The sequence below is a fragment of the Bacteroides sp. AM41-16 genome, assembly GCF_003603495.1.
Classification (GTDB): domain Bacteria; phylum Bacteroidota; class Bacteroidia; order Bacteroidales; family Bacteroidaceae; genus Bacteroides; species Bacteroides uniformis.
Map to the genome: position 1 here is coordinate 1 of NZ_QTNE01000022.1, position 100190 is coordinate 100190.

A 100190-nucleotide genomic window follows, 5' to 3' on the forward strand; every position below is an offset into this window, starting at 1 on the left:
CACATTTATTAGTTTGTAAATGTGTCTACCTATATCAGGATAAGACACTGTCCTTAGTTCTTGGCAGGCAAAGAAACAGAAGCCTCCAATATCGGGGAGACAGACTCCCAAACCTGAGCATCGATACTCTGCATTCCTTGCACAGAAGGATGCCCCCATTGTTTATCAATGTCGTGCAAACGAATATTCTCGATGCCATAGTGCCGGCAAATTTCATCCATGGAATCAGTTACCTCTTCGGATAATTCAGAATTGGTAATATTATAAATCCTGGCCGCAGGATAGAGCTGCTTGAGAGATGCAAGCAGATAGCAAAAGGCAGGACGGAAGCTATACAAATCGGCTTTCGTCCAGCCATCATATTGGTATACGCCAATGGGAGCACCTGCCCAACTGTCATTGGTACCGCCAAAAACAAGGATTATGTCGGGGGTGCCGAGGTTGTGAATACGGGTGATAAAAGAACGGTCGGAGTAATCGGCTTTCTCGTAACCGGTATGACAGACGGTGGAGCCGGAATAGGAATTGTTGCGTTCCAACTGAAAGCCGTGCTCATGGATGAAACGGTACCACCAGGTTTCCTCCACCTTTGTCACATCATTCTCTTTCTTTTCGCCGGGAACTCCATACCAGCAGAGATTGGCGGCAGGAGAGACATGACCGTAAAAAGTGGAATAGGAATCGCCAAGAATAGAAACTTTCTTTTGAGCAAACACCCCTGATATAAGGGTCAGGGAAAAAACAACCAGAAAAAACAAGGATTTGCAGTTCATAATAGATAGATTTTTATGTCGTATGCCGCAAAGTTATAAAGTTTGTCCCGGTTTGACGGCAAGAAACCGTAGTTTTTTTGCCATAGCCCGCTTATATGAAAGCCCCTCTACCATCGGATTCCCACAAAAAAAGGAAATGCCGGATTGATAGAGGGGCGAGAGAATGAAGATGAGAAAGAGTATATTTTACTCCCGCCCTCCACCGAGGGCTTGATAGAGGTTGATGATACCTTGTATTTCATCAAAGCGGTCGGCTACCTGTGTCAGTTGGGCAGAGAGTAGCCCCTGCTGGGCAGTGAGCACTTCCAAATAGGTGGAAGTGCCGTGTTGCATCAGTAACCGGGTGCTGCGGACGGTAGTTTCCAGTGAAGTTATCTGCCTTGCGCGGAGCTCCGTCTTTCCACGGGCTACCTGCACTTGGGTCAGAGCATTGTTCACTTCGCTACCGGCATTGAGCAAAGCTTGCTGAAAAGCGAGCCTGGCTTCTTCCTGCTGTGCTTTGGCTATCTTGAGCTGTGCCACGTTCAGCCCTTTGTTGAACAAGGGTTGTGTCAGCGAACCGATGGCGGAGAAGAGTAGTTTTCCTGGATTGACAATCATGCTTCCTGCCGAGTTGGTCCAGCCAGCTGTACCGCTCAAGGTGATGGAGGGGTAGAAAGCAGAACGGGCGGCATTGGTGCTGTAGAAAGCGGATGCCAGCGAGAGTTCGGCACTTTTCACATCGGGACGGCGGGAAAGCAATTGCAGAGGTACGCCCACCGCAAGTTCCTGCGGGAACTCCTGCCCCGCCAACCGGCCACGCTCAATGGTGCCCGGAACATCGCCCAACAGAATGGAGAGACTGTTCTCCACTTCCTTTACCTGCTGCCGGAGGTCGAGCAGCGAAGCTTCCACCTGACGACAGTTGGCTTTGGATTGCGAGACACTCGCCTCGTTCGTCATGCCTGCAGCCATCATGGCTCGCATGGTGCGTACACTTTCGCGCCAACTGGCGGCTGTTTCTTCGGAAATGCGGTATTGCTCGTCGAGCATCAGCAAGGTGTAGTACAGATTGGCCACATTAGCTATCAGCGAAGTGCTGACGGCTTGTTCGTACTCCAAGCTTTGAAGGTAGAGCGCTTTGGAACGGCGTTTGGCATTGGTCAACTTACCAAAAATATCGACTTCCCAACTTGCCGAGGCAATGCCGGAATAGGTCCACGAGCCTTTGGAATTGTCGAAACTGCTGACGCCACCCTGCGGAGTGAGCATAAACGAAGGCAGGTACGAAAGTTTGGCCGACATCAGCGTGGCTTCTGCCTCCTTGATACGTTGTTGGGCGGAAAGCAGGTCAGTGTTGCCTTGCAAGGCTTGTTCGATGAGCGACTGTAATTGCGGGTCCGTAAAAAGCTCGCGCCAGGAAAGGGAAGCGATGGAGGTAGTGTCCGATGCCGCAAACAGACTCAGGCTATCCAGACTTTGCCCGTCCAAATCGTGTCCATAAAGTCCATCGGTCGTGATGTCCTCCGGGCGCTGGTATTTGGTATAGATGCCGCAACTGGTCAGTACCAAGCCGGCGACAGCTAATAATATGAATTGTTTCTTCATTATTTTTTTATGTTAGTTACGCGATAATGTACTAATGTGATTCTTCTATCTCCTTCCGGCTTACTTTCATCTCTTCCTCAATCTGCCAGTCGCTCGTCGGGACGGATTGGGCAGGACGAAGCCGCTCCTGCAACCACTGGAAACTGATGAACAAGACAGGAACAATGAACAGCAGCGCCAATGTGCCGATGAACATACCACCGACAACACCCGTACCCAATGAACGGTTACCGTTGGCTCCGACACCCGTGGCAACCACCAAGGGGAAAAGGCCGAAAATCATCGTCAGTACCGTCATCAGGATGGGACGGAAACGCGCCTTTGCCGCACTGACGGCAGAAGCAATCAGCCCCATTCCCGCTTTACGGCGCTCGGCGGCATACTCCGTCAACAGAATAGCGGTCTTTGCCAACAGACCTATCAACATGATAAGTCCCGTCTGTAAATAGATATTATTCTCCAACCCGGCTATCCTGGCAAAAAGGAACGACCCCATCAGGCCCGCAGGAACGGCCAGGATAACGGCAAACGGAATCAGAAAGCTCTCGTAAAGCGCACTCAGAATCAAGTAAATCATCAAGATACAGATACCGAAGATGATGACTGTAGTACCACTCTGCTGGCTTTCCTCGCGGGTGATGCCACCAAAGTCATAGCCATATCCCTTCGGCAAGGCTATCTCCGCCGTTTCTTGTACGGCACGGATGGCGTCACCGGTACTGTATCCCTCAGCAGGCATGGCATTCACGGCAATGGAGTTGAACATGTTGAAGCGGCTCAAGGACTCGGCACCGTAGGAACGGGTCAGCGTAACGAACTGGCTCAACGGAGCCATCTCACCGTTGGACATGCGCACAAAGGCATTGTTCAGTGAAGCCTCATCCAAACGGAACTTCGGGTCGGCCTGAATCATTACCTTGTAAACTTTGGAGAAACGGTTGAAGTTGGAGACATATTGCCCGCCATAATAGCCCGACAGTGTGGACAACACCTGGTCGGGAGTAATCCCGGCACGTTTGCACTTGGAAGCATCCACCTCGACGGTCCACTGCGGATAGCGTACATCGAACGTGGAGTATGCCATCGAAATTTCCGGACGCTGGTTCAGTGCCGCCAGATACTGCTGGGTGGTCTGGAAGAAGGTGTTCATATCCCCTCCCTGCTTGTCCTGCACATTCAAGTCCAGCGCATTACCCATACCATAGCCCGGAATCATACCCGGAGCAATGGCAAAGACTGTAGCATCCTTAATATCCGCCGTGCGAGCGTATATCTGGTTGACGACTGCCTGCACCTGGTCTTCCTTTGCCGTACGCTCGTCCCAAGGTTTCAGCTTCACGATAATCATACCGAAAGAATTTCCCTGCCCGGACAGCAGACCATAACCGGCAACTTTCTGCAAGTGCAATTTCTGAGGAAGGTCTTCCAGACGCTTCTCCACGCGGTCTATAATGTCATTTGTCGTCTTGAGCGAGCTACCCGGAGCGGTGCTAACGTTGACAAACAACGTTCCTTGGTCCTCGTCGGGCACCAGTCCGGTCTTGGTGGTATTCATCAGGAATACCAGCAGCACTACCGAAAGTGCCAGCAACGACCAACCCAGCCAGCGGCGCTTGATGAACAGCAGCACTATCTTCTTATACTTCTCGACCACCGCCTCGAAAGCCGTGTTGAATGCCTTGCGGAAGCGCGAAGCAAAATTATTCTTCTCCGTTCCGTCCTCATTGATATAAGGCTTCAGCAGCAAGGCACAAAGTGCGGGACTGAGTGTCAACGCATTAATCGCCGAAATGCCAACGGCCACCGCCATCGTCAGCCCAAACTGGGTATAGAACGTACCGGAAGTCCCTCCCATGAACGATACCGGAATAAACACCGCCATAAACACCAGTGAAGAAGTGATAACCGCGTTGCTGATGCCCTTCATCGCATCGATACTTGCCATGTAGGAGGACTTATAGCCCACATCAAACCGTGCCTGCACCGCCTCCACCACGACAATGGCGTCATCCACCACCGTACCAATCACCAATACCAGCGCAAACAGCGTAATCAGATTGATACTGAATCCGGCAACGGACATGAAAGCAAACGTACCAATCAGTGAAACAACGATACCTACCAGCGGAATCAGCGTAGAGCGGATGTCTTGCAAAAAGACATAAACCACCAGGATAACCAGGATAATAGCCTCAATCAGCGTTTTCACCACTTCGTGGATAGAGGCGAAGAGGAAATCGTTGCTGGACATCATCTGGGTAAGCTCCACGCCTTTCGGCAAGTCCTTGCGTGCTTCTTCAAGGAGCCGGTCAATCTGCCGGTTCACTTCCGTGGCATTGGAGCCCGCGGTCTGGAACACCATGCAGGAGATACCGGGATGTCCATCCATGGTACCTTTGTAGGCATAACTGTCCTTACCCAGCTCTATATCGGCGATGTCCTTCAGTTTCAGCACCTCGCCGTCTTCGGTAGAACGGATGACGATGTCGCCGAACTCCTCAGGAGTAATGAGGCGTCCCGTATATTTCATGGTATATTGATACGTCTCATCCGAGTTCTCACCAAACGACCCGGTGGCCGATTCGATATTCTGCTCTGCCAGCACAGCCGTCACATCCGAAGGTATCAGCTTGTACTGCGCCATGACATCCGGTTTCATCCAGATACGCATGCTGTAGTCACCACCCATAATCATCATATCGCCCACACCGGAGATACGGAGAATCTGCGGCTTCAGATTGATACTGATATAGTTGGCAAGAAAGTTCTCGTCATAGCTGTCATCAGGGCTATATAAAGAGAACATCTGTAAGATACTGGTCTGCCGCTTGCTGGTGGTGACACCCACCTGGGTTACTTCGGCAGGAAGCTGCCCCGTAGCTTTGGACACACGGTTCTGCACATTGACCGCCGCCATGTCCGGGTCTGTACCCTGCTTGAAGTAAACAGTAATGGAAACCGACCCTGCATTGCTGGCGGTAGAAGTCATGTAAGTCATGTCCTCCACACCGTTGATGGCCTCTTCCAACGGAGCGATAACACTTTTCTGAAGGGTTTCCGCACTGGCACCATAGTAAGTGGTGCTCACCATGATGGTGGGCGGCGCAATGTCGGGATATTGCTCAACGGGCAAGGTGAACAATCCGATGATGCCCAGAATGACAATCGTAATGGAGATGACTGCCGAAAAAACGGGGCGTTCTATAAAAGTTCTGAGGTTCATATTCTATCGGTTAAAAATTATCATTCATTCGTTTTGGGTTGGACGGAGGTACCTTCACGCAGCAAACCCACGCCTTCGGCCACAATTGTGTCCCCCACTTTCAAGCCACTCTCTACGATATATTCCTGACCTCCATTCACACGGGTCACTTGCACGGGAACTGATTGCGCCTTGCCGTCAACTACCTTATATACATAGACCTTGTCCTGTACTTCGTAAGTGGCACTCTGGGGAACAACGATGCAGTTCTCTTTCCGTACCGGGATGATGACGTTGCCCGAACCGCCACTGGTCAGCAATCCCTCTTTATTGGGGAACACGGCACGCAGACTGACTGTACCCGTAGAGGTATCAATTACACCACTGATAGTTTCTATCTTACCTTCTTGCGGATAGACAGAACGGTCATTGAGCTGTAATTCGATAGAGTCCATCTCTGCCAGCGCCTTATCCTTGGAGCCGTAGCGGCGGGTGAGGTCAAGCAACTGATTCTCTGTCATGGAGAAATAGACATACATATTAGAATTATCGGATACGGTCGTCAGTGGTTTGGGCAAACTGGCGCTGACCAACGTCCCCACCCTATAAGGGAGCGTACCTACCATTCCATCTGCCGGACTCTTCACTTCTGTATAAGAGAGGTTATTGGCGGCATTCACCTGCTGCGCCTCGGCTTGGGCCAACTGGGCTTTCGCTGTCAGCAGGCTGTTGTAGGAAGTCTTTAAGTCAAACTCGGAAATCACCTTCTGGGCATAAAGCTCCTTCTTGCTGTCATATGTCAGTTGCGAAGTGGCCACGCCGGCACGGGCAGCTTCCACATTGGCTTCTGCTGTGCGCAAGGCTGCCAGATAGGGCACCTGGTCGATAATAAACAAGACTTGCCCCCGACGCACGGTCTGTCCTTCCTCCACACAAAGTTTGGTGAGTGTACCGGACACCTGCGGATAGATGTCAATGTCCTGCCGTCCGCGGATGGCTGCGGAATAAATTGTCTGCAGTTCTTTGTCGGTAGTCGAAATAGTCATCACCTGATATTCCGACTGGGGTTGCACGACAGGCGCGCTGCCGCAGGCTGCCAGTGTTGCACTACAGATGACGGTCATCATCTGTTTCATCATACTCTTTTTTGTTATCATACTTTTTATCTTAAAAAAATAATACGTCGGCTTTCTCTTTCATTTTTTAAGCCGGCAGCAAAGGTATGCCGTTTTTGAACAACCATTTGTTTCATTGAAGGTACACGACTGTTCATTTTCGGAACATGCCATTTAACAATCCAAAAAGAACTCGTACCTTTGTAACCGCAAATCATAAGCAATCTAACATATGAACCCATTACTGACTACCAAACAAGAAACGTTCAGAGCCGGAACAGACAAGCTGGAATTCTTCCGGGAACGTCTTCTGAAAATGAACAATGGAGCACTGATGTTCTGCACCCGTGGAGAAGCAAATATCACAATAGATTTAAGAAAATATCATATTGTACCCAATACGCACATTACGCTGCTTCCAAGTTCCATTATTTCACTGACAAGTGCGAGTAAAGATTTCCTGGTGGACTTCTTTGCCTATTCCGAGACAATGTTCAAGACGGCATGCTTCCGTTTAGAGCCGCCCTTCATACATTTTATAAAGGAGAATGCATGCTATACGCATACCGAAGACGAACCGGTTCGTGCTATCACAGGACTCATCACGGCAAGCAATGCCATCTACCGCGATTCTGAAAATCTGTATCGCGAAGCCATTGCACAAAACCTGCTGCAAATTTTCTTTCTCGACACCTACGACAAGGTTCAACGTTACTTTACGGAAGAGCAAATCAATGGCAGTAACCGGAAAGAAGAATTGTTCAAAAAGTTCATAAATCTGGTACATACGTACTGTACTACCCAGCGGGATGTCGCTTTTTATGCTGACCAACTCTGCATTTCGACCCGCTACCTATCTGCCATCACCAAACAAGTGGCAGAAGATTCTGCCAAAGAAATCATTGACGAAAACCTGATATTGGAACTGAAAATGGCACTGCAATCCACCGGCATGTCACTGAAAGAGATTGCCGACAAATATCATTTTCCCGACCAGTCTTTCTTCGGACGATATTTCAAGAAACACACGGGAATGTCACCCAAGGAGTACAGAGCAAAGAAGAACTGAGGTATGAGCATGCATTTATCCCCTTCTCCTCTGCCTCTTTAGTATTTTTTTAGTATATTTGTCAGACACTAATTTAATCAGTTCAATACCATGAGAAAACTTACACACATGCTCCTTGCAGGCACTCTCATCCTGGCCTGCTCTTCATGCGGAGTAGAAACAACAGCCAACTATCAAGTCATTCCCCTGCCCCAGGAGGTTGCCTTGAGTCAGGAATCCCCCTTCAACCTGAATGACGGTACCATCATCGCCTACCCCGAACACAATGAACTTTTGAAACGCAATGCCGAGTTTTTGGCCGAATACATCAGCCAGTCCACCGGCCACACCCTCCAGACAGAAGCCCTTGCCCCGGGGAGCGAAGCGCCCAAAGGCGCCATCACATTGGGACTGGATCCGGCCATCGGCAACCGGGAAGGCTATGTGCTGACCGTCAAAGCCGACCGGGTGACCCTAAACGGACAGACCGAGAACGGGGTGTTCTACGGTATACAAACCCTGCGTAAATCAATCCCCGCCGAAACCAAAGCCACCTCTATCCTATTGCCTGCCGGCAGCATCCAGGATGAACCCCGCTTCAGCTACCGGGGCATGCACCTCGATGTGGGCCGCCACTTCTTTCCCATTGAGTTCGTAAAAAAATACATAGACTTGCTGGCACTTCACAATATGAATACCTTCCACTGGCACCTCACCGAAGACCAAGGCTGGAGAATAGAAATAAAGAAGTATCCCAAGCTGACGGAAATTGGCGCCTGGCGCGACCGTACCGTTATCGGCCGGAACACCGAAGAGTATGACAACACCCGGTATGGCGGTTTCTATACGCAGGAGCAAGCCAAAGAAATCGTAAAATATGCCGGGGAGCGCTATATCACGGTCATCCCCGAAGTAGACCTGCCCGGACACATGCTTGCCGCACTGGCCGCCTATCCCGAAATGGGATGTACCGGTGGACCGTATGAAGTGTGCCCACGTTGGGGCGTATTCGAAGATGTGCTGTGCATCGGCAACGAAAAGTCCATGCAGTTCCTCGAAGATGTCATGGCCGAAATCATTGACATATTCCCTTCCAAATACATCCACATCGGCGGTGACGAAGCTCCCCGCACCCGTTGGGAAAAGTGTCCCAAATGCCAGGCACGTATCAGAACCGAAAAATTGAAAGCCGACAAGAACCATACTGCCGAAGACCGTCTGCAGAGCTATTGTATGACACGTATCGAAAAGCTCCTCAATAGTAAAGGACGCCAGATTATCGGCTGGGATGAGATTCTGGAAGGCGACGTCGCCCCCAACGCAACTGTTATGTCATGGCGTGGCTCGGCAGGAGGAATCAAGGCGGCCCAACTGGGACACGACGTGATAATGACACCCAATGACTATTGCTACTTTGATTATTACCAAAGTGAGGATACCCGGCACGAACCATTTGCCATCGGAGGCTTTGTCCCATTGGAGAAAGTATACAGTCTGAATCCTACCGCCTCACTGACCGAAGAACAAGCTAAGCACATACTCGGCACACAAGCCAACCTTTGGACAGAATACATCCCGACCAGCGAACAGGTAGAGTATATGGTTCTCCCCCGTATGGCCGCCCTTGCCGAAGTACAATGGACACAACTGGAAAAGAAAGATTATACAAACTTCACTACCCGACTGGCCGGACTCATCGGCCTCTACCGGAGAGACGGGCTCAACTACCGGGAACCCTTCCGACAGCAGGCAGACTCCACAGCGACCGAGAAGAAGTAATCAGAACTGGAAATAGATAAACGGCTGTATCTCCGAACTTTTCATCTGAATGACCAGATAGATTACAGCAAGCATCAGTACCGCCTTTCCCAACAAGGGGAGGCGGATTACTGTTTTTGTGCAAGCACGTTCCCAACTGTCGGGCACAAAATGCAGCAGATAGCCCAATGCCATCAGTGCAAACACTTCCCAATAACCCTCTACCAGCTGCGGGAAGAGTTGCGGACGGAAAGTAGTGAATATCTGCTTCAGCATATCCATTGATGTGGAGAACTCCGCATTACGGAAGAATATCCAGCAGAAACAAACAAAATGGAAAGTGACAAGCACTCCGAAGAAGCGGTGGATGCCATGGCTCTCCGTCCCCTTCTTACGCCCGGTAAGCGTCATCCAGAACTTATGGGCTGCAAGCGCAACGCCATGCATCATTCCCCAAAGTACAAAATTCCACGAAGCGCCATGCCACAAGCCGCCCAGGAACATGGTAATGATGAGATTGGCATATTGGCGGATTTTCCCCTTCCGGTTGCCTCCCAAAGAAATATAAAGGTAATCGCGCAACCAGCTGGAAAGCGAAATATGCCACCGCCTCCAAAATTCCGTAATGGAAGCGGACTTATAAGGGGAATCGAAATTGATATTGAAATGGAAGCCCAGCAACAAGGCAATGCCGATAGCCATATCACTGTAACCGGAGAAGTCGCAATAAATCTGCAAGGCATAGCCATAAACACCCATCAGATTCTCCACCCCCGAATAAAGAGTAGGATTATCAAAAATACGCTCTACAAAGTTAACGCTGATATAGTCCGATATAACCGCTTTCTTGAAGAGCCCACTCACGATGAGGAAGATTCCACGTCCGAACATCTCATTGGAGACAAACAGCGGGCGGCGGATTTGCGGAATGAAATCACGGGCACGTACAATAGGACCCGCCACCAACTGGGGAAAGAAAGAAACATAAAAAGCATAATCCAACAAACTGGTCAGAGGCGTTATCTGGCGACGGTACACATCTATCGTATAGCTCAACGACTGAAAAGTGAAAAAAGAGATGCCCACCGGAAGGAAAATATCCATTGTCGTGAACGTGCCTCCCGTCAGCGAGGCAAAAGTTTCGCCCAGAAAATTGGTGTACTTGAAGTAACACAACAATCCCAAATTGATGAACAGACTCAACACAACCCATGCCTTACGTAGCCAGGGAATAGCCTCGCGTGCCATCAAGCGTGCAATGAAAAAGTCACAGACCGTCACCAGTCCAAGCAGGAAGAAATAAGTGCCACTACTTTTATAATAGAAGTAATAGGAAAACAAGGTGACAAACAGCAAACGCGCCGTCGTCCGGCGTTGCAACAACAGATAAACCAATATAAAAGCGACAAACAGCCAGAGGAAAATACCACTGCTGAATATCATCGGGGCTTGCGGGTCATAAGTGAAGACATCGCGCAAACGGTCCAAGTCTATATTCAATCCGGATAAAAATTCGTCAATATTCCACATAATCGTTATAAGCTTTTAACAAGGCCTGGTAGAACAGCTCGCCTTGCAGGCGGTAACCGTCCGGCAAATAGTGTACATGGTCCGGACGCATCAATCCGGCTTCCTGCCAGTTGAGGCAGGCACGGTGGGTACCGCCAAGTATTTCGTACATGTCCCATACCGCCAATCCGTTTTCATCGGCATAGCGGCGGATAGTCTGCACGGCAACGGCAGTACGCGGATTAATCTTATAGGTTCGACGACGGCGACGCTGCCGGAAACTCTCGTAAGAGCCCGGAGGAGTGGTCATCAACATCGGTACATTCGGCAGTTTCTCGCGAAGCATGCGTACAAGGTCGTCCATCTGGCGATAGTGCAGCATTGTATTGTAACGGCGGTTATGGCTTTCGTTCGTCCCGAAGGAAAGAATAAGCAGGTCGGGATGCAGAGCCGCAATATCAGCAATACGGTCCGGACGGGTGAAAGTAGTACAAAATGCACCGTTGATACCTACATCGGTATAAGAGACTGCCCCGAAAGTGTCCTGCATCAACGCACCGGTGGTACGGGGGAAGATATGGCCGCGTATATGGCTGTCGCCCACATGTACGATGCGAAGCGTATCAGCGGAAGCGCCCAGCCGAGACAGACGCAACTTCTCCCAGAAAGGATTAAGAATACCCAGACTGTCGGTAAGTACATTCTCCTTCATTTGCCGGAATGCGGCGGGAAAAGTTATCAAAGGGACAGACACCGTATCCGTACGTTGGGAATAGAGGCAGAGAGTATCACAATCCGCTCCACCGGCATGACACGAAAGGCTGCCTGGCAATACATCTTGTGCATGGAGCGGCCCTATCGCCGCAATCAGCACCAGCACCGCGCAGCAAATCGTACATCGTAAATCCTCCTTATGGCTCCTCTTCATAGTAGGCCCTCCTTCTGTCATACTGTTCCTTACCATAAATCAAAGACTCATAAAGTAATCCCGCAAGATGCTTTCCACCACGGAAGTTGATGTGCGTATAATCATAATTGGCCAATGACGGCTTGGCATGCACCATGTCTGCCATACTGCCTTCCCCACCCATAGCCTCGAACATGTTCCAGAAAGCGACAGCCTCATCCGCCGCCAAATTCTGTTGATAACGAACCAGATTCTTGATGCCAGGCATGGTACGCAGCTCCCCTTCTTCGGTCTTATAGTCCCTATCGCCCACGCTGACTATGAGGATGGCTGCTTGCGGAAAGGCCTCCTTGAGATGCTGCACCGTTGTCTGCATGCCGGCAATGTACTTGTCGTAATTCCGTCCACGCTCTGTAGCCACATTCAGTCCGTACTGCAGGATTATCAAATCGTAAGGACGCTGTTCATTGAACTCACGCATCATCCACACGGGAACAGAGCGGAGGGAAAGGCCGGAGCTGCCACGCAGTGAGAAGTTATCCAGCACAATGCCGGAAGTACCGTCCATGGCAAGGCCATAAAACAAGGTGGAGTCCGCACTTTCCACCGTCCAACGGACAGAACCGATATTTCCCTCTACCGTCATCTCCTGCAAATCATCAATCGGCTCAAAAGTCTCGGTAGTTGCTTCGCCACGATTGACGCGGACAGAAAGGGTGGTTGTGCCACGGTTATAGAAAAAAATACTGGCACGCTGGCAAGTATCCAGACGGGAGGCATAGTTCTTCTGCCCCCGCAGTTCCACATAAGCACCGGTATTCGGAATAAAGTAATGTCCGGAGACTCCCAGCTTGCTACGGTCAAAGAACACGGAGTCCATGACAGAATGACTCTGCCATCCGCTGAAGGAATGACGCACTGTAGGACGGAAGCCACTGGTCATGGACGTAATGGTGACAAAACCTACTCCGCAACCGCCATATTTCTGCTGAAGCATCTCGCGTAAATCAGCCGTCAGAATATCCGCTTCGATAAAGGAGTCGCCGAAGTAGGCGATACGAACCGGACGGGGTGCTTTGGCAAGCTCGTCGAGCGCCTGATAGAACCGCGTCATGCCACGCATGGTAGAATCGCTGTAATCTTCAATGCACGTCATGCCCGCACGGCAGGTGTCCACAAAGGCGGGCTTCACCTTCGGGGGCGGAGGCAGCAGGCTGTCCGGCTCACTCACCGGCTTGGAAGGACGACGCACGTCCCCCAAGATATCCACACGCCTCAGCACACGGCCACCCATCGTAATACTTGGCAACAGATGCATCAGCAACAATGCACCCCATACGATAAACGCCAACAGACCCGTATATTTCAATGAATTCTTTTCCATACCTAATGTGGCCGCAAAGATATAGATATAGGTTGAAAAAATCTCTCCGGACAAAAAAGAATTATCCCCAAAGAAACAAGATTTTTTCTCCGGGGATAACGGTTATAGACAGAGCAGACCCGATTAAATGGTCTGTTCGATATTCCAAACAAAAGCACGGAGTCCGAGTTGCTCGGTCTCCTTGTCCATCCGGTGGAGCGCTTCGAGCAACGGAGCCACCTTAGCCTCATCTATGATAGTGATGATGGCGGAACACATACTGGGCCAGGCATGGCTGCCATAGTGCGGTTCCCCCGTCTTACTGCCACGCCCCTGTACTTGCTGCCAATAGCTGAAGCCGCGGCAGTTGTGGCGGTCAAGCAATGCCATGATACGTTCAAAGAACGCTTGGTCGAATGTTATAAATACTGATTTCACGCTATATAATGTTTAGTGATTAATGTTTAATGATTAACGGATAATGATTAATCATTGTTTACGTGGTTTCGTCATCTTCTCCTTATGCAACTGGTAATAATCATTCAGCTCACGGTCTTTCTTAATCTTCTTACGCGTGCGGCGGATACCAACACCTGCAAACGAGCAATAGAGTACGGGGACAAGAATCAATGTCAGAATGGTAGATACCGTCAGACCGCCAATTACGGCAACACCCAACGGACGCCACATCTCGGCACCTTCACCCTGCCCTACAGCCATCGGCACCATACCGAGGATAGTGGTCAGCGTAGTCATCAATACCGGACGCAAACGGCTGCGGCCTGCCGTGACTACAGAGTGAAGCACCGCTTGACCACGTTCGCGGCAAAGCGTGATGTAGTCGATGAGTACGATACCGTTCTTCACCACAATACCAATCAACATGATTCCACCCAAAAGCGACATCACATTCAAATTGGTTCCCGTAAAGAATAATGCCATCAACACACCGCTGAATGCAAATGGAATGGAAAACATGATGATGAACGGATAGCTCAAAGACTCAAACTGAGCTGCCATCACAATGAATACGAGAATAACAATCAATACAGCCAGCGTTCCCAAGTCGGAGAATGAATCCTGTTGGTCCTCATACGAACCCGAAATCTGGATAGAAACACCACTTGGTAGGTCCATCTTATCAATTATAGCATTACCATCGGCCACCACATCGCCCAAAGGTGCTCCCGAAATAACCGCAGATACAGTAACAATACGCTCACGGTCTTTACGTTCGATGGTAGGAGGAGCAGAACGCTCGACTACTTTGCCGAGGTCTTTCACGCGGATACCCTCACCGGAAGGCGTATAAATAAGGATGTTCTCCAAATCTTCAATCTTTGTACGGAATTCGGGAGCGTAACGCACACGGATGTCGTACTCGTCACCATCTTCGCGATAATAAGATGCCAAAGCACCATTTACACGATTACGCAGATAGTTGGAGGCAGTAGAAAGATTCAAGCCATGCAATGCCAGCTTCTCACGGTCAAAGTCCACCTGATATTCGGGCTGATAATCCTGACGGCTGATGTTCACTTCACTCACACCTTTCACCTGCAACAATTTCTCTTTCAGTTCGGCTGACACTTTGTCCGTAGCGGTGAAGTCGTAACCATAAACCTCAAAGTCGGCACTTGCCTGGGCGCTCATGCCGCCTGTGCTACCGCCCAGAATAACCTGCGCCTTGTCCAATTCGGGATACCCCTTCAAGTCCTCACGCATTTCGTCGCAAACGGTTTCCAGTGTCACGTCACGGTCTCCCGGACTCACCAGACTGATATTGAAACTAATGATATGACTACCGTTGTCCTGCATGGAAGCAAACGTATTGTCAGAGTCCGCCTGCCCCACAGTGTAGTTGCAAACTTTCATCATATCTCCGTAGCGCGTCATCCACTTGTTTGTCAGTTCCGAAGCCAATGCTTCCGCACGCTCCACACGGGCCCCGATGGGCAACTGAAGGTTGATACCGATGCGGCTATTGTCTGCTGCCGGGAAGAACTCGGTACCGATGTACTTGGCACAGAACAGACTTGCCACAAAGAATGCGGCACAGCCTGCCATAACCGTCAGACGATGGCGCACAGCCCAGTTCAACCGGTTCTGATACCACACGTCAAGACCGTCCAGCGCACGCTGAATCGGCGTATAGAGCGTAAGGAACATCTTACTCTGCTTTTTCTGCAAACGCAGAAGCTGCGCACACATCATCGGGGTGAATGACAAGGCTGAAACTGTGGAAACCGTCATAATCACACACATCATCCATCCCAACTGACGGAATAACACACCGGACATACCACTTACCATCGTCAATGGGAAGAATACCGCAATCATAGTCAGCGTAGATGCAATTACGGAGATGGCCACCTCGTTCGTGGCATGTATCGCTGCCTGCTTCGGTTCGGAACCCCGTTCAATATGGGTCGTTACATTCTCGAGTACCACAATGGCGTCGTCCACCACGTTACCAATAGCAATAGAGAGACAAGAGAGCGAGATGATATTCAGTGAACCGCCGTCGATGATACCCAGATAGATGAACGAGGCAACCAGTGACATCGGTATGGTGATACAAATAATGACCGTGGCACGCCAACGCCCCAAAAAAACGAACACCACCAAGATAACGAACAGCATAGCGTACATAATGGTTTCCTCCAAGCTGTCTATTGTATTCAAGATGTTATCGGAAGTATTGACAATGATCCCCAGCTTCACATCGCTCGGCAGTGACTTCTGCAACTGCGGCAACATATCAATTACCTTCTGCGAAATAGCTACAGAATTGGCACCCGATTGTTTCTGCACCACAATCATAGCGCCCTGCACACCGTTGCTATACGTCTTCTGTGCACGTTCCTCCACAGAGTCCACAACTTTTGCCACATCGCGCAGATAGACGGAAGCACCGTTGTGCGTACCTACCACGATGTTCTCCATCTCTTTGGGATCCTTGAACTCACCTTCCACACGCAGCGAATAGGTATTGCTACCTACATCAAACGTACCGCCCGGCGTATTCCGGTTTTCGGCACTGATAATAGAGCTGATAGTTTCTACAGAAAGGTTGTAGGCATCCAGTTTATTGGGGTCGCAATATACATTGACCTCACGCTTGGGGGCACCCGAAATGGACACCGTACCCACACCGGGCACACGCGCCAAGGGATTCGCCACGTTGTCATCCAATATTTTGTAAAGAGCCGGCTGGCTCTCCTCTGCCTGCACGGAGAGCAGCAGGATAGGAATCATGTCCGTACTGAACTTGAAGATGATGGGAGTTTCGACCTCATCGGGCAGCATGGAGCTCACCATGTCCAGTTTATCACGCACGTCGTTCGTCAGCACGTCTATGTCATATCCATACTCAAACTCCAGCGTAATCACGGAAATATTCTCCGACGAACGGGAAGTGATATGCTTCAAGTTGCTGACCGAATTCAGCACGTTTTCCAACGGACGGGTCACGTTATTCTCGATGTCCGAGGCACTGGCACCCTGATAGGTCGTCATCACCATAATGGTGTTGGTCTCGATGTCCGGATAAAGGTCTACCGGCAATTTCGACAGAGAGAACAGACCAAATATAGCCACTGCCAGGAAGCAGAGCGAGGTCATAATCGGTTTCTTAACCGCTCCTTCGTATAAACTCATAAGATTAATTCTTTAATTTGCCAATGTGCTAATATGCTAATTGGCTGCGCAATGTAGCTACATCGGCACATTAGCATATTATCACATTACCACATTACCATATTATTTTTCTACCTCGACTTCCACACCATCGGCTAATTTAGACTGCCCAGCAATAACAACTTGAGAGTTATTGTCTACACCGGAAATCAACTCATACTCCGTATCCATACGACGGCCAAGCTCTACCTTATTATAAGACACCTTGCCGTTCTTGTAGACATAGACATAGCGGTCGCCTGAACCGGCACGCTTCACAATGGCCAGGTCGGGAACAACCACGTGGTCCTGTGTTCCGAAGTTCAGCGTGGCGCGGGCAAACATTCCCGGACGTACGCGCTGATCACGGTTGACAAGCTGTATCTCTACCGGGAAAGTACGGGTAGCCGGGTCGATGGTAGGATAAACAAGGCTGATTTTGCCTTCGAACTCCTCGTCACCATAGACATCTACTTTCACGGATACGGGAGCGCCCTTCTTCACTTTGGTAAAGTAGCCTTCGGATACGTTGATGTATAGTTTTACCGGAGTGATTTGCTCCACTACCAGTACCGGTTCTCCACCGCTATACATATCTCCGTTATCGTAATTGCGTGCCGTCACCACCCCGTTAATGGGACTGAGCAACGAGGTGTTCTCCAAGAGATTCTTATAGGAAGTCTCACGGATGTCGAGATTCATCTTGGCGGTATCCCACTCCGACTTGGAGGCACCGCCTACCTTATACAACTCGTCAATACGCTTGAACTCTATCTGCTGGTTGTCCAACTGATATTTTATCTGCTTCAGATTGGCAGCATCCATGCTGACCAGCTTCTGGCCTTTCGACACGCGGTCGCCCACCTCCACAAAGATGCGGTCTATACGCACCGGAGAAGAGGGAGCAATATTGTTTTTTACTTCGGCTTCCACCGTAGCGGTGTATTCCTGAATCTGTTCCACGGGACGGGACGACACCTCGGCCAGTTTCACCCTCGGCTTCTCGTCCACCTTCTCAGCAGCAGCTTTATCACTACCTCCGCTACATGCCCCCAACATGGCAACAACCAGCAGGGCCATCCATTGAAAACCTTTTTTCATATCGTTGTTCTTATTTCTATTCTTCATTCTTAGTTCTTCATTCTTCGTTCTCTGCAATATAATCCTTTCCCAGCACTTGGTCAAGGTCAGCCTTCGCTACCAGATAATCATAGATGGACTGATTGTAAGTCAGTTCAGCCTCCGTAAGCTGCACTTGTGATGTGTTCAGTTCCAACACCGTACCTTTACCTACCTCATAGCGTTTACCGGCAATCTGCACAGCTTTCTGTGCCTGCATCACATTCTCGCGGTTGCTGACAACCTGCTCAGAACTGGCAGCCATGTTGTTCTGGTAGCTGGTAATCTGCATGTTCAGCTTTCGCTCTGTGTCCAGACGGTTCTGCTCCAACTGACGTATCTGAATACGGTTGGACTTGAGCTTGGTGAAATTGCTTGCCTTATACAAAGGAATACTCAGCGTAAACATCAGTGCGGAACTTCCGCTCCAATTATAATCGAGGATGTTCCAATCCTCGTTGTAGAGTGACTGGTACTGGTAAGAATAGTTCATACCCAAAGTAGGCATGAAGTTGGCACGGAGTGACTTGATGTTCTGATTGAGCATCTTCCGGTTCAAGTCCAACTGCTTCATCGTCGTATTATTGTTCAGATTGGCAGCGGGCTGATTCAGTTCATTGGCAAACAGCTCCGTCTCATAGTTGCCGAGATTGTCGGCAATCTCTATATCCACATCGGCCGTTACCCCCATCAGTACCTTCAACTGCAACTTGGACAACGTCACGGCATTACCCGCCGAAATCACATTCGGCTTAATGCTGCGCATCTGCACCTCGGCACTGATTTTATCGAACTCACTGACGGCACCCTGCTGATACTTGGCATTGACAATGTTGTAGTTGTCTTCCGCCAGCTTATAGCTCTTCTGCAACACATCGTAGGAGTCTTGCGTCAGCATCAGCTGATAGTAACCCTTAGTTACCTGGTTCACCAAGTCCAGCTTAGAAGCCCGTGACTTTTCCACAGCCAGTTCAATGTCTGTCTTCGTCATCGACATGGCCTTATATACGCTAGGGGCGAATATGGGCAAACTGATATTCAGCACCCCGCTTACCGTATTCGAATTGTCCATACCCATCTTGAACGACTGTCCACCAAGATTCATCTGTGCCGCACTGATGGTATGATTCCACGTACCGTCAATGCTTGCCTGCGGAAGCAAGTTCTGCCAGGTTTCCTTGTGAGTCACTTTCTTCAAAGCAATTTCTTCCTCCGCCACCTTTATGGTAGGATTGTCGCTTAAAGCAATCTCCAAGGCACGGTCAAGGGTCAGGGTCAGGGTATCCTTTGCCTCTTGTGCGCGCACATAGCCGCCGGCATACAGCACAGCAACTGCCAACAGTAGTGCTCTTCCTACCCAAAATCTCTGCATCTTCATAAATCAAAAATAGATTATTTATTAAAACTACTCCTTCGTTTCATCCGGCTTTACTTGATTCTTGCGATATTCGCAGATAAAGTCCTCCAGGACACGGGCACCCTTCTCCGTAGAGATACCGCGCAAGAAAGTGAACATGATAGATTCGTACACTTCAAGGAAAGAATACTCATTGCAGATGTCCGAATTCATCAGCAAATCGAGCTGGTCGCGCACGAGCAGATTGATAATGGCGAAATTCACATCATCACGAAAAATGCCTTGCTTCACGCCCTCTTTGAAGAAGTTCACTGTATCTTCCGAGCTCCGGTTCCGATTGTTCTTCATCAACTGATAAGCCTTGGGATATTTCTTGATATCCTCGAAAAACTTCTTGTTCGTGGCATGAAAACGCTCTATGCTCCACTGATAACATCTCAACAAAACTTCCAATACGTTACTGGAAGTCTCTATTACTCCTTTCACAAAAATATCACCATCCTTCTGGGACTTCAGGATACATTCTTCCAACAAGGTTTCCTTGTCCGGAAAAACTTCGTAGAGAGTGCGCTTAGAGATACCCAAAGATGCGGCAATCTCATCCATCGTGATACTTTTTATTCCATTTGTTGTAAATAATTCTACGGCGGCCAGAATGATACGTTCCCTCAGTTCCACCCGTGATGTTGAATGCTTCGTGTGTTCGCCCATTTTTCTTCCCTTTCTAAACTAAAACTATTTTTATTCATTATCGGAATAAAACGGGACAAATATAGAAAGAAAACTCAATTCGCCAATTAAGTTTCCTTTCTTATTGTTAACAGATTAATAATTATTATGTTTCTGGCAGATTTATTGGGAAGTTCCTAATAATCAAACTTTGTCCGGTTGAGGAAAGCGACTGTCTTATGGATTTCCTTATACATCACGATGTCTTCCTTCACAAAAGGGACTTCCTTGCGATATTCGTGCAGGAAACGCTCCAGAACGGGAGAAGTCTTTGCCGGACGGCGGAAGTCGATGCCTTGAGCGGCATTCATCAGTTCGATGGCAAGGATATGCTCCAGATTGTCCATAATGCGATAAAGCTTAGTAGCTGCATTGGCACCCATGCTGACATGGTCTTCCTGCCCGTTGGAGGAAACGATGGAGTCGCTGCTGGCGGCATAGCAGTACATCTTATTCTGGCTTACCATAGACGCGGCAGCATATTGCGGAATCATGAAACCGGAGTTCAGACCGGGATTGGCCACAAGGAATTCCGGAAGTCCACGCAGCCCCATGATAAGCTGGGCGATGCGCCGCTCGGATATATTGCCCAACTCTGCCAGGGCAATGCCGAGAAAGTCGTAGGAAATGGCAAGCGGCTGGCCGTGGAAGTTACCGCCCGAGATGATACGGTCCTCATCGGGGAAGATGGTGGGATTGTCCGTCACAGAATTGATTTCCGTCAGCAGGACGGAAGCCACGTAACGGATGGCGTCTTTCGTGGCCCCATGCACCTGAGGGATGCAACGGAACGAATAAGGGTCTTGTACATGCTGCTTGGGACGGGCTATCAGTTCGCTGCCTTCCAATAGTTTGCGGAAGTTGGCACCCGTTTCTATCTGGCCCTTGTGTGGACGGATCTGCTGGATACAGTTCATAAACGGGTCTATACGCCCGTCGAAAGCTTCCAGAGAAAGGGCGGCAATCAAGTCGGCTTTCTTGGAGAGACGGAAGGCTTTGAGAAGGGCAAAGACACCGTTGGCACTCATAAACTGGGTGCCGTTGAGTAATGCCAATCCCTCTTTACTCATCAGCTTCACCGGTTCCCAACCGAACTCGTCGAGCACACTGATAGCCTCGCGCTTCTTTCCTTTATAATAGACATCGCCCACACCGATAAGCGGCAGGAAGAGGTTGGCCAGAGGAGCCAGGTCGCCGGAGGCGCCCAGTGAGCCACGGTCATAAACGATAGGCATCACGTCGTTATTGAAGAAATCGAGGATGCGCTGCACGGTGATGACCTGCACACCGCTATGCCCCAAAGAGAGAGCATGCGCCTTGAGCAACATCATCAGTTTGATGATGACCGGGCGTATCTCCTCGCCCACACTGCAAGCATGGCTCTTGATGAGATTTTCCTGCAAGGTGCCCAGCTCGTCCGACGAAATGCTCTTACTGCACAACGAGCCGAAACCGGTGGTAATGCCATACAAGGGTTCTTCCGACTCCGCAATCTTCTTGTCCAGATAATCGCGGCACTTCTGTATCCGCAGCTTGGCTTCCGGAGCCAGCTCCAGTTTCAGATTTTCATTGATGATACGTTCGATGAGGTCGAAGGTCAACTCACCGGAACCTACATAATAGACATTCTTCATACTTTCAGCTCTTGATTGATTTCGTCCAACAATTCCTTTTCTTTCGCACAAGCCAAGTGTTCCAATTCGTCGGCTTCACTTTGGAGCTTGGACACAAACTCCTTGTCCTTCAGCGAACCCAGGTTGATGCGTACATTCATCAGTGCGCCCAGCACAGCCGAACGGGCAGACATCATGGCCACACAAGCATCCGTAACGGCATTGCGGTTGCCCAGGCGAGCTACATCCATGATAACCGTCATCAGCTCATACGCATTGCGTGCCACCTGCATGGGAACAAGGGCGGCAAACTTGGTAGCCTCCTGGATGGCAGTACTGCGCGCCGCCTTTTCCTCATCCGTAGCTTTCGGCATCTTGAAGCAGGCAAACACCTTGTCGTAGGCTTCAGAGTCGCGGTCTATATCTTCTACAAAAGCCCCCTTTTGCTGCAAGGCAACTCCGGAGATATGGCGCATCAGCTCTTCGTGAAGTTCATAACCTTTCTTACCGATGGTGAGGTTAGCAACCATAGCGGCAAGAGCAGAAGCAATAGCACCGTTCAAAGCGGCAATACTACCGCCACCGGGGACGGGATCGCTACCCGCCACTTTATTCAAAAATTCCTTTACTGTCAAATCAACTAACATGATATTAAATATTAAAGATTAAGGATTAAGAGGGGATATCAGCACTTCTTAAAGTACAGGATAAAGCACTCCCCCCTTTATGGTGGTATTGACACAATTCATACCTACATAATAAGGTAAAAAGTGATAATTATCCGTATTGAGCACTACGAAGTTTCCTTTCTTACCCACCTCGATACTACCAATGCTGTCCGCACGGTTCAGAGCGGCCGCACCGTTCAAGGTCAGAGCAGTGATGGCCTCTTCAATACTCATTTTCATATAAATGCACGCCAAGGCAAATGTCAGGGGGATGGAACCGGAGAAACAACTGCCCGGATTGAGGTCGGTGGCAAGGGCCACGGCACAACCAGCATCAATCATTTCGCGCCCACGAGCATAGGGTTCCTTCAAAGCAAAGGCTGTCAGCGGAAGAAGGGTCGCCACAACTCCCTTGTCGGCCATGGCGTGGATGTCCGCATCCGAAGCATGCAGCAGATGGTCGGCAGAGACGGCAGAAAGTTCAGCAGCCAGTCCGGCACCCCCTAATGGTACAATCTCGTCGGCATGGAGTTTCAAGGCAAGTCCCATTTCCTTGGCTGCCAGCAAAAGGCGACGGGACTGCTCGATGGAGAAAACGCCCTGCTCACAGAAGACATCGCAGAACTCTGCCAAATTATTATGAACCACTACGGGCATCACTTCGCGGATAATGTAGTCCACGTACTCGTCCGTCTGTCCGTTGTATTCTGCAGGCACAGCATGTGCACCGAGAAAAGTGGAGACAACGTCTACACGCTTGTGCTCGTCATTATTAAGGCTACGCATCACCCGAAGCTGCAGGAGCTCGGTTTCCTTGTCCAGACCGTAGCCGCTCTTTCCCTCTACGGTAGTCACTCCCATAGCACTCATCTGCTTCAGAAAGCCCTCCGCCTTGCTGCGCAGCTGGATGAAATTGCATGCACGGGTAGCTTTCACCGTACTCACGATGCCTCCTCCACGTTCCATGATGGACATGTAACTCTCTCCCTTCAAACGCCAGGAGAACTCCTCGGCACGCTCGCCACCAAACACAAAATGTGTGTGTGAGTCCACAAAGCCGGGTAGCAGACACTTGCCGCGGGCATTGTAATGCCAGTAGTGCTGATAATAGCCGTCACGCTCCTCTCCACGGTTAGGTCCGACGTAGGTGATGATGCCATCGGTCACTTCCACCGTAGCATTGTCGATGATGCTCAGTTGCTCCATCTCCTTGCCGCAACGGGCAGAAAAGCCGAGGGGGGTCACTACACGGGTATTGAATATAATAAGGTTTTCTGTCATAAAGCCTCTCTCCTAACCCCTCCCCCGTAGGGAGGGGAATTAAGTTAGTACTATTTAATTCGGTTACATTCGTGCTTCTAAGACTTGCTCCATGGAGAAGTTCTCCAATCCCAGATAGTAGGACGCTGTATCTATCAAGGCCTCCATCGGCACCAGACCGATAATCTCACTGCCCACAATGCTGACGCCGTAGCGGCGGGCTTCCACACGCACCAGCTCGAAGGCACGGTAGAGGGCGGTGCGGGTATAGTCCGTCATGTTGATGGATACCTGCGTGATGCCGCGGTCCTTCAACTCCACTCCCATTGCCTTGCAATAACGCAGTCCTCCGCCGATGAAACGGATTTTCTTAGCGATGTCATGGGCTATCTCCAGACTGGGGGTATTGAGGTTGATGTTATAGGCCACCAAAGGCATGCGGGCACCGATAGCCACTGTGCCTGCGGTGGGATGACGTTCGGCCAGTCCGAAGTCGGGATGCCATTCCGGTTGCTTTATCTTCTCGGCCATACCTTCGAACTCCCCTTTACGGACAGCAGCCAAATTCTCCCGATGAGGGGCAGAAGCAGACTTTTCATATAAGAAGACGGGAAGATTGTAACGTTTTGCAACCTCCTTGCCCACTTCTTTGGAGAGGGCAACGGCTTCTTCCATCGTCACATTCCGGATGGGGATAAAAGGTACTACATCTACAGCACCCATACGAGGATGCTGTCCCTGATGGTGATTGAGGTCTATCAGCTCTACCGCCACGCCGATAGCTTCGAGCACAGCATCACGAAGCGGTTCCGGCTCGCCCACTACGGTCACCACAAGGCGGTTGTGGTCTTCATCGTTACTGTAATCCAACAGTTTCACACCTTGTTTGCCCCGAAAAGGAGCTACTATCTTATCTATCTTCTGCAAATCGCGCCCTTCGCTGAAATTGGGGACGCATTCCATAATCTTATTCATAATGCTCTTTAAAAAAAATATATATACTCTGATTTTTCAGACGCAGATGACGCGGATTCTTTTTATCGGAATACAGAGACGTCGGGATTCTTTTGAAAGAAAAAATCCGCGTTATCCGCGTCTAAAAAATGAAATCATCACTTTACTTACTCCTTCACCACTTTCTGCACCAACTTCTCATCAGCCACATACGGCATCGTGATATGATAGCCGTCTGCATGCGTACGGTTAAACTCCTCGCTCGTCTCCATAGCATGCGGATTGCGTGCCCACGAACGGCGGGCCACACCACCCATCACATCCCACAACATAGCGGAACGCAGGATTTCGTCTACCCGCTCACTACCGTCGCACACCATGCCGAAACCGCCGTTGATGGCTTTTCCGATACCTACGCCACCTCCATTGTGCAAGGCCACCAAGCTCATGCCACGCGCACAGTTTCCAGCAAAACACTGCACCGCCATATCTGCCATGACATTACTGCCGTCCTTGATATTGGATGTTTCACGGAATGGAGAGTCTGTACCGCTGACATCGTGATGGTCGCGTCCCAACATAATGGGGCCGACCTCTCCCTTACGCACCATTTCATTGAAGCGCAAAGCTATATTCATACGTCCCACGGCATCCTGATAAAGAATACGAGCCTGCGTGCCTACCACCAAGTTGTTTTTCTCCGCATCACGAATCCAATTATAGTTATCCAAATCTTGCCCGCGACGTGTAGGGTCGATACATTCCATCGCCGCACGGTCGGTCTTCACCAAGTCTTCATGTTTTCCACTGAGGCACACCCAGCGGAACGGACCATAACCATAATCAAACAGTTCCGGTCCCATTATGTCTTCCACATAGCTGGGAAAGATGAAGCCGTTCTTATCATCTCCGTCCCGAGCAATTTCGCTCACGCCGGCATCGTAGACGGCTTTCATGAAGGAGTTCCCATAATCGAAGAAGTACGCGCCGTGTTCCACCAGCCTTTTTATAGCCTTGAAATGACGCTCCAAGGAAGCATCCACCAGACACCGGAACTTCGACGGATTCTCGTGCAGCATATGGGTACGCTGCTCAAACGTCAGTCCGGCAGGACAGTAACCGCCCTCATAGATGGCATGGCAGGAAGTCTGGTCGGAAAGTAAATCTATGTGCAACTGCTTCTGCACCGCATATTCCAGCAAATCGACGACATTGCCGTGATAGGCCACAGAAACCGGGCGACACTCGTCCATAGCTTGTCGAGCCAGCGAAAAGGCTTCTTCCAGAGAATCTGTAACGTGTCCCACCCAGCCCTGGGTATGGCGGGTTTCGATGCGGGAAGCATCCACCTCGGCAATGATTGCCGCCGCCCCTGCCATCTCGGCAGCTTTGGGCTGCGCACCGCTCATGCCTCCCAGACCGGAAGAAACAAACAAGCGTCCGCGCAAATCGCCGTCCTGCGGAATGCCCAGTTTCAGACGGCCTGCATTCAGCAACGTGTTGAACGTGCCGTGCACGATGCCCTGCGGACCGATGTACATCCAGCCGCCGGCAGTCATCTGCCCGTAGTTGGCAACGCCCATCTGCATAGCGGTGTGCCAGTCCTTCTGATTATCATAGAGCCCCACCATCAGCGCATTGGTAATGATGACACGGGGCGCCTCGGGCTTGGACTTGAAAAGCCCCAACGGATGTCCGCTTTCGATGACCAGTGTCTGTTCGCGCGTCAACACTTCGAGGTACTGCTTGATGAGCCGGTATTGCATCCAGTTCTGGCAGACCTGTCCCGTCTCACCATAGGTAACTAATTCATACGGATAAAGGGCGATGTCGAAACAAAGATTATTGTCAATCATCACCTGGAATGCCTTGCCTTCAATGCAGTTCCCCTTGTATTCGTCGATGGGTTTCGCTTTGAGGTCGCCCTGCGGGCGGTAGCGGTAGCCATAGATACGTCCACGTGTACGCAGTTCTTCCATGAACTCCGGAGCGAGGGTTTCGTGCAGCTCTTTGGGGATGTAGCGCAAAGCGTTCTTCAATGCCGTAGCCGTCTGCGCAGGGGTAAGGGTGTAGCCACGGTCGGGTGCCCGCCGGATACCCTCGACAAAGGAAGGATAGGAAGGCAATGTTTTACTTAAGGTTATCTCCATGTCCTATAAAGATTAAGGATTTACAAAGTGTCAGCCCACAAGGGTTATATTTGCCGCAATATAGAAATAAATCCCGACATTCGCAATGGAATGCCGGGATTATTTATCTTTTAGTCAGAAACCAACAAAGAGGAATTCTATTTTAAAGCCATTTTATTGATTTTCATTATCTGATAGACACCTTCATAATCGGCGGCAAATCCGTCATCGGCTTTGCCCATATCGATTACTTCCAACTCTACGTATACCGGTTTTCCGTTTTTAACTCCTTTCGTCATATCATCATATTTTTGCATGAGTTCTCCGGTCTCATCCACAATCCAATAATCGGCAGAATCTCCTTCGGCCTTGAAGGAACGCACCTCATGGCCGATGACCAGCTCGCCTTTTACCGACAAAAGTTTCTTGGCAGGGGTAAGCACCGCGGCAGGTATTGTTTCTTGATTCAGTGCTTCATTGTTCCTGGCATATTTCAAGAGCAACTCTCTTCTTTTGAGAATCAGGCTGTCCTGCGTCAGTTTTTCTATTGTCAGCGTATCCGTGAAGGAAATATCCTGGTGATTGCCGATGCTGGTACCTGAAAGCAACAACCGGTTTCCTACTTTTTTCCATGCCTCATATTTCAAGGTGGCCATGTTAATGGAAGAAGCGCTTCCGTCCCCATCAAGAACGAAACCTTGCTGCATGCCGGGCATTCCCGGAACCGGCTCCACCCAGGAGCCTTCAATGGAGGCGTTGTTGCAAGCAGTTAAAGCAACCATGCCAAGAACAGCAGTTAAATCTCTCAATCTTTTCATATCTCTTCTCTTTTTAAAACTATATTTCTAAACAAAGGAGCTCTTGTATTTCCTCTATTCTCTTGCAAAAATAATGTTTTTACGGGGGGGGCCACGCACTGAAGAGTCTTTTTTTCGCAAAACAATTTATGAATATTTATTTGGAAATTATTCAAACTAGCATTACCTTTGCACCGAAATTCAAAAACGATATGAACCAGTACTTAACTACAACATACAATACGCGCAATGCTGCATGGGGCAACAAGACCTTATGCGGCCATTTCATAGTGCACGTACATTGGTTCAGCGGATTCATTTAACTACCCTGCAATTTACATTTTACTATTTTGCACTTCCCTTACCGAGAAAAGGAAGGGGAAATGCCGTGTATGGAGTTTCCGTTCGAAGAAACCGGACTAACCTATGTATTCACCCAAAAAAGAAGAAAACTTATGTTTACAATTATATCCATCATGTTTATAGGAATCGGTATCGGATACCTGATGCGTAACGTACAAATGTTGCAAAAAGTGGAGAAAAGCGCCTCGCTCACCATCTTACTGCTACTCTTTGTACTCGGTGTATCCATCGGTTCCAACCGTCTGATTGTTGACAACCTGGGAAGATTCGGGTGGCAGGCCGCCGTACTGGCCTCACTGAGCATTACGGGCAGCATGTTGGCCTCACTGATGGTGTTTCACCTATTTTTCAAGAAAGGAGAGAAGAGATGAAGGGAAGTTTGACGGTTGTTGCATTTTTCTGTGCCGGCTGCCTGATGGGAGTAGCCAATGATTTTCAGTTCGACCTGCACGACTTATCCATGTATGTGCTCTATGCATTGATGTTCCAGGTGGGCATCGGCATCGGGAGCAACAAGAAACTGAAGGAGCTGGTCAAGAGCCTGCGGCCCAAAATGCTTTTGGTGCCGATGGCCACCATTGTGGGAACGCTGTTGTTCTCTGCCTTCGCCAGTCTGCTGTTGAGCCAATGGAGTGTGTTCGACTGCATGGCGGTGGGTAGCGGATTTGCTTATTATTCGCTTTCCTCCATTCTGATTACGCAATTCAAGGAACCTTCCATAGGCCTGCAACTCGCCACGGAACTGGGTACCATCGCCCTGCTTGCCAATATCTTCCGTGAAATGATGGCTTTGCTGGGTGCACCGCTCATCCGGAAATATTTCGGCAAACTGGCACCCATATCGGCGGCAGGGGTCAATTCGATGGATGTACTTCTACCCTCCATCACCCAATATTCCGGAAAGGACGTGATTCCTATCGCTATATTCCACGGAATATTAATTGATATGAGTGTACCGGTATTCGTATCCTTCTTCTGCAATCTGTAAACAGCAGGCCGAAAAAGGGGGATAAGGCCTCATTGTATTCATACTGTAACAACGTGAACAACAGCGACTTCTCACTGCAAAGTGAGTGCATGCTTTTTGCAGTGCCACTGCATACCGTTTGCAGTGATACTGCAACTGCTTTGCAGCGCGGCTGCAACGGGTTTGCAGTGACGCTGCAAAAGATGTGCAGTGACTTTGCAGCCGGTCACCAAGCTACCGCATACTCGTAGTGGTCGAACTTAGGCTTGGTGCCTATGCCTACTGCTTTGAATACCCGGGCTATCCGCTGCTGTTCTTCGGGAGAGATAGGGCGCTCGCCCTTGCGGCAATGATAGTAATAGCGTTCGCAAGAGAAGCATCCCATCACGCGATGGCGCACGGTGAAAAGCAGCTTGGTGGGTACTTCGTCGAAAAGATGCGTCATACCGCGGGCATAGTGCAGCTGCTCGCTGGAGCGGTAACGGGCACAAGTGGAGGACCCGGACAAGCTGCTGACATAAAAAGGATTCACCGCACGAACGGACTGTGGCTGGGGGGCTTCACTCTCGGACAACAGTTGTGCCGCTATCGCCCGCAGGCAGGAAGAGGCTTTGGGGCACTTTCCGTTACCCGCAAAGCAGTATTCGTACCCATCGGGCACGTCTTGCAATAATATCATCTTATTAATGATTAATGGTTAGTGATTAATGGACGGAGTGCACGCAGATACTTGCCGATGACCTCTGCCGACTCGCTTGTTTCTTTCTCGAATTCGGCGTGCAGTGTCGGGTATCCGGCAAGCAGTTGCATCATTCGCTCACGCCCCACGAACTCGGACTTTCCGGTTTCGGGATTCAGTTCGTAATAGACGCGGGCATGCACCAGTCCCGAAGCATTGATGGCGTCTCCCACTTCACCGCCCAATCGTGTGGCATCATCGGGAGTCATGGTACTGGTGGCTGCTTGTCCCACAGGCTGTGCACAGAAGTAAACCTTTCCGCCGAGCCACATGGCAGGTGCATACCACTGCCCGAAGCGATAACGCTTATAGCGCATCTTACGGCAATTGACATAAAGCGAGGTATCTACCCGTACAGCATAACAACGGGACTTCAAATAACGGCAAAGACCGGGATTGTCGTCTACCGTAATACGATAATCGGCACCGCCCATGAGGTAAATCTGGTTCTTTGTACGCTTCTCAATCTTCAGCGTGGTAACCGTATCGCCACGGTTCTCCACCAACTCTTTCAGATTGGAATACATTACCTGTTGCGCCACCGCCGGCAAAACCGCCAGCAACATCAGAACGCCTGACAACCAACTCTTCTTCATATCCCAACCTCCTCTTTTCTGAAACTTTGTTTTAGTGAGCGAAAGGTACATTTTTTATCGGAAGTAGACAAAAAATCGCGGAAAAAACAATTGGAAATGTATATCTTTGCCTTAAACTTAACATGTATGGAGCAAATAAATACGATAGATAAAATCAGCGCCGTCTACCGCAACACGGCAGAAGAGGCAAGACAAGAACTGAATAAAGTACAACAGAAGATTTACCGCATCGGCAGCCTGCGCCTGCTGCTATTTGTGGCAGGAGTAGTAGGAATTATCTATTTCTGGAGCGAGAGCTGGGGTATACTGGCCTGCATTGCCCTCATCACCCTACTGCCGTTCCTATTTTTAATGAAATACCACAACCGGCTGTTCCATCGCAAGGACTATCTGGAAAAGAAGATGGAAATCAACGAGCAGGAACTCGCCGCTCTGGATTACGATACGTCTTCTTTCGATGACGGCGAAGCATACATCGACCCCACCCATCTCTACACCTATGATTTGGATGTTTTCGGTCCGCATTCCCTTTTCCAGTACATCAACCGTACCTGCACACAGCCCGGGAAACACCGCCTCGCCCACTGGCTGGGGAAACATCTCGAGAGAAAGGAAGAAATCATCCGCCGACAAGAAGCCGTCAGTGAACTGGCTCCGGAACTGAAATTCCGTCAGCGCTTCCGTATCCTCGGCCTGCTGTACAAAGGAAAAGCCGCCGATGAAACAGAACTGTGCCAATGGGCGGAAAGTCCGAGCATCTTCCGGAGCCGGAAATTACTGCGCCTCCTGCCGGTACTGGTGACGGGAGCCAACCTCATCTGCCTCGCACTCGTCATGGCAGGAATTCTGTCCGCAAGTATCTACGGCATCATCTGGACCTGCTTCGTCATCGCCGGCTTCGGCTTCACTGGCAAAGTCACCAAGATGCAGGCCATCTATGGCAAAAAACTGCAAATTCTCTCCACCTACGCCGCCCTGCTCCACCTCATGGAAAAGCAGCCTGCACAAGCCACCCTGCTCAAAGAGATAAGACAACAGATTGACGGAGAAAAACGGAAAGCCTCCCACTCCATCAGCAGGCTGAACAAGCTCATGGATGAACTCGACCAACGCAACAATGTCTTTATGTACGTCATTCTGAACGGCCTCTTCTTCTGGGAACTGCGTCAAATCATGCGCATTGAAGCCTGGAAAGAGCAATATGCCGCTGAACTGCCCGGGTGGCTCGATGCCATCGGACAAATGGATGCGCTCAACTCACTGGCAACATTTACCTATAATCATCCGGACTATATTTACCCAAAGATAGTTCAAGCGGAAAGAAAGGGGAAAGGAAACCTAAATAAAGAAGAAGAAAGCAATTCTGAAACGGAAGCACCCATCAATGCCCCTTCCTCCTTCCGTCTCCGTGCCGAAGCCCTGGGCCATCCGCTGATGAACCGTGACCGCTGTGTCCGCAATGACATCGACATGGTGAAACGACCGTTTTTCATCATCGTCACCGGCGCCAACATGGCAGGGAAAAGCACCTATCTGCGTACGGTGGGCATCAATTACCTCCTTGCCTGCATCGGCGCCCCCGTCTGTGCCCGCCAAATGGAAATATGCCCGGCCCGGCTCATCACTAGCCTGCGTACCTCGGATTCACTGAACGACAACGAGTCCTACTTCTTTGCCGAACTCAAACGTCTGAAACTCATCATAGACAAGCTGCAGGCTGGTGAGGAGCTTTTCATCATCCTCGACGAAATTCTGAAAGGTACCAACTCCATGGACAAGCAGAAAGGCTCCTTTGCCCTTATCAAGCAATTCATGACTTTGCAGGCCAATGGCATCATTGCCACCCACGACCTGCTGCTGGGAACACTCATCGACCTCTTCCCCGATGACATCCGCAACTATCGCTTCGAAGCAGACATTACAGACAATGAACTGACCTTCTCCTACCGCTTGCGCCCAGGCATCGCCCAGAATATGAACGCCTGCTTCCTGATGAAAAAAATGGGGATTGCCGTTGCCGACTAATCCCCACCACAGTTAAAGTCAAGTCTAACTCTTTGACTGATTATGCTGTTTTACATTTCTCCAGGAAAGTAGATACTGCAACCGCATCGCTACCCGTATAATAGCGTACGGAAGTTACCGGAGTATACGTGTAAGGCACAAACTGATACAACTGTACAGCCGCAAATTTATTGTCCTGCGAAATCATGACATCCATGCGCACATTTCCACTGCCGCTACTTTTTATTTCAGTCTCGCCATTCAGCTGTTCATTCTCAATCATATCTGTAAGTTTGCCCAAATATTTCAAATCGAAGAAAACACTGCGTTCCTTGGTCACACTGCCCGTCGGCAAATAGACCACTTCCTTCGATTTCCAAAACAGACGGAACACGCCAAGCAAGACGAATGCCGTACCCAGCACCATCAAAGCCATGCTGAGAGTGGAAGATTTATCACTCATCTCAAAAATGGATGCAAAAATAAAAACACCGACCAGCAGCATAGCTACTGAAAAGATAAGTCCTGAAACACTGGTACGCTTTACAATATCGGGATGTGAAGACGCAAAAAGAGTTGCGTCAATAGTTTGAGTTGCCATAATTATAATATGTTTTAATGAATTTATTAGAAATAGAAAATACAGTATTCCCCTGCAAAAACACATAGTCTGACCATACACAAGGGAAAAAGGAAGATTCAATAAAACACTAAATGAGAATACGCCTTAGTGTGAAAATGTAATATTCGCACACCGGCTGGCAACGATAATAGGCAGTGGCATCATAGAGTTTCTCACGATGCAGAGACAAAACAGCCGCTCGCTGGGCCAGTTTGTCAATCCAGTCCTTTAAAGAAAATATATATTCCGTGGTAGAAATGCGCTGTATACGGGAGTACGTCAGCGAATGTAATTGTCCACCCATGCCCGCCAGCTCTGCATCCGGCAGATAAGGCAATTGAGGCATCGCAATATAGGCATCAGTCTGCTCATGTACGGCAATAGTATTCTCACTCACAACATTCCCACCACTCGCCGCTTTATTGGCAAATGTATCGCTTACAGTCTGCCATAAAGCCAATGCAAGCACCATGAATCCTATGAATCTTAAGAATTTAGCCATATCTATGTGCAAATATAACAGTTTCTTTCAGGAATTTGTTTAATGCACACATCTTTTAATGTTTCTTGGATGATTTATAGGAAATAAAAAGCCGCTCCAAACAAATTGGAACGGCTTCTATATATAAAAAGAATAGTTGAATTATTCAGCTTTAGCTTCCTCAGCAGCAGGAGCTTCTGCAACTGGTGCAGCAGTTTCTGCAGCAGGAGTAGCTTCAGTAGCAGCAGCTTTCTTTGAACGGCGGGTACGAGTAGCCTTCTTGGCAACCTTTTCCTTAGCCATGTTTTCGTTGTAGTCAACGAGTTCAATGAAGCACATTTCAGCATTGTCACCCAAACGGTTACCAGTCTTGATAATACGAGTGTAACCACCCGGACGATCAGCAATCTTCACAGAGATTTCTTTAAACAATTCAGTTACAGCATACTTGTCTTGCAAATTGCTAAATACAACACGACGGGAATTAGTCGTATCGTCTTTAGCCTTTGTAATCAAAGGCTCAACAAACTTCTTCAAAGCTTTAGCCTTTGCAACGGTCGTAGTGATTCTTTTGTGCTTAATCAAAGAACACGCCATATTAGCCAACATAGCGTTTCTATGAGAGGCAGTACGACCCAAATGGTTGAATTTCTTATTATGTCTCATTTTTTATTCTTTATCTAATTTATATTTAGAAATATCAGTTCCAAACGACAGATTCAGACTTTCCAGCAAATCATCAAGCTCGGTAAGCGATTTCTTTCCGAAGTTTCTGAATTTCAGCAAATCCGTCTTGTTGAATTGTACCAAGTCACCAAGAGTCTCTACATCTGCAGCCTTCAGACAGTTGAGGGCACGTACAGAGAGATCCATATCAACGAGCTTGGTCTTCAGCAACTGACGCATGTGCAATACTTCTTCATCAAACTCTTCATTGCCGTCAACATCATTTGTTTCCAGCGTGATCTTCTCGTCAGAGAAAAGCATGAAGTGATAAATCAGAATCTTTGCAGCTTCTTTCAGGGCTTCTTTCGGATGAATGGAACCGTCGGTAGTAATCTCAAGTACCAGTTTCTCGTAGTCGGTCTTCTGCTCTACACGGAAGTTCTCTACCTGATACTTCACATTACGTATCGGAGTATAAATAGAATCGATAGGAATTACGTTCACATCGGTGCAATATTCGCGGTTTTCGTCAGCAGGAACATAACCACGACCTTTGTTGATCGTAATATCTATCTGCATAGTCGACTTTGAATCTAAATGACAAATAACTAATTCAGGATTTAACACTTCAAATCCAGTCAAATACTTACCTATGTCACCTGCTTTAAATTCACTTGAATTCTCGACTGTAATACTTACTTTCTCACTCTCGAATTCTTCAACTACTTGCTTGAATCTCACTTGTTTCAGATTCAAGATAATGTTAGTAACATCCTCTTTTGCCCCCGGAACACTGGAAAATTCATGCTCAACACCGTCTATCTTGATAGTAGTGATAGCAAAACCTTCCAATGAAGAAAGCAGGATGCGGCGCAGTGCATTACCCACGGTAATACCGAAACCGGGCTCCAACGGACGAAATTCGAATTTTCCGAATCTAGAGTCCGCTTCCAACATTAATACTTTATCAGGTTTTTGAAATGCTAATATCGCCATGAAATTAATTATTATTTAGAATACAATTCTACGATCAAATGCTCTTTAATGTTTTCAGGAATGTCTGCTCTTTCAGGTACATGCAGCAATTTGCCTACCTTAGAGTTATCATCCCATTCCAACCAAGGATATTTGCTATGGTTAAAGCCAGCCAGTGAATTAGCGATAACTTCCAATGATTTGGATCTTTCACGAACACCGATCACCTGACCCGGTTTCACTGCATAAGAAGGAATATTCACAACCTCACCGTCTACAGTAATGTGCTTGTGGCTCACCAACTGACGAGCAGCTGCGCGAGTAGGAGCAATACCCAAACGGAATACGATATTGTCAAGGCGACCCTCCAACAATTGGAGAAGGATTTCACCAGTAATACCTTTAGCAGTCTCAGCCTTCTCAAACAAGTTGCGGAATTGTTTTTCCAAAACGCCATAAGTATATTTGGCTTTCTGTTTCTCACGAAGTTGAACACCGTATTCAGAAGTCTTTCTCTTTCTGGAATTACCGTGCTGTCCGGGAGGATAGTTCTTCTTTGACAATACTTTATCTGCTCCAAAGATACCTTCACCGAATTTACGGGCTATTCTTGATTTTGGTCCAGTATATCTAGCCATTTCTTTTAAATATTTAATTGTTTATTCATGAACTTGGGTTTGTTGCAGCCGCGATTGCAGAGAGAAAGTTTACAATCCAATAACAAAATCAAGTCTCACTTCTATTAAAGGTAAATTTTAAACTCTACGTCTTTTCGGAGGACGACAACCGTTGTGCGGAAGCGGAGTTACGTCAATGATTTCAGTAACCTCGATACCTGCACCGTGGATAGTTCTAATAGCAGACTCACGTCCGTTACCCGGGCCCTTCACATATGCTTTTACCTTTCTCAAGCCAAGATCGTATGCTATCTTAGCACAATCTTGAGCAGCCATCTGTGCTGCGTAGGGAGTGTTCTTCTTTGAACCTCTAAAACCCATCTTTCCGGCAGAAGACCAAGAAATGATCTGACCTTCGCTATTTGCCAGAGAAACAATAATGTTGTTAAAAGATGAATGAACATGCAACTGTCCATTAGCATCAACCTTCACATTTCTCTTTTTTGCTGCAACTGTTTTTTTTGCCATATCAACAATTATTATTTAGTAGCTTTTTTCTTATTAGCAACGGTTTTCTTTCTACCCTTACGAGTACGGGCATTGTTCTTTGTGCTCTGACCTCTTACTGGAAGACCAATACGATGACGAACACCACGATAGCAACCGATATCCATTAAACGCTTAATGTTCAATTGAACTTCAGAACGAAGATCACCTTCAACCTTATACTCTGCACCAATGATCTCACGAATCTTGGCAGCCTGATCATCCGTCCAGTCTTTTACTTTCAGGTCTCTGTCAACACCTGCTTTATCCAAAATTTTTGCTGAACTACTACGACCTATACCATATACATAGGTCAACGCAACTTCACCTCTCTTGTTTTGAGGCAAATCGACACCAACTATTCTTATAGCCATATACTAAATTATTTTTTTTGCAAAAATAATAATATTATCCTTGACGTTGTTTATACTTAGGATTTTTCTTGTTAATAACATACAAACGGCCATTACGTCTAACGATCTTACACTCTGGCGTACGTTTCTTTAAGGATGCTCTTACTTTCATATCTTAATTTTATTTATATCTAAATACAATTCTTCCTTTCGATAAATCGTAAGGAGACATTTCGACTCTTACTTTATCCCCTGGCAGGATTTTGATGTAATGCATCCGCATCTTACCGGAAATATGTGCAGTAATCTCATGTCCGTTTTCTAATTCAACACGAAACATTGCATTAGACAATGCTTCAACTATAACTCCATCTTGTTCTATTGCAGATTGCTTTGCCATATTAATTTCTTAAATTGCTTTATCTCCTAATACTTCTTCAATGAACTCGAATGATGACAATATATCAGCTTCACCAGTGCCGACTGCTATCGTATGTTCAAAATGAGCTGCACACTTGCGGTCTTTTGTCCTCACCGTCCAGCCATCACGCTCCATGAGTATTTGTCGGTTACCTAAAGTTATCATCGGTTCAATGGCAATGCACAAGCCTTTCTTCAGCATTGTCCCATAACCACGCTTTCCGTAATTGGGAACCTGAGGATCTTCATGCATTTCCTTGCCTATTCCGTGACCCACAAACTCACGCACCACACCATAAGAATTAGATTCGCAGTGCTGCTGTATCGCATAACCGATATCACCCAACCGCTTGCCGTGAACGGCATTCTGTATCCCTATGTACAATGCTTCTTTAGTAACCTTCAGTAATTTGCGGACTTCTTCGTCAACTTCACCTACACAAAACGTATAGGCTGAGTCGCCACAAAAGCCATTCATGTAAGTACCACAATCAACAGACACGATATCACCATCTTTCAGTACCACATCATCTCCCGGAATACCATGTACCACCTGGTCATTTACAGATGTGCAAATAGAAGCTGGAAACGGATCGCCATATTGATTAGGAAAACCTTTAAAGGTTGGAACAGCACCATTGTCTCTGATGAACTCTTCCGCCACCCTATCCAGCTCTTTTGTTGTCACTCCGGGCTTTATAACCTTAGCTATCTCAGCCAACGTCTTTCCAACAAGCAAATTACTCTTGCGGAGCAGCTCTATTTCATCTTCTGTTTTAAGAAATATCATTCTTCAAAAAAGATTAATATGCAGCTACATTACCACTGCGGCCTTTAATACGTCCGGATTTCAGCAAACCGTCATAGTGTCTCATCAACAAATGACTTTCTACCTGCTGGAGAGTATCAAGCACCACACCCACAAGGATTAACAAAGATGTACCGCCAAAGAATTGAGCAAACTCAGCTTTCACACCGAATATACCGGCAAACGCAGGCATAATGGCAACCAAGGCCAAGAAGAAAGAACCAGGCAAAGTAATACGCGACATAATCACGTCAATATACTCAGCAGTTTGCTTTCCTGGCTTGATACCCGGAATAAAACCATTGTTTCTCTTCATATCTTCAGCCATCTGAGTCGGGTTAATAGTAATTGCAGTATAGAAATACGTAAACAATATAATCAACACTGCAAAAATCAAATTATACCAAAAGCTTGTATGATCAGTCAATGCACGTACGAAACCACTTGCATCATTTACATTTGAGAACCCAACAAGAGTGATAGGAATAAACATGATAGCCTGAGCAAAAATGATAGGCATCACGTTAGCAGCATTCACCTTCAAAGGAATATACTGTCTAGCACCGCCATATTGCTTGTTACCCACGATCTTCTTCGCATATTGTACAGGAATCTTTCTAGTTCCCTGCACCAAAAGAATAGCGAATGCAATAACAACCAGCAGAACAACAAGCTCAATCAAGAACATTACCAGACCACCAGTCTTGTCCGTCATACGGGAAATCAATTCCTGGAATAAGGACTGTGGCAGACGGGCGATGATACCAATCATGATAATCAGCGAAATACCATTACCGATACCCTTATCCGTAATTCTCTCACCAAGCCACAAAATAAACATACTTCCAGCCGCTAAAATAATGGTAGAAGTAAACATAAACAGAGTCCAATCTAATGAAGCATTTAAAGAAGGACCAGCCTGCATCTTAAGATTGAGCAAATAAGAAGGAGCCTGAACCAAAAGAATAAGAATCGTCAGATAACGAGTATATTGATTCATTTTTCTTCTACCACTCTCACCTTCGCGCTGCAATTTCTGGAAATACGGAACCGCAATACCCAGCAACTGAATCACAATGGAGGCAGAGATGTACGGCATGATACCCAATGCAAAAATAGAGGCATTGGAAAATGCTCCTCCGGAAAACATATTTAACAAGGCTAAAAGACCTTCGCTTGTCTGTTGATGCAATTGTGTCAGCATTGACGGATTGATACCCGGCAAAACGACATACGAACCAAAACGGTAGATTGCCACAAACAATATGGTAATGAGGATCCGTTGTCTCAGATCCTCAATTTTCCATATATTCTTTAATGTTTCAATAGCTTTTCTCATTGAATTAGAGTTTTACTACTTGTCCACCAGCAGCTTCGATGGCAGCAACAGCAGTCTTAGAAAATGCATGTGCTTGTACATCCAACTTAGCAGTCAAAGTTCCGTTACCTAATACTTTTACCAACTGGCTTGCAGAAATGAAACCAGCAGCAATGAAGTCACTGATACCTACAGTCTGCAAGTTCTTTGCTTCAGCCAATTTCTGAATTGTATCCAAGTTGATAGCCTTATACTCTACACGATTGATATTTTTAAAGCCAAACTTAGGTACACGACGTTGAAGAGGCATCTGACCACCTTCAAAACCGATTTTCTTAGAGTATCCAGATCTTGATTTAGCTCCTTTATGACCTCTAGTAGAAGTACCTCCCAAGCCAGAACCCGGACCACGTCCAATTCTCTTTCTTGTTTTAGTAGATCCCTCTGCAGGTTTTAAATTACTTAAGTTCATATTGTAATTCGTTTTATATTCAACAAATAATTACTTAACAATGGTAACCAAGTGTTTAACCTTATCCACCATTCCAAGAATTGAAGGAGTGCATTCGTGTTCAACCACACGATTCAACTTATGAAGTCCCAGTGCATCGAGAGTTCTCTTCTGATCAGCAGGAGCACCAATTCTACTTTTAACTTGTTTAATCTTTATAGTCGACATATTCTTCCTCCTTATCCTCTAAATACTTTTTCCATACTAACTCCTCTGTTCTGGGCAACCATACGAGCATCGCGCATTTCACTCAATGCCAAGATAGTAGCCTTTACCAAGTTGTGCGGGTTGGAAGAACCTTTTGACTTAGCCAAAACGTCTGTTACACCAACACTTTCCAATACGGCACGCATTGCACCGCCAGCAACAACACCAGTACCGTGAGAAGCCGGTTTAATAAATACTTCAGCGCCACCGAACTTTGCAGACTGTTCGTGAGGAACTGTACCTTTCAGTACAGGCACTCTTGTCAGGTTTTTCTTTGCAGATTCAACACCTTTGGCAATAGCAGCGGTTACTTCACCAGCTTTACCAAGGCCCCAACCGATGATGCCTTCTTCGTTTCCTACTACCACAATAGCAGAGAAACTAAAAGTTCTACCACCTTTGGTTACTTTGGTTACACGATTAATAGCAACCAATCTGTCTTTCAGCTCTATATCGTTTGTAATCTTAACTCTATTATTAAGTCCTGCCATAATGATTAAAATTTAAGTCCACCGTTACGGGCAGCATCAGCCACCTCTTTTACTCTCCCATGATACAAGTAACCATTACGGTCGAAAACAACAGTAGTAATACCTGCTTCCTGAGCTTTTTTCGCAATCAGTTCACCTACTTTAGCAGCTTGTTCCTTCTTAGGCATTTTTTCAGTCATACCCAACGAAGAAGCGGCAGCCAATGTCTTACCGGACAAGTCATCGATAATCTGAACATAGATTTGCTTGTTACTTCTAAATACACTCATACGCGGGCATTCAGTAGTACCTGAAATTTTGTTGCGTACTCTATATTTGATCTTAATTCGTCTTTCTATTTTTGTTGTCATAATAATATCAATTTAAATGATTATTTAGCACCAGCTGATTTACCAGACTTTCTACGAATTTCTTCGCCAACAAACTTAATACCCTTACCCTTATACGGTTCAGGCTTACGGAAAGAACGTATTTTAGAGCAAACTTGACCAAGTAACTGCTTGTCGCAAGATTCCAATATAATCAAAGGATTCTTGTTTCTTTCAGACTTAGTCTCAACTTTAACTTCAGGAGGCAACTGTATAAAGATACTGTGAGTATAACCTAAAGCCAGTTCAATGATATTTCCCTGGTTAGAGGCACGGTAACCTACACCGACAAGTTCCAATTCTTTCTTATATCCTTCTGATACACCAACAACCATGTTGTGCACCAATGAACGGTATAATCCATGGAATGCATGCTTTTGCTTGGGGTTATCCAGCATTGCATTTTCATTCTCAGCCAAAACAACATGACCGTCTTCGATGGTAACATTGATAGCAGGATTTACATATTGGCTCATTTCGCCTTTGGGTCCCTTAACGGTAACCACGTCATCTTTCAGAGTAACTGTTACTCCAGCGGGAATACTAATGGGTAATTTTCCTATTCTTGACATTGCTAATTCCTCCTATTAATATACATAACACAAAACTTCACCACCAATCTTCAGTTCAGCGGCTTCTTTGTTGGTCATTACACCCTTGGAAGTAGATATTATAGCAATACCCAAACCATTAATAACACGCGGCATGTCTTTATAACCGGTATATTGACGCAAACCCGGAGAAGAGATTCTCTCCAGCTTCTTGATTGCGTTAACCTTGTTTACCGGATCATACTTCAAGGCAACTTTGATTGTACCTTGAGGACCATCTTCTACAAACTTATAATTAAGAATGTAGCCCTTTTCAAAAAGAATCTTAGTGATTTCTTTTTTCAAATTAGAAGCCGGAACTTCCACAACTCTGTGCTTCGCTTGAATAGCGTTCCGCAACCTCGTCAAATAATCTGCTATTGGATCAGTCATATAAAAAATAAATTAAATTAATCAGGCCTACCCTGACAATATTTAAAAACAATAATTACCAGCTTGCTTTCTTTACACCGGGAATAAGACCGTTAGAAGCCATCTCACGGAACTGGATTCTGGAGATGCCAAACTGACGGATATATCCTTTGGGACGACCTGTCAGCTTGCAACGGTTGTGCATGCGAATCGGGTTAGAATTTTTAGGCAAATCCTGCAATTTCTGTGCAGCTTCAAAAGCTTCAGCAGGATCACCGGTTCTAACGATTTGCTTCAACGCAGCTCTTTTCTCGGCATATCTGGCTACTAATTTAGCACGCTTTACTTCGCGTGCTTTCATTGATTCCTTTGCCATATTATCAATCTTTTTTAGCGTTTTTAAACGGTAAACCGAATTCTTTCAACAAGGCATACCCTTCTTCATCTGTTTGCGCAGAGGTTACAAAGGTAATATTCATTCCGAGAATTCTAGTAATACTATCGATATTAATTTCAGGGAAAATGATTTGTTCCTGAATACCAAGGGTATAGTTACCCTTACCATCGAACTTACTTTCAATACCCTTGAAGTCGCGGATACGAGGCAGAGCTACACGAACCAACTTTTCAAGGAATTCGTACATTCTCTCACGACGCAAAGTTACCATAACGCCAATCGGCATTTTCTTACGCAACTTAAAGTTTGCAATATCCTTACGAGAAATGGTTGCCACGGCTTTCTGGCCAGTGATAGTAGTCATTTCATTAATTGCCACTTCAATAATCTTCTTGTCGGCAACAGCCATACCCAGACCCTGATTGATAACAATCTTCTTAAGTACGGGTATCTGCATAGAAGAAGAATACTGGAACTGTGATTTCAATGCAGGCGCAATACGCTCTGCATATTCTTTCTTAAGGCTAGCAGTATTACTCATTACTTAATCTCCTCTCCTGATTTTTTAGAATAACGCACTAAAGTGCCTTCAGCACTTACTTTTCTACCAACACGCGTTGCTTTGCCAGTCTTTGGATCAACGGGGTTCAAGTTTGACAAGTGGATAGAAGCTTCTTGCTTCACAATACCACCTTGCGGGTTCTTAGCATTCGGTTTTGTGCTCTTAGACACCATGTTGATACCTTCAACGATTGCGCGGTTTTTATCAACAAGAACCTTCAATACACGACCAGTCTTACCCTTGTCTTCACCGGAGTTTACATAAACTGTATCGCCTTTTTTAATATGTAATTTACTCATTACTCAAATCTTTTACAATATTAAAGTACTTCAGGAGCGAGTGACACAACTTTCATGTTAGTAGCACGAAGTTCACGAGCTACCGGACCGAAAATACGACTACCTCTAATTTCACCTGCATTGTTCAACAACACGCAAGCATTATCATCAAAACGTATGTAAGAGCCATCAGCACGACGGATTTCTTTCTTAGTACGTACGATCAAAGCTTTAGACACTGCACCTTTTTTAATATCACTTGAAGGGATAACGCTCTTAACAGAAACGACAATCACGTCCCCTACTGAAGCATAGCGACGACCTGTACCACCCAAAACGCGGATACAGAGAGCCTCTTTTGCCCCACTATTATCACATACTGTAAGTCTGGATTCTACTTGTATCATAATTACTTAGCTCTTTCAATTATTTCTACCAATCTCCATCTCTTAGTCTTGCTCAAAGGACGAGTTTCCATGATGTGTACAGTATCGCCGATATTGCACTCATTCTTTTCATCATGAGCATGGTACTTCTTCGTCTTGCTAACGAACTTACCATATATGGGGTGTTTCTCCTTAAACTTAGCTGCTACTGTAATGGTCTTATCCATCTTGTTGCTCAGCACAACCCCAGTTCTTTCTTTTCTTAAATTTCTTGCTTCCATCAAGCTCATCATTTATTGTTAAGTTCTCTTTGGCGTAATTCAGTCTTCATACGCGCAATAGTCCTGCGTAATTGTTTGATCTGAGCAGGATTATCCAAAGGAGAAATAGAATGATTTAAAATCACTTGGTTGTAATTAGCTACTTCTGCTTCAACTCTTTCTACCAAGTCACTGGTAGGCATCTCTTTAATTTCTGCTGTTTTCATACTTCTTACGCATTTTGATTTTGAATATCATAATCACGTCTAACCACAAACTTAGTTGTGATAGGAAGCTTCTGTGCAGCCAAGCGCAAAGCTTCTTTAGCGATTTCATAAGATACTCCTTCGGCTTCGATAATAATTCTACCCGGTGTAACAGGCGCTACGAATCCTTCCGGCGCACCCTTACCCTTACCCATACGCACATCAGCAGGCTTTCTGGTGATAGGTTTGTCGGGGAAAATACGAATCCAAATCTGTCCTTGACGTTGCATATATCTTGTCACTGCAATACGCGCAGCTTCAATCTGACGGCCTGTAATCCATTTCGTTTCCAAGGCCTTAATACCAAAAGATCCGAAAGCCAACTGGTTTCCTCTTTGGGCATTACCCTTTTGACGGCCTTTTTGTTGTCTTCTGAATTTTGTTTTTTTCGGTTGTAACATAATTCCTAAAAATCAAATTCGTTAGCGATTATTTTTCTTTCTTTTGAAGTTCTTTCCGCCATTGTTTCCGCTATTGCTTCCACGACCACTTTCCTTGCTTTGCGTAAAGTTCGGAGCCAACTCCTTCTTACCATAAACTTCACCTCTACAAATCCAAACTTTAATGCCGAGAAGACCAACCTTAGTCAATGCTTCTGCATGACAATAGTCGATATCTGCTCTGAAAGTGTGCAACGGAGTTCTTCCTTCCTTATACATTTCAGAACGGGCCATTTCTGCACCATTCAAACGTCCTGAAATCTGAATCTTGATACCTTCCGCACCCATACGCATTGTATTGGCAATAGCCATCTTGATGGCACGACGGTAGGCTATTTTGCCTTCAACCTGACGGGCAATGTTGTTAGCCACGATAACAGCATCCAACTCTGGTCTCTTAACTTCGAAGATATTAATCTGAATATCCTTATCAGTAACCTTCTTCAACTCCTCTTTCAACTTGTCAACTTCTTGGCCACCTTTGCCGATAATGATACCCGGACGTGCAGTACAAACGGTAATAGTCACGAGTTTCAGTGTACGTTCAATTACAATTCTTGACACACTAGCCTTTGCCAGACGAGCGTTCAAATATTTACGAATCTTGCTATCTTCCAGCAGAGAATCGCCGTAATTCTTTCCACCATACCAATTGGAATCCCATCCTCTGATAATTCCTAAACGGTTGCTTATTGGATTAACTTTTTGTCCCATTTACCTTAATTTTGATCTTCGTTATTACTTTTAGAACCAACGAACAACGTTACGTGGTTTGAACGTTTACGAATTCTGTAACCTCTACCCTGCGGAGCCGGTCTCATTCTTTTGAGTGTAGCACCACCATCAACAAAAATCTTGGTTACGAACAGCTCGCCACTTTCAGCTTTACGTTCGTTTTTCTGCTCCCAGTTAGCAATTGCAGAGCGCAGCAACTTTTCCACTCTTGCGGCAGCCTCTTTTGAAGAGAACTTCAAAACGCCGAGTGCTCTGTTCACCTCCATCCCGCGAATCATGTCAGCCACGAGACGCATTTTACGGGGGGAAGTAGGAACATTTTGCAATTTCGCAAAATACATGGTCTTAAGGGCTTCTTTTCTTTTTTCAGCCGATATTTTTTTTCTTGCTCCCATTATATTATTACTTTATTATTTCAGATAAATCCTGTTTTATTTTTTCTTGTTACCAGCGTGTCCTCTGAAAGTACGAGTTGGAGCAAATTCGCCCAACTTGTGTCCTACCATATTTTCGGTAACATAAACAGGAATAAATTTATTTCCGTTGTGAACTGCAACAGTATGGCCTACGAAATCAGGCGAAATCATTGAAGCTCTGGCCCAGGTCTTAACTACCACTTTCTTGCCCGATTCATTCATGGCAAGCACTTTCTTCTCAAGCTTAACGTTAATATACGGACCTTTTTTTAATGAACGACTCATAATTTACTCAATTAATCAGATTACTTCTTTCTTCTCTCAATAATATACTTAGACGATTGTTTCTTCGGAGCTCTTGTCTTAAGACCCTTAGCGTACAATCCCTTACGAGATCTCGGGTGTCCTCCTGAAGCACGTCCTTCACCACCACCCATCGGGTGATCAACCGGGTTCATAACAACACCACGGTTACGCGGACGACGTCCTAACCAACGAGAACGTCCAGCTTTACCTGAACTTTCCAATCCATGATCTGAGTTACCTACACTACCAATAGTAGCCTTACAAGTACTGAGGATCTGACGAACCTCACCTGAAGGCAACTTGATAACGCAGTACTTACCTTCTCTAGAAGTCAACTGAGCGAAGTTACCAGCCGAGCGAACCAAGGCAGCGCCTTGTCCCGGACGTAATTCGATGTTGTGAATTACAGTACCGACCGGAATATTCTGAAGCGGAAGTGCGTTTCCGATTTCCGGAGCGGCAGTCTCACCTGACATCAAAGTCGTACCAACTTGCAATCCATTGGGAGCAATAATATATCTTTTTTCTCCATCTGCATAAAACAACAAAGCGATACGAGCCGAACGATTCGGATCGTATTCAATTGTTTTAACCACTGCAGGCACACCGTCTTTATTTCTCTTGAAATCTACGATACGAATAATCTTCTTACTACCGCCACCGATGTAGCGCATAGTCATCTTACCTTCGTTGTTACGACCACCTGAAGATTTCTTACCAAATACAAGAGACTTTTCTGGTACCCGTGCAGTAATCTCTTCGTAAGTACCAATAATTTTATGTCTTTGCCCCGGTGTTGTGGGCTTAAATTTACGTACTGCCATTTTTATTAAATATTGCTATAAAAATCAATAGTATCTCCTTCTTTCAACGTAACGATAGCCTTCTTGAACGCATTCGTACGTCCGTTGATGATACCGGCACGAGTATAGCGGCTCTTGTTTTTGCCGGCATACTTCATTGTATTCACATCAACTACTGTAACGTTGTAAAGGGCTTCAACTTCCTTCTTAATTTCCAGTTTATTAGCTTCAGGACGCACGATAAAGCCGAAACGATTATTCGTCTTATCAGTAATTGCAGTCATCTTCTCTGTCACTAACGGTTTAATAATAATTCCCATTATTTAAGCCTCCTTTTTACATTAAGATATTGTCGATAGCAGAAAGTGCACTTTCAGCAAACACAACGACCCCAGCGTCCAATACTCTGTAAGTATTTAACCCTGAGATAGTCTGCACATTAGCACCCTTCACATTACGAGCCGACAAATATACGTTTTTATTTGCTTCTGGTAAAATCACAAGCAGCTTTTTGTCAGAAACTTTAAGATTTTTTGTCATTACAACAAAATCTTTAGTCTTCGGAGCTTCAAAAGAGAAGTCTTCTACTACTACAACTGCGTTGTTCTGAGCCTTGTATGACAAAGCTGACTTACGAGCCAGAGCCTTTACTTTTTTGTTTAATTTGAAGTAGTAATCTCTCGGTTTCGGACCGAATACGCGTCCACCACCAACAAGTACCGGTGAGTTCATGTCACCACGACGTGCACCACCACCACCTTTCTGGCGACCGATTTTACGAGTAGAACCACTGATTTCGCTTCTTTCCTTTGACTTGTGTGTACCCTGACGCTGGTTAGCCATAAACTGTTTAACATCCAAGTAGATAGCGTGGTCGTTGGGCTCAATTCCGAAGATAGACTCGTTTAACGTAATCTTTCTCCCAGTGTCTTCACCTTTAATGTTATATACGTTAACTTCCATTATTTCTCAATTATTACGATTGAACCTTTGCAACCAGGAACAGATCCCTTAATCAAAAGAAGATTGTGCTCCGCGATTACCTTTAATACCTGCAGGTTTTGAACAGTTACTCTGTCGCCACCAAGCTGTCCGCCCATGCGCATTCCTTTGAATACTTTTGCAGGGTAAGAACAAGCACCGATAGAACCCGGCTTACGAGCGCGGTTGTGCTGACCGTGAGTAGTCTGGCCTACACCACCAAAACCATGGCGTTTTACTACACCCTGGAAACCTTTACCCTTAGAAGTACCTACAACGTCAACAAAAGTTGCGTCATTGAACAGTTCTACGGTAACAGTGTCACCCAGATTCAACTCTGTTTCAAATTCTTTGAACTCAGCCAAGTGTTTCTTGGGAGTTACTCCAGCTTTCTTAAAGTGCCCCATCAAAGGCTTTGTAGTGTGCTTCTCCTTCTTGTCCTGGAAGCCCAGCTGAACAGCTTCATAACCGTCCTTTTCTACAGTTTTCACTTGAGTAACAACACAAGGACCTGCTTCGATAACAGTGCATGGTACATTCTTACCCTCGGCACTGAAAACGGATGTCATTCCGATTTTTTTTCCTAATAATCCTGGCATTTCACTTAATTTTTAATACTTACACTTTGATTTCTACTTCCACACCACTCGGCAACTCCAACTTCATCAGAGCATCTACTGTCTTAGCTGTTGAGCTATAGATGTCAATCAGTCTCTTGTAAGAAGAGAGTTCGAATTGTTCACGCGACTTCTTGTTAACGAAAGTCGAACGGTTCACGGTAAAGATACGCTTGTGCGTAGGAAGAGGAATCGGACCGCTAACGATGGCGCCCGTTGTCTTCACCGTTCTTACAATCTTCTCAGCTGACTTGTCAACCAAGTTGTGGTCGTAAGATTTCAGTTTGATTCTAATTTTTTGACTCATTACTGTCTTTAATTATTAAATAGTTATATAAGATGAAGTTCCGCAGGCTAAGAGTCATTCGCTAGCCTACGGGACTTCAAGTTTTTTTTAGATTAAGTCAGCACGACCTTTTACTTCCTCCAATACTGCCTTGGCAATAGAGTTGGAAACCTGGGCGTGGTGAGAGTATACCATTGAAGAGGTTGCACGACCAGAAGTGATGGTACGCAATGCTGTTACGTAACCGAACATTTCTGCCAGCGGAACCATTGCCTTCACGATACGTGCACCGGAACGGCTGGATTCCATACCTTCCACCTGGCCACGACGCTTGTTCAAGTCACCGATAACGTCACCCATGTTCTCTTCCGGAGTAACAACTTCCAGCTTCATGATAGGCTCCATCAGCACCGGACCTGCCTTAGCACAAGCATTCTTATATGCCTGGATAGCACAGATTTCGAATGACAACTGGTCAGAGTCAACCGGGTGGAAAGAACCGTCAATCAAGGTTACTTTCAGTGAATCCAACGGATAACCTGCCAACACACCATTCTTCATGGCAGTAGTGAAGCCCTTCTGTACAGACGGGATAAATTCCTTAGGAATGTTACCACCCTTCACTTCGTCGACGAATTGCAATCCGCCTTCCTTGAAGTCTTCATCAACCGGGCCGATGTTCACGATAATATCAGCGAACTTACCACGACCACCGGACTGCTTCTTGTAAACTTCACGCAAGTTGACTGTCTTAGTGATAGCTTCCTTATAGTTAACTTGAGGCTTACCTTGGTTACATTCAACCTTGAACTCACGTTTCAGACGGTCGATGATAATATCCAAGTGAAGCTCACCCATACCAGAGATAACTGTCTGACCAGTCTGTTCGTCAGTCTTAACTGTAAACGTCGGATCTTCTTCAGCCAGCTTAGCCAAGCCATTTGACAGTTTATCCATATCCTTCTGAGTCTTAGGCTCAACTGCGATACCAATTACCGGTTCCGGGAAGTCCATAGACTCCAATACAATCGGTGCAGTTTCGTCACACAATGTATCACCAGTATGTATATCCTTGAAACCTACGCCAGCACCAATATCACCAGCACCGATAACTTCTACCGGATTCTGCTTGTTTGAGTGCATCTGGAACAGACGGGATACGCGCTCCTTCTTCCTTGAACGGGAATTATAAATATAAGAACCCGCTTCAATTTTTCCTGAATAAACACGGAAGAAAGTCAGACGACCGACATACGGGTCAGTAGCAATCTTAAATGCCAAAGCAGATGTTTTTTCATCATCATCCGGCTTACGATCTTCCTCCAAACCAGTATCAGGATTAGTTCCTATGATATTCGGAGTATCCAACGGAGAAGGCAAGAATGCACAAACATAGTCAAGCAAAGTCTGTACACCTTTGTTCTTGAATGAAGATCCACACAGCATCGGAACAACAGCCATCTGTACTGTTGCGTTACGAAGAGCTCTCAAAACCTCTTCTTCTGTAATAGTAGAAGGATCATCGAAATATTTCTCCATCAAGGCATCGTCAAACTCAGCTACTTTTTCAAGCATCTTATCTCTCCATTCATTGGCTTCGTCTACTAAATTGGCAGGAATTTCCTCCACCGTATAGTCAGCCCCCATTGTCTCATCATGCCAATAGATAGCTTTCATTTTAATAAGGTCAACCAACCCCTTGAAAGTTTCTTCAGCGCCAATAGGGATAACGATAGGACATGGATTAGCACCCAAAACGTCCTTCATTTGGCGAACTACTTCGAAGAAGTCTGCACCGGAACGGTCCATTTTATTAACATAACCGATACGTGGCACATTGTACTTGTCTGCTTGACGCCAAACTGTTTCAGATTGCGGTTCAACGCCACCAACTGCACAATAAGCAGCGACAGCACCGTCCAACACACGTAAAGAGCGTTCTACCTCAGCAGTAAAGTCCACGTGTCCCGGAGTATCAATCAAATTGATTTTATAAGTATTACCGGCATATTTCCAACGAGTGGTGGTAGCGGCAGAAGTGATAGTGATACCACGCTCCTGCTCTTGCTCCATCCAGTCCATTGTAGCGGCACCATCGTGTACCTCACCGATTTTATGGGTCAAACCCGTGTAAAACAAAATACGTTCAGAGGTCGTTGTCTTTCCGGCATCGATGTGGGCCATGATACCGATATTACGTGTCAAATGTAAATCATGCTTTGCCATTTTCTAATTCCCTTACTTTAAGTTTTTTAATCTTCTAATTGGTTAGTCTCTTATAGCATTAGAATCTGAAATGAGCAAACGCACGGTTAGCTTCTGCCATTCTGTGCATATCTTCTTTACGTTTGTAAGCGCCGCCCTGTTCATTGAAAGCATCCATGATTTCAGCAGCCAACTTATCAGCCATTGATTTACCGCCACGCTTACGTGCAAAGATAATCAAGTTCTTCATTGAAATTGACTCTTTACGGTCAGCACGGATTTCTGTAGGGACTTGGAAAGTAGCACCACCCACACGGCGAGATTTAACTTCCACCTGAGGAGTCACATTATCCAGAGCTTTTTTCCAAATTTCAAGAGCGGATTTCTCTTCGTTCTGCATTTTGTTCTTCACTGTTTCCAACGCAGCATAGAAGATTTCATAAGAAGTATTCTTCTTTCCATCGTACATCAAGTGATTCACGAACTTGGAAACTTTTACATCATTGAACACGGGATCCGGAAGGATAACGCGTTTTTTTGGTTTTGCTTTTCTCATTTGTCTGAAAGAATAATGTTTTTCGTTCTTGGTTGTTTACTTCTGTCTTCTTCAACTCTCCCTCCGGAGAATTTACTCAACCTTTAGCATTTCCAACAAACTAAAACGTAAGTTATTACTTTAAATTTTCCTATTTTGGGAATCAGGCCACCAGATTATTTCTTCTTAGCAGGAGCTGCTTGACCCGGTTTCGGACGTTTTGCGCCGTATTTGGAACGTCTTTGTGTACGACCTGCAACACCTGCAGTATCCAAAGTACCACGTACGATGTGATAACGCACACCCGGAAGGTCTTTTACACGACCACCACGTACCAACACGATAGAGTGTTCCTGCAAGTTGTGACCTTCTCCCGGAATATAAGAGTTCACCTCTTTACCATTGGTCAAACGTACACGAGCTACTTTACGCATAGCTGAATTCGGCTTCTTCGGAGTGGTTGTATACACTCTCACGCAAACGCCACGTCTTTGAGGACAAGAGTCCAAGGCTGGAGACTTTGATTTCTCCACCAGCACTTCGCGTCCTTTTCTTACTAATTGCTGAATTGTAGGCATTTTAATTGTTTTTAGTTATATATTATTGTTTATATTAATTCAAAACTATACACTTTTGGGCTGCAAAGATACTAATAAGTTTTGAATAATCAATGCACTACAAGTTTTTTTTTGATTTTACGCTTCACCCTTGATGTTGGGAAGAGGCGGAAATGTTTGTTCGTCCGGCATGCGAATCAGTCCGAAAGCGCGTTCATATTTCCCAATATTCTCTTCGAGTGCACGCAGCAAACGCTTGGCATGTTCGGGTGCCAAAACTATGCGCGATTGCACGCCAGCCTTTGGCATTCCAGGCATCACGCGGATAAAGTCGAGAATAAATTCCGAACTGGAATGAGTTATAATAGCCAAATTGGCATATGTACCTTGCGCCACTTCTTCCTTCAATTCTATCTGGAGTTGACCGTTGTTGTTTTCTTGATTTTCCATGTTGCACAATTGTTTTTAAAATGTTCTTAAAAGATAGACCAAAAGTACTCTTTTTTTTCGGATGATATACATTTAAGTTCAAAAAGACACATAATAATCCGTTCTGAAAAAGGAGCAAGCCACTGCAACCGTTTTGCAGTAGCACTGTAACAAACATACAGAAGCATTGCAGTACAGAAGGAAGAGGCAAAGACAAAACAGAGAGGGAATACTCCTTCTTATAGGATATTCCCTCTCTATTTAATAGAATTATATTGACGTTGTAAGGCTATCCCTCTACTTTCTCGTCTACAGCATAATCAAGTACCGTCTTCTTGTTGGCAAGCATACGGTCGTACTCTTCTTTGGAGCCAACGATAATCTTCTCGAACTCGCGTTGTCCGGTACCGGCAGGAATCAGGTGACCGCAAATTACGTTCTCCTTCATACCTTCCAGACGGTCCACCTTTCCGTTGATGGCAGCCTCGTTCAGTACCTTCGTCGTTTCCTGGAAGGAAGCAGCCGACATGAAGCTTGAAGTCTGCAATGCAGCACGGGTGATACCTTGAAGAATCTGAGTAGAAGTCGCAGGTACAGCGTCGCGCACTTCCACGGGTTTCAAGTCGCGGCGTTTCAACATGGAGTTCTCGTCACGCAGCTTGCGAGCCGTCACAATCTGGCCAGCCTGCAGACTCTGGGAATCTCCAGCATCCACTACCACCTTCTTTCCCCAGATACGGTCGTTCTCTTCCATGAATTCCATCTTGTCAACAACTTGCTGTTCCAGGAAGCGGGTATCACCTGGCTCGTCGATTTCCACCTTGCGCATCATCTGACGAACGATGATTTCAAAGTGCTTATCATTAATCTTCACACCCTGCAGACGGTAAACGTCCTGAACCTCGTTCACAATATATTCCTGCACGGCCGTAGGACCTTTGATAGCCAGGATGTCCGCAGGTGTGATAGCACCGTCAGACAACGGAGTACCGGCGCGTACATAGTCGTTCTCCTGAACCAGAATCTGCTTGGACAACGGTACGAGGTACTTCTTCACTTCACCGGTCTTGGAAGTAACGATGATTTCGCGATTACCGCGTTTCACCTTACCCATGGTAACCTCACCGTCGATTTCTGAAACCACAGCGGGATTAGACGGGTTACGTGCCTCGAACAACTCAGTGACACGGGGAAGACCACCCGTGATATCACCCGCTTTACCTACGGCACGCGGAATCTTCACGATAACTTCACCGGCCTTTACCTTCTGACCGTCTTCAACCACTACGTGGCCACCTACTGGCAAGTTGTATGTACGGATCAGTTCGCCGTCTTCTGTCATGATGTGTGCGGTAGGCACCTTCGTCTTATCCTTAGACTCAATGATGATGATTTCGCGCAAACCGGTAGATTCATCAGACTCTACCTTATAAGTCACGTTTTCAATAACGCCTTCAAATTCAATCTTACCGGTAGCTTCGGTAATGATAACCGCGTTGAACGGGTCCCAACGGGCAATCATCTTGCCTTTCTCTACCATTTCACCATCGGCTGCATAGAGCGTAGAACCGTAGGGTACATTATGAGTGGAAAGCACAATACCCGTGTTGACATCCACAAAACGCACTTCGGCCAAACGGCCTACCACTACCTTTGCCGGTTCGCCTGCTTCGTCGATAACGTCTACCGTACGGAGTTCTTCGAATTCCAGACGGGCAGGATTCTTGGCCACGATGCTTGCGTTGGCAGCAATATTGGCTGCCGTACCACCGGCATGGAATGTACGCAGTGTCAACTGTGTACCCGGCTCACCGATAGACTGTGCAGCGATTACGCCGACTGCCTCGCCCTTCTGAACCATACGGCTGGAAGCCAGGTTACGTCCGTAACACTTGGCACAAACACCTTTCTTGGATTCGCAGGTCAATACAGAACGGATTTCAACGCTCTCGATTGGAGAGTCTTCAATGCGTTGTGCAATGTCCTCGGTAATTTCCTCACCGCCGGCCACAATCAGTTCGCCAGTTGTAGGATGAACAATATCATGTACGGATACACGACCCAGGATACGTTCATACAGAGTGGCAATGGTTTCATCATTGTTCTTCAGTGCCGTACAAACCAATCCGCGGAGCGTGCCGCAGTCTTCTTCATTAATAATCACATCATGCGATACGTCAACCAGACGACGGGTCAGGTATCCGGCATCGGCCGTCTTCAAAGCGGTATCGGCAAGACCCTTACGGGCACCGTGGGTAGAGATAAAGTACTCCAACACGGACAGACCTTCCTTAAAGTTAGAAAGAATCGGGTTTTCGATAATCTGACCGCCTTCGGCACCTGCTTTCTGGGGCTTCGCCATCAAACCACGCATACCGGAGAGCTGACGAATCTGTTCCTTAGAACCACGGGCACCGGAATCCAGCATCATGTATACAGAGTTGAAACCCTGGTCGTCGCTTGAAATGGTTTTCATCAGGATGTTGGACAACTCAGAGTTCACGTGCGTCCAGATATCGATTACCTGGTTGTAACGCTCGTTGTTCGTGATGAAACCCATGTTATAGTTATTGATTACCTGCTCTACTTCATCATAACCTTTCTGTACTAATGCTTCCTTCTCTTCCGGGATAATGATATCGCCCAAGTTGAACGACAAACCACCCTTGAAGGCCATGTAATAACCGAGGTTCTTGATTCCGTCGAGGAAGTCGGCTGCCTTGGCAACACCACACACCTTGATTACGTGACTGATGATGTCTCGGAGTGACTTCTTGGAGATAATCGTATTGATATATCCTGCTTCTGCCGGAACAATTTCGTTGACAATGACACGGCCCACGGAGGTATCGTGCATCATCTTGTCCACAATGTTACCATTCTCGTCAACGTCTTTCACTATTACGCTTACCGGAGCATGGATGTCGCACTTACCTTCATTGTAGGCAATCAGCGCTTCCTCAGGACCGTAGAATGTCAGGCCTTCACCCTTGGCACCCTTGCGCAGCTTCGTAATATAGTACAGACCAAGTACCATATCCTGAGCAGGCACAGTGATAGGAGCACCGTTGGCAGGGTTCAATATATTGTGTGACTGGAGCATTAGCATCTGTGCTTCCAGAATCGCTTCGTTGCTCAACGGCAAGTGCACGGCCATCTGGTCACCGTCGAAGTCGGCATTGAACGCCGTACATGCCAACGGGTGCAGCTGGATTGCCTTACCTTCAATCATTTTAGGCTGGAATGCCTGGATACCCAGACGGTGAAGTGTCGGGGCACGGTTCAACAGCACCGGATGCCCCTTCATCACGTGTTCCAAAATGTCCCAGATAACGGGTTCCTTGCGGTCTACAATCTTCTTGGCGCTCTTTACCGTCTTCACGATACCACGCTCAATGAGCTTACGAATGATGAACGGCTTGTAAAGCTCGGCTGCCATCAGTTTAGGGATACCGCATTCGCCCATCTTCAGCTCCGGACCTACAACGATTACAGAACGTGCGGAATAGTCGACACGCTTACCCAACAAGTTCTGACGGAAACGTCCTTGCTTACCCTTCAAACTGTCGGAAAGTGACTTCAACGGACGGTTAGCGTCGGTCTTCACTGCACTCGATTTACGGGAGTTATCAAACAGAGAGTCGACAGCTTCCTGCAACATACGTTTTTCATTACGCAAAATCACTTCAGGAGCTTTGATTTCAATCAATCTCTTCAGACGGTTGTTACGGATGATGACACGACGGTAAAGGTCATTCAAGTCAGAAGTTGCGAAACGGCCGCCATCCAATGGGACCAACGGACGAAGTTCGGGTGGAATAACCGGTACAATGCGTACAATCATCCACTCGGGCTTGTTGCGTCCGCGTGATGCACGGAACGACTCAACTACCTGAAGACGTTTCAGAGCTTCGGTCTTGCGTTGCTGTGAAGCATCGCTTCCGGCACGGTTACGCAGTTCGTAAGACAAAGAGTCAAGGTCGAGGCGTGACAGCAAATCGTAGATAGCTTCCGCGCCCATCTTGGCAATGAACTTATTGGGATCTGAATCTTCGAGGAACTGGTTGTCTTTCGGCAACTTTTCCAGCAAGTCCAGGTATTCTCCTTCTTCAAGCAAGTCATACTGTGCCACTTCATCGGACAGTACACCCGGCTGAATGACAACATAACGCTCGTAATAGATAATGGCATCCAGCTTCTTGGTGGGCAAGCCCAACAAGTAACCGATTTTGTTGGGAAGTGAACGGAAGTACCAGATGTGAGCCACGGGCACAACGAGCTGGATGTGCCCCATACGCTCACGGCGCACTTTCTTTTCAGTCACTTCCACACCACAACGGTCGCAGACGATGCCTTTGTAACGGATACGCTTGTACTTACCGCAATGGCACTCGTAATCCTTGATAGGACCAAAGATGCGCTCGCAGAACAATCCGTCGCGTTCGGGCTTATACGTACGATAGTTGATGGTTTCAGGCTTTAAAACTTCACCACTCGAATTCTCAAGGATTTCCTCAGGAGAAGCCAAACCGATAGAGATTTTCGAGAAATTACTCTTTATCTTGTTATCTTTTCTAAAAGCCATAAATTTATTTAATTGATAATTGACAATGGAAAATTGAAATTGAAAAACTGAAAACCGATAATTGAGAATGGTAACTTGCATTATCCACTCTCAATTATCAATTATCCATTATTCTAAGTTGATGCTCAAGCCCAAACCTCTCAACTCGTGCAGCAATACGTTCAGTGACTCGGGGATACCCGGAGCAGGCATCGGTTCACCCTTCACGATTGCTTCATAAGCCTTGGAACGTCCTACAACGTCATCAGACTTGATAGTCAGGATTTCCTGCAGAATGTGTGCGGCACCGAACGCTTCGAGTGCCCAAACTTCCATTTCTCCAAAACGCTGACCACCGAACTGTGCCTTACCACCCAACGGCTGTTGCGTAATGAGTGAGTACGGACCGATGGAACGTGCGTGCATCTTGTCTTCAACCATGTGACCGAGCTTCAGCATGTAAGTCACACCTACCGTAGCCTGCTGCTCGAATGCTTCACCGGTACCACCATCATACAGCGTTGTCTTGCCGTAGCGAGGCAAGCCGGCCTTATCGGTCCATTCGTTCAAATCGTCCAAAGATGCACCGTCAAAGATAGGAGTGGCAAACTTCACGCCCAGGTTTTTTCCGGCACGCCCGAGAACGGCCTCGAATATCTGACCGATGTTCATACGTGAAGGCACACCCAACGGATTCAGCACGATGTCTACCGGAGTACCGTCAGCAAGGAACGGCATGTCTTCCTGGCGTACCACACGGGAAACAATACCCTTGTTACCGTGACGACCGGCCATCTTGTCACCGACACCAATCTTACGTTTCTTGGCAATGTATACCTTGGCCATCTGAATGATACCTGCGGGCAACTCGTCACCGATAGTGATGGCGAACTTCTTGCGTTTCAGCTCGGCATCGAGTTCCTTGTACTTCTTGATGAAGTTCATCACCAATGCACGAATCAGTCCGTTGGTATGTTCATCCTTCGTCCAGTTGCTCAACTGAACAGCGGTGAAGTCCAAATCGCTGAAGTCGGAAGCAGAGAATCTGGCGCCTTTGGAAATAATGTCGGCACCCATGTAATCCTTCACACCTTCCGATGTATAATTTTCTGTAAGCTTCAACAGCTTGTTTATCAACACTTTCTTGAGGTCACCAATCTTAGCGTCGAACTCATCGTCAATCTTCGGTAACAGAGCCTTGTCGGCCAGCTTGGAGCTGCGGGTCTTGACAACACGGGAGAACAGACGCTTACCGATAACAACACCCTTCAAAGAAGGAGAGGCTTTCAAAGAAGCATCCTTCACATCACCGGCCTTGTCACCGAAGATGGCACGGAGCAGTTTCTCTTCCGGAGAAGGATCCGATTCACCCTTCGGAGTAATCTTACCGATAAGGATATCACCCGGTTCGATGCGGGCACCCACACGAACAATACCGTTTTCGTCAAGGTCTTTAGTCGCTTCCTCACTTACGTTAGGAATGTCAGAGGTCAACTCTTCCATACCACGCTTCGTTTCGCGAACTTCCAAAGAATATTCTTCTACGTGTACAGAGGTCAAAAGGTCCTCACGAACCACACGTTCATTCAGTACGATAGCATCCTCATAGTTATAGCCCTTCCACGGCATGTAAGCAACCAGCAGGTTCTTACCCAGTGCAAGTTCTCCGTCTTCGGTTGAATAACCTTCCGTCAGGATTTGACCTGCAGTCACGCGCTGACCCTTCTCGCAAATCGGACGGAGGTCAATCGTCATATTCTGGTTGGTACGGCGCCACTTCGGGATATTATATTCTTTCAATGCAGGCTCGAAGCTTACGAACTCTTCCTCCTCCGTACGGTCGTACAGAATACGGATAGTCGTTGCATCCACGAATTCAACCACACCGTCACCCTCGGCAGTAATCTGCGTACGAGAATCGCGTGCCAGCTGGCGTTCGATACCGGTACCTACAATCGGAGCTTCGCTCTTCAATAAAGGAACAGCCTGGCGCATCATGTTTGATCCCATCAATGCACGGTTGGCGTCATCATGCTCCAAGAACGGAATCAAAGAAGCCGCAATAGAAGCAATCTGCTGGGGAGATACGTCCATCAATTCCACCTCGGAAGGAGGAACCACCGGATAGTCGGCATCCTGACGGGATTTTACTTTATCACGTACAAAAGTACCGTCATCGTTCAAAGGAGCATTACCCTGAGCAATAATCTTGGCTTCCTCTTCTTCTGCGGTGAGGTAAACCAAACCTTCGTCAGAAAGATCAACCTTACCCTCTGCCACCTTGCGGTACGGAGTTTCAATGAAGCCAAGCTCGTTGATTTTCGCGAACACACAGAGTGAAGAAATCAAACCGATGTTCGGACCTTCAGGAGTCTCGATAGGACAAAGACGTCCGTAGTGAGTATAGTGTACGTCACGAACCTCGAAGCCTGCACGCTCGCGTGACAGACCGCCGGGACCCAGGGCAGACATACGGCGTTTGTGAGTAATCTCGGCCAGCGGGTTGGTCTGGTCCATGAACTGTGACAAAGCATTCGTTCCAAAGAATGAATTGATAACGGAAGAGATTGTCTTGGCGTTAATCAGGTCAATCGGAGTAAAGACTTCATTGTCACGGACGTTCATACGCTCGCGGATAGTACGCGACATACGTGCCAGACCGATGGCAAACTGATTGGACAACTGTTCGCCCACTGTACGCACACGACGGTTGCTCAAGTGGTCGATATCGTCCACATCCGCTTTCGAGTTAATCAACTCGATGAGATATTTGATAATTTCGATAATATCTTCCTTGGTAAGGACACGCACGTCCATATCGGTCGTCAAGTTCAACTTTCTGTTGATACGATAACGGCCTACATCACCCAGGTCATATCTCTTCTCTGAGAAGAACAGGTTATTGATAACCTCGCGTGCACTGGCATCATCGGCAGGGTCTGCATTACGCAACTGGCGGTAGATGTAGAGTACAGCTTCTTTTTCCGAGTTACTCGGATCCTTCTGCAGAGTATTATATATGATAGAATAGTCAGACTGGTTCGGTTCTTCCTTGTGTACGAGGATATTCTGAACGCCCGACTCTAATATAATGTCAACATGTTCCGGCTCGATTACAGTTTCACGGTCAATAACGACTTCGTTACGCTCGATGGAAACAACTTCACCGGTATCTTCGTCTACAAAATCCTCAATCCATGTTTTCAACACACGTGCGGCCAACTTACGTCCCACCATCTTCTTGAGGTTCGTCTTGTTCACCTTCACGTCTTCCGCCAAATTAAAAATCTCGAGAATGTCCTTGTCATTCTCAAATCCGATGGCTCTCAGCAAAGTGGTAACCGGCAATTTCTTCTTACGGTCAATGTACGCATACATGACGTTGTTGATGTCGGTGGCAAACTCAATCCACGAACCCTTGAACGGGATGATACGGGCTGAGTACAACTTGGTACCGTTGGCATGTACGCTCTGTCCGAAGAATACGCCCGGTGAACGGTGAAGCTGGGATACAACCACACGTTCCGCACCGTTGATGACGAATGTTGCCTTATCCGTCATGTAAGGAATAGGACCGAGGAACACGTCCTGAATGACCGTGTCAAAATCTTCGTGGTCGGGGTCGGTACAATATAATTTCAATTTTGCCTTCAAAGGCACGCTATATGTAAGCCCTCGCTCTATACATTCATCAATGGTATAGCGCGGCGGATCAATATAGTAGTCCAAAAACTCAAGAACAAAATTATTTCTTGTATCGGCAATGGGGAAGTTTTCAGCAAATACTTTATACAGTCCCTCGTTCTTACGTTTCTCGGGTGGGGTGTCCAGTTGTAGAAAGTCTTTGAATGACTTCAATTGTACTTCCAGAAAATCCGGATATTCAAGCGGATTCTTAGTCGAAGCAAAATTAACTCTTTGATTTACAGTATTTGAAGACATCTGTTAATGGATTTGTAGAACTTAATTTTAAATATATACACAAAAAGGTTAAGAACCCTTTTCACGAAGGGTTCCTAACCGAATTACCTGATTTACAGGCTAATGTTATTTAAGTTCAACTTCAGCTCCAGCTTCTTCCAATGTTTTCTTCAATGATTCTGCTTCGTCCTTAGCCAAACCTTCTTTTACTACGCTAGGAGCACCGTCTACCATGTCCTTAGCTTCCTTCAAGCCAAGACCGCAAGCTTCCTTAACGGCTTTAACTACCTGAAGTTTAGCTGAGCCAGCGCTCTTCAATACTACGTCGAAAGAAGTCTTTTCTTCTGCGGCAGCAGCACCACCGGCTGCAGGACCAGCAGCAACAGCTACAGCTGCAGCAGCAGGTTCAATACCATATTCTTCTTTCAGGATTGTTGCAAGTTCATTAACTTCTTTTACTGTCAAGTTAACTAATTGTTCTGCAAAAGCTTTCAAATCTGCCATTTTTGTATGATTTTTAATTGTTTAAATACTAAATAAATTGATATAATTCTTTTTCCGAAATTTACGCTTCGGGACGTTCACCAAGAGTCTTGAGAACTCCGTGGAGGGTGTTACCACCTGATTGCAGAGCAGAAATAACATTCTTGGCCGGTGACTGCAGCAATGCAACGATATCGGCAATAACTTCATTCTTACTCTTGATACTTACGAGAGCATCCAACTGGTCAGCACCAACATAGAAGCTTTCTTCTGCATATGCAGCCTTCAGTCCGGGAATACCGTTCTTAGCCTTATCTTTAATCAACTTGGCCGGAGCGTTAGCAACGTTGCTGAACATTACGGCAGTTGTACCTTTCAGAGAACCATAAAGCGGAGAAAAGTCTTCTTCCAGGCTCTCCAATGCCTTGTGAAGCAATGTATTCTTAACTACCATCAATTTGATGTCAGCCTTAAAACATTCTCTTCTCAACATGCTGGTTGTAGCAGCATTCATGGCAGTGGTATCCACCAAATAGAAGTGACCGTATTCCTTCACTGTAGCAGCAATCTGCTCAATAATCGTACTTTTATCTTCCTTTCTCATTATTACTCCGTTTTATTAGATTTCTTCTACTGTTTTCGGGTCAATCTTGATGCCCGCACTCATCGTGCTAGAAAGATAAATACTCTTAATATATGTACCCTTGGCTGCAGTCGGTTTCAATTTATTCAAAGTAGAGATGAATTCTTTCGCATTGTCGCGAATTTGCTCAGCGCTAAATGAAACTTTACCGATAGAAGTATGAACAATACCGCTCTTGTCAACCTTAAAGTCGATTTTGCCTTGTTTTACTTCTCTTACAGCTTTAGCAACATCCATAGTTACAGTGCCACTCTTGGGGTTAGGCATCAATCCACGAGGACCGAGCACACGACCGAGTGCACCAATCTTACCCATGATGGACGGCATAGTGATAATCACATCAATATCAGTCCATCCACCTTTGATCTTTTCAATATATTCGTCAAGACCAACATAGTCAGCTCCGGCTTCTTTTGCAGCAGCTTCAGCATCTGGTGTACAAAGCACCAAAACGCGTACAACCTTACCAGTACCGTGAGGAAGTGATACAACACCTCTCACCATCTGGTTGGCCTTACGCGGGTCAACGCCCAAACGTACGTCGATATCCAGAGAAGCGTCAAACTTGGTATAAGTGATTTCCTTTACCAACTGAGCAGCTTCCTTGAGAGAGTATGCTTTCCCTGCTTCAATTTTTTCTGCAGCCAACTTTTGATTTTTTGTCAGTTTACCCATTCTAATTGAAGTTTATTAATTATTAACCGGGAACTCCCCTTTTACAGCGATACCCATACTTCTAGCTGTACCGGCAACCATTTTCATGGCAGCTTCTACAGTGAAACAGTTCAAGTCAACCATTTTGTCCTGAGCAATCGTACGAACCTGTTCCCAAGTAATCTCGGCAACTTTCTTACGGTTAGGCTCAGCAGAACCACTCTTTTGCTTCGTCACTTCCAACAACTGGATAGCCACGGGAGGAGTCTTGATTACAAAATCGAAAGACTTGTCTGCGTAGTAAGTGATAATCACAGGAAGAATCTTTCCTGCTTTGTCTTGGGTTCTGGCGTTGAATTGCTTGCAAAACTCCATGATATTGATACCCTTGGAACCCAATGCAGGTCCTACTGGGGGTGATGGATTTGCCGCGCCTCCTTTAATCTGTAATTTGATTAGTCCAGCAACTTCTTTAGCCATTTTCTAATTGATTTATATATATAAACATTAATGAAGAATACTACAGCGTAACACCTGCACTATTCTTTTTCAACTTGCATAAAGCCCAATTCGAGCGGAGTCTTCCGTCCGAATATCTTGACCATGACCTTCAGTTTCTTCTTCTCGGTGTTCACTTCTTCAATGATTCCACTGAATCCACTGAACGGACCGTAATTCACCTTTACAGTCTCGCCGACTACATACGGGATACTCAAGTCTTCACCTGATTCCTGCAATTCGTCGACCGTACCAAGTATACGATTCACTTCCGACTGTCTCAGAGGTACGGGTTTTTCCGAACCACCCAAGAACCCTATCACATTAGGAGTATTTCTCAGATGATGAGCAACCTCACCCACCAGAGCAGCCTCCACCAAAACGTAACCAGGGAGATAACTTCTCTCTTTCACAATTTTCTTACCATTGCGAACCTGATATACCTTTTCGGTAGGAATCAATACCTGAGATACGTAATCACCAAGGTCGCTGTTTTTAATATCAGCTTCAAGGTATTCCTTTACCTTAGCTTCTTTTCCGCTAATAGCACGCAAAACGTACCATTTCTTTTCAATCTCAGACATTTCTCCTTACTTTTAATGTGGATAAACAAATTCCATCAGATGCTGGAAACAGAAGTCCATCGCAAATACTACCACTGCAATTAGTAGGGAAGCATATAAAACAACTACTGCACTGTTAGTAAGTTCAGAATACGTAGGCCACGACACTTTATGAACAAGTTCGTCGTAAGTTTCTTTAAAATAAGCTACAATCTTCTTCATTTCAAAAATATTAGCACGGGAGGAGAGGCTCGAACTCCCGACACCCGGTTTTGGAGACCGGTGCTCTACCAACTGAGCTACTCCCGTTTGTACATAATCAGTTCCCGATGTATACCGGGAACTGATTAAGATTATATTGGTTATTAGTCAAGAATTTCAGTAATCTGACCAGAACCTACTGTACGACCACCTTCACGGATAGCGAAACGCAAACCTACGTTCAATGCTACCGGGTAGATCAGTTCTACAGTGATTTCTACGTTATCACCAGGCATTACCATTTCAGTTCCTTCCGGAAGAGTGATTTCACCTGTACAGTCCATAGTACGCAGATAGAACTGAGGACGGTATTTGTTGTGGAACGGAGTGTGACGACCACCTTCTTCTTTCTTCAAAACGTAGATAGAAGCTTTGAACTTAGAGTGAGGTTTAATCTGGCCGGGCTTACAAAGAACCATACCACGTTTGATTTCGTTCTTGTCGATACCACGGAGCAACAGACCTACGTTGTCACCAGCTTCACCTTGATCCAGCAACTTGCGGAACATTTCAACACCAGTTACAACAGACTTCTTGTCTTCACCCAAACCGAGGATTTCAACTTCGTCACCTACATGGATAACACCAGCTTCGATACGACCAGTAGCTACAGTACCACGACCAGTGATTGAGAATACGTCTTCAACCGGCATCAAGAACGGTTTGTCAATATCACGCGGAGGCAGAGGAATCCAAGTGTCGCAAGCATCCATCAGCTCCATAACCTTCTCTTCCCACTTTTCAACGCCATTCAACGCACCAAGAGCAGAACCCTGAATGAACGGAGTGTTGTCGCCGTCGAATTCGTAGGCTGAAAGCAGTTCACGCATTTCCATTTCAACGAGTTCCAACATTTCAGCGTCGTCTACCATGTCACACTTGTTCATGAATACAACCAGTCTCGGTACGTTTACCTGACGAGCCAGCAAGATATGCTCACGAGTCTGAGGCATCGGACCATCAGTAGCAGCAACTACGATGATAGCACCGTCCATCTGAGCAGCACCAGTTACCATGTTCTTTACGTAGTCGGCGTGACCCGGGCAGTCTACGTGAGCGTAGTGACGGTTAGCTGTTTCATACTCTACGTGAGAAGTGTTGATAGTGATACCTCTTTCCTTTTCTTCAGGAGCGTTATCGATAGAATCGAAAGAACGCAATTCAGAAAGACCTTTCTTTGCCAACACTGTAGTGATAGCAGCTGTCAACGTGGTTTTACCGTGGTCAACGTGACCAATTGTACCAATGTTTACGTGCGGTTTGGTACGTTCGAATTTCTCTTTAGCCATAGCTTTACTTGTTATTTATTTGATTAATAATCAGCTTTTACATCTTTGTGAGCTGTTACCGGGACTTGAACCCGGGACCTCTTCCTTACCAAGGAAGTGCTCTACCGCTGAGCTATAACAGCAAGGAGAATAAGAGTTGTGGGCAAAGATGGATTCGAACCACCGAAGGCGTAAGCCAGCAGATTTACAGTCTGCCCCATTTGGCCACTCTGGTATTTGCCCCTACATTACAAAAAGAACTCTTTTCCTTACTAAATCATCGCAGAGTGAACTTTACCCGGACGATTTCCGTTCTCATATCATCTCCACCTCGTGAAGAAAGACTCATTCCACTCATCCTTGAGCGAGCCTCTTGTCGGATTCGAACCAACGACCCCGAGATTACAAATCACGTGCTCTGGCCAACTGAGCTAAAGAGGCAAGCTAAAAAATGCAACCGTAACGTTCATAGTGTGAGCGAAACGGCTGCAAATTTAGGCATTTATTTTTTACCCGCAAAATTTTAGCGGAAAATTATTTGCTCCGTTGCTTTTCCTTGTACTTAACCAGCTGTTTTTCCAAAGCTTCCAGGCATAAATCCACTGCTTCTTCAAACGTATCACAAACCTTGTTTGCATAAAACTCGCCATTGGGAACCAATACTTTCACTCCGGCTTCTTTATTTTCGGCTGTTTCTGGTTTTACTACCTTTAATGACACCTCTACTTTCTTTATATCGTCGTAAAATTTCTCCAACTTAGCAACTTTCTTTTGAACGAAAGACTGCAATTGCTCTGACGCATCAAAGTGAATCGATTGAATTCTTACTTCCATACTTACCTCCTTTTTACTTTAGGCTCGGGGATGAGCCTGATTATACACTTTTTTAAGCTCTTCAAAAGTAGTATGCGTATAAACTTCCGTTGTCGCCAGACTCTCGTGTCCGAGGAGTTCTTTTATCGAGCCTAAATCAGCACCATTGTTCAGCATAGCCGTTGCAAAGGTGTGCCTCAGCACGTGGGGACTTCTTTTTTTTACAGTCACTACCTTCGAAAGGTTTCGTTTCACAAGGCATGCTACGATACTGCGGTAAAGCCTTTTTCCATTCTTCCGGACAAAAAAAGCATCCGAGCGAACCGGGACAGCTTCATTCCGCACATTGACATATTCTCGCATCGAGCGTCCCAGCTCCTCATCGAAAGGTATAAGACGTTGTTTATTCCGTTTTCCCGTCACTTTAACGAGAGAAGCCGAAAAATCGACATCCTTATCATCCAACCCTATCAATTCTGAAAGTCGCATGCCGGTAGCATAAAACATTTCAATAATCATATGGTCGCGACACCCTTCAAAACCTTCACCAAAGTCCATATCATCCAGCAACCTATTCATCTCACCCTCTCTCAGAAATACCGGAAGCGGCTTTTTCTTCTTGGGCCTCGTCACTTTCCGCAACGGATCTACCGCGACCTCGCCTCTCCTCAAAAGGAATTTATAGTATGTCCGGATAGAACTCAGCTTTCGGTTTATCGTATTAGAAGCAAGTCCTTTGTCCATCAAGGAAGCAATCCATTCACGAACAAGTTCCGCATCTACATCCGATGGAGTCAAGTCTCCCAACATTTCTTCTCCAAACCTCTGCAGTTCAAGAATATCTGCCCGATAGTACTCAACCGTACCTTTGGAATAGTTCCGCTCATGCAGAAGATAGTCAAGAAAAGAATCTGTCAACAACATATCGCTACATATCTAAAATCATGCAACGAATGTATGAAAAAGAATTCAATAATTCAAAGGAATTTACGAATTATTAATCTTCTACTTGCTGAAGTTGTTGAACGTAAACAGCACGTTCTTTCTTAAGTCTTTTAGTCACAGACGGTTTATCAAATTGTTGTCTGCGTCTCAATTCCTTAACTGTGCCAGTTTTTTCAAACTTTCTTTTGAATTTCTTCAGCGCTTTTTCAATGTTTTCGCCTTCTTTTACAGGTACTACAATCATTTTCTTTTAATTAAATGTTAATGGTTTAAAAATCTCACGATTAAATTGAGCGGCAAAATTACACATACTTTCTTTATTCACAAAACTTTCTGCAAAAAAATTACCCATGATTCCTAATTATCAAACGAATGAGCAAAGGGAAAGATGTTTTTATTGAGCCAATCCGCTAAAATCCGTGAAGCATAGCACATTTTTAAAAGAGAATGTGTAACTTTGAAAGCAGAGAATGGAGAGATTATAAACTCATTTACACGCCTACTTAATTACATTTATAAAAATATGGCTCAGACAATCAATCAACGTATAGATGCTCTACGGGCATTGTTAAAAAGAGAAGGCATAGACGCTTTCATTATCCCCAGTACCGACCCGCACCTAAGCGAGTACGTAGCACCGTACTGGAAATCAAGAGAATGGATATCAGGCTTCACCGGTTCGGCAGGCACGGCGGTGATCACCAGCGACAAGGCGGGACTGTGGACAGATTCCCGCTATTTTCTCCAAGCCGAGCAGCAGCTGGAAGGCAGCGGCATCGACTTATACAAGGAAATGCTGCCCGAAACGCCCAGCATCCTCGATTTCCTGCGGGAGAACCTTACAGCGAATTCAGTTGTAGGTATAGACGGGAAGGTATTTTCCACCACACAAGCCATAGCCCTGCAAGAGGATCTGGCAAAAAACGACATCACCGTAAAGAGCATTGCCGACCCGATGAATGAGATATGGACAGACCGCCCTCCCATGCCCGAAGCACCCGCCTTTATCCACGAGATGAAATACGCCGGGAAAAGCTGTCCGGACAAACTGGCTGCTATCCGCCGGGAGATGAAAAAGAGTGAAGCGGACGTATTATTGGTGTCGGCATTGGACGAGATAGCATGGACACTCAACATACGCGGCAACGATGTGCATTGCAACCCCGTAGTAGTAAGCTACCTGATAATCAACGAACAAGAAACACACTTTTTCATCCAGCCCGAGAAAGTAACGGAAGAGCTTTCAGCCTATCTGGAAGAAGCCGGCGTCACCATCCATGCTTATGGGGACACCGAATCCTTTGTGACAAGAATACCGGACGGCAGCATCATGCTCGACATGGGAAAGACGAATTATGCCGTTTATTCCGCCCTCCCCCCTTCCTGCCGGGTACTTGACGAGCGCTCACCGATAGCCTTGCTGAAAGCGGTCCGCAATGACCGGGAAATAGCCGGCATCCACGCAGCCATGCAACGCGACGGAGTGGCACTGGTGAAGTTCCTGAAATGGCTGGAGGAGGCCGTTCCCGCAGGCAACGAGACAGAAATCAGCGTAGACAAGAAACTGCACGAATTCCGTGCCGCACAGCCACTCTACATGGGAGAAAGCTTCGACACCATTGCCGGGTACAAGGAACATGGAGCCATCGTACACTACGAAGCCACTCCGGCAACGGACGTGCCACTGAAACCCGAGGGATTCCTGCTGCTGGACTCGGGTGCGCAATACCTGGACGGCACTACCGACATCACCCGCACCATCGCACTGGGGAAACTGACCGAAGAAGAGAAGACGGACTACACCCTGATACTGAAAGGACATATCGACCTCGCCATGGCTGTCTTCCCGGAAGGTACGCGAGGAGCGCAACTGGATGTACTGGCCCGCATGCCGATATGGCAATACCACATGAACTTCCTGCATGGTACCGGGCACGGCGTAGGCCATTTCCTCAATGTGCACGAAGGTCCGCAAAGCATCCGCATGAATGAGAATCCGGTAACCCTACGGCCGGGAATGGTCACTTCCAACGAACCGGGCGTTTATAAAGCCGGAAGCCATGGAATACGCACGGAAAACCTGGTGCTGACCGTGAAGGACGGTGAAGGCATGTTCGGAAATTACCTGAAGTTCGAAACCATTACCCTCTGCCCCATCTGCAAGAAAGGTATCATCAAAGAGATGCTGACGGCAGAGGAAACGGCATGGCTGGACAACTATCACCAGCATGTATACGAGGCACTTTCGCCAAGCCTGAACGAAGGAGAACGGGAATGGCTGAAGGAAGCATGCAGTAACCTAACCACTAATCACTAAAAAAATGGCATTAATAAAATCAGTAAGAGGATTCACTCCCGAAATCGGGGAGAATTGTTTTTTGGCGGACAATGCGGTTGTCATTGGCGACGTCAAGACGGGACGGGATTGCAGCATCTGGTTCAGCACCGTGCTGCGGGGTGACGTAAACTCAATCCGCATAGGGAACGGAGTAAACATCCAGGATGGAAGCGTGCTCCACACCTTGTACGAGAAATCGACCATAGAGATAGGAGACCACGTATCCGTGGGGCACAACGTGACCATCCACGGAGCCACTATCAAGAACTATGCTTTGGTAGGGATGGGTTCCACCATCCTTGACCACGCAGTAGTGGGCGAAGGGGCTATTGTCGCCGCTGGTTCCCTGGTATTGAGCAATACGGTCATCGAGCCGGGAAGCATCTGGGGAGGAGTCCCCGCCAAGTTCATCAAGAAAGTAGATCCGGAGCAGGCCAAGGAGCTGAACCAGAAGATTGCACACAACTATCTGATGTATTCCGACTGGTACAAATAAAGGGAGACAAGGCGCCCCAAAAAGGCAGGGCGATAAAGGGATGCCATTCCATCACCTTTACCGCCCTATCGCTTTTATCACTCTTTACTTTTCTAAAAGTTTATCATACTCATTATCTTATCCGTTGCACCGGCGTTGCCGGTCACATAATTGCTTGCATTCATGCCTGATTCGCGCAAAAAGACTTCATCTGTCAGCATACGGTCGAGCAAAGTTTTCAGTTCCTCATAATCCTTCACCGAGAAAGCGCCTTTTGCCTCCAGCAACTGGATGGCCTCCTGGAATTTCTGATACTTCGGTCCGAAAATCACCGGAATGCCATAAACTGCAGCCTCAAGAGTATTGTGGATTCCCACTCCGAAACCACCTCCGATATAGGCAATCTCGCCATAGCGGTAGATGGAAGAGAGCAACCCGAAGCAGTCGATAATCAGGCAGTCGGCCTTACGGACATTCTTCTCGTCGGCACGGGTATAGCGCACGTAGGGGCGTTTCAGTTTACGGATAATCTCTACCAGATGGTTTTCGTCGATAACGTGCGGAGCGATAACCAACTTCACCTCTGGATGCTGGTTAAAGTATTCAATAAACAAATCCTCGTCCGGCTGCCAGGAGCTTCCTGCCACGAAAGTCATCGTGTTGTTCTTGAAAAGCTCCACCAAAGGCAGATGTTTGGCCTCCTCACGAATCTGCAGCACACGGTCAAAACGGGTATCCCCCACCACCGTGACACGGCTGATACCTATCTTCGCCAGATAGCGTTTGGAGCGTTCATTCTGCACAAACAAATGGTCGAAGTCGCGCAGCACATGTCTGTACGTACCGCCATACCACTTGAAGAATACTTGTCCGCGGCGGAAAATGGAAGAAATGCTGTACACCGGAATACGGCGCTTGTGCAGTTCGTCCAGATAGTTCTTCCAGAACTCGTACTTGATGAAGAATGCCATGCAGGGATTCACGATATCCAGGAACTTCTTCACATTGCGGGACTTGTCGAAAGGCAAGTAACAGACAACGTCTGCCCCCCTATAATTCTTGCGGACCTCATAGCCCGACGGCGAGAAGAAAGTCAGCAGAATACCGTAATCCGGATATTTGGCACGAATTTTCTCAATCAACGGCCGTCCCTGCTCGAACTCCCCCAAAGAAGCGGCATGGAACCATATATAGCGCACGTCCTTCTCCAACTGCTGCCGGAGAAGTTCATAGACCACCCAGTGTCCCTTCATCATTTTTCGGGGCTTACGGCTAAATGGAGCAGCCAGATGCACCAGAATATCGTAGATGGCTATTGCCAAGTCATATAGCATACTATATGGATTAAGGATGAAGAAGATTTATTCACTTTAAAGCATCAACAGCACGCTGTATACGGGCCAACGTCTCTTCCTTGCCAATCAGCTCGGTAATGTCGAACATGTGCGGGCCTTTACACTCGCCCACCACTGACAAGCGGAAGGCATTCATCACATTTCCCATGTGATAGCCACGCTCAGTAATCCAACCAATCACAATATCTTCGGAAGGCTTGGAGGAGAAATCTCCGATGCCGCGCAACACATCCATCAATTCGGTCATGATGCGGGGAGTATCTTCCGACCAACGCTTCTTCACATCCTTTGCCGCATATTCCGTGGGGGCTACGAAGAAAAAACGGGTCTGGTCCCACAGTTCCTTTACGAAGTTGACGCGTCCCTTCACCAGTGAAACCACTTTCGTAAGGAACTCGTCGCTATAGTTGGAGGCGTCTATGCCGTTGGACTCCAGCACCGGTCTGAAAAGACAAGCTATCTCCGCATCCGGTTTCATCATGATGTACTCATGGTTGAACCAGATACCTTTCTTATAGTCGAATTTGGCACCCGACTTGCTGCAATGGCTCAAATCAAACAATTTCACCAATTCATCCATAGACATCAGTTCCTGGTCATTGCCCGGATTCCAGCCCAGCAGAGCCAGGAAATTAATGACCGCTTCGGGCAGATAGCCTGATTCGCGGTAGCCTGAAGAGACATCTCCCGACTTGGGGTCATGCCACTCCAACGGGAAAACCGGGAAGCCCAGACGGTCGCCGTCACGCTTACTCAATTTGCCGTTACCCTCGGGCTTCAGCAACAAGGGCAAATGCGCAAAGGCAGGCATGGTATCCTCCCACCCAAAGGCACGGTAGAGCAATACATGCAACGGTGCGGAAGGCAACCATTCCTCACCGCGTATCACATGGGACACTTCCATCAAATGGTCGTCCACAATATTGGCCAGATGGTAAGTAGGAAGTTCATCTGCCGATTTATAAAGAACCTTGTCATCAAGAATGGAAGAGTTTATCACTACTTCCCCACGAATCAGGTCGTTCACATGCACATCTTCGTTCGGCTCTATCTTGAAACGCACCACGTACTGCTTACCGGCAGCAATCAGCGCGTCTACCTCTTCTTTAGGAAGGGTCAGTGAATTGCGCATCTGCATGCGGGTAGAAGCATCGTACTGGAAATTCGCAATCTCCGCACGCTTTGCTTCCAGCTCCTCAGGAGTATCGAAAGCGATGTAGGCTTTTCCGGCCTCCAGCAGAATCTGAACATACTTCTTGTATATTTCCCGACGTTCCGACTGACGGTACGGGCCATGGTCTCCACCGAAACTCACGCCCTCGTCAAACGGGATGCCCAACCACTTGAAAGACTCCAGGATATATTCTTCCGCACCCGGTACAAACCGGTTGGAATCAGTATCTTCAATACGAAATATAAAATCTCCTCCATGCTGACGCGCAAAGAGATAATTGTATAAAGCTGTACGCACACCGCCGATGTGCAACGCCCCCGTAGGACTCGGGGCAAAACGGACTCTGACCTTTCTTTCTGTCATAATCTACCTTACTTATGAATATTTTAGACGGCAAAATTAAACCTTTTTTTCCACACTAATGTTTTTTTTTGTACTTTTCGCAAAAATTTCAGCCGATATGAGTTATTTCAATACAAAAAAAGAGTTCTCGCTCAGAGATTTGCTATACAGAGCACTGATATTCATCGGCACTGTGGGGATTATTGTCTATTTTCTGCCACGTGACGGTAAATTCAACTACCAGTTCGACATTGACAAGCCCTGGAAGTACGGACAGCTCATGGCCACCTTCGACTTCCCCATCTATAAGGCCGATGAAGTGGTGAAACGCGAGCAAGACAGTATCCTCGCCGCCTTCCAGCCGTATTTCCAGCTGGACAAAAGCATTGAGAAAAGTGTGCTCGCCAAGTTGAAGGCAGACTATCAGACCCACCTGCGCGGCCTGCTTCCCTCCACCGACTACGTCCGCTTTCTGGAAAGGAAACTCTCTGAAGTATATCGCGCCGGCATCGTTTCTACCGAAGAGCTGAACCAACTGCATAAGGACAGCACAACCGCCATCATGGTCATTAACGACAAACTGGCCAACCAGCAGGACATCAACAAGGTATATTCGGTGAAGGATGCCTATAACTATATACTCACGGCCGATACCGCCCACTACCGCCCGGACATTCTACGGCAATGCTCGCTGAACGAATATCTGTTCCCTAATCTGACCTATGACGAGCAGCGGACCGAAACCGCTAAGAAGGAGATGCTCGACAACTATTCATGGGCCAACGGCATCGTACTGAGCGGACAGAAAATCATCGACCGCGGCGAGATTGTCAGCCAGGAGACATACAACATCCTTGAGAGTCTACGGAAAGAATCCATCAAACGCAGTGAGTCCATCGGGCAAAAACGGTTGATGCTGGCGGGGCAGGTATTGTTTGTCAGTATCTTCATGCTGTGTTTCATGCTCTACCTCGACTTGTTCCGTAAAGATTACTACAAGCGCAAGGGCAGCCTCTCCCTGCTCTTCGCCCTCATCATGTTCTATTGCGTGGTGACGGCCATCATGGTTGCCAACAACATATTCAATGTCTATATCATCCCGTATGCCATGCTGCCGGTCATCATCCGGGTGTTCCTCGACTCACGCACGGCCTTCATCGCACAAGTCACCACCATACTGATATGCTCCATCTGCCTGCGCTATCCGCATGAATTCATTCTTCTGCAACTCTCGGCGGGACTGGTTGCCATCTTCAGTCTGAGGGAACTTTCACAACGGTCGCAACTGTTCCGGACAGCCTTCCTCGTCATATTGACCTACGCTGCCGTCTACTTTGCTTTCGAGCTGATTACAGAAAACGACTTGACAAAAATCAACGGAAGCATGTACACTTATTTCGTCATTAACGGAGTGTTGCTGCTGTTCACCTATCCCCTGCTCTTCCTGGTGGAAAAGACGTTTGGCTTTACCTCCAATGTCACCCTGGTCGAATTGTCCAACATCAACAACAGCCTGCTGCGCCGCATGTCCGAGACAGTTCCCGGCACCTTCCAGCATTCCATGCAGGTTGCCAACCTTGCGGCGGAAGCGGCCAACCGTATCGGAGCCAAAAGCCAGCTGGTACGTACCGGAGCGCTGTATCATGACATCGGCAAGATGGAGAATCCGGTGTTCTTCACCGAGAACCAGTCGGGTGGAGTCAATCCGCACAAGAATCTGGGCTATGAGCAAAGTGCCCAAGTCGTCATCAGCCATGTGACGGACGGGCTGAAGCTGGCCGAGAAGAACAATCTCCCCAAAGTAATCAAGGATTTCATCACCACTCACCATGGCCGTGGGAAAACGAAGTATTTCTATATCTCCTGGAAAAACGAGCACCCCGGTGAAGACCCTAACGAGGAGGCATTCACCTACCCCGGTCCCAACCCGTTCACCAAAGAGCAGGCTATCCTGATGATGGCCGATTCGGTGGAAGCCGCTTCACGCAGTCTGCCCGAATATACGGAAGAGAGCATCAGCAACCTGGTAGACAAGATTATCGATTCGCAAGTGGCAGAAGGCTATTTCAAGGAATGCCCCATCACCTTCAAGGATATTGCCACCGTGAAGAACGTATTCAAGGAGAAGCTGAAGACTATATACCATACCCGCATCAGTTATCCCGAACTTAAAAAATAAGAACTATGGAAGTGACCAGTAAAGAACAGAAAAGAGCCGAACAACTGCTGCAAAGCCAGCACATCGGACTGCACCAAATCAAGAGTTTCAGTTTCATGAAGCGTTACCACCAGGTTCCCCGCAAAAGCAACTTGGCTGCGAAAGACAAATATGGTCCGGGCATACTGACTTTACATCTAAAGGAAGGAAAAGAAAAAGTAATCTATCTGCCTCCTTTCCGTCACCCTTCCTCGGTCATCCGCTACCTGGTCTCCCAAGAAATCCCCTTCGACAACTACGCACCGAGGGAACGGACAGTCGCAGAGGTTCCCACAGAAACATACCAGCGTCCGTCACTCTATATGTTCTGGTTCTTTGTCTTATTCCTGATATTCCTTATATTGGGATATTATTCCATCAGTGGCAGGGGCTTCATCCCGGCTATCATTTCGTTTGCATTAAGTCTTTTTTTCATCAGCATGCTGATGACCCGCTTCTGCTACCTGACGTTGGACAATAACGGCCTCATCATACACAGCGTAGGCAGGACTATCCGCTATCCGTACCAGAACCTAAGAAAAGTAAACTTCGACTTTGCCCGCGAACAGAATTTCACGCACGTCATGGAATTGCTGGACAACGATTACCGCTACCGTCTGTTCTATATCGGAAGGGTTTCGAGGAAGAAACTGAATGAGATTGCCGAACGCCTGCAACAAGCCGGAGTGGATGCCACTTGCAGCCTGAATGATAACAAGCGGTTCTTCCAGGATACGTATATCAGCCACTAAACAGACGTTAGCCAACAAATAAGCTGTCGGATACGGCATCATTCCCGTTTCGCAGATTTCAGAATGATGCCTTTGCACTTGCTCTCAATTTATTTATAATTGCAGGATAAACCTTTTTATAAATAATTTGGAAATGAGCAGAAATGAAATTACCTTACAAGAGATGTTCTCCTCAGTCATCGGGGAACTCCGGGAAGGCGGCAGGTGGGGGACGGCACACATCTACCAGTCAGCGGTGAATGCATTCTCGGCATTCACCAAATGGCAACCGATGCCCATGCGCAAGCTGAGCCCGACCGTACTGAAGAGATTCGAAAACTTCCTCAGACAGAGGAATTGTAGTTGGAATACAGTGTCCACTTATATCAAAGTGATACGTTCGGTTTACAACCGGGCAGTGGACAGAAAGATGGTGCGATATGTACCCAGGCTGTTTGAGCATGTGTATACCGGTACACGGACAGATAGGAAAAAGGCGCTCGAAGCTTCCGACATAGGCTGCTTGGTACGGGAGACAGAGATGAGCCTGCAGGACGGCCAATCTCCCAACACCCGACAGAAAACAAAAATTTTCTTTGTACTGATGTTTATGCTAAGAGGGATTCCTTTTGTGGACCTGGCCTATTTGCATAAGAGGGATTTACAAGGAAACACCTTGTCTTATAGACGCAGGAAGACGGGACGGGCACTGACCGTGTCATTGACGCCGGAAGCTATGCAAATGGTGAGAATGATAGCGAACAAGGACAAGGACTCTCCTTATTTATTCCCCATATTACAAAGTGAGGAAGGCACGGAAGCGGCATACCGGGAATACCAGGCGGCGCTCAGGGCATTCAACCAACGTCTGGCAGTGCTCAGGCAGTGCCTAGGAATGCAGTCGGCACTCAGTAGTTATAGTGCAAGACATAAAGGATTTCCTTTCTTGCTAAAATTCAATAGCTTACAAAATATCTCGGCTTAATAGGTAACGATTTAGAAACCAGCGAAATTCTGTGTTTTACCTCGTTTTGCAGTAATTCAAAAGAACGCTTTTCCTAAATGCAAAGGTAATATTATTTTTTGAATAACAAACCTTTGCAGATAGTCAAATTCAACAAAATCGGCTATGGTTGCCTGAATTTATATTTCAATCCATATTCTTCAAGTTTGCCATATAGAGTTGTTCTGCTTATTCCAAGCAGTTCGGCAGCGGCACTCCGGTTGCCGTTTGTCTGTTTTAACGCACGCAATATCCGCTCCTTATCCTCCGCGTCATTGCGCAGGGCGAAGCTGACAGGTGAGGTCAGTTTCGTCACGGCAAGTTCCAGATGCTCTTTCGTGACCACACCTTCCTGCGCCTGTAATACGGCTCCCATTATCTTCTGCCGAAGCTCACGCACGTTGCCCGGCCATGTGTATATCAGTAATGCTCTCCGGAGTCTCCTGAACCTTAAAATTGACGCAAACCTCCATGACATCATCCGCATCCGGTTTTATGTTGCTCATCTGCATCTGGAGATTGGCTCTGTGCGGACTGGATAACAGCAAGTTGTTTTCCGGGATCTGTGATTCCACGCTTCCGACCTTCGCCTTGAACTTTATCTGCACATTATCCATTGCAAGATAATGATGGGATATCAAGGCTATAAGTGGAATATCAATAGTCTTGTCTCCAACCATGATTTTTTTTCGATTGGAACGTATTTGCGTTATTTGCATTTGTTCCTTCAAAAAGTCTGGTCAGATTTTGTATCTGATGATTCTGCAATGTATCTTGTGCACAGTTTACGGCGTATTGCAAACCATTCATAATATCAGAGAATGAATTGGTTTGAACACTGTCCGGCTCATCGTCATTATTTTTCTTGTCTCTGTGAAAAAGTCCCATGTTTTTAATTTAATTACTTGATTTGTTGTCTTTAATGAGCACTAATCTTGACAATGTCCGGCTTACAGCTTCCATATTTACACTGGAGTCTATATTATTATTGACAATGCCTTGATGCCAAAACCAATATGGTGGATTCTCCGTGTGTTCCATCACGTCCTCCTTTCTTTATTGGGGTTATACTTCGGTTCTTTCCGTTGCGGGCGGAACTTTTTCCGCCCGCAACAGCTTACTGCTTCCTCAAGGTAGGCAATGCTCCTTTAAGTTCGTAACGCCACTCTGAGCCTGCGTTCTGCAAGGCGGTGTTCATGGCATCAACGGCTTTCTGCCAGGTAACGACAGAGCCGTCCACCTTCGTGGCTCCGGTGCTTTCCCTATTGTAGCCGATGCCTTGTTCATGATTGTTCTTCCAATAGCCGGCGGTCACGGTGGTGTAGTTATTTCCCAAAAAGCCGCCGATATGCATATAGCCAGTGCTACTACCCGTACTGGTTACGTTGCCCGTGGCATAGCAGGCAAGGAGGCTGCTTCCTGCGTTCATTCCCACCAGACTGCCGCCAGCGATATTCTTTTTGGGGTCCATTTCTATGATCACGTTGCCTGTGGCATAGCAAGCGGTCAGGGTGGCACTCGAATTCGTCTGACCTGCCACGCCGCCGACATCGACCGTTCCCTTCACTGTGGCAGAGGAACTGCATCCGGTGATGGAACCGCCTATTTGAACACCCACCACACCGCCGACATACACCGTGCCGCTGACGCTGCCCGACACCGAGCAGTTTTCAATGGTGCCCCAGCCATATCCTACCACGCCGCCAATACTGCCGCCATATATTTGATTGCTTGTTATCTGTACGCCCTCCATCACCACGTTCTTCACCGTACCAGCTCTATTGAGCCAGCCGAACAGACCTGCATATTCGTCATTTGTTGTAAAGGTCAGCCCCGTAATGGTATGGCCGCCACCGTCGAAGGTGCCTTTGTATGAGTTGTCGTAGTCTGTGCCTATCGGCGTCCAGTCTTTGCCTGTGAGGTCAATGTTTTTGTCGAGGGTAATGTTAATGTCGGTCTTACCTCCGTTCACTAAATCGGCTACATGCATCAGGCCATCGGCGGATGTCACGGTGTAGCTGCCGTTGCCCTCTATGGTATATCCCGGGTCTTTTGCCGCAGTGAGGGAGACTGTGTAGGTATATTCACCGCCCGCCTGCCAGTCGGTAGCATTCTTCATCTTATAGACGAAGGTCTTGCCGTTAGTGAAGGTGCAGGTAATGAAGGCCGTGCCAGCTACCACACTTTGTGGGGCTACGAGGGCGGTGTAGGTGTTGCTACCCTTGTCATACGGGGTGATTTCGGCCGGGTTGCCGCCTTCGGTGGAGAGACCCGTCAGCCGCACAGATGCCAGCCCCTCGGTGTAGTCCGTCAGAACGATGGTTACCCGCGCCGTGCGGTGGGTGAAGCGGAGCGTGGGGCTACCATAGGTCACCGTCTGTCCGTCGGCTACGATGAGGTCGCTGCCCTCGAAGTCTTTCCGGGCACTTTGGTTGGCTTTTACCTTCACAGCAGAAGGGGTTGTCTCGCCAGCGGTGTAGGGCCACCACGCTGTGACGGTGATGTCTTTGCGGTTGGTCCAGTAGTGCGGGTCGGTGGAGGTCAGCGTGGCGCTGGCGGGGTCGGCGGTGGTGAGCGTCACGTCGTATGCCTTCACCGTGCCGTCCATCAGGACTGCCACGCTCTGCACACCCTCCCAGTCGCCGTCCACGGTGGAACGGGTATTGGCGATGGCTGTCGCAGCGGGGTTCAGCCCCGTGGCGGTAAAGACGATGGGTGTGCCTTCCGCCCCTTCCTGCAGGAAGCCCGCTTCGTCCTGCGTGCAGGCGGCAATGCCGAGCAGCAGGGCTATGGCTGCAGATGTATGGATGATTGTTCGTTTCATGATGCGTGTTGTTTAGGGTTCGTTATTGTTTCTTTTGCAATACGGGCAGACCGTCGGTGCCGAGTACCCACTGGTAGTCGCCAGCGGTGAGGGCGGTGTTCATGCCGTCGACGGCTGTCTGCCATTTCACTGTCGCGCCGTCCACCTTCGTGGCATCTACCTTTTCTCCATGATCACGGAATACTCCTTGCCCGACATTGCCTCCCCAATAACAGGAAGTTATAATTTTGTAGTTATAACGCACTATAGCTCCGGATTCATACTCTTTCAATGTGCCGTCGAACCAGCAAGCGGTGATTCTGCCATAATTTAAATCGGCTATACCACAAGTTCTACCATATGCAGAAATTTTTCCCGTCACAGAGCAGGCAATGATTTGGCCATTATTTTGCTCCACTATTCCAGCTGCTGATCCACTATTGCCATACAGATTCACATCTATGAGTTGTAAGTTCTTTATCACTCCACGTTCATTTAATAACCCAAAAAGTTCAGTAGTCGCTGCTGAAAAGTTTAATCCCGTAATGCGGTGTCCCTGCCCATTAAAGATGCCGGAGTAACCTGGCCATGTGCCTATCCGTGTCCATTCCCTACCCGTCAGGTCGATGTCGGCGGTGAGGGTGCAATTTATTGATTCATCTTTTTGTACGGCTTTGTTCCATGCCAGCAAGCCGTCGGCGTTATAGACCGTGTAACTGCCGTCGTTCTGTATAGAATAACCCAAATCCTCAGCCTCACCGCTCTCGCCGCCTCCGTCAGCCCAGTCACCGATAGTGCAGCCCTCTAACGTCAAGCCAGTGGCGTTCACCTTAACGGTATATTTATAGCGACTGCCTGCTGCCAGCACGACGTTGTTCTGCGGACGGAAGTAGAAAGTGCCGCTGCCGAGTTCCACCCTGATGAACGGCTTGCCTGCCACAACGGTCTGCGGAGCGGTCAGTGCCTCGTAGGTGTTGCCGCTTGCGTTGTAGGTCTTGATGGCGGTCGGGTTGCCGTTATCGGCAGACAGGCTTACGAGGCTCACCGTGGCACCGGCGACGCTCGTGAATCCCGTGCCGGGCTTCAGATCGATTGCCACGCGTGCCGTGCGGTGGGTAAATTCAAGTGTCGGGTCGTCAAATTTCACCGTCTGGTTTTCGGCAGAGATGAAGTCGCTGTTCTGGAAGTCAGCCAATTGGCTCTGGTCTTCAGCCACCTTCACGGCAGGCATCTGGGTGATGTCAGCATTATTGAAGGGCCACCATGCCGATACGGTAATCGGGTCGCGGCTGGTCCAGTAGTGTGGGGCGTTCTCGCGTGAGAGCGTGGCACTCTTGAAATCGGTAGAAGCCGTTACGGTGTATTCCTTTACAGCGTCGCCCATCTTGAGTGCCACAGTCTGTACGCCCTGCCAGTCGCCGTCCACGGTGGCGCGGGTTGATGGGGCTGCCTGCGGCGTTGCCTCTACGGACAGTCCAGTGGCACGGATGAATACGGGGTATTCACCTTCGGGCAGACGGTTGTCGTCGGTCAATTCGTCCTGCGTGCAGGCAGCGAGGGCGAATAGTAGCGCGGTGGCTGCGGGGATAAATAATCTATGTCTCATAATTCTTCATTCTTAATTCTTAATTATTAATGTTTTACAGGTCTGCGCCCACTTCTCCGCCGTCTATATCGTTCCACTTTGCAATGGTGGCTTCGCTGACTTCAAGGACTTTGTTGCGTACCTTGACGGTATAGGTGTAGTTTTTGCCCGCCTGCAGTGCGCCTTCGGGCACGGTGAGTGTGGCATGATATTCCTGACCTTTGTAATTCACAACCAACGGCAGGGATGCAACTGTCTGCGGGAAGAGGATGATTGATGACGTGAGATTGCCGTCTGCCAAATTCATGGCCAGTTCTCCGGTCTGTGCCCCGTTGTCTGCGGTGGCAATACCGTCGGCCGTGTTGAACGTACCGGTGAGTAACAATCCGTCCAGCGTGTAACGTTCAGGCTTGACCACGCTGAAATTCACGCCGTCGCCCGCCTCGAAGGTAAGGGTTATCTGGCTCATGCGGTGGTGGAAGGAGTTGTCTTCACCGCCTTTGGCGGTTTTGTCGGTGAAGCTTACTACCGGGTTGTTTTTGTCTCCCGTGGCTCCTGAAGCAAAGAGGAAGTCGATGGCAGGCTGGTTCTGCTGCGCCGTGGCATCGGTCGTGGCTGTGAGGATGCCTCCCGCCGCGTTGTACGGATAGTAGGCGCGGAAAGTATGGGTCTTTGTATCTTCGATATAGATAACCTTTCCTTCTGCCTCAAATTTCCCGTTTTTCAAGATGAAAGGCACGTTGCCGTACTGGGAATCGTTGCCGATGTCGGTGATGCCGATACGGTCGCCAGCAGTCCAGGTGGTTCCGCTGGCGCGGGTGGCGAGGGCGATGTCGGCGGTAAACTGGGCGGCCACTGGGTCACCGTTCAGGTTCTCGTTGTCGTTGTTGCAGGCTGCCAGTGCGAGGACGAGCGTCGCAAGTGCAAAAAATCTTGTCTTCATTATATCTGTCATTATATTAGTTACAAATCGGCATTTACATCATCACCTTTCACTTCTTCCCAGCCGTTGATTTCGGCTCCGTCCACTTCCATGCCTTCGGGAGTCTCAACCAGCGTTCCGCCGAGGGTCAGCGATGCGCCCTTTCCGGTGTTGAACTCCTTGAGGGCTTCCGTGAGGTCGCTTTTCAGCGTGGTGGGGGTCGGGTTGCCGTCAGCATAGCGGATTTCACCCGTCAGCAGTTGTTCCGTGCCTGTCACACCCAGTAGCCGCACCGTGGCTTTCCACTTGCCAGCATCGTCACCTTCGGTAATCTTGGTGAAGGGCAGCACGACGTTCGAAGCGGCTCCGTAGGTATCAGTAGCGAAATTGAGTGTTCGGGCTGCACCCGTCAGATGGGCAACAATCTCCGTGATGCGTCCGGCGGCATCACCAGTAGGTTCGACGACAAGCGTCAGTTCGCGTACCTGCTGCTTCATTGCGGCGGTCAGCGGATAGTCCTTGTCTTTCTCGATGGTCACCTGTTCCGTATAGGTGAAGAACCATCCCGGGGCATTGTTCACAAAGGTATCCGTGCCTGCCCGGGTTCCCGTGGCTGCGGCAATGGTGGCTGTGGTGCCGTTCACCGTGATTCCTTCAGCCGGGTTCCACACCGCAAGGGTGTAGCTGCCCGGAGCAAACAGATGGTCGGGGGCATGGGTGGCGGAAGTCTCCGTACCCGTATAGTCACCCATGGTGACCGTCCATGTGGCAGGTATGTCGATACCTTCACCGCGGGCCGACCAGTCGGCTGTCACCGCAATCTTCCCGTAGTCGGGATGCGGCGTGTCATAAAGCGTGTCCTTCACGCAGGAAGAGAGCAGCACGGCGGCTGCCATTCCCATCATATTTATATATTGTCTTGCTTTCATATTCTATTCCTCCGTATTAGAATAACTTCCATACCAATGTCACACCGGCATTGATGGGACCACACCAATCTTTTGTCTCGTTGCCGCGGCGTACACGTACACCGTCGATGACTTCATATTTTTCGAAATCGGCATTCAGGTAGCCCAAACCGAGGTTGAAATCAAGAGCCAGTGCCTTGTTCAGCCGCAGCTGATAGCCGGCGGTGATGCCGCCACCCATCAGGTCGCCCTGCTTGCCTGTTTCGGAGAGCTTGTAGTTGAACTGTCCGGCCTTGAACATCGCGCCCAGATACCAGGCTTTCTTCTCACCCATATAGTAACGCACTTCCGGAGCCACTTCCCAGAGTGCATAGCGGTGGTCCTTGTCGCTCCACGTCCATGAAGTCCACGAGCCGTTTACGGCAATGCCCCACGATGGGCAGATGCGCCATTCCACGCCAAGATCTGGTGTCAGGGTAGCCCAGCGCAGCAGGTTGGCACGCAGGGAGAGATGATAATCAGTTGTGATTTTGGTTTCCGACGGCGTGTCGGCAAGTGTATTTTGTTGAGCGGCTTTCTCGGCTTCTGCCTTTTCAGCGGCAAGTCGGGCTTCTTCCGCCTTGCGCTGCTCTTCGGCAAGCCGTTCCTGTTCGGCACGCTTCTCGGCTTCCAGTCGTTCGGTTTCCGCCTTGCGTCGTGCTTCCGCATCCGTCGCGGCAGTTCCCTTTACCGGTACCGTCAGGCGCACGGTGACAAAATCACCCTCAGTCGCATGGTTGCGGGTAATGAAATTCTCCTCTTTTATTTCCGCACGGATAATCAGTTCGGATTTCACACGGTTGGCACGGATCTTCGCCGTGGCAAGGTTCTCGGCTTCACTGCCCAGTGAATTACAGTATCCGTCAACCAGTAGCGGCAGCTTGCCGTCAAGAATTGTGGTTTTGTTGTTTTCGATACATTCCAACAGGCGGGCAAGTTCCGTGTCATTGCCATTCCAAGGCACGTAGAACATGTCCTTCTGCGGAACGAAGCGGAAGGTGTAAACTGTGTCTGTTTTCTGCTGCGCAAAAGCCGGAAAAGCTGCCGGTGCCAGCCACGAAAACAAAATGAAGAATAGGATTCTTTTGCTCATTTTTTATATGCTTTTTAAATTTCCAATCCAGACTTAACATACAAAATAAGCGAAAAGATTTAAATTCAGCCCGATTCTTGCCTATAAAAAATGTCTCAATTGTCAGAATCGCACATCTTTGTGATTTAGAACATTTTGGTTTTGTCGTTCAGACTATTTTTTTGTCGTTTGGTCTATTTTCCCCATCCACACACCGTATTATTCCGCCTCTGTTTTCCTCCATTTGACAGGGGTACAGCCTGCATTTTCCTTGAACAGCCTTATAAAATGGCTTGGTGACAAAAAACCGGATTTCTCGGAGATGTCGGCTATCGTCAACCTCGGATATCGCGCAAGCAGACGTTTCGCATATTCTATACGAAGTCCGGTAATCCAATCGCGGAACGACATGTCATACGTAGTTTTGATGTACCCGGACAGGTAGGTGCGGTTGGTATGAAGCACATCTGAAAGCTCCTTTATGGTAAGGCCGGGCCGGATATAACCGTCCGCATCGATCCAACCTTTGATTTTTTTCGCCATTTCGGCATGGAAAAAAGGAGTATCCTGCCTCTGTGCCTGTTCCCGGTTTGTGGTGTCACACAGGTCTTCCTCTTCAGAAGTCATGCCATCCTCCATCGCGTTTTCCACCTGTTCGTAAAACAGCAGATAGTTCAGATAGCAAAGGAAGAGATAAATGTAGAACGGTACCGATGACAGAATCCAGATATAGATGTATTCATCAGGCAGGAATGTCAGCAGTCCGCATCCCACCCCGAATGTGACAGCCCAGTAGGTGAAAATGGAAAGCCATTTGATATAGGCACCGATGTCGTCCGCACGGGTGTCATCGAAAATGCGGATGACCCTGTGATAGGCCCGGAGAAGCCTACGGGTCAAGAACAGCCCATAGATAACCAACCATGCGGCCAAGGCAAACATCACCGTTGTCTGTAAACCACCTTTTGGTAACAACAGCAGAACGATGCCGGAAAGGATGGAAAACAGTATCCATAGACAGATATGCGTCCGTAACCGACATTTGGTGATATAAAAGCGGTCAAGCAGAGTGGTGAGGCCCGAACTGAACAACCAGTAGCACAAAAAATAGGTGGACAGGTTCATCAGGATGGCGGCATCGGTATTCTTGAACCTGATCCCAAAAAAGAAATGTACCGAATAGTTGGCGGCAAGTAACAGTATGGCTACCCCCATAATTCGCCGGGAACGCAGATAATTATTGAAAATGGCTTTTTCCGGGGTTGGAGCCAACAAAAAATAAAAGCCGAAGAACAACATCAACGGTAGCGCAATACAAAGTGAATAACTGTATATAGATGGTTCCATTTTATTATGCCTAACTATTTTGAATGCAAAATTAGCGAAAATACTGAATATATGGCGGATTTGCCATGACGATTTACTTTCAACACCCTATTTTGATATAATCGAGGGCTTGTTGTATGGTATCCTTGCCATTATGTCATATTGATGGAAAAAGGCAGGAAAAGGAATGGTATGTTCCCAATCCTGCCATATATATCCGCACACTCGTTCACATTTTTATACCTTTCGGTTTGCACTCGTCACGGACGTTGAATCCCGGCCGCCCGATGATGATATGGTCGGCAATAAAATTGCCAGACGGACTGCGTTCATTCACCGGGCTGCGTATCTGCGGCACATCTTCGGTGTGTTGTGGAGCTACGTTTCGTACACCTTCCGCATCCGGTTTGACCTCCTGTCCGTCATTCTCCTTTTCGGCGACTTCGGGCGTAGGCGGCTCAAGCTCCAACTGTATCTTTCGGTCGAGTGCTGCAAGTTCGGACTTCAACTGTCTCAGTTCGTCCTCCTTCTTCCATACCTTCCCGGCTATCTCCTACAACTGTGGGACCTCCTTTTCCTGCACCTCGTTCTTCGCCTTGTACTGGTCAATGATGGACGGAATCCTCTCCTATGCGTTCAGGAAATTGCGTGCGGCGGCTACCGGGGCAGCCATCGCCAACATGCAGCTTATGTCATACAAGGATACTGATACTACGGGAGAACCTGTCGAGCATGTGACAGAACCGGACAAGCAAATTGCGCATTCGGCTCTCGGTGACTACGGACCATTCAGTGTGAAATACGCCACGAAGGAATTTCTCAGCTACGGGAACAAAAAGTTCCGCATATAGATTCTGATTTTGCTTGTTACAGATGGAAGCAACGGCAATATGCCAGAGGAGGCCGGGCTATACAAAAAAATAAGGGGCTGTACACATGCGTCAGCTCCTTGTTTTTAAGGGGATATTCGACTTTTAGCCCCCAAAAAGATCAATATTGTTATGTACAACCGTCCAACCTGCGGGTAAAGTGCGCAACTCGGACCTGGACAGCAAGCTGAAAAGAGGCACAAGTATGTAGGCAACCCTGTTATAGCACCGGAATCTGCTGTGTCGCATGAATCAACCGTAGTCCCCGTGAAAGGCATGGCTATACCGCCAAGGGCTGTGGATGAAGTCGCAATGCGGAAAGCCGTCCTTTCCCAGGCAGTTCTCAGGAAGTCTTAAGAAAGAGGGGATAAACATCTGATACGGACAACTCGCAATACGATACGCAACGATGAAAGTGGTGAACAAATCTGGCACTAACGGATGCGCCTCTTTTATATGATTATAATATTAACAAGAAATGCCCGCCATTGTTCTTAAATGCGAATTATAACTTCTTACTGTTGGAAGATTATCTATAAATCGGGCATGAGGGTAAGAGTGCTTACAAACAATTCGGCCCGCTTTATTGGGGGCTGCCAAACCTCGACCGGCACCTGTACCACCCGCGGATATAAATTCGGACCGGAGGTATGGATGGTATTCCGCACACCGGACCAACGTACCCTTGCGGACAGTCCCGAGCCCGGCAAGCCATAATTCCGTCGGGTCAATTGAACAACCGCCTCTCGGAATATGTTCATATCATGGGCCGGTCCCGTATGCAGCTATTTTCCGGGGTACATGACATTGAGGACATACCGCCTGATGCCGACATCCGAGGTTATGTTTAAATTTGTATATTAATTTATATTTTTATATATTTGCAACAGTTATTGTCTAATTTACATCAGAATGACACGTGTTCGGAATATGGGAAGAATACTGTCCGCATTCCTTATGCTGGGAATTTCCTCCATGTGCGGAGCCCAGATATATAAATACTTGGGAATAGAGGACGGATTGAGTAACCGGAGGATTTACCGTATCCAAAAAGACGGGAGGGGATACATGTGGTTCCTCACCCAGGAGGGGATGGACCGTTATGACGGCAAGCGGATCAGGCATTACACTGTTCTTGACGGCAATCTGAAGGTGGCCCCGCAAGTCAATCTGAACTGGCTCTACACCGACACGGAGAACACGCTGTGGGTTGTGGGAAGGAAAGGCCGTATTTTCCATTACGACACCCTCCATGACCGTTTCCGGATGGTATACAGGATACCCGGTCTTCAGGATGACTTCGCCACGGGCATGCTCTGTTACGCCTATATGGACCGTGGGGACCGCATATGGCTCTGTCAGGGTGACCATATCATCCGCTATGACACCCGCACAGGCATTGCGCAGCGGCTGGTCTCCCGTTTAAGAGGTGATATAACCGCTATCAGCGAGACGGACGGTACAAACCTTTTCATCGGTACCGTGAACGGACTTTTTCCGGTACGGGAAAGGGACGGTGTCCTTGAGGCGCTTGCGGACACGGACAGCATCCGGACGCCGGTCAGCGAACTCTACTACCACCCCGGTTCGAAGAAACTGTTCGTGGGAACCTTCAGGAAAGGCATACTTGTATACGGAGTGTCCGCAGGCAGTACGCTGCGGAATGTGGCCGTCAACCGGATCACCCCTCTCAATGACCGGGAGCTGCTGATAGCCACGGGCGGAAGGGGGGTATACAGGATGGATATGGACTCGCTAGTGCCCAAACCCTATATAACTGCCGACTACGCCAGCCACAACGGCATGAACGGAGACAATATCAATGACATTTATGTGGATGGCGGGGACCGTATCTGGCTTGCCAACTACCCCGCCGGAGTCACAATCCGGAATAACCGCTACCAGAGCTATGAATGGTTCCGGCACTCACCGGGCAACAGCCGGTCGCTGGTTAACGACCAGGTGCACGATGTCATCGAAGACAGCGAAGGCGACTTGTGGTTCGCCACCAGCAACGGGATCAGCCTGCTGCAGCCTGCGGTAGGACGGTGGCGCTCCTTTCTCAGCCGGTCCGATGGGATACAGGATGGCGGGAACCATATCTTCCTGACGCTCTGCGAGGTCTCGCCGGGTGTCATCTGCGCCGGCGGGTACGCTTCGGGCCTGTACAGGATCGAAAAGAAAACCGAGAGGGTGGAATACTTTCCCCCCTCCTTTGCAGCAGAGGGGCGTCCAGACCAGTATATCAATGACATCGGAAAAGATTCTGGAGGATGTATATGGACAGGGGGCTGCCACAATCTCAAACGTTTCGATCCCCATGACGGCACAGTACGCCTGTACCCGGTCCCGGGCCCCATCACCGCCATACTGGAGAAGGCTCCGGAATGGATGTGGATCGGTACCGGCATGGGGTTGTACCTGCTTGACGGGCACGGGGGGACCTGCAGACATATCGCATTTCCAGTCGAGGCGGTTCATGTCTATGCACTGTACCAGGCACCGGACGGGCTCCTGTATATCGGCACCGGCGGGGCGGGACTTCTCGTCTATGACAGCGTGGAGGACAGGTTCGTCCGCCAATACCAGACCGAGAACTGCGCCCTGATATCCAATAACATCCATACCATTGTCCCCCGTGCGGACGGCACCCTGCTACTGGGGACCGAAAACAGCGTGGCCCTGTTCCGGCGTGAGAGCGGCACTTTCAGAAACTGGACGGCAGAACAAGGGCTGGCAAGCGTATGCCTCAATGCCGGGGTATCCACTTTCCGGCACGGGGAAAGCTTCGTGTTCGGGAGTAACACCGGAGCCGTCATGTTCCCCTCCGACATGAGGATACCCGCCCCGCATTTTTCTCGGATGCTCCTGCGGGATTTCATGATCTCCTACCGCCCCGTCTATCCCGGGGACAAGGGATCCCCCTTGAGGGAGGATATTGACAATACCGTCAGGCTGGAACTTGCATATGACCAGAATACCTTCTCCCTGGAAGCTGTCTCCATCAACTACGACTATCCCTCGAACATCCTATATTCATGGAAATTGGAGGGGCTCTACGAGGGCTGGAGCCATCCGGTCCAGAGCGGGCGGATACAGTTCACGAGCCTGCCCCCAGGCAACTACACCCTGCGTATCCGTGCCGTCTCCAATGAGGAGAAATACAAGGTGTATGAGGAAAGAAGCCTCGGTCTGAGTGTCGCCCGGCCGCTGTGGGCGGGTACATGGGCCATTGCCGGATATGCGTCATTGTGTGTGTTGGCTGGGGTGGTGTCTTTTCGTGTTGCCATGTTGCGCAGGCAGAAAAGGATATCAGACGAAAAGACGTGCTTCTTCATACATACTGCCCATGATGTCCGTACTCCGCTTACGCTGATCAAGGCTCCGCTGGAAGAGGTGGTGGAGAAAGACATGGTGAAGGCGGAGGGGATGGACAATGTACGGATGGCCCTGAAAAGCGTGGACGGACTTCTGGGATTGGTCACCAGCCTGATAGATTTCGAGAGTACGGACAACTACACCTTGAGACTTCATGTCTCGGAATATGAGCTCAACAGTTATCTGGAGACGACCTGTGAGGCATTCCGCACATATGCCTCCATCAGGGACATCGATATCACCCGTGAGAGCGGCTTCCCTTACCTGAATGTCCGGTTTGACAAGGACAAAATGGACTCTATATTGAAGAATATACTGTCCAACGCACTGAAGTACACTCCACGGGGCGGGAGTATCCAGGTCCGTGCCTTCGCGGACCGGCATGTATGGGGTGTGGAAGTGGAAGACACGGGGATTGGCATTCCACCTGAGGAACGGAAGAAACTGTTCAGGAACCATTTCAGGGGCAGTAATGCCGTCAATCTGCAAGTGGCGGGAAACGGTGTCGGACTGATGATGGTACATAGGCTGGTAAGGCTGCACGGAGGCAGGGTCCGCGTTACCAGTACCGAGGGGAAGGGGACCATGGTATGTGTTATTTTTCCCCTGAGGAGCAGACGCCTTGACAAGGCATGCCCCGTTGCTTCGCCCAGGAAACAGGATACCGGGGAAACCCGCATGGGACCGGATTGCGGCCCCATGCGTGAGATCCTTCCAACAATGACCGGCGGGGACCGGCAGCGTATTCTTATTGTGGAGGACAATGACGATTTGCGGACCTACCTTGAGGGGCTGCTGAAAGAGGAATACCTGGTCCAAACCTGTTCCAACGGACGGGACGCGCTGCTTGTGGCGAGAGAATACAATCCGGACCTGATACTTTCGGACGTTATGATGCCTGAAATGGGAGGGGACGAACTTTGCGCGTCCGTCAAATCCGATATTGAGACATCCCATATCCCGGTCATGCTGCTGACCGCCTTGGGAGATGAGAAGGACATGCTGGAGGGGCTGGAAAACGGAGCTGACGCCTATATCACCAAACCGTTTAGCATAAACGTGCTCAGGGCGAATATCAGGAACATACTGGCAAACCGGGCACTGCTCAGACGGGCATACGCCGGTCTTGAGGACGGAGTCGGACAGGTTCCGCCGGACTGCCACAATACCCGGGACTGGAAATTCATGGCCTCCGTAAGGGAATGCGTCATGAAGAATATCGACAACCCCGGTTTCTGTGTGGACATGCTCTGTGGCATGCAGAACATGAGCCGCACCGGATTTTTCAACAAGTTGAAGGCGCTCACCGGCCATGCCCCGGCTGACTATATCCGCTCCATGCGGCTGCAATATGCGGCACAACTGCTCAGGGAAAAAGACTGTTCGATAACGGAAATCTCGGATGACTCGGGGTTCTCCGATGTCAGATATTTCAGGGAGGTGTTCAGGAAGTACTATGGAATGAGCCCGAGTGAGTACAGGAATTCGATGAGAGGATAACATCACGGGCAGACAGACTCCAGGATATGGCAGGTCTTATTGTCGGAGATGGTGTATGTTTCGCTCCGCACCGACAAGCCGGGCACGGTTAACTCGTTCACCGTAATGATGAAGGCGAACAGCCGCCCTGCCCCAGTATTGAGGCTCGTGCCTGATAGGGATAGTAGAAATAATAGTGTTCGTCCAACAGCCCGCCTGCGAGCGGTGTCGGACTTTCAGTTTTCCATACGAGACCGCCCGTGTCGGCATCTCTCTCGGCTGTCAGTTTCACGTTGGAATAGACTGTTTGAGTGCCCCGCACCACGTATAGGCCGCAGGCCCCGCCTTCGGAAAACTTGGTTTGGCAGCCATTCTCCACAGTACGGGTGGTTTTGCGAACAGCCGACGTATATCCTACTATGGTAGTTCTCCAATGTTTGCATGCTACGTTGTCCTTTCAACGCATCCTGTGTCCGCTCCAACAATGGAGAAAGCAACCTTTTCTTTTTCCTATCCATCATTATTCCTTGTTTTTAGTTTACTACTGTATTATAATGGTAAAGAAGGAAAAGGATTTTGGATAATTGGGATATTTAACATTTAACAGTATGGACATGCTGATAGCCGCATCCATGATTTTACACTCATGTGATGCAATTGGGAGGAGGCAAGTCATTTAAAGGAAATTAACGGTTTCCTATCAGGATAGTAAAATCACGATCCTGACAGCAAAAGAACAAACTAATATATTTATTTGAATAACCCGTAATGACAAATCAAGCGACTTCGGAGCTTAGGAAGCGGACGGTTTAGCGGCTTAATTGCCGTTAAACCGTCCGGTTTTCGTTTAACGAAAACACAACTTGCTGTCCGCAGGAGCGGACCATGTTTCTCCAATAATTATTGTGTATCAGACCATTGTGTGGCTATTTTCCTGTGGTTTGTGGGGCTTTTCCATCAGATATTTGCCGGCTGTTCTCCCCATTAAAGGATAGATATATCTCCATGACCATGTGACTTACGCCCATAATTCGGGGATAAGGAGGCGAATATACGGAAAATCTGCCCTTTACATGCCCTATTGTCCATTAATGGATTGCTACTTCTACACTTCTGCAAATGGAGAATGGGCATGTAGCCGTGTACGACTTATGTTTTTTCTTCATTGTCTCCATTAACGGATTGCTACTTCTACACTTCTGCAAATGGAGAATGACATGTAGCCGTATACGCCTTATTGTTTTTTCATCGTCTCCATTAACGGATTGCTACTTCTACACTTCTGCAAATGGAGAATAACAGGTAGCCGTATACGCCTTATTGTTTTTTCATCGTCTCCATTAATGGATTGAAACTTCTACACATCTGTAAATGGAGAATAACAGGTAGCCGTATACGCCTTATTGTTTTTCTTCATCGTCTCCATTAATGGATTGATATTTATACACTTCTGCAAATGGAGATTTTGAGATATCTATATCCGGAAGGATGCGTGCTCCCTTCGCTCCCGGCTATCCCTATTTTGATATCCGGCTATATCGCAATTCTGTGATAGCATTATCCGGATAGCGTATCATACGGCTATATACAAATATGGCTACACTATAATTCATGGTTGTGATGGAGATGGCTTTTCCTATCCGGTAACAGACCATGATGCCACGAGGAAAAAAGCGACAGCCGCAGAGAAAAAACGGATGGCAGGAACCATTATGGAATCTGGTAAATAGAAAATCCGGTACATGCGAATTCAGGCGATCATCCCGGATGGTAACCTGTCAAAGAGGCTTTTGAGACATTTGAAATACCGATAATAAAAAAAACGAGATCAGGTATTTTGGCGGATGGCGGCAGGATTGCCGCCTCCGGCCCTTCCGAGTTTGTACGCGTCCTGCGTGAGGGCAGCTGGTTTGACAGCGGGTGCACCGACGGGGAGTACATGGTGAATTTCTCCGGGCGGTACAGGGAACTGCACGGGGTGACGGTGAGGACCGATACGCCGGAGCATTTCATGGACGACCTGAAAAAGTACGGTTACATCAAGGGCTGAACAGTCCGTTCCTTTATTATTACACTCCCTGCCGGTTTGGGGTCGCTTCACTTCCGGTGGGGATTTTTCTTTTTTCATCGTCGTGACGCACCCGTCCTTCAGGTTTTCCAAAGGGGGTCGTGAAAACCGACCGGCTACGGAGTATTTTTCCTTCCCATATGACAAAAACCGACTATCCATGACTATTCCTGCCAGTGTGCCGGTCGCGCTTGCCTCTCATGGTTTCTTCCCTTATATTCGCACTGACATTTAAACAAGTTGAAAAATATGGAAATATGCTACATCGAGGCCGGTGTCCTTGAGAGGATGCTGGCACGCGCCGAGAACCTGTCCGCACATGTGGACAGATTGTATGAGAGAAACCGCTGTAAGGAACTCGGAGAGTGACTGGACGGCCAGGATGTCTGCCTGCGCCTTGACATCTCGCCACGTACCCTGCAGACACTCCGCGATACCGGACGGCTGGCGTTCACCCGCCTCCAGCGCAAGTTCTATTATAAGCCAGAGGATGTGGAGAAGCTGATGGCCTACGTCGGCATCAGACGCAAGGAGAAGGCAATGAGAGAAGGAAGGAAGAACGGAAACCTTTAAAGAGCGGAAGAGATGGAAGGCATTATCGACAAGGAGAACGAACGTGTCCGCAGGTTCTTTGCCCTGCTGGACAACATGGAGAAAAAAGTGGAGCGTCTTGCCCGTGACAACCGTCCTCCCTTCAACGGGGAACGGTTCCTGACTGACAGGGAGCTTTCCGGAACGTTGAGGATCAGCCGCAGGTGCCTGCAGGATTACAGGGACCAAGGGCGGATTCCCTATATCCAGCTTGGCGGGAAGATCCTGTACAGGCAGTCGGACATCGAGAAGCTGTTGGAGGAGAACTATCACGCAGCATTGGTATAATATCGTATTCAAGTTTAAGGATTGCCGCCGGAATCGTAAATACAATTCCGGCGGCAATTTTTTTATTTAGCCTGCGGCTTCCTTGCCGGCCGCAGGTTTTCTTCTTTCCATCAGCCGGTCCATGTCCGAGGATATCTTCCGGTCGGTGACCTGAGCGTAGACCTGCGTGCTGTCGATATTCGTATGGCCCATTATCCTGGCGATGCTCTCTATCGGAATGCCCGCGGTCAGTGTCAGGGTCCCGAACGAATGCCGGGCCATGTGGTAGGACAGGTTCTCTTTCATGCCTAATGCCACGCCCATTCCATGTACCTCGTACCAGAGGACATCGCGGACCGGCAGCGGGAATACCGGCCTGTCGTCATCCGTGGTGTTGTAAAGATCCAGTATCTGTCCGGCTATGGGATGCAGCGGGATGAACGCCTCCACGTCCGTTTTGGCGCGGCGGATGCGGATATACCTTCTTCCTTCCGAGGTCGTTCCGATGTGACGGGGATGGAGAGCCCTCGTATCCGCGTAGGCCAGACCGGTCAGCGAGGAGAAGATGAACGTCCTGCGCGCCAGCTCCATCATCGGGTCGGGCAGCGGGGTTTCCATCATCCGCTTCAGTTCACTGCGGCTGATATGCCTTAGTTTAGGTGCTTCTTTCCTCTCGTATGCCACGTCCTCTATCGGGTTGGCACGCAATACTTCCCGGTCCACGGCGATGTAGATGAGCCGGTTGAGCCAGCACAGGCAGTGGTTCACGTGTCCGTTCCTGTGTCCCAGCTCCTTCTTGAGAAAGACCTTGAACGATTCGGCGAACTCTTCGGTGATGTCCGAAAAGGCGATGTCCTTCATCCCGCGGGATTCGATGAACTGCCTGAGGTTAAGCTGCGTGGTCTTCGACTGGCGGTAGGTGGAGGTGGAATTGATCTCCTTGGAGCGGACCCTGAGCCGTTCGCGTTCCACCTCTCCGGCCTGCAGGAGGTATTCCGGCACGGAATTGGCACCGGATACGGTGGTCTTGAGCAGCTCGGCCGTGACCACTCCCTGGTTCCTCAGCAGGTTCCCATACGCCTCTTCCAGCCGGCTTCGGAAGGCGGCAAGGCGGTTGTTCTCCCTGGCTGTTTTGATTTCACACTTCTTGCTGTCCCAGTCTCCGGGTTTGCAATAGATGCCTGTCGTGACTGCCGATTTCTTTCCGTCGATGCTGATCCGGCAGAGGACGGCGGTCGTGCCGTCCGATTTTACCTTGTTACGGTTGATGTAGAATAAAAGCTTGAATGTACTGCGCATGATAATGATTGTTTAATTGTTTAAGGATTAAAGAATAAGTTTCAAATCGCGGGTTGCCTCGACGAACCTGTCCATGTCCTCGAACAGTCGCTTCGGAGTTACACGGGCATATATCTGGGTGGTCTTTATGTTGGAGTGTCCCAGCATTTTGCTGATGGTCTCGATCGGCACTCCCTCCTCGAGCGTGACCAATGAGGCGAAAGAATGCCTTCCCATGTGGTAGACAAGGTCCTGGCTCAGCCCCGCCATCAGGCGCAGGGATTTCATGTTGGCCCTGAGCGTATGGTAGTCCTGCGGCGGGAAGAGGGTGATGCGGGTATCGTCACGATACTTCCCGATCAACGCGAGTGCTTCCGGCAGCAACTTGACGCGTCCGAGGTAGTCGGTCTTCTTCCGCCGGTATTTCAGCCAGAGGCTGCCCTCGTCATCCTGGAAGAGGTTCTCCCGGGTGATGCTTACCGCATCGGCATAGGCGGTGCCGGTGTAACAGGCGAAGAGGAAGAGGTCCCGGGTGATGACATGTGACCTGCGTTTTTCCGGTATCTCCAGATCGCGTAGCTTCTCGAAATTCTCCCGGCTGAGTGCTTTCGGTGTTGTCTCCTTCTGCTTGGGCAGCTTGAAGTGGCAGAAATGGTATTTCTCCGAGTGCCCCTCCTTGTAGGCGATGCGGCAGATCTTTTTCAGGATGGACAGGTAATGGCGCACCGTCTCCATTGCCAGTTTCTTCTTTTCCAGGCAGAAGTCCTGATAGTCACGGATGAACTGCTCGTTGAGCTGTCCGAAGGCGAGGTCCGAGACCTTGAATTCCGTTTTGATGAATTCGGCAAGGGTGCGCCGGGTGTACACGTAGGTCGACATTGTCGTCGGTGCACGGTCCACGCCGACACGGGCCTTCATCTCCTCATTGTGCCGGTCGAGAAGTTTGAGCAGGGTCATCTGCATGCCCGCGTTACCCTGGAACATGTCCCTGACCGCGGCGGCATCGAAATCCTTTTTCCTTTCCATGAGGGAATTGAAGGCCGAGTGTACGGCAAGCAGCAGCCTCTCTATTTTTTCATTGGTCTCCACCGCTTCCCGGCTCTTGCCATTCAATCGGCTCTCACGCGCGTTCCATAGCCCGGGGGTACAGGAGAGCTTGCAGCTGAACTGCGCCATCGTGCGGTTGAGGGTGATCCGTCCCATGATCGGGGCCTTGCCGGTCTTGTCCGGCTCGCTCTTTTTCAGGTAGAGCAGCACCTTGAATTTTTCCACTTTCATAACGCTCTTTTTTAGGTTGTAAAAATACTCCTTTGAAAAGCGTCCTTTGGCATGCAAAACATTGATAAACAGTGAATACAAATCTGCTTTGTTCCTATCGGTAAAAATTCGGTTACCTGCCGTTGTTTTCGAAACAGGCGGCTAACAGTCTGGTAACTGAAACGTCGCAATATTTTGTTTTCTTTTGCAGGTCTGTCTGTTCTGCAAATCTTGCAAAATGCTTAATTATAAACGTTTTACGTTTAATTATCGTCATTCTGTTTTTTATTGCATTTCTAAATATTACTTATGCAGCCAGACACACCTGGGCCACAATGGCCTACCATTGCGAGATACACCCCGGAATCATATCGGAAGCCATGGGGCACTCCTCCATCACGGTGACGGAAACCTATCTGAAGCCTTTCAGCAACAGAAAGATTGACGAAGCCAATCAGAAGGTAATTTCTTTTGTAAAAAACGAAGGATATCCAGTATAAAAGAGATTACTTCTTTTGAGGAAGTAGAGCAAACTTGTTGTTTCTTTTTTATAGTCTTCAAACAAAGTTTTGAGGAGCGGATTGATATTGGCTTTACAAAAAGTTTCCCAACGTAAGCAATAAACTGAGAGATAGAATCTTATATTGAAAATTAGAGACTTTTTCACTTCATAATTTCTATTGCAGCTTTTCTATGATGTTGGAGATTAAGACTATATATTATCTTTCCAATATCCCAACGGACTGTTTTTTACTATTCCAAACAAAACCGGTCTATTTTCTCCTTATTCCCTGATTATTAACGGAATTAACAGGATTTCATTACCTGCGAAGTAACGGAAAATCATATAACAAAACAGATATGGGAAAGGAATATAAAATGAGAGATTATTCACTTTTTTATTTTTTAAATTTATAAATTTAAAGTTTTCAATTATGAACAAGAAGTTTCTAAGTGTAATCCTGTTCAGTGCCTTAATGGTTGGTACTGCAGGAACGTTTACGTCTTGTAAGGACTACGATGATGACATCAACAACTTGCAGGAACAAATCGACGGTCAAAATGGTCTGAGTGCCAAGATTACTGCTGTAGAGAGCTCAATCAGCAATTTGCAGTCTGCACAAAGTGGTTTGCAGAGTGAAATCGCTGCTGCAAAAGACGAGGCTTCAAAGGCTGCCCTTGCAGCACAAGAAGCTGCTATTGCTGCAGCAAAGGCTGAATTGGAAAAAGTCAAAGCCGAGTTGCAAGAGGCCGACAAAGCCGGTATAGCAGCAATAGAAGAAAAACTGGCTGAAATTTCAGGTAGAATCCAGACTTTGGAACAGTTCAAAACTACTACTGAAGCAACATTGGAAAAATTGGCAGCAGCAGATGTAGCTTTGCAGAGCAGCATCACTACCTTGAAAGCTGATGTCGCTGCCAATGCAGAACAGATTGGTAAGAACAAAGCTGCCATTGAAGCACAAATTGCCGCTTTGGATGAATATAAAGGAACCAACGATGCTGCCATTGCTGCTTTAAAAGCTGATTTGGAAAAATTGCAAGCTGGCGAGCTGACAGAAGAAATGGCTGCAAAAATTGCAGCACAAGTAACAGAAGTTGTAGGCGCTAAATTAGACTTGATTTCTGCTGCATTCAGTAAAGCTGTTACTCATGTAGAATTGTTGAGTTATTCATTCGGCAGCAAAACTGACAATATTATTGAAGGTGAGCCTTTTATAATGGATTTGCGTACTGCTGAAGCTGTAGAAGACCGTGTGTTTGGTAAAGGCAGCTCCGACGAAGTAGAGGCAAATTCTTATGAAATCATTAATCAAAAGGAGTTCAAAAAAGGTGAAAGAGCATTCATCAGCGACTCTGTATTGATTCGTGTGTCACCGGCTAATGCCACCTTGACCGAAGGACAGATTTCATTTGTCAATTCTGCACTGGGCAATCTAGATGAACTGGTGACTGTTGAGAAAGTGGAGCAGTTCAAAGGCACAGTAACCAGAGGTGTATCTTCTAATGGTCTGTGGAAAGTCGTATTCAAGTTGAACAAGGACAACTATACAGAAGAGAATTTGCTGAAAGCTGCAAAGTTTGACTATAAGAGCGGCAACGCTGAAGACGAACCGGTGAAGAAACTGAAGGATATTCTCTACGCAGTAGCAGTAACAGACAAACCGGGTGACGTGGAACGTAGTGTGACAACCGGTTATGAATTGACACTGGGTTCTGTATATACACCGCAGTATAAACTGAGTTTCAAGGTCAACGACAAGGATGTGAATGATCTGCGTAACCGTTTCCAGTATGCTGAAGATGGAACTTTAACTGCTGATGCAAGCAAAAAGCTGTTCTATGACTATGCATGGAATGTTGATGGAAACGGAAACCGTATAGAGGAAAACGGCTCTTATGTATCTATTGATGCTACTACTAAATATGACACATGGAGAGACCAAGACCTTTGGTGGGGTGGCGATAACCGTGACAAAGAAGGTTCTAGGAACTCTTTCTTCTCTACAAAAGTGGGTGAAAAGTTTACCGTAGAATTGAATTATAATGATGAGGATATCAGTGGTATCTATGGTTTCTATGTAGTGCTCGACGCGCAACGTGCCGTAGAAAGTGCTCCGTCTGAAATCACGGCATGGAACTCTTATGAGGCAGATATCGAAGGACTGAATACAATTACGACAAACCGTAAGATTGAAATGTCTATCAATGCAGAGAAGGCTGATGGTGACATTATCGGTTTCCGCGTATATGCAGTAAATAATAACGGTTCTTTGGTTGACCCGGACGGTAAGGCATTCTATGTAGCAGTAGGCGACATCGATGCTATGACTACTACGTTGAAGGCTGATTACGTACCGGTATGGAATGCTCCTGATGGTAATTACGAACGTGATGTTGAGATTGATTTGGACGAAGAACTTCTGAAACTGTTTGAAGATAAATATGATGAATATGAGGAAGGTAATTTGATATTTGACATAGAGAATAATCCGAATGACAATGACGGTTTCGCCAAAAACTTCGACAGACAGGAAGGCAAGTTAGTTATTTCATTGAAGGGTGATTTGGATAAGTTCAAGGATAATGGTACTTATAAGATGTATTTCAACTTTACCGATAGTAAGAAGAATGTAATAGTTAAGAAAGTTGCCATTGAAATAACCAAGAAGATGCCAGAATTCCCTGCTGCATTCTCTGCTAAGACCAACCAACTTGACAAAGAAGGCGCAAAGGTTGTTGAAGTAACAGAAACTAACTGGAATACTACTACTATCCATAATCTGGGTACAGCATTCAATGGCGTTTCTGATCCTACCAACGCAATCATCGACTTCAACTATACATTCACTTGCGCAGAAAAGCAGATTGTATTCTACTCTGATAAGGCAAATGCTAATAGATATGGATTCTATCTCGATGTAAACAATGACAAGGATAAAGCAGCAGCTCTGTTTGCAGATAAACCAGAAGGAAAGATGTACGATGTAACCGTATCCTATAAGTACAGCAATGTTTCATCAGAAACGGCAGACCACTCTTACACTGTAAAAGCCCCGGCTGCCCAGAACTTCAAACTGAGACTTGTATGCGGTGAAGGTTTCACTTCTGAATGGAAGAACTTTGATACCAAGAAGAATCCAATTAAGGAAGACTTAATTTATAACACTTCTGTAATAAGAATTGCTCTTGCTAATATTCTGAAGTTCAAGAAAGGTGATATAGACTACACGCCTGCTTTTGTTGCTGCAAATATCAAAGAATGCCACTTGGCTTCTAACAATGTGGATGACGAATACTTTACTGTAACATTTGATGAGGCTACTCAAGAATTTGTATTTGCTTCAAGATTGGGACAAAATCCACCGACTTCTGATGTTACTGCAACCTTGAAGTTCACAATGGTAGACTTCTTCGGACACGAAAATCCTGAGGAATATCCATACTTCGTTATTAAGAAATAATTTTTTCATTCTTAGTAATTGATGAAAGAGAAGCCTAACTGAAAAAATAAGCTTCCGTACTTTATGAGGGTAGAGGATGTAAATTAAACTGTGTCAGCAAGGAATAAAGTATTAAC

At 47.6% G+C, this 100190-nt stretch carries 97 protein-coding genes, 4 tRNA genes and 3 pseudogenes; 18 read left to right on the plus strand and 86 right to left on the minus strand.

Annotated features, from left to right (window positions below; translation table 11 throughout):
- Positions 1–53: 53 nt before the first annotated feature.
- The 4 genes from DW896_RS17030 to DW896_RS17045 form a co-directional block, all read right to left on the minus strand.
- Complete coding sequence (locus DW896_RS17030) at positions 54–773, minus strand: SGNH/GDSL hydrolase family protein (RefSeq protein ID WP_008661817.1); 720 nt, start codon at positions 771–773, stop codon at positions 54–56.
- 186 nt (positions 774–959) lie between these two features.
- Entirely contained in the window at positions 960–2360 is a 1401-nt protein-coding gene (locus DW896_RS17035) for a TolC family protein (protein WP_008661819.1), read from the minus strand.
- Positions 2361–2391: 31 nt separating this feature from the next.
- Positions 2392–5583, minus strand: a complete 3192-nt coding sequence (locus tag DW896_RS17040) for an efflux RND transporter permease subunit (protein ID WP_005825618.1) — start codon at positions 5581–5583, stop codon at positions 2392–2394.
- A 20-nt stretch (positions 5584–5603) separates the two neighbouring features.
- On the minus strand, positions 5604–6719 hold the full coding sequence (locus DW896_RS17045) for an efflux RND transporter periplasmic adaptor subunit (protein ID WP_005825620.1): 1116 nt from the start codon (positions 6717–6719) through the stop codon (positions 5604–5606).
- 190 nt (positions 6720–6909) lie between these two features.
- Here DW896_RS17045 and DW896_RS17055 point away from each other — a divergent pair, with 190 nt between their 5' ends.
- The gene (locus DW896_RS17055) at positions 6910–7746 is read left to right on the plus strand and encodes an AraC family transcriptional regulator (protein ID WP_009037288.1); all 837 of its coding nucleotides are present in this window, start codon (positions 6910–6912) and stop codon (positions 7744–7746) included.
- 90 nt (positions 7747–7836) lie between these two features.
- Positions 7837–9504 (plus strand): beta-N-acetylhexosaminidase, encoded by a 1668-nt coding sequence (locus tag DW896_RS17060; protein WP_005833489.1) that lies wholly within the window; start codon positions 7837–7839, stop codon positions 9502–9504.
- On the opposite strand, the gene DW896_RS17065 is transcribed toward DW896_RS17060, so the two are convergent.
- From DW896_RS17065 to DW896_RS17130, 14 genes are all read right to left on the minus strand, one after another.
- Positions 9505–11013, minus strand: a complete 1509-nt coding sequence (locus DW896_RS17065) for an MBOAT family protein (RefSeq protein ID WP_057098260.1) — start codon at positions 11011–11013, stop codon at positions 9505–9507.
- A complete protein-coding gene (locus tag DW896_RS17070; RefSeq protein ID WP_227980257.1) occupies positions 11000–11920 on the minus strand; it encodes an SGNH/GDSL hydrolase family protein in 921 nt (306 codons plus the stop codon). The genes DW896_RS17065 and DW896_RS17070 overlap by 14 nt, the downstream gene beginning before the upstream one ends.
- Positions 11904–13283 carry an SGNH/GDSL hydrolase family protein gene (locus DW896_RS17075; protein ID WP_005825636.1) on the minus strand — a complete coding sequence of 460 codons (1380 nt, stop codon included), beginning with the start codon at positions 13281–13283 and terminating at the stop codon, positions 11904–11906. Before DW896_RS17075 ends, DW896_RS17070 begins: the two co-directional genes overlap by 17 nt.
- Positions 13284–13406: 123 nt before the next feature.
- Positions 13407–13700 (minus strand): PG0541 family transporter-associated protein, encoded by a 294-nt coding sequence (locus DW896_RS17080; RefSeq protein ID WP_005825638.1) that lies wholly within the window; start codon positions 13698–13700, stop codon positions 13407–13409.
- Positions 13701–13751: 51 nt separating this feature from the next.
- Entirely contained in the window at positions 13752–16922 is a 3171-nt protein-coding gene (locus DW896_RS17085; RefSeq protein ID WP_005825640.1) for an efflux RND transporter permease subunit, read from the minus strand.
- A 102-nt stretch (positions 16923–17024) separates the two neighbouring features.
- Positions 17025–18041 carry an efflux RND transporter periplasmic adaptor subunit gene (locus DW896_RS17090; RefSeq protein ID WP_022400662.1) on the minus strand — a complete coding sequence of 339 codons (1017 nt, stop codon included), beginning with the start codon at positions 18039–18041 and terminating at the stop codon, positions 17025–17027.
- Positions 18042–18078: 37 nt separating this feature from the next.
- Positions 18079–19437 carry a TolC family protein gene (locus tag DW896_RS17095; protein ID WP_005825645.1) on the minus strand — a complete coding sequence of 453 codons (1359 nt, stop codon included), beginning with the start codon at positions 19435–19437 and terminating at the stop codon, positions 18079–18081.
- Positions 19438–19464: 27 nt separating this feature from the next.
- A complete protein-coding gene (locus tag DW896_RS17100; protein ID WP_005825647.1) occupies positions 19465–20127 on the minus strand; it encodes a TetR/AcrR family transcriptional regulator in 663 nt (220 codons plus the stop codon).
- Between the two features lie 155 nt (positions 20128–20282).
- Positions 20283–21779: a histidine ammonia-lyase gene (gene hutH / locus DW896_RS17105; RefSeq protein ID WP_118275106.1), complete on the minus strand. Its 1497-nt coding sequence runs from the start codon at positions 21777–21779 to the stop codon at positions 20283–20285.
- On the minus strand, positions 21776–22405 hold the full coding sequence (locus DW896_RS17110; protein WP_118275108.1) for a cyclodeaminase/cyclohydrolase family protein: 630 nt from the start codon (positions 22403–22405) through the stop codon (positions 21776–21778). The genes hutH and DW896_RS17110 overlap by 4 nt, the downstream gene beginning before the upstream one ends.
- Before the next feature lie 48 nt (positions 22406–22453).
- Positions 22454–23707, minus strand: a complete 1254-nt coding sequence (gene hutI / locus DW896_RS17115) for an imidazolonepropionase (protein ID WP_118275110.1) — start codon at positions 23705–23707, stop codon at positions 22454–22456.
- A gap of 63 nt (positions 23708–23770) precedes the next feature.
- A complete protein-coding gene (gene ftcD / locus DW896_RS17120; RefSeq protein WP_005833514.1) occupies positions 23771–24661 on the minus strand; it encodes a glutamate formimidoyltransferase in 891 nt (296 codons plus the stop codon).
- Positions 24662–24807: 146 nt separating this feature from the next.
- Positions 24808–26790, minus strand: a complete 1983-nt coding sequence (locus tag DW896_RS17125) for a urocanate hydratase (protein ID WP_117887832.1) — start codon at positions 26788–26790, stop codon at positions 24808–24810.
- Positions 26791–26927: 137 nt separating this feature from the next.
- A complete protein-coding gene (locus DW896_RS17130) occupies positions 26928–27587 on the minus strand; it encodes a lipocalin family protein (protein ID WP_119993582.1) in 660 nt (219 codons plus the stop codon).
- A 434-nt stretch (positions 27588–28021) separates the two neighbouring features.
- Here DW896_RS17130 and DW896_RS17140 point away from each other — a divergent pair, with 434 nt between their 5' ends.
- Both DW896_RS17140 and DW896_RS17145 read left to right on the plus strand, forming a co-directional pair.
- The gene (locus DW896_RS17140) at positions 28022–28300 is read left to right on the plus strand and encodes a LysO family transporter (protein ID WP_005825664.1); all 279 of its coding nucleotides are present in this window, start codon (positions 28022–28024) and stop codon (positions 28298–28300) included.
- A complete protein-coding gene (locus DW896_RS17145) occupies positions 28297–28917 on the plus strand; it encodes a lysine exporter LysO family protein (RefSeq protein ID WP_005825665.1) in 621 nt (206 codons plus the stop codon). Before DW896_RS17140 ends, DW896_RS17145 begins: the two co-directional genes overlap by 4 nt.
- A 205-nt stretch (positions 28918–29122) precedes the next feature.
- Here the strand turns inward: DW896_RS17145 and DW896_RS17150 are convergent, their stop codons facing one another.
- Both DW896_RS17150 and DW896_RS17155 read right to left on the minus strand, forming a co-directional pair.
- Positions 29123–29575: a DUF6078 family protein gene (locus tag DW896_RS17150; RefSeq protein WP_005825667.1), complete on the minus strand. Its 453-nt coding sequence runs from the start codon at positions 29573–29575 to the stop codon at positions 29123–29125.
- A gap of 11 nt (positions 29576–29586) precedes the next feature.
- Positions 29587–30231, minus strand: a complete 645-nt coding sequence (locus DW896_RS17155; RefSeq protein WP_317174930.1) for a DUF6563 family protein — start codon at positions 30229–30231, stop codon at positions 29587–29589.
- A gap of 126 nt (positions 30232–30357) precedes the next feature.
- On the opposite strand from DW896_RS17155, the gene DW896_RS17160 reads away from it, so the two are divergent.
- A complete protein-coding gene (locus tag DW896_RS17160) occupies positions 30358–32256 on the plus strand; it encodes a MutS family DNA mismatch repair protein (RefSeq protein ID WP_119993588.1) in 1899 nt (632 codons plus the stop codon).
- 40 nt (positions 32257–32296) lie between these two features.
- On the opposite strand, the gene DW896_RS17165 is transcribed toward DW896_RS17160, so the two are convergent.
- The 52 genes from DW896_RS17165 to rpsU form a co-directional block, all read right to left on the minus strand.
- The gene (locus DW896_RS17165; RefSeq protein WP_005833536.1) at positions 32297–32836 is read right to left on the minus strand and encodes a hypothetical protein; all 540 of its coding nucleotides are present in this window, start codon (positions 32834–32836) and stop codon (positions 32297–32299) included.
- Between the two features lie 109 nt (positions 32837–32945).
- Positions 32946–33359 (minus strand): hypothetical protein, encoded by a 414-nt coding sequence (locus DW896_RS17170; protein WP_005825677.1) that lies wholly within the window; start codon positions 33357–33359, stop codon positions 32946–32948.
- A 141-nt stretch (positions 33360–33500) separates the two neighbouring features.
- The gene (rplQ, locus tag DW896_RS17175) at positions 33501–34004 is read right to left on the minus strand and encodes a 50S ribosomal protein L17 (protein ID WP_005825680.1); all 504 of its coding nucleotides are present in this window, start codon (positions 34002–34004) and stop codon (positions 33501–33503) included.
- Between the two features lie 3 nt (positions 34005–34007).
- Positions 34008–35000: a DNA-directed RNA polymerase subunit alpha gene (locus DW896_RS17180; protein ID WP_005825683.1), complete on the minus strand. Its 993-nt coding sequence runs from the start codon at positions 34998–35000 to the stop codon at positions 34008–34010.
- Between the two features lie 11 nt (positions 35001–35011).
- Positions 35012–35617 carry a 30S ribosomal protein S4 gene (rpsD, locus tag DW896_RS17185; protein WP_005825685.1) on the minus strand — a complete coding sequence of 202 codons (606 nt, stop codon included), beginning with the start codon at positions 35615–35617 and terminating at the stop codon, positions 35012–35014.
- A gap of 117 nt (positions 35618–35734) precedes the next feature.
- A complete protein-coding gene (gene rpsK / locus DW896_RS17190) occupies positions 35735–36124 on the minus strand; it encodes a 30S ribosomal protein S11 (RefSeq protein WP_002558049.1) in 390 nt (129 codons plus the stop codon).
- Between the two features lie 11 nt (positions 36125–36135).
- The gene (gene rpsM, locus DW896_RS17195; RefSeq protein WP_004291218.1) at positions 36136–36516 is read right to left on the minus strand and encodes a 30S ribosomal protein S13; all 381 of its coding nucleotides are present in this window, start codon (positions 36514–36516) and stop codon (positions 36136–36138) included.
- A gap of 34 nt (positions 36517–36550) precedes the next feature.
- Positions 36551–36667 carry a type B 50S ribosomal protein L36 gene (gene ykgO / locus DW896_RS17200; RefSeq protein ID WP_002558051.1) on the minus strand — a complete coding sequence of 39 codons (117 nt, stop codon included), beginning with the start codon at positions 36665–36667 and terminating at the stop codon, positions 36551–36553.
- A gap of 9 nt (positions 36668–36676) precedes the next feature.
- Complete coding sequence (gene infA / locus DW896_RS17205) at positions 36677–36895, minus strand: translation initiation factor IF-1 (protein WP_002558052.1); 219 nt, start codon at positions 36893–36895, stop codon at positions 36677–36679.
- A gap of 9 nt (positions 36896–36904) precedes the next feature.
- Positions 36905–37705, minus strand: a complete 801-nt coding sequence (gene map, locus DW896_RS17210) for a type I methionyl aminopeptidase (RefSeq protein WP_005825687.1) — start codon at positions 37703–37705, stop codon at positions 36905–36907.
- A gap of 13 nt (positions 37706–37718) precedes the next feature.
- On the minus strand, positions 37719–39062 hold the full coding sequence (gene secY / locus DW896_RS17215; RefSeq protein ID WP_005825690.1) for a preprotein translocase subunit SecY: 1344 nt from the start codon (positions 39060–39062) through the stop codon (positions 37719–37721).
- Positions 39063–39066: 4 nt separating this feature from the next.
- Positions 39067–39513, minus strand: a complete 447-nt coding sequence (gene rplO / locus DW896_RS17220; RefSeq protein WP_005825692.1) for a 50S ribosomal protein L15 — start codon at positions 39511–39513, stop codon at positions 39067–39069.
- Positions 39514–39543: 30 nt separating this feature from the next.
- Entirely contained in the window at positions 39544–39720 is a 177-nt protein-coding gene (gene rpmD / locus DW896_RS17225; protein WP_004291222.1) for a 50S ribosomal protein L30, read from the minus strand.
- A gap of 11 nt (positions 39721–39731) precedes the next feature.
- Positions 39732–40250 carry a 30S ribosomal protein S5 gene (gene rpsE, locus DW896_RS17230; protein WP_005825693.1) on the minus strand — a complete coding sequence of 173 codons (519 nt, stop codon included), beginning with the start codon at positions 40248–40250 and terminating at the stop codon, positions 39732–39734.
- A gap of 5 nt (positions 40251–40255) precedes the next feature.
- The gene (gene rplR, locus DW896_RS17235; RefSeq protein WP_005656518.1) at positions 40256–40600 is read right to left on the minus strand and encodes a 50S ribosomal protein L18; all 345 of its coding nucleotides are present in this window, start codon (positions 40598–40600) and stop codon (positions 40256–40258) included.
- A gap of 20 nt (positions 40601–40620) precedes the next feature.
- Complete coding sequence (gene rplF / locus DW896_RS17240; protein ID WP_005825696.1) at positions 40621–41190, minus strand: 50S ribosomal protein L6; 570 nt, start codon at positions 41188–41190, stop codon at positions 40621–40623.
- A 15-nt stretch (positions 41191–41205) separates the two neighbouring features.
- On the minus strand, positions 41206–41601 hold the full coding sequence (gene rpsH, locus DW896_RS17245) for a 30S ribosomal protein S8 (RefSeq protein ID WP_004291226.1): 396 nt from the start codon (positions 41599–41601) through the stop codon (positions 41206–41208).
- Positions 41602–41656: 55 nt separating this feature from the next.
- Positions 41657–41956, minus strand: a complete 300-nt coding sequence (rpsN, locus tag DW896_RS17250; protein ID WP_005825697.1) for a 30S ribosomal protein S14 — start codon at positions 41954–41956, stop codon at positions 41657–41659.
- 4 nt (positions 41957–41960) lie between these two features.
- On the minus strand, positions 41961–42518 hold the full coding sequence (gene rplE, locus DW896_RS17255) for a 50S ribosomal protein L5 (RefSeq protein ID WP_005825698.1): 558 nt from the start codon (positions 42516–42518) through the stop codon (positions 41961–41963).
- Positions 42518–42838: a 50S ribosomal protein L24 gene (gene rplX, locus DW896_RS17260; protein ID WP_005825699.1), complete on the minus strand. Its 321-nt coding sequence runs from the start codon at positions 42836–42838 to the stop codon at positions 42518–42520. The genes rplE and rplX overlap by 1 nt, the downstream gene beginning before the upstream one ends.
- 20 nt (positions 42839–42858) lie before the next feature.
- Complete coding sequence (rplN, locus tag DW896_RS17265) at positions 42859–43224, minus strand: 50S ribosomal protein L14 (protein WP_005825700.1); 366 nt, start codon at positions 43222–43224, stop codon at positions 42859–42861.
- Between the two features lie 2 nt (positions 43225–43226).
- Positions 43227–43496, minus strand: coding sequence for a 30S ribosomal protein S17 (gene rpsQ, locus DW896_RS17270; protein WP_005825701.1), 270 nt, complete (start codon positions 43494–43496; stop codon positions 43227–43229).
- A complete protein-coding gene (gene rpmC / locus DW896_RS17275; RefSeq protein WP_005825702.1) occupies positions 43493–43690 on the minus strand; it encodes a 50S ribosomal protein L29 in 198 nt (65 codons plus the stop codon). The genes rpsQ and rpmC overlap by 4 nt, the downstream gene beginning before the upstream one ends.
- Positions 43691–43695: 5 nt before the next feature.
- Complete coding sequence (rplP, locus tag DW896_RS17280) at positions 43696–44130, minus strand: 50S ribosomal protein L16 (protein ID WP_004291234.1); 435 nt, start codon at positions 44128–44130, stop codon at positions 43696–43698.
- Between the two features lie 21 nt (positions 44131–44151).
- On the minus strand, positions 44152–44883 hold the full coding sequence (gene rpsC / locus DW896_RS17285) for a 30S ribosomal protein S3 (protein ID WP_004291235.1): 732 nt from the start codon (positions 44881–44883) through the stop codon (positions 44152–44154).
- A 5-nt stretch (positions 44884–44888) separates the two neighbouring features.
- On the minus strand, positions 44889–45299 hold the full coding sequence (rplV, locus tag DW896_RS17290; protein ID WP_004291236.1) for a 50S ribosomal protein L22: 411 nt from the start codon (positions 45297–45299) through the stop codon (positions 44889–44891).
- Positions 45300–45335: 36 nt separating this feature from the next.
- On the minus strand, positions 45336–45605 hold the full coding sequence (gene rpsS / locus DW896_RS17295; RefSeq protein WP_002558070.1) for a 30S ribosomal protein S19: 270 nt from the start codon (positions 45603–45605) through the stop codon (positions 45336–45338).
- Between the two features lie 20 nt (positions 45606–45625).
- Positions 45626–46450 (minus strand): 50S ribosomal protein L2, encoded by an 825-nt coding sequence (gene rplB / locus DW896_RS17300; RefSeq protein WP_005825705.1) that lies wholly within the window; start codon positions 46448–46450, stop codon positions 45626–45628.
- 5 nt (positions 46451–46455) lie between these two features.
- A complete protein-coding gene (gene rplW / locus DW896_RS17305; protein ID WP_005825706.1) occupies positions 46456–46749 on the minus strand; it encodes a 50S ribosomal protein L23 in 294 nt (97 codons plus the stop codon).
- A 16-nt stretch (positions 46750–46765) separates the two neighbouring features.
- Complete coding sequence (rplD, locus tag DW896_RS17310) at positions 46766–47392, minus strand: 50S ribosomal protein L4 (protein WP_009037302.1); 627 nt, start codon at positions 47390–47392, stop codon at positions 46766–46768.
- On the minus strand, positions 47392–48009 hold the full coding sequence (gene rplC / locus DW896_RS17315; RefSeq protein ID WP_005825708.1) for a 50S ribosomal protein L3: 618 nt from the start codon (positions 48007–48009) through the stop codon (positions 47392–47394). The genes rplD and rplC overlap by 1 nt, the downstream gene beginning before the upstream one ends.
- A gap of 19 nt (positions 48010–48028) precedes the next feature.
- A complete protein-coding gene (gene rpsJ, locus DW896_RS17320) occupies positions 48029–48334 on the minus strand; it encodes a 30S ribosomal protein S10 (RefSeq protein ID WP_004291244.1) in 306 nt (101 codons plus the stop codon).
- 87 nt (positions 48335–48421) lie between these two features.
- A complete protein-coding gene (gene fusA / locus DW896_RS17325) occupies positions 48422–50539 on the minus strand; it encodes an elongation factor G (RefSeq protein ID WP_005833549.1) in 2118 nt (705 codons plus the stop codon).
- 58 nt (positions 50540–50597) lie between these two features.
- Complete coding sequence (gene rpsG, locus DW896_RS17330; protein ID WP_005825710.1) at positions 50598–51074, minus strand: 30S ribosomal protein S7; 477 nt, start codon at positions 51072–51074, stop codon at positions 50598–50600.
- A gap of 155 nt (positions 51075–51229) precedes the next feature.
- The gene (gene rpsL / locus DW896_RS17335) at positions 51230–51631 is read right to left on the minus strand and encodes a 30S ribosomal protein S12 (protein ID WP_005825712.1); all 402 of its coding nucleotides are present in this window, start codon (positions 51629–51631) and stop codon (positions 51230–51232) included.
- 117 nt (positions 51632–51748) lie between these two features.
- A complete protein-coding gene (locus DW896_RS17340; RefSeq protein WP_005825714.1) occupies positions 51749–52060 on the minus strand; it encodes a DUF3467 domain-containing protein in 312 nt (103 codons plus the stop codon).
- Positions 52061–52328: 268 nt separating this feature from the next.
- On the minus strand, positions 52329–56624 hold the full coding sequence (gene rpoC / locus DW896_RS17345; protein WP_008661873.1) for a DNA-directed RNA polymerase subunit beta': 4296 nt from the start codon (positions 56622–56624) through the stop codon (positions 52329–52331).
- A gap of 108 nt (positions 56625–56732) precedes the next feature.
- Complete coding sequence (rpoB, locus tag DW896_RS17350; protein ID WP_005825717.1) at positions 56733–60545, minus strand: DNA-directed RNA polymerase subunit beta; 3813 nt, start codon at positions 60543–60545, stop codon at positions 56733–56735.
- Between the two features lie 105 nt (positions 60546–60650).
- Positions 60651–61028 carry a 50S ribosomal protein L7/L12 gene (gene rplL, locus DW896_RS17355; protein ID WP_004291279.1) on the minus strand — a complete coding sequence of 126 codons (378 nt, stop codon included), beginning with the start codon at positions 61026–61028 and terminating at the stop codon, positions 60651–60653.
- Positions 61029–61089: 61 nt separating this feature from the next.
- Positions 61090–61611: a 50S ribosomal protein L10 gene (rplJ, locus tag DW896_RS17360; protein ID WP_005825719.1), complete on the minus strand. Its 522-nt coding sequence runs from the start codon at positions 61609–61611 to the stop codon at positions 61090–61092.
- 15 nt (positions 61612–61626) lie between these two features.
- Positions 61627–62325, minus strand: a complete 699-nt coding sequence (gene rplA, locus DW896_RS17365; RefSeq protein ID WP_005825721.1) for a 50S ribosomal protein L1 — start codon at positions 62323–62325, stop codon at positions 61627–61629.
- 15 nt (positions 62326–62340) lie between these two features.
- Positions 62341–62784, minus strand: coding sequence for a 50S ribosomal protein L11 (gene rplK / locus DW896_RS17370; protein WP_005825722.1), 444 nt, complete (start codon positions 62782–62784; stop codon positions 62341–62343).
- 59 nt (positions 62785–62843) lie between these two features.
- On the minus strand, positions 62844–63386 hold the full coding sequence (gene nusG, locus DW896_RS17375; protein WP_005825724.1) for a transcription termination/antitermination protein NusG: 543 nt from the start codon (positions 63384–63386) through the stop codon (positions 62844–62846).
- Between the two features lie 12 nt (positions 63387–63398).
- Positions 63399–63587 (minus strand): preprotein translocase subunit SecE, encoded by a 189-nt coding sequence (secE, locus tag DW896_RS21910; protein WP_005825726.1) that lies wholly within the window; start codon positions 63585–63587, stop codon positions 63399–63401.
- A 14-nt stretch (positions 63588–63601) separates the two neighbouring features.
- Positions 63602–63674, minus strand: a tRNA-Trp gene (locus DW896_RS17385).
- Between the two features lie 56 nt (positions 63675–63730).
- Positions 63731–64915, minus strand: coding sequence for an elongation factor Tu (gene tuf / locus DW896_RS17390; RefSeq protein WP_005825727.1), 1185 nt, complete (start codon positions 64913–64915; stop codon positions 63731–63733).
- 50 nt (positions 64916–64965) lie between these two features.
- Positions 64966–65037 (minus strand) — tRNA-Thr (locus DW896_RS17395).
- A gap of 17 nt (positions 65038–65054) precedes the next feature.
- Positions 65055–65137: transfer RNA gene (locus DW896_RS17400), tRNA-Tyr, on the minus strand.
- A 124-nt stretch (positions 65138–65261) separates the two neighbouring features.
- Positions 65262–65335 (minus strand) — tRNA-Thr (locus tag DW896_RS17405).
- 93 nt (positions 65336–65428) lie between these two features.
- Positions 65429–65728 carry a ribosome hibernation-promoting factor, HPF/YfiA family gene (hpf, locus tag DW896_RS17410; protein WP_005825731.1) on the minus strand — a complete coding sequence of 100 codons (300 nt, stop codon included), beginning with the start codon at positions 65726–65728 and terminating at the stop codon, positions 65429–65431.
- Between the two features lie 18 nt (positions 65729–65746).
- A complete protein-coding gene (xerA, locus tag DW896_RS17415; protein ID WP_119993586.1) occupies positions 65747–66631 on the minus strand; it encodes a site-specific tyrosine recombinase/integron integrase in 885 nt (294 codons plus the stop codon).
- Positions 66632–66704: 73 nt separating this feature from the next.
- Entirely contained in the window at positions 66705–66896 is a 192-nt protein-coding gene (rpsU, locus tag DW896_RS17420) for a 30S ribosomal protein S21 (RefSeq protein WP_005825735.1), read from the minus strand.
- A 279-nt stretch (positions 66897–67175) separates the two neighbouring features.
- On the opposite strand from rpsU, the gene DW896_RS17425 reads away from it, so the two are divergent.
- On the plus strand, positions 67176–68969 hold the full coding sequence (locus tag DW896_RS17425; protein WP_008661879.1) for an aminopeptidase P family protein: 1794 nt from the start codon (positions 67176–67178) through the stop codon (positions 68967–68969).
- A gap of 4 nt (positions 68970–68973) precedes the next feature.
- A complete protein-coding gene (locus DW896_RS17430; protein WP_022401597.1) occupies positions 68974–69486 on the plus strand; it encodes a gamma carbonic anhydrase family protein in 513 nt (170 codons plus the stop codon).
- Between the two features lie 92 nt (positions 69487–69578).
- Here DW896_RS17430 and DW896_RS17435 read toward each other — a convergent pair whose 3' ends face one another.
- Positions 69579–70799, minus strand: a complete 1221-nt coding sequence (locus DW896_RS17435) for a 3-deoxy-D-manno-octulosonic acid transferase (protein ID WP_005825739.1) — start codon at positions 70797–70799, stop codon at positions 69579–69581.
- Between the two features lie 31 nt (positions 70800–70830).
- On the minus strand, positions 70831–72357 hold the full coding sequence (gene gltX, locus DW896_RS17440) for a glutamate--tRNA ligase (protein ID WP_117588580.1): 1527 nt from the start codon (positions 72355–72357) through the stop codon (positions 70831–70833).
- A gap of 97 nt (positions 72358–72454) precedes the next feature.
- Here gltX and DW896_RS17445 point away from each other — a divergent pair, with 97 nt between their 5' ends.
- From DW896_RS17445 to DW896_RS17455, 3 genes and pseudogenes are all read left to right on the plus strand, one after another.
- Complete coding sequence (locus DW896_RS17445; RefSeq protein ID WP_009037308.1) at positions 72455–74515, plus strand: HD family phosphohydrolase; 2061 nt, start codon at positions 72455–72457, stop codon at positions 74513–74515.
- A 5-nt stretch (positions 74516–74520) separates the two neighbouring features.
- The gene (locus DW896_RS17450; RefSeq protein ID WP_005825742.1) at positions 74521–75285 is read left to right on the plus strand and encodes a hypothetical protein; all 765 of its coding nucleotides are present in this window, start codon (positions 74521–74523) and stop codon (positions 75283–75285) included.
- 133 nt (positions 75286–75418) lie between these two features.
- Positions 75419–76195 (plus strand): annotated as a pseudogene (locus tag DW896_RS17455) (tyrosine-type recombinase/integrase); the annotation flags it as partial.
- A 196-nt stretch (positions 76196–76391) separates the two neighbouring features.
- On the opposite strand, the pseudogene DW896_RS17460 reads toward DW896_RS17455, so the two are convergent.
- The 9 genes and pseudogenes from DW896_RS17460 to DW896_RS21770 all read right to left on the minus strand — a co-directional run.
- A pseudogene (locus tag DW896_RS17460) lies at positions 76392–76703 on the minus strand (helix-turn-helix domain-containing protein); the annotation flags it as partial.
- Complete coding sequence (locus DW896_RS21765) at positions 76660–76986, minus strand: DUF2589 domain-containing protein (protein WP_310592099.1); 327 nt, start codon at positions 76984–76986, stop codon at positions 76660–76662. The pseudogene DW896_RS17460 and the gene DW896_RS21765, both read right to left, overlap by 44 nt.
- Positions 76987–77384: 398 nt before the next feature.
- Positions 77385–79091, minus strand: coding sequence for a fimbrillin family protein (locus DW896_RS17470; RefSeq protein WP_117689034.1), 1707 nt, complete (start codon positions 79089–79091; stop codon positions 77385–77387).
- A gap of 22 nt (positions 79092–79113) precedes the next feature.
- On the minus strand, positions 79114–80676 hold the full coding sequence (locus DW896_RS17475) for a fimbrillin family protein (RefSeq protein WP_117589730.1): 1563 nt from the start codon (positions 80674–80676) through the stop codon (positions 79114–79116).
- Between the two features lie 34 nt (positions 80677–80710).
- Complete coding sequence (locus tag DW896_RS17480) at positions 80711–81598, minus strand: fimbrillin family protein (RefSeq protein WP_117589737.1); 888 nt, start codon at positions 81596–81598, stop codon at positions 80711–80713.
- Positions 81599–81618: 20 nt separating this feature from the next.
- Positions 81619–82506, minus strand: a complete 888-nt coding sequence (locus DW896_RS17485; protein ID WP_117589731.1) for a FimB/Mfa2 family fimbrial subunit — start codon at positions 82504–82506, stop codon at positions 81619–81621.
- Positions 82507–82522: 16 nt separating this feature from the next.
- On the minus strand, positions 82523–83617 hold the full coding sequence (locus tag DW896_RS17490; protein ID WP_117512134.1) for a DUF3575 domain-containing protein: 1095 nt from the start codon (positions 83615–83617) through the stop codon (positions 82523–82525).
- 198 nt (positions 83618–83815) lie between these two features.
- The gene (locus tag DW896_RS17495; protein ID WP_077153708.1) at positions 83816–84943 is read right to left on the minus strand and encodes an AraC family transcriptional regulator; all 1128 of its coding nucleotides are present in this window, start codon (positions 84941–84943) and stop codon (positions 83816–83818) included.
- A gap of 208 nt (positions 84944–85151) precedes the next feature.
- A pseudogene (locus DW896_RS21770) lies at positions 85152–85601 on the minus strand (DNA methylase); the annotation flags it as partial.
- Here DW896_RS21770 and DW896_RS17505 point away from each other — a divergent pair.
- The 3 genes from DW896_RS17505 to DW896_RS17515 all read left to right on the plus strand — a co-directional run bounded on the left by DW896_RS17505 (position 85567) and on the right by DW896_RS17515 (position 90669).
- The gene (locus DW896_RS17505; RefSeq protein WP_229066725.1) at positions 85567–85773 is read left to right on the plus strand and encodes a hypothetical protein; all 207 of its coding nucleotides are present in this window, start codon (positions 85567–85569) and stop codon (positions 85771–85773) included. The pseudogene DW896_RS21770 and the gene DW896_RS17505 overlap by 35 nt on opposite strands.
- 564 nt (positions 85774–86337) lie before the next feature.
- The gene (locus DW896_RS21535; RefSeq protein WP_008643590.1) at positions 86338–86508 is read left to right on the plus strand and encodes a hypothetical protein; all 171 of its coding nucleotides are present in this window, start codon (positions 86338–86340) and stop codon (positions 86506–86508) included.
- A 195-nt stretch (positions 86509–86703) separates the two neighbouring features.
- Positions 86704–90669, plus strand: coding sequence for a hybrid sensor histidine kinase/response regulator transcription factor (locus DW896_RS17515; RefSeq protein WP_117689364.1), 3966 nt, complete (start codon positions 86704–86706; stop codon positions 90667–90669).
- A 97-nt stretch (positions 90670–90766) separates the two neighbouring features.
- Here DW896_RS17515 and DW896_RS21540 read toward each other — a convergent pair whose 3' ends face one another.
- A complete protein-coding gene (locus tag DW896_RS21540; protein WP_165859734.1) occupies positions 90767–91027 on the minus strand; it encodes a hypothetical protein in 261 nt (86 codons plus the stop codon).
- A gap of 1458 nt (positions 91028–92485) precedes the next feature.
- On the opposite strand from DW896_RS21540, the gene DW896_RS21545 reads away from it, so the two are divergent.
- From DW896_RS21545 to DW896_RS17540, 3 genes are all read left to right on the plus strand, one after another.
- Positions 92486–92698 (plus strand): hypothetical protein, encoded by a 213-nt coding sequence (locus tag DW896_RS21545; RefSeq protein WP_005825814.1) that lies wholly within the window; start codon positions 92486–92488, stop codon positions 92696–92698.
- A 387-nt stretch (positions 92699–93085) separates the two neighbouring features.
- Entirely contained in the window at positions 93086–93289 is a 204-nt protein-coding gene (locus tag DW896_RS17535) for a helix-turn-helix domain-containing protein (protein ID WP_074668675.1), read from the plus strand.
- Between the two features lie 12 nt (positions 93290–93301).
- Positions 93302–93595, plus strand: coding sequence for a helix-turn-helix domain-containing protein (locus DW896_RS17540; protein ID WP_005641696.1), 294 nt, complete (start codon positions 93302–93304; stop codon positions 93593–93595).
- A gap of 66 nt (positions 93596–93661) precedes the next feature.
- Here the strand turns inward: DW896_RS17540 and DW896_RS17545 are convergent, their stop codons facing one another.
- Positions 93662–94873: a site-specific integrase gene (locus tag DW896_RS17545; protein WP_005825818.1), complete on the minus strand. Its 1212-nt coding sequence runs from the start codon at positions 94871–94873 to the stop codon at positions 93662–93664.
- 27 nt (positions 94874–94900) lie between these two features.
- Positions 94901–96130 (minus strand): site-specific integrase, encoded by a 1230-nt coding sequence (locus DW896_RS17550; protein ID WP_008670537.1) that lies wholly within the window; start codon positions 96128–96130, stop codon positions 94901–94903.
- Between the two features lie 314 nt (positions 96131–96444).
- On the opposite strand from DW896_RS17550, the gene DW896_RS21775 reads away from it, so the two are divergent.
- A complete protein-coding gene (locus DW896_RS21775; protein ID WP_305764576.1) occupies positions 96445–96609 on the plus strand; it encodes a hypothetical protein in 165 nt (54 codons plus the stop codon).
- Positions 96610–97044: 435 nt separating this feature from the next.
- Complete coding sequence (locus tag DW896_RS17560) at positions 97045–100074, plus strand: cell surface protein (protein ID WP_008661887.1); 3030 nt, start codon at positions 97045–97047, stop codon at positions 100072–100074.
- Positions 100075–100190 lie beyond the last annotated feature (116 nt).

What these genes read in the sequence shown, in the direction of transcription:
- DW896_RS17030 (WP_008661817.1), bottom strand. Translation starts at nt 773, where the DNA reads ATGAACTGCAAATCCTTGTTTTTTCTGGTTGTTTTTTCCCTGACCCTT.
- DW896_RS17035 (WP_008661819.1), bottom strand. Translation starts at nt 2,360, where the DNA reads ATGAAGAAACAATTCATATTATTAGCTGTCGCCGGCTTGGTACTGACC.
- DW896_RS17040 (WP_005825618.1), bottom strand. Translation starts at nt 5,583, where the DNA reads ATGAACCTCAGAACTTTTATAGAACGCCCCGTTTTTTCGGCAGTCATC.
- DW896_RS17045 (WP_005825620.1), bottom strand. Translation starts at nt 6,719, where the DNA reads ATGATAACAAAAAAGAGTATGATGAAACAGATGATGACCGTCATCTGT.
- DW896_RS17055 (WP_009037288.1), top strand. Translation starts at nt 6,910, where the DNA reads ATGAACCCATTACTGACTACCAAACAAGAAACGTTCAGAGCCGGAACA.
- DW896_RS17060 (WP_005833489.1), top strand. Translation starts at nt 7,837, where the DNA reads ATGAGAAAACTTACACACATGCTCCTTGCAGGCACTCTCATCCTGGCC.
- DW896_RS17065 (WP_057098260.1), bottom strand. Translation starts at nt 11,013, where the DNA reads ATGTGGAATATTGACGAATTTTTATCCGGATTGAATATAGACTTGGAC.
- DW896_RS17070 (WP_227980257.1), bottom strand. Translation starts at nt 11,920, where the DNA reads ATGAAGAGGAGCCATAAGGAGGATTTACGATGTACGATTTGCTGCGCG.
- DW896_RS17075 (WP_005825636.1), bottom strand. Translation starts at nt 13,283, where the DNA reads ATGGAAAAGAATTCATTGAAATATACGGGTCTGTTGGCGTTTATCGTA.
- DW896_RS17085 (WP_005825640.1), bottom strand. Translation starts at nt 16,922, where the DNA reads ATGAGTTTATACGAAGGAGCGGTTAAGAAACCGATTATGACCTCGCTC.
- DW896_RS17090 (WP_022400662.1), bottom strand. Translation starts at nt 18,041, where the DNA reads ATGAAAAAAGGTTTTCAATGGATGGCCCTGCTGGTTGTTGCCATGTTG.
- DW896_RS17095 (WP_005825645.1), bottom strand. Translation starts at nt 19,437, where the DNA reads ATGAAGATGCAGAGATTTTGGGTAGGAAGAGCACTACTGTTGGCAGTT.
- DW896_RS17100 (WP_005825647.1), bottom strand. Translation starts at nt 20,127, where the DNA reads ATGGGCGAACACACGAAGCATTCAACATCACGGGTGGAACTGAGGGAA.
- hutH (WP_118275106.1), bottom strand. Translation starts at nt 21,779, where the DNA reads ATGAAGAATGTCTATTATGTAGGTTCCGGTGAGTTGACCTTCGACCTC.
- DW896_RS17110 (WP_118275108.1), bottom strand. Translation starts at nt 22,405, where the DNA reads ATGTTAGTTGATTTGACAGTAAAGGAATTTTTGAATAAAGTGGCGGGT.
- hutI (WP_118275110.1), bottom strand. Translation starts at nt 23,707, where the DNA reads ATGACAGAAAACCTTATTATATTCAATACCCGTGTAGTGACCCCCCTC.
- ftcD (WP_005833514.1), bottom strand. Translation starts at nt 24,661, where the DNA reads ATGAATAAGATTATGGAATGCGTCCCCAATTTCAGCGAAGGGCGCGAT.
- DW896_RS17125 (WP_117887832.1), bottom strand. Translation starts at nt 26,790, where the DNA reads ATGGAGATAACCTTAAGTAAAACATTGCCTTCCTATCCTTCCTTTGTC.
- DW896_RS17130 (WP_119993582.1), bottom strand. Translation starts at nt 27,587, where the DNA reads ATGAAAAGATTGAGAGATTTAACTGCTGTTCTTGGCATGGTTGCTTTA.
- DW896_RS17140 (WP_005825664.1), top strand. Translation starts at nt 28,022, where the DNA reads ATGTTTACAATTATATCCATCATGTTTATAGGAATCGGTATCGGATAC.
- DW896_RS17145 (WP_005825665.1), top strand. Translation starts at nt 28,297, where the DNA reads ATGAAGGGAAGTTTGACGGTTGTTGCATTTTTCTGTGCCGGCTGCCTG.
- DW896_RS17150 (WP_005825667.1), bottom strand. Translation starts at nt 29,575, where the DNA reads ATGATATTATTGCAAGACGTGCCCGATGGGTACGAATACTGCTTTGCG.
- DW896_RS17155 (WP_317174930.1), bottom strand. Translation starts at nt 30,231, where the DNA reads ATGAAGAAGAGTTGGTTGTCAGGCGTTCTGATGTTGCTGGCGGTTTTG.
- DW896_RS17160 (WP_119993588.1), top strand. Translation starts at nt 30,358, where the DNA reads ATGGAGCAAATAAATACGATAGATAAAATCAGCGCCGTCTACCGCAAC.
- DW896_RS17165 (WP_005833536.1), bottom strand. Translation starts at nt 32,836, where the DNA reads ATGGCAACTCAAACTATTGACGCAACTCTTTTTGCGTCTTCACATCCC.
- DW896_RS17170 (WP_005825677.1), bottom strand. Translation starts at nt 33,359, where the DNA reads ATGGCTAAATTCTTAAGATTCATAGGATTCATGGTGCTTGCATTGGCT.
- rplQ (WP_005825680.1), bottom strand. Translation starts at nt 34,004, where the DNA reads ATGAGACATAATAAGAAATTCAACCATTTGGGTCGTACTGCCTCTCAT.
- DW896_RS17180 (WP_005825683.1), bottom strand. Translation starts at nt 35,000, where the DNA reads ATGGCGATATTAGCATTTCAAAAACCTGATAAAGTATTAATGTTGGAA.
- rpsD (WP_005825685.1), bottom strand. Translation starts at nt 35,617, where the DNA reads ATGGCTAGATATACTGGACCAAAATCAAGAATAGCCCGTAAATTCGGT.
- rpsK (WP_002558049.1), bottom strand. Translation starts at nt 36,124, where the DNA reads ATGGCAAAAAAAACAGTTGCAGCAAAAAAGAGAAATGTGAAGGTTGAT.
- rpsM (WP_004291218.1), bottom strand. Translation starts at nt 36,516, where the DNA reads ATGGCTATAAGAATAGTTGGTGTCGATTTGCCTCAAAACAAGAGAGGT.
- ykgO (WP_002558051.1), bottom strand. Translation starts at nt 36,667, where the DNA reads ATGAAAGTAAGAGCATCCTTAAAGAAACGTACGCCAGAGTGTAAGATC.
- infA (WP_002558052.1), bottom strand. Translation starts at nt 36,895, where the DNA reads ATGGCAAAGCAATCTGCAATAGAACAAGATGGAGTTATAGTTGAAGCA.
- map (WP_005825687.1), bottom strand. Translation starts at nt 37,705, where the DNA reads ATGATATTTCTTAAAACAGAAGATGAAATAGAGCTGCTCCGCAAGAGT.
- secY (WP_005825690.1), bottom strand. Translation starts at nt 39,062, where the DNA reads ATGAGAAAAGCTATTGAAACATTAAAGAATATATGGAAAATTGAGGAT.
- rplO (WP_005825692.1), bottom strand. Translation starts at nt 39,513, where the DNA reads ATGAACTTAAGTAATTTAAAACCTGCAGAGGGATCTACTAAAACAAGA.
- rpmD (WP_004291222.1), bottom strand. Translation starts at nt 39,720, where the DNA reads ATGTCGACTATAAAGATTAAACAAGTTAAAAGTAGAATTGGTGCTCCT.
- rpsE (WP_005825693.1), bottom strand. Translation starts at nt 40,250, where the DNA reads ATGGCAGGACTTAATAATAGAGTTAAGATTACAAACGATATAGAGCTG.
- rplR (WP_005656518.1), bottom strand. Translation starts at nt 40,600, where the DNA reads ATGACAACAAAAATAGAAAGACGAATTAAGATCAAATATAGAGTACGC.
- rplF (WP_005825696.1), bottom strand. Translation starts at nt 41,190, where the DNA reads ATGTCAAGAATAGGAAAATTACCCATTAGTATTCCCGCTGGAGTAACA.
- rpsH (WP_004291226.1), bottom strand. Translation starts at nt 41,601, where the DNA reads ATGACTGATCCAATAGCAGATTATTTGACGAGGTTGCGGAACGCTATT.
- rpsN (WP_005825697.1), bottom strand. Translation starts at nt 41,956, where the DNA reads ATGGCAAAGGAATCAATGAAAGCACGCGAAGTAAAGCGTGCTAAATTA.
- rplE (WP_005825698.1), bottom strand. Translation starts at nt 42,518, where the DNA reads ATGAGTAATACTGCTAGCCTTAAGAAAGAATATGCAGAGCGTATTGCG.
- rplX (WP_005825699.1), bottom strand. Translation starts at nt 42,838, where the DNA reads ATGAGTAAATTACATATTAAAAAAGGCGATACAGTTTATGTAAACTCC.
- rplN (WP_005825700.1), bottom strand. Translation starts at nt 43,224, where the DNA reads ATGATACAAGTAGAATCCAGACTTACAGTATGTGATAATAGTGGGGCA.
- rpsQ (WP_005825701.1), bottom strand. Translation starts at nt 43,496, where the DNA reads ATGATGAGCTTGATGGAAGCAAGAAATTTAAGAAAAGAAAGAACTGGG.
- rpmC (WP_005825702.1), bottom strand. Translation starts at nt 43,690, where the DNA reads ATGAAAACAGCAGAAATTAAAGAGATGCCTACCAGTGACTTGGTAGAA.
- rplP (WP_004291234.1), bottom strand. Translation starts at nt 44,130, where the DNA reads ATGTTACAACCGAAAAAAACAAAATTCAGAAGACAACAAAAAGGCCGT.
- rpsC (WP_004291235.1), bottom strand. Translation starts at nt 44,883, where the DNA reads ATGGGACAAAAAGTTAATCCAATAAGCAACCGTTTAGGAATTATCAGA.
- rplV (WP_004291236.1), bottom strand. Translation starts at nt 45,299, where the DNA reads ATGGGAGCAAGAAAAAAAATATCGGCTGAAAAAAGAAAAGAAGCCCTT.
- rpsS (WP_002558070.1), bottom strand. Translation starts at nt 45,605, where the DNA reads ATGAGTCGTTCATTAAAAAAAGGTCCGTATATTAACGTTAAGCTTGAG.
- rplB (WP_005825705.1), bottom strand. Translation starts at nt 46,450, where the DNA reads ATGGCAGTACGTAAATTTAAGCCCACAACACCGGGGCAAAGACATAAA.
- rplW (WP_005825706.1), bottom strand. Translation starts at nt 46,749, where the DNA reads ATGGGAATTATTATTAAACCGTTAGTGACAGAGAAGATGACTGCAATT.
- rplD (WP_009037302.1), bottom strand. Translation starts at nt 47,392, where the DNA reads ATGGAAGTTAACGTATATAACATTAAAGGTGAAGACACTGGGAGAAAG.
- rplC (WP_005825708.1), bottom strand. Translation starts at nt 48,009, where the DNA reads ATGCCAGGATTATTAGGAAAAAAAATCGGAATGACATCCGTTTTCAGT.
- rpsJ (WP_004291244.1), bottom strand. Translation starts at nt 48,334, where the DNA reads ATGAGTCAAAAAATTAGAATCAAACTGAAATCTTACGACCACAACTTG.
- fusA (WP_005833549.1), bottom strand. Translation starts at nt 50,539, where the DNA reads ATGGCAAAGCATGATTTACATTTGACACGTAATATCGGTATCATGGCC.
- rpsG (WP_005825710.1), bottom strand. Translation starts at nt 51,074, where the DNA reads ATGAGAAAAGCAAAACCAAAAAAACGCGTTATCCTTCCGGATCCCGTG.
- rpsL (WP_005825712.1), bottom strand. Translation starts at nt 51,631, where the DNA reads ATGCCTACAATTCAGCAATTAGTAAGAAAAGGACGCGAAGTGCTGGTG.
- DW896_RS17340 (WP_005825714.1), bottom strand. Translation starts at nt 52,060, where the DNA reads ATGGAAAATCAAGAAAACAACAACGGTCAACTCCAGATAGAATTGAAG.
- rpoC (WP_008661873.1), bottom strand. Translation starts at nt 56,624, where the DNA reads ATGGCTTTTAGAAAAGATAACAAGATAAAGAGTAATTTCTCGAAAATC.
- rpoB (WP_005825717.1), bottom strand. Translation starts at nt 60,545, where the DNA reads ATGTCTTCAAATACTGTAAATCAAAGAGTTAATTTTGCTTCGACTAAG.
- rplL (WP_004291279.1), bottom strand. Translation starts at nt 61,028, where the DNA reads ATGGCAGATTTGAAAGCTTTTGCAGAACAATTAGTTAACTTGACAGTA.
- rplJ (WP_005825719.1), bottom strand. Translation starts at nt 61,611, where the DNA reads ATGAGAAAGGAAGATAAAAGTACGATTATTGAGCAGATTGCTGCTACA.
- rplA (WP_005825721.1), bottom strand. Translation starts at nt 62,325, where the DNA reads ATGGGTAAACTGACAAAAAATCAAAAGTTGGCTGCAGAAAAAATTGAA.
- rplK (WP_005825722.1), bottom strand. Translation starts at nt 62,784, where the DNA reads ATGGCTAAAGAAGTTGCTGGACTAATCAAATTACAGATTAAAGGAGGC.
- nusG (WP_005825724.1), bottom strand. Translation starts at nt 63,386, where the DNA reads ATGTCTGAGATTGAAAAGAAATGGTACGTTTTGCGTGCTATTAGCGGA.
- secE (WP_005825726.1), bottom strand. Translation starts at nt 63,587, where the DNA reads ATGAAGAAGATTGTAGCTTATTTTAAAGAAACTTACGACGAACTTGTT.
- tuf (WP_005825727.1), bottom strand. Translation starts at nt 64,915, where the DNA reads ATGGCTAAAGAGAAATTCGAACGTACCAAACCGCACGTAAACATTGGT.
- hpf (WP_005825731.1), bottom strand. Translation starts at nt 65,728, where the DNA reads ATGGAAGTAAGAATTCAATCGATTCACTTTGATGCGTCAGAGCAATTG.
- xerA (WP_119993586.1), bottom strand. Translation starts at nt 66,631, where the DNA reads ATGTTGTTGACAGATTCTTTTCTTGACTATCTTCTGCATGAGCGGAAC.
- rpsU (WP_005825735.1), bottom strand. Translation starts at nt 66,896, where the DNA reads ATGATTGTAGTACCTGTAAAAGAAGGCGAAAACATTGAAAAAGCGCTG.
- DW896_RS17425 (WP_008661879.1), top strand. Translation starts at nt 67,176, where the DNA reads ATGGCTCAGACAATCAATCAACGTATAGATGCTCTACGGGCATTGTTA.
- DW896_RS17430 (WP_022401597.1), top strand. Translation starts at nt 68,974, where the DNA reads ATGGCATTAATAAAATCAGTAAGAGGATTCACTCCCGAAATCGGGGAG.
- DW896_RS17435 (WP_005825739.1), bottom strand. Translation starts at nt 70,799, where the DNA reads ATGCTATATGACTTGGCAATAGCCATCTACGATATTCTGGTGCATCTG.
- gltX (WP_117588580.1), bottom strand. Translation starts at nt 72,357, where the DNA reads ATGACAGAAAGAAAGGTCAGAGTCCGTTTTGCCCCGAGTCCTACGGGG.
- DW896_RS17445 (WP_009037308.1), top strand. Translation starts at nt 72,455, where the DNA reads ATGAGTTATTTCAATACAAAAAAAGAGTTCTCGCTCAGAGATTTGCTA.
- DW896_RS17450 (WP_005825742.1), top strand. Translation starts at nt 74,521, where the DNA reads ATGGAAGTGACCAGTAAAGAACAGAAAAGAGCCGAACAACTGCTGCAA.
- DW896_RS21765 (WP_310592099.1), bottom strand. Translation starts at nt 76,986, where the DNA reads ATGCAAATAACGCAAATACGTTCCAATCGAAAAAAAATCATGGTTGGA.
- DW896_RS17470 (WP_117689034.1), bottom strand. Translation starts at nt 79,091, where the DNA reads ATGAAACGAACAATCATCCATACATCTGCAGCCATAGCCCTGCTGCTC.
- DW896_RS17475 (WP_117589730.1), bottom strand. Translation starts at nt 80,676, where the DNA reads ATGAGACATAGATTATTTATCCCCGCAGCCACCGCGCTACTATTCGCC.
- DW896_RS17480 (WP_117589737.1), bottom strand. Translation starts at nt 81,598, where the DNA reads ATGAAGACAAGATTTTTTGCACTTGCGACGCTCGTCCTCGCACTGGCA.
- DW896_RS17485 (WP_117589731.1), bottom strand. Translation starts at nt 82,506, where the DNA reads ATGAAAGCAAGACAATATATAAATATGATGGGAATGGCAGCCGCCGTG.
- DW896_RS17490 (WP_117512134.1), bottom strand. Translation starts at nt 83,617, where the DNA reads ATGAGCAAAAGAATCCTATTCTTCATTTTGTTTTCGTGGCTGGCACCG.
- DW896_RS17495 (WP_077153708.1), bottom strand. Translation starts at nt 84,943, where the DNA reads ATGGAACCATCTATATACAGTTATTCACTTTGTATTGCGCTACCGTTG.
- DW896_RS21535 (WP_008643590.1), top strand. Translation starts at nt 86,338, where the DNA reads ATGAGGGTAAGAGTGCTTACAAACAATTCGGCCCGCTTTATTGGGGGC.
- DW896_RS17515 (WP_117689364.1), top strand. Translation starts at nt 86,704, where the DNA reads ATGACACGTGTTCGGAATATGGGAAGAATACTGTCCGCATTCCTTATG.
- DW896_RS17540 (WP_005641696.1), top strand. Translation starts at nt 93,302, where the DNA reads ATGGAAGGCATTATCGACAAGGAGAACGAACGTGTCCGCAGGTTCTTT.
- DW896_RS17545 (WP_005825818.1), bottom strand. Translation starts at nt 94,873, where the DNA reads ATGCGCAGTACATTCAAGCTTTTATTCTACATCAACCGTAACAAGGTA.
- DW896_RS17550 (WP_008670537.1), bottom strand. Translation starts at nt 96,130, where the DNA reads ATGAAAGTGGAAAAATTCAAGGTGCTGCTCTACCTGAAAAAGAGCGAG.
- DW896_RS21775 (WP_305764576.1), top strand. Translation starts at nt 96,445, where the DNA reads ATGGCCTACCATTGCGAGATACACCCCGGAATCATATCGGAAGCCATG.
- DW896_RS17560 (WP_008661887.1), top strand. Translation starts at nt 97,045, where the DNA reads ATGAACAAGAAGTTTCTAAGTGTAATCCTGTTCAGTGCCTTAATGGTT.